The 115343-nt window shown below is 27.0% G+C and carries 91 protein-coding genes, 5 tRNA genes and 5 pseudogenes (2 of these 101 only partly in view); 68 read left to right on the top strand and 33 right to left on the bottom strand.

All coding sequences use genetic code 11. The annotated features are described in order from the left end of the window. From lepA to CRV12_RS01520, 11 genes are all read left to right on the top strand, one after another. Positions 1 to 1688 carry the 3' portion of a translation elongation factor 4 gene (lepA, locus tag CRV12_RS01570; RefSeq protein ID WP_136130886.1) on the top strand. It extends 112 nt beyond the left edge of the window, so only the last 1688 of its 1800 coding nucleotides appear in the window; the start codon falls outside the window, past its left edge; its stop codon occupies positions 1686 to 1688. A 14-nt stretch (positions 1689 to 1702) separates the two neighbouring features. Further along, positions 1703 to 2635, top strand: a complete 933-nt coding sequence (gene lepB / locus CRV12_RS01565; RefSeq protein ID WP_136130885.1) for a signal peptidase I — start codon at positions 1703 to 1705, stop codon at positions 2633 to 2635. Positions 2636 to 2751: 116 nt separating this feature from the next. Then, positions 2752 to 3432, top strand: a complete 681-nt coding sequence (rnc, locus tag CRV12_RS01560; RefSeq protein WP_136130884.1) for a ribonuclease III — start codon at positions 2752 to 2754, stop codon at positions 3430 to 3432. Then, the gene (era, locus tag CRV12_RS01555) at positions 3429 to 4301 is read left to right on the top strand and encodes a GTPase Era (protein WP_136130883.1); all 873 of its coding nucleotides are present in this window, start codon (positions 3429 to 3431) and stop codon (positions 4299 to 4301) included. Before rnc ends, era begins: the two co-directional genes overlap by 4 nt. 286 nt (positions 4302 to 4587) lie before the next feature. Further along, positions 4588 to 5319: a pyridoxine 5'-phosphate synthase gene (gene pdxJ, locus CRV12_RS01550; RefSeq protein ID WP_136130882.1), complete on the top strand. Its 732-nt coding sequence runs from the start codon at positions 4588 to 4590 to the stop codon at positions 5317 to 5319. Beyond that, complete coding sequence (gene acpS / locus CRV12_RS01545; RefSeq protein ID WP_136130881.1) at positions 5319 to 5699, top strand: holo-ACP synthase; 381 nt, start codon at positions 5319 to 5321, stop codon at positions 5697 to 5699. The genes pdxJ and acpS overlap by 1 nt, the downstream gene beginning before the upstream one ends. 156 nt (positions 5700 to 5855) lie before the next feature. After that, complete coding sequence (yfhb, locus tag CRV12_RS01540) at positions 5856 to 6470, top strand: phosphatidylglycerophosphatase C (RefSeq protein ID WP_136130880.1); 615 nt, start codon at positions 5856 to 5858, stop codon at positions 6468 to 6470. Between the two features lie 18 nt (positions 6471 to 6488). Further along, on the top strand, positions 6489 to 6956 hold the full coding sequence (tadA, locus tag CRV12_RS01535) for a tRNA adenosine(34) deaminase TadA (RefSeq protein ID WP_136130879.1): 468 nt from the start codon (positions 6489 to 6491) through the stop codon (positions 6954 to 6956). 323 nt (positions 6957 to 7279) lie between these two features. Next, a complete protein-coding gene (purL, locus tag CRV12_RS01530) occupies positions 7280 to 11164 on the top strand; it encodes a phosphoribosylformylglycinamidine synthase (RefSeq protein WP_136130878.1) in 3885 nt (1294 codons plus the stop codon). A 125-nt stretch (positions 11165 to 11289) separates the two neighbouring features. Continuing rightward, a complete protein-coding gene (glyA, locus tag CRV12_RS01525; protein WP_136130877.1) occupies positions 11290 to 12540 on the top strand; it encodes a serine hydroxymethyltransferase in 1251 nt (416 codons plus the stop codon). Between the two features lie 590 nt (positions 12541 to 13130). Next, on the top strand, positions 13131 to 14114 hold the full coding sequence (locus CRV12_RS01520) for a TIGR04086 family membrane protein (RefSeq protein ID WP_136130876.1): 984 nt from the start codon (positions 13131 to 13133) through the stop codon (positions 14112 to 14114). A gap of 45 nt (positions 14115 to 14159) precedes the next feature. Here CRV12_RS01520 and suhB read toward each other — a convergent pair whose 3' ends face one another. Then, positions 14160 to 14948 (bottom strand): inositol-1-monophosphatase, encoded by a 789-nt coding sequence (gene suhB, locus CRV12_RS01515; protein ID WP_136130924.1) that lies wholly within the window; start codon positions 14946 to 14948, stop codon positions 14160 to 14162. A 387-nt stretch (positions 14949 to 15335) separates the two neighbouring features. Here suhB and CRV12_RS01510 point away from each other — a divergent pair, with 387 nt between their 5' ends. From CRV12_RS01510 to guaA, 10 genes are all read left to right on the top strand, one after another. Further along, entirely contained in the window at positions 15336 to 16496 is a 1161-nt protein-coding gene (locus CRV12_RS01510; RefSeq protein ID WP_136130875.1) for an IscS subfamily cysteine desulfurase, read from the top strand. 186 nt (positions 16497 to 16682) lie between these two features. Further along, the gene (ndk, locus tag CRV12_RS01505) at positions 16683 to 17114 is read left to right on the top strand and encodes a nucleoside-diphosphate kinase (RefSeq protein ID WP_136130874.1); all 432 of its coding nucleotides are present in this window, start codon (positions 16683 to 16685) and stop codon (positions 17112 to 17114) included. Positions 17115 to 17238: 124 nt separating this feature from the next. Next, positions 17239 to 18384 (top strand): dual-specificity RNA methyltransferase RlmN, encoded by a 1146-nt coding sequence (gene rlmN, locus CRV12_RS01500; protein ID WP_136130873.1) that lies wholly within the window; start codon positions 17239 to 17241, stop codon positions 18382 to 18384. A gap of 310 nt (positions 18385 to 18694) precedes the next feature. Further along, positions 18695 to 19816: a flavodoxin-dependent (E)-4-hydroxy-3-methylbut-2-enyl-diphosphate synthase gene (gene ispG, locus CRV12_RS01495; RefSeq protein ID WP_136130872.1), complete on the top strand. Its 1122-nt coding sequence runs from the start codon at positions 18695 to 18697 to the stop codon at positions 19814 to 19816. A 43-nt stretch (positions 19817 to 19859) separates the two neighbouring features. After that, the gene (gene hisS, locus CRV12_RS01490) at positions 19860 to 21134 is read left to right on the top strand and encodes a histidine--tRNA ligase (protein WP_136130871.1); all 1275 of its coding nucleotides are present in this window, start codon (positions 19860 to 19862) and stop codon (positions 21132 to 21134) included. A gap of 55 nt (positions 21135 to 21189) precedes the next feature. After that, on the top strand, positions 21190 to 21819 hold the full coding sequence (locus tag CRV12_RS01485) for a YfgM family protein (RefSeq protein ID WP_158676340.1): 630 nt from the start codon (positions 21190 to 21192) through the stop codon (positions 21817 to 21819). A 24-nt stretch (positions 21820 to 21843) separates the two neighbouring features. After that, positions 21844 to 23022, top strand: coding sequence for an outer membrane protein assembly factor BamB (gene bamB, locus CRV12_RS01480; RefSeq protein ID WP_136130869.1), 1179 nt, complete (start codon positions 21844 to 21846; stop codon positions 23020 to 23022). A 119-nt stretch (positions 23023 to 23141) separates the two neighbouring features. Continuing rightward, positions 23142 to 24584, top strand: a complete 1443-nt coding sequence (der, locus tag CRV12_RS01475) for a ribosome biogenesis GTPase Der (RefSeq protein WP_337250214.1) — start codon at positions 23142 to 23144, stop codon at positions 24582 to 24584. A 197-nt stretch (positions 24585 to 24781) separates the two neighbouring features. Continuing rightward, entirely contained in the window at positions 24782 to 26236 is a 1455-nt protein-coding gene (guaB, locus tag CRV12_RS01470) for an IMP dehydrogenase (protein WP_136130868.1), read from the top strand. A 55-nt stretch (positions 26237 to 26291) separates the two neighbouring features. Next, the gene (gene guaA / locus CRV12_RS01465) at positions 26292 to 27872 is read left to right on the top strand and encodes a glutamine-hydrolyzing GMP synthase (RefSeq protein ID WP_474117063.1); all 1581 of its coding nucleotides are present in this window, start codon (positions 26292 to 26294) and stop codon (positions 27870 to 27872) included. 27 nt (positions 27873 to 27899) lie between these two features. Here the strand turns inward: guaA and ppk1 are convergent, their stop codons facing one another. The 3 genes from ppk1 to purM form a co-directional block, all read right to left on the bottom strand. Further along, the gene (gene ppk1, locus CRV12_RS01460; RefSeq protein ID WP_420022060.1) at positions 27900 to 29939 is read right to left on the bottom strand and encodes a polyphosphate kinase 1; all 2040 of its coding nucleotides are present in this window, start codon (positions 29937 to 29939) and stop codon (positions 27900 to 27902) included. A 90-nt stretch (positions 29940 to 30029) separates the two neighbouring features. Continuing rightward, positions 30030 to 30647 (bottom strand): phosphoribosylglycinamide formyltransferase, encoded by a 618-nt coding sequence (gene purN, locus CRV12_RS01455; RefSeq protein WP_136130866.1) that lies wholly within the window; start codon positions 30645 to 30647, stop codon positions 30030 to 30032. Beyond that, positions 30644 to 31684 carry a phosphoribosylformylglycinamidine cyclo-ligase gene (purM, locus tag CRV12_RS01450; RefSeq protein ID WP_136130865.1) on the bottom strand — a complete coding sequence of 347 codons (1041 nt, stop codon included), beginning with the start codon at positions 31682 to 31684 and terminating at the stop codon, positions 30644 to 30646. The genes purN and purM overlap by 4 nt, the downstream gene beginning before the upstream one ends. A 210-nt stretch (positions 31685 to 31894) precedes the next feature. Between purM and upp the strand changes: the two genes are divergently transcribed. The 4 genes from upp to purC all read left to right on the top strand — a co-directional run bounded on the left by upp (position 31895) and on the right by purC (position 35894). Then, positions 31895 to 32521 (top strand): uracil phosphoribosyltransferase, encoded by a 627-nt coding sequence (gene upp / locus CRV12_RS01445; RefSeq protein WP_136130922.1) that lies wholly within the window; start codon positions 31895 to 31897, stop codon positions 32519 to 32521. Between the two features lie 678 nt (positions 32522 to 33199). Next, complete coding sequence (gene dapA / locus CRV12_RS01440; protein WP_136130864.1) at positions 33200 to 34093, top strand: 4-hydroxy-tetrahydrodipicolinate synthase; 894 nt, start codon at positions 33200 to 33202, stop codon at positions 34091 to 34093. Then, a complete protein-coding gene (gene bamC, locus CRV12_RS01435; RefSeq protein WP_136130863.1) occupies positions 34090 to 34890 on the top strand; it encodes an outer membrane protein assembly factor BamC in 801 nt (266 codons plus the stop codon). Before dapA ends, bamC begins: the two co-directional genes overlap by 4 nt. A 287-nt stretch (positions 34891 to 35177) precedes the next feature. Further along, positions 35178 to 35894, top strand: a complete 717-nt coding sequence (purC, locus tag CRV12_RS01430; RefSeq protein WP_136130862.1) for a phosphoribosylaminoimidazolesuccinocarboxamide synthase — start codon at positions 35178 to 35180, stop codon at positions 35892 to 35894. Positions 35895 to 35945: 51 nt separating this feature from the next. On the opposite strand, the gene dapE is transcribed toward purC, so the two are convergent. Next, entirely contained in the window at positions 35946 to 37073 is a 1128-nt protein-coding gene (gene dapE, locus CRV12_RS01425) for a succinyl-diaminopimelate desuccinylase (protein WP_136130861.1), read from the bottom strand. Between the two features lie 969 nt (positions 37074 to 38042). On the opposite strand from dapE, the gene ansP reads away from it, so the two are divergent. After that, on the top strand, positions 38043 to 39530 hold the full coding sequence (ansP, locus tag CRV12_RS01420; protein WP_136130860.1) for an L-asparagine permease: 1488 nt from the start codon (positions 38043 to 38045) through the stop codon (positions 39528 to 39530). Positions 39531 to 39798: 268 nt separating this feature from the next. Here ansP and tal read toward each other — a convergent pair whose 3' ends face one another. Further along, complete coding sequence (tal, locus tag CRV12_RS01415) at positions 39799 to 40752, bottom strand: transaldolase (RefSeq protein WP_136130859.1); 954 nt, start codon at positions 40750 to 40752, stop codon at positions 39799 to 39801. 270 nt (positions 40753 to 41022) lie between these two features. Here tal and CRV12_RS01410 point away from each other — a divergent pair, with 270 nt between their 5' ends. Further along, positions 41023 to 43302, top strand: a complete 2280-nt coding sequence (locus CRV12_RS01410; RefSeq protein WP_136130858.1) for an NADP-dependent malic enzyme — start codon at positions 41023 to 41025, stop codon at positions 43300 to 43302. Between the two features lie 46 nt (positions 43303 to 43348). Here the strand turns inward: CRV12_RS01410 and hemF are convergent. The 5 genes and pseudogenes from hemF to cysK form a co-directional block, all read right to left on the bottom strand. Then, positions 43349 to 44251: pseudogene (gene hemF, locus CRV12_RS01405) on the bottom strand (oxygen-dependent coproporphyrinogen oxidase). Between the two features lie 202 nt (positions 44252 to 44453). After that, on the bottom strand, positions 44454 to 44960 hold the full coding sequence (gene crr, locus CRV12_RS01400) for a PTS glucose transporter subunit IIA (RefSeq protein ID WP_136130857.1): 507 nt from the start codon (positions 44958 to 44960) through the stop codon (positions 44454 to 44456). Positions 44961 to 44988: 28 nt separating this feature from the next. Then, positions 44989 to 46716, bottom strand: a complete 1728-nt coding sequence (gene ptsI / locus CRV12_RS01395) for a phosphoenolpyruvate-protein phosphotransferase PtsI (RefSeq protein ID WP_136130856.1) — start codon at positions 46714 to 46716, stop codon at positions 44989 to 44991. Positions 46717 to 46869: 153 nt separating this feature from the next. Further along, complete coding sequence (locus tag CRV12_RS01390) at positions 46870 to 47127, bottom strand: HPr family phosphocarrier protein (RefSeq protein ID WP_136130855.1); 258 nt, start codon at positions 47125 to 47127, stop codon at positions 46870 to 46872. A 186-nt stretch (positions 47128 to 47313) separates the two neighbouring features. Beyond that, positions 47314 to 48285: a cysteine synthase A gene (cysK, locus tag CRV12_RS01385; protein WP_136130854.1), complete on the bottom strand. Its 972-nt coding sequence runs from the start codon at positions 48283 to 48285 to the stop codon at positions 47314 to 47316. 524 nt (positions 48286 to 48809) lie between these two features. Between cysK and ligA the strand changes: the two genes are divergently transcribed. Continuing rightward, positions 48810 to 50828 carry an NAD-dependent DNA ligase LigA gene (gene ligA / locus CRV12_RS01380; RefSeq protein WP_136130853.1) on the top strand — a complete coding sequence of 673 codons (2019 nt, stop codon included), beginning with the start codon at positions 48810 to 48812 and terminating at the stop codon, positions 50826 to 50828. Between the two features lie 18 nt (positions 50829 to 50846). Here ligA and CRV12_RS01375 read toward each other — a convergent pair whose 3' ends face one another. The 3 genes from CRV12_RS01375 to CRV12_RS01365 form a co-directional block, all read right to left on the bottom strand. After that, positions 50847 to 51824, bottom strand: coding sequence for a bile acid:sodium symporter family protein (locus CRV12_RS01375; RefSeq protein WP_241973755.1), 978 nt, complete (start codon positions 51822 to 51824; stop codon positions 50847 to 50849). A gap of 275 nt (positions 51825 to 52099) precedes the next feature. Further along, a tRNA-Lys gene (locus CRV12_RS01370) sits at positions 52100 to 52172 on the bottom strand. A 52-nt stretch (positions 52173 to 52224) separates the two neighbouring features. Then, positions 52225 to 52297: transfer RNA gene (locus tag CRV12_RS01365), tRNA-Val, on the bottom strand. A 213-nt stretch (positions 52298 to 52510) separates the two neighbouring features. On the opposite strand from CRV12_RS01365, the gene gltX reads away from it, so the two are divergent. Then, complete coding sequence (gene gltX, locus CRV12_RS01360; protein ID WP_136130852.1) at positions 52511 to 53908, top strand: glutamate--tRNA ligase; 1398 nt, start codon at positions 52511 to 52513, stop codon at positions 53906 to 53908. 570 nt (positions 53909 to 54478) lie between these two features. Further along, positions 54479 to 55735, top strand: coding sequence for an Nramp family divalent metal transporter (locus CRV12_RS01355; protein ID WP_136130851.1), 1257 nt, complete (start codon positions 54479 to 54481; stop codon positions 55733 to 55735). 151 nt (positions 55736 to 55886) lie between these two features. Here the strand turns inward: CRV12_RS01355 and CRV12_RS01350 are convergent. Then, a tRNA-Arg gene (locus CRV12_RS01350) sits at positions 55887 to 55958 on the bottom strand. Between the two features lie 146 nt (positions 55959 to 56104). Here CRV12_RS01350 and sixA point away from each other — a divergent pair. The 11 genes from sixA to CRV12_RS01295 all read left to right on the top strand — a co-directional run bounded on the left by sixA (position 56105) and on the right by CRV12_RS01295 (position 68392). Next, positions 56105 to 56581 (top strand): phosphohistidine phosphatase SixA, encoded by a 477-nt coding sequence (gene sixA, locus CRV12_RS01345; RefSeq protein ID WP_136130850.1) that lies wholly within the window; start codon positions 56105 to 56107, stop codon positions 56579 to 56581. A 253-nt stretch (positions 56582 to 56834) separates the two neighbouring features. Continuing rightward, on the top strand, positions 56835 to 57767 hold the full coding sequence (prmB, locus tag CRV12_RS01340) for a 50S ribosomal protein L3 N(5)-glutamine methyltransferase (protein WP_136130849.1): 933 nt from the start codon (positions 56835 to 56837) through the stop codon (positions 57765 to 57767). Between the two features lie 20 nt (positions 57768 to 57787). Next, positions 57788 to 58873, top strand: a complete 1086-nt coding sequence (gene aroC / locus CRV12_RS01335) for a chorismate synthase (protein ID WP_136130848.1) — start codon at positions 57788 to 57790, stop codon at positions 58871 to 58873. Positions 58874 to 59233: 360 nt separating this feature from the next. Next, positions 59234 to 60448, top strand: coding sequence for a beta-ketoacyl-ACP synthase I (fabB, locus tag CRV12_RS01330; protein ID WP_136130847.1), 1215 nt, complete (start codon positions 59234 to 59236; stop codon positions 60446 to 60448). A 219-nt stretch (positions 60449 to 60667) separates the two neighbouring features. Continuing rightward, the gene (locus tag CRV12_RS01325) at positions 60668 to 61816 is read left to right on the top strand and encodes a 4-phosphoerythronate dehydrogenase (RefSeq protein ID WP_136130846.1); all 1149 of its coding nucleotides are present in this window, start codon (positions 60668 to 60670) and stop codon (positions 61814 to 61816) included. A gap of 309 nt (positions 61817 to 62125) precedes the next feature. Continuing rightward, positions 62126 to 62926 carry a tRNA pseudouridine(38-40) synthase TruA gene (gene truA, locus CRV12_RS01320; protein ID WP_420022059.1) on the top strand — a complete coding sequence of 267 codons (801 nt, stop codon included), beginning with the start codon at positions 62126 to 62128 and terminating at the stop codon, positions 62924 to 62926. Positions 62927 to 63100: 174 nt separating this feature from the next. Next, positions 63101 to 64021: an acetyl-CoA carboxylase, carboxyltransferase subunit beta gene (gene accD, locus CRV12_RS01315; RefSeq protein WP_136130845.1), complete on the top strand. Its 921-nt coding sequence runs from the start codon at positions 63101 to 63103 to the stop codon at positions 64019 to 64021. 42 nt (positions 64022 to 64063) lie between these two features. Further along, on the top strand, positions 64064 to 65320 hold the full coding sequence (gene folC, locus CRV12_RS01310) for a bifunctional tetrahydrofolate synthase/dihydrofolate synthase (RefSeq protein ID WP_136130844.1): 1257 nt from the start codon (positions 64064 to 64066) through the stop codon (positions 65318 to 65320). Positions 65321 to 65699: 379 nt separating this feature from the next. Continuing rightward, on the top strand, positions 65700 to 66212 hold the full coding sequence (locus CRV12_RS01305; RefSeq protein ID WP_136130843.1) for a CvpA family protein: 513 nt from the start codon (positions 65700 to 65702) through the stop codon (positions 66210 to 66212). Positions 66213 to 66224: 12 nt separating this feature from the next. Next, entirely contained in the window at positions 66225 to 67742 is a 1518-nt protein-coding gene (purF, locus tag CRV12_RS01300; RefSeq protein ID WP_136130842.1) for an amidophosphoribosyltransferase, read from the top strand. 77 nt (positions 67743 to 67819) lie between these two features. Further along, a complete protein-coding gene (locus CRV12_RS01295; protein WP_136130841.1) occupies positions 67820 to 68392 on the top strand; it encodes a UbiX family flavin prenyltransferase in 573 nt (190 codons plus the stop codon). Between the two features lie 33 nt (positions 68393 to 68425). Here CRV12_RS01295 and pta read toward each other — a convergent pair whose 3' ends face one another. The 3 genes from pta to CRV12_RS01280 form a co-directional block, all read right to left on the bottom strand. Further along, the gene (gene pta, locus CRV12_RS01290; protein WP_136130840.1) at positions 68426 to 70546 is read right to left on the bottom strand and encodes a phosphate acetyltransferase; all 2121 of its coding nucleotides are present in this window, start codon (positions 70544 to 70546) and stop codon (positions 68426 to 68428) included. A gap of 62 nt (positions 70547 to 70608) precedes the next feature. Further along, a complete protein-coding gene (locus tag CRV12_RS01285; protein ID WP_136130839.1) occupies positions 70609 to 71811 on the bottom strand; it encodes an acetate kinase in 1203 nt (400 codons plus the stop codon). 313 nt (positions 71812 to 72124) lie between these two features. Continuing rightward, positions 72125 to 73339: a pyridoxal phosphate-dependent aminotransferase gene (locus tag CRV12_RS01280; RefSeq protein ID WP_136130838.1), complete on the bottom strand. Its 1215-nt coding sequence runs from the start codon at positions 73337 to 73339 to the stop codon at positions 72125 to 72127. A 542-nt stretch (positions 73340 to 73881) separates the two neighbouring features. Between CRV12_RS01280 and ndhC the strand changes: the two genes are divergently transcribed. From ndhC to CRV12_RS03905, 23 genes and pseudogenes are all read left to right on the top strand, one after another. Continuing rightward, complete coding sequence (gene ndhC, locus CRV12_RS01275; RefSeq protein WP_136130837.1) at positions 73882 to 74268, top strand: NADH-quinone oxidoreductase subunit A; 387 nt, start codon at positions 73882 to 73884, stop codon at positions 74266 to 74268. Between the two features lie 100 nt (positions 74269 to 74368). Further along, complete coding sequence (locus CRV12_RS01270; RefSeq protein WP_136130836.1) at positions 74369 to 75046, top strand: NADH-quinone oxidoreductase subunit B; 678 nt, start codon at positions 74369 to 74371, stop codon at positions 75044 to 75046. Between the two features lie 87 nt (positions 75047 to 75133). Further along, the gene (nuoC, locus tag CRV12_RS01265; RefSeq protein ID WP_136130835.1) at positions 75134 to 76933 is read left to right on the top strand and encodes an NADH-quinone oxidoreductase subunit C/D; all 1800 of its coding nucleotides are present in this window, start codon (positions 75134 to 75136) and stop codon (positions 76931 to 76933) included. A 2-nt stretch (positions 76934 to 76935) separates the two neighbouring features. Then, complete coding sequence (gene nuoE / locus CRV12_RS01260) at positions 76936 to 77448, top strand: NADH-quinone oxidoreductase subunit NuoE (RefSeq protein WP_136130834.1); 513 nt, start codon at positions 76936 to 76938, stop codon at positions 77446 to 77448. A gap of 2 nt (positions 77449 to 77450) precedes the next feature. After that, entirely contained in the window at positions 77451 to 78755 is a 1305-nt protein-coding gene (nuoF, locus tag CRV12_RS01255; protein ID WP_136130919.1) for an NADH-quinone oxidoreductase subunit NuoF, read from the top strand. Between the two features lie 59 nt (positions 78756 to 78814). Further along, positions 78815 to 81532 carry an NADH-quinone oxidoreductase subunit NuoG gene (gene nuoG, locus CRV12_RS01250; protein ID WP_136130833.1) on the top strand — a complete coding sequence of 906 codons (2718 nt, stop codon included), beginning with the start codon at positions 78815 to 78817 and terminating at the stop codon, positions 81530 to 81532. Next, a complete protein-coding gene (gene nuoH, locus CRV12_RS01245; protein ID WP_420022058.1) occupies positions 81529 to 82500 on the top strand; it encodes an NADH-quinone oxidoreductase subunit NuoH in 972 nt (323 codons plus the stop codon). The genes nuoG and nuoH overlap by 4 nt, the downstream gene beginning before the upstream one ends. A gap of 23 nt (positions 82501 to 82523) precedes the next feature. Next, positions 82524 to 83066, top strand: a complete 543-nt coding sequence (gene nuoI, locus CRV12_RS01240) for an NADH-quinone oxidoreductase subunit NuoI (protein WP_136130832.1) — start codon at positions 82524 to 82526, stop codon at positions 83064 to 83066. 11 nt (positions 83067 to 83077) lie between these two features. Beyond that, complete coding sequence (nuoJ, locus tag CRV12_RS01235; protein ID WP_136130831.1) at positions 83078 to 83593, top strand: NADH-quinone oxidoreductase subunit J; 516 nt, start codon at positions 83078 to 83080, stop codon at positions 83591 to 83593. A gap of 33 nt (positions 83594 to 83626) precedes the next feature. Then, complete coding sequence (gene nuoK, locus CRV12_RS01230) at positions 83627 to 83926, top strand: NADH-quinone oxidoreductase subunit NuoK (protein WP_136130830.1); 300 nt, start codon at positions 83627 to 83629, stop codon at positions 83924 to 83926. Then, a complete protein-coding gene (gene nuoL / locus CRV12_RS01225) occupies positions 83923 to 85746 on the top strand; it encodes an NADH-quinone oxidoreductase subunit L (RefSeq protein WP_136130829.1) in 1824 nt (607 codons plus the stop codon). The genes nuoK and nuoL overlap by 4 nt, the downstream gene beginning before the upstream one ends. A 77-nt stretch (positions 85747 to 85823) precedes the next feature. After that, positions 85824 to 87341 (top strand): NADH-quinone oxidoreductase subunit M, encoded by a 1518-nt coding sequence (gene nuoM, locus CRV12_RS01220; RefSeq protein ID WP_136130828.1) that lies wholly within the window; start codon positions 85824 to 85826, stop codon positions 87339 to 87341. A gap of 6 nt (positions 87342 to 87347) precedes the next feature. Beyond that, positions 87348 to 88820 carry an NADH-quinone oxidoreductase subunit NuoN gene (nuoN, locus tag CRV12_RS01215; RefSeq protein ID WP_136130827.1) on the top strand — a complete coding sequence of 491 codons (1473 nt, stop codon included), beginning with the start codon at positions 87348 to 87350 and terminating at the stop codon, positions 88818 to 88820. A gap of 284 nt (positions 88821 to 89104) precedes the next feature. Then, entirely contained in the window at positions 89105 to 89416 is a 312-nt protein-coding gene (locus CRV12_RS01210) for a DUF883 family protein (protein WP_136130826.1), read from the top strand. 255 nt (positions 89417 to 89671) lie between these two features. Beyond that, a pseudogene (gene gyrA / locus CRV12_RS01205) lies at positions 89672 to 92200 on the top strand (DNA topoisomerase (ATP-hydrolyzing) subunit A); the annotation flags it as partial. 316 nt (positions 92201 to 92516) lie between these two features. Continuing rightward, positions 92517 to 92690 (top strand): biotin carboxylase N-terminal domain-containing protein, encoded by a 174-nt coding sequence (locus CRV12_RS03945; RefSeq protein ID WP_420022057.1) that lies wholly within the window; start codon positions 92517 to 92519, stop codon positions 92688 to 92690. Between the two features lie 198 nt (positions 92691 to 92888). Then, a pseudogene (locus tag CRV12_RS03935) lies at positions 92889 to 93625 on the top strand (ATP-binding protein). Positions 93626 to 93658: 33 nt separating this feature from the next. Then, positions 93659 to 94759 (top strand): annotated as a pseudogene (locus CRV12_RS03930) (hypothetical protein). 42 nt (positions 94760 to 94801) lie between these two features. Then, positions 94802 to 94969: a hypothetical protein gene (locus tag CRV12_RS03925; protein ID WP_241973754.1), complete on the top strand. Its 168-nt coding sequence runs from the start codon at positions 94802 to 94804 to the stop codon at positions 94967 to 94969. Positions 94970 to 94971: 2 nt separating this feature from the next. Continuing rightward, positions 94972 to 95184 (top strand): 5-oxoprolinase subunit B family protein, encoded by a 213-nt coding sequence (locus CRV12_RS03920; RefSeq protein WP_241973753.1) that lies wholly within the window; start codon positions 94972 to 94974, stop codon positions 95182 to 95184. 174 nt (positions 95185 to 95358) lie between these two features. Then, positions 95359 to 95538, top strand: a complete 180-nt coding sequence (locus CRV12_RS03915; protein ID WP_241973752.1) for a hypothetical protein — start codon at positions 95359 to 95361, stop codon at positions 95536 to 95538. Then, complete coding sequence (locus CRV12_RS03910; RefSeq protein WP_241973751.1) at positions 95511 to 95726, top strand: 5-oxoprolinase subunit B family protein; 216 nt, start codon at positions 95511 to 95513, stop codon at positions 95724 to 95726. Before CRV12_RS03915 ends, CRV12_RS03910 begins: the two co-directional genes overlap by 28 nt. Next, positions 95683 to 96048: an acyl-CoA carboxylase biotin carboxyl carrier protein subunit gene (locus CRV12_RS03905; RefSeq protein WP_241973750.1), complete on the top strand. Its 366-nt coding sequence runs from the start codon at positions 95683 to 95685 to the stop codon at positions 96046 to 96048. Before CRV12_RS03910 ends, CRV12_RS03905 begins: the two co-directional genes overlap by 44 nt. 124 nt (positions 96049 to 96172) lie before the next feature. Here CRV12_RS03905 and CRV12_RS01195 read toward each other — a convergent pair whose 3' ends face one another. Then, positions 96173 to 96823 carry an epoxyqueuosine reductase QueH gene (locus CRV12_RS01195; protein WP_136130824.1) on the bottom strand — a complete coding sequence of 217 codons (651 nt, stop codon included), beginning with the start codon at positions 96821 to 96823 and terminating at the stop codon, positions 96173 to 96175. 608 nt (positions 96824 to 97431) lie between these two features. On the opposite strand from CRV12_RS01195, the gene CRV12_RS01190 reads away from it, so the two are divergent. Continuing rightward, on the top strand, positions 97432 to 97926 hold the full coding sequence (locus CRV12_RS01190) for a TIGR00645 family protein (protein WP_136130823.1): 495 nt from the start codon (positions 97432 to 97434) through the stop codon (positions 97924 to 97926). A 135-nt stretch (positions 97927 to 98061) separates the two neighbouring features. On the opposite strand, the gene CRV12_RS01185 is transcribed toward CRV12_RS01190, so the two are convergent. The 3 genes and pseudogenes from CRV12_RS01185 to metG form a co-directional block, all read right to left on the bottom strand. Next, a tRNA-Pro gene (locus CRV12_RS01185) sits at positions 98062 to 98135 on the bottom strand. Between the two features lie 168 nt (positions 98136 to 98303). Beyond that, a complete protein-coding gene (rplY, locus tag CRV12_RS01180; RefSeq protein ID WP_136130822.1) occupies positions 98304 to 98588 on the bottom strand; it encodes a 50S ribosomal protein L25 in 285 nt (94 codons plus the stop codon). Positions 98589 to 98812: 224 nt separating this feature from the next. Then, positions 98813 to 100459: pseudogene (gene metG, locus CRV12_RS01175) on the bottom strand (methionine--tRNA ligase); the annotation flags it as partial. 152 nt (positions 100460 to 100611) lie between these two features. Here metG and ahpC point away from each other — a divergent pair. Together ahpC and dcd are read left to right on the top strand one after the other, a co-directional pair. Beyond that, positions 100612 to 101175 carry an alkyl hydroperoxide reductase subunit C gene (gene ahpC / locus CRV12_RS01170; protein ID WP_136130820.1) on the top strand — a complete coding sequence of 188 codons (564 nt, stop codon included), beginning with the start codon at positions 100612 to 100614 and terminating at the stop codon, positions 101173 to 101175. 274 nt (positions 101176 to 101449) lie between these two features. Next, positions 101450 to 102031, top strand: coding sequence for a dCTP deaminase (gene dcd / locus CRV12_RS01165; protein ID WP_136130819.1), 582 nt, complete (start codon positions 101450 to 101452; stop codon positions 102029 to 102031). 144 nt (positions 102032 to 102175) lie between these two features. Here dcd and hisIE read toward each other — a convergent pair whose 3' ends face one another. The 10 genes from hisIE to CRV12_RS01115 all read right to left on the bottom strand — a co-directional run bounded on the left by hisIE (position 102176) and on the right by CRV12_RS01115 (position 111372). Next, the gene (gene hisIE / locus CRV12_RS01160; RefSeq protein WP_136130818.1) at positions 102176 to 102799 is read right to left on the bottom strand and encodes a bifunctional phosphoribosyl-AMP cyclohydrolase/phosphoribosyl-ATP diphosphatase HisIE; all 624 of its coding nucleotides are present in this window, start codon (positions 102797 to 102799) and stop codon (positions 102176 to 102178) included. Then, positions 102793 to 103566, bottom strand: a complete 774-nt coding sequence (gene hisF / locus CRV12_RS01155; protein ID WP_136130817.1) for an imidazole glycerol phosphate synthase subunit HisF — start codon at positions 103564 to 103566, stop codon at positions 102793 to 102795. Before hisF ends, hisIE begins: the two co-directional genes overlap by 7 nt. After that, positions 103548 to 104285: a 1-(5-phosphoribosyl)-5-[(5-phosphoribosylamino)methylideneamino]imidazole-4-carboxamide isomerase gene (gene hisA, locus CRV12_RS01150; RefSeq protein ID WP_136130816.1), complete on the bottom strand. Its 738-nt coding sequence runs from the start codon at positions 104283 to 104285 to the stop codon at positions 103548 to 103550. The genes hisF and hisA overlap by 19 nt, the downstream gene beginning before the upstream one ends. Further along, entirely contained in the window at positions 104285 to 104875 is a 591-nt protein-coding gene (hisH, locus tag CRV12_RS01145; protein ID WP_136130815.1) for an imidazole glycerol phosphate synthase subunit HisH, read from the bottom strand. Before hisH ends, hisA begins: the two co-directional genes overlap by 1 nt. Then, positions 104875 to 105942: a bifunctional histidinol-phosphatase/imidazoleglycerol-phosphate dehydratase HisB gene (hisB, locus tag CRV12_RS01140; RefSeq protein WP_136130814.1), complete on the bottom strand. Its 1068-nt coding sequence runs from the start codon at positions 105940 to 105942 to the stop codon at positions 104875 to 104877. The genes hisH and hisB overlap by 1 nt, the downstream gene beginning before the upstream one ends. A gap of 2 nt (positions 105943 to 105944) precedes the next feature. Continuing rightward, complete coding sequence (hisC, locus tag CRV12_RS01135) at positions 105945 to 107015, bottom strand: histidinol-phosphate transaminase (protein ID WP_136130813.1); 1071 nt, start codon at positions 107013 to 107015, stop codon at positions 105945 to 105947. Further along, on the bottom strand, positions 107012 to 108316 hold the full coding sequence (gene hisD / locus CRV12_RS01130; RefSeq protein WP_136130812.1) for a histidinol dehydrogenase: 1305 nt from the start codon (positions 108314 to 108316) through the stop codon (positions 107012 to 107014). Before hisD ends, hisC begins: the two co-directional genes overlap by 4 nt. Positions 108317 to 108319: 3 nt before the next feature. Next, positions 108320 to 109219, bottom strand: a complete 900-nt coding sequence (hisG, locus tag CRV12_RS01125) for an ATP phosphoribosyltransferase (RefSeq protein WP_136130811.1) — start codon at positions 109217 to 109219, stop codon at positions 108320 to 108322. Between the two features lie 454 nt (positions 109220 to 109673). Then, positions 109674 to 111089, bottom strand: a complete 1416-nt coding sequence (sbcB, locus tag CRV12_RS01120) for an exodeoxyribonuclease I (RefSeq protein WP_136130810.1) — start codon at positions 111087 to 111089, stop codon at positions 109674 to 109676. Between the two features lie 207 nt (positions 111090 to 111296). Next, a tRNA-Asn gene (locus tag CRV12_RS01115) sits at positions 111297 to 111372 on the bottom strand. 181 nt (positions 111373 to 111553) lie between these two features. On the opposite strand from CRV12_RS01115, the gene CRV12_RS01110 reads away from it, so the two are divergent. After that, positions 111554 to 111727: a hypothetical protein gene (locus tag CRV12_RS01110; RefSeq protein ID WP_136130809.1), complete on the top strand. Its 174-nt coding sequence runs from the start codon at positions 111554 to 111556 to the stop codon at positions 111725 to 111727. A 149-nt stretch (positions 111728 to 111876) separates the two neighbouring features. Here CRV12_RS01110 and putA read toward each other — a convergent pair whose 3' ends face one another. Then, positions 111877 to 115343 carry the 3' portion of a trifunctional transcriptional regulator/proline dehydrogenase/L-glutamate gamma-semialdehyde dehydrogenase gene (gene putA, locus CRV12_RS01105; protein ID WP_136130808.1) on the bottom strand. 487 nt of this gene lie beyond the right edge of the window, so the window shows 3467 of its 3954 coding nt (coding positions 488–3954); its start codon lies off the right edge, out of view; the stop codon is at positions 111877 to 111879.

Genomic DNA, 115343 nt, shown 5'->3' with positions numbered 1-115343 from the left:
AACAAGTACTTGATTCCATGGATATAGAGCGTGAACGAGGTATTACAATAAAGGCTCAAAGTGTAAGTCTTACTTATAAGGCAAAAGATAATAAAATTTATAAATTAAATTTTATCGATACTCCAGGACATGTAGATTTTTCTTACGAAGTTTCTCGTTCTCTTGCAGCGTGTGAAGGTGCATTATTAATAGTTGATGCTGTTCAGGGAGTACAAGTACAAACTTTAGCAAATTGCTACACAGCAATTGACATGAACTTAGAAGTTTTACCAATTTTGAATAAAGTTGATTTATTATCATCTAACCCAAACCGTGTAACTAAAGAAATTGAAGATATAATTGGTATTGATGCAACTAAAGCGATAACTTGTTCCGCGAAAACAGGATATGGTGTAAAAGAAGTTTTAGAAGCTATTGTAGTCAATATTCCACCACCAACAGGTAATCCTAGTGATCCATTACAAGCACTTATCATTGATTCATGGTTTGATAAATATCTTGGATCAATATTTTTAATAAGAATTAAAAATGGCACCTTACTTAAGGGTGATAAAATAAAGATATTTAGCAATAATCGTACATATTATGCTGATAGAATTGGTATTTTCACTCCAAAAAAAGTAGATCGTGAAATACTAAGATGTGGTGAAGTAGGTTGGGTAATATGTACTATTAAGAATAGTATTAGTAATTTAGTAGGTGATACTTTAACACACGCATACAAACCAACTGATAAAGCATTACCTGGTTTTAAAAAAATTAAACCACAGGTTTATGCTGGTTTATTTCCAACTACACCAAATGGTTATGAATTATTTCGAGATGCACTTAGTAAATTAAGTTTAAATGATGCATCTTTGTTTTATGAACCAGAAACATCAAATGTACTCGGATTTGGTTTTAGATGTGGATTTTTAGGTATGTTACATATGGAAATTGTTAAAGAACGACTAGAACGCGAGTATAATCTTAGCTTAATTACTACATCACCAACAGTTGCATATGAAATAAAAATTGTTAATGATGATATCATTTATATCGATAATCCATCTAAACTACCACCAACTAATAATATTAAAGAACTGCGTGAACCAATTGTTATTTGTAATATTTTACTGCCAAAAAAATATTTAGGAAAAATTATTACACTATGTGTTCAAAAAAGAGGTATACAAACTGAGATAATATATCATGGAAATCAGGTATCACTTAAATATGATATACCAATGGCAGAAATAGTTTCAGATTTTTCTGATCGACTCAAATCCATATCAAATGGTCATGCATCTTTAGATTATAATTTCAAATGTTTTCAGGTTTCTAACATGGTTCGTGTTGATATTTTAATTAATTCTCAACGAGTTGATGCATTGACACTAATTACTCATCGAGATAATGCTAAAAATATGGGGAAAAATTTAATTGAAAAATTAAAAGAAATCATCCCTCGTCAGCAATTTGATATTGTACTTCAAGCAGCGATTGGAAATCATATTATATCACGTACAAATATTAAACAATTACGTAAAAATGTTTTAGCTAAATGTTATGGAGGTGATGTTAGTCGCAAAAAAAAACTTATACAAAAGCAAAAAGAAGGAAAAAAAAGAATGAAATTAATCGGTAATGTTGCATTACCACAAGAAGTATTTCTAGCTATCTTACATATTGGTAATGATAAAAAATAAAGGAACCTTAAAAAATGGTTAATAATTTTTCTTTAATTTTATTTATTGTAACATTACTTGCTGGTATTTTTTGGGTTATTGATTATTTTCAATGGCCATTTAAAAGTAATGAATTTATAGATAAAAAAAATTCTACAATTTTAGTTTTTTTAGAGACATGTATTAAACATATAGCATCAATATTTCCTACACTGATGGTTGTATTTCTTTTTCGTTCTTTTTGTTATGAGCCATTTCAAATACCTTCTGGTTCAATGATGCCGACTTTATTGATTGGGGATTTTATTTTAGTAAATAAATTTACATATGGAATTAAAAATCCAATCACACAAAATACATTAATTACCATTGGCAAGCCTAAACGCGGTGATATTGCAGTTTTTAAATATCCAAAAGATCCAAAACTTAATTATATTAAACGTATTATCGGTATTCCAGGAGATAAAGTAACCTATAATCCTTATAGCAAAAAACTCGAAATAAGTCCAAAGTGTAATAACAAAAAAAATTGTAATAATTTTTTACAAATTACCTACACTAATATTAAACCAAGTAATTTCATTCAAACTTTTAATGAAAAAATTGAAACAAATGATTTTTATCAAATATCTAAAAACAAAGATATAAAAGAAGGTATTCGTTTGAATACACGAAAAGAAATAATAGGTAAAGTTAATCACGATATTTTACTTGCAAATGAAATAGGTAGTCAAGTTGATCTATATTACCAACAAACTAGTAAATCAAGAACAAGTTGGATAGTCCCAGAAGGACAATATTTTGTAATGGGTGATAATCGTGATAATAGTGCAGATAGTAGATATTGGGGATTTGTTCCTGAAGATAATTTCATCGGTAAAGCGACCTTTATTTGGATAAGTTTTGAAAAACAGGAAAGCATTTGGCCTCATGGAATTAGATTGAGCAGAATTGGTATTATTAAATAAAATAATTTTTAATTAATTTTTTATTAAAGAGGTGAATATGAAGAAAATAAAAATAAGTTAAATACTTAATTTCATTTTTATATTAAGATTTATAAGTGTAAAAAATTTGGAATCACATGAATCATTTTTTGACAAAGAAACTTCAAAACAAACTTGGCTATACTTTTATAGATTTAGAACTTTTAAAACAAGCATTAACACATCGTAGTGCAAATAGTAAACATAATGAACGTCTTGAATTTCTTGGTGATTCTATCCTTAATTATGTAATTGCAAATGTACTTTACCATAAATTTCCAAATATAAATGAAGGAGATATGAGTCGTATGCGTGCTACCTTAGTAAGAGGTAATACTTTAGCTGAAATGGCTCGCAAATTTGAACTTGGTGAGTGTTTACGCTTAGGTGTAGGTGAATTAAAAAGTGGTGGTTTTCGTCGTGAATCTATTCTTGCAGATACAGTAGAAGCAATTATTGGTGGTATTTTTCTTGACAGTAATATTTATACAATAGAACAATTAATTTTAAACTGGTATCAAACTCAATTAAATGAAATAAGTCCTGGAGACAAACAAAAAGATAATAAAACTCGTTTACAAGAATATTTACAAAGTAGACATTTACCATTACCAGCTTATTTAATGGTAATGGTACGCGGTGAAGCTCATGATCAAGAATTTACAATTCATTGTCAAGTTAGTGGAATAACTAAACCGATTATAGGTGTAGGTTTTAGTCGTCGTAAAGCAGAACAAGCTGCTGCTAAACAGGCTTTAATTACATTAGGAATTAAATGAATAACTATATTACTTACTGTGGATTTGTAGCAATCATAGGTCGATCTAACGTTGGAAAATCTACCTTGATTAATCAGCTTTTAGGCGAAAAAATATCAATTACTTCTCGTAAATTTAAAACTACTCGCCAATGTATTACTGGTATTTATACAGAAGGAAAATATCAAATTATTTATTTAGATACTCCTGGTTTGGATTTAAAACATCATAATACATCACTAATACATCAAAATTTATCTGCTAATTTTTTAATAGACAAAACAATTAAAGATGTCGATTTAATCATTTTTGTAGTAGACAGCATTATTTGGACTATTAATGATGAAGCAATATTGAATAAATTATCTAGCAATAAAACCCCCCTAATTTTGGCTATAAACAAAATAGATAATGTTCAAAATAAGATTAACTTATTACCTTATATCCAATTTATCAGTAAAAAAAGAAATTTTTTTGAAATTGTACCTATATCTGCTAAAAAGGGTAAAAATATAAATTCTATTCTAGAAATTATCAAGAAAAAACTACCAAAGCATAATCATTTGTATTCTAAAGAATACATAACTACCTGTTCTGAACGTTTTATAGCATCAGAAATTATTAGAGAAAAATTAATGCGTTTTCTTGGAGAAGAAATACCTTATGAATCTAGTGTTGAAATTGAAAATTTTACCATTATTAATGGCAATTATAATATCAATGGTACAATATTAGTTAAAAACAATAATCAAAAAAAAATAATAATTGGTCATAAAGGTAATAAAATTAAAACTATTAGTAAAGAAGCACGTTTAGAAATGGAAAAAATATTTAAAACTAAAACGTGTCTTTACCTATGGATAAAAACCTATCCTTATTTAATAAGTTAAAAATATTTATTTACGTTTTATTTATATAAAAATTTTAATCAATATAATATTAACAAGCTATTGCTTTAATATATCTTATTATTTTTTTTAAATAAGAAATTTACAATTAATTTCAGTAAAGATTAGAATTTACTTATTGTATCTTTAATTAGAATAGTAACTTATTATGATAGTATTATATAATAACTGCAGTGAAAAATACAATAAAAAACCATAACTCATTTAAATAATAGCTGTATTATTTAAATGAGTTATGGTTTTTTATAAAATTAATTAAAGGGAAATTATGAATGATTTGCTGTTAGGTGTAAATATTGATCACGTAGGTACAATACGTAATGTACGTGGTACTAGTTATCCTGATCCCGTATTAGCTGCTTTGATTGCTGAACAGTCAGGTGCAGATAGTATTACAATTCATTTACGTGAAGATCGCCGTCATATTACAGATCGTGATGTTAAAATAATCAGTAAGACACTTCAAACTCGTATGAATTTAGAGATGGCTATTGACAAAGATATAATGAATTTAGCTTGTCAAATCAAACCATATTCTTGTTGTTTAGTACCTGAAAGACGTCAAGAAATTACTACTGAAGGCGGATTAGATATATATAATAATCAAGATCAAGTTAACAAGGCAGTGAAATTATTAAGAAATTCAGGAATAGTAGTTTCATTGTTTATTGATGCTAATCAAATACAGATTGAAGCTGCATTAAATACTGGAGCTGAATATATTGAAGTTCATACTGGTACATATTCAGCGTTAACAGAAGGTATATTACGTAATAGAGAATTAGATCGTATTAGTCATGCCGTAAATTTCGCTGCGCAGCATGGATTAAAGATAAATGCTGGACATGGTTTAAATTACCATAATGTTATACCAATTGCATTAATACCTGAAATACATGAATTAAATATAGGACATTCTATTATTAGTTATGCTGTAATTAAAGGTTTATCAACTGCAGTAAAAGATATGAAGCAGTTATTAAGAGAAGTACGTAGGTAATGAGTATTTTAGGAATAGGAACTGATATTGTTGAAATAGAACGTGTTATTAAAGTAATAAATCGTTTTGGTAACTGTTTAGCAAACAGAATTTTAACTGAATTTGAATATCAACAATATCAATTGCACAAAAGACCAGCAAGATTTTTAGCTAAACGTTTAGCTGTTAAAGAAGCGGCAGCAAAAGCTTTAGGTACTGGTATACGTTGTGGTTTAGCATTTAATCATTTTGAAGTTTTTAATGATGAATTAGGAAAACCAAAATTAATATTTTTCCAAAAAGTAAATGAACTAGCAAAAAAATTAGGGGTAAGAAATATACATGTTGCTTTAACAGATGAACGTTACTATGCATGTGCTATGGTAATTATAGAAAGCTAGATAATTAAAATGAATTTATAAGAAATTTTATTTTTAGATTTAAAAACATTTAATTAATTTTTTATTATTTATAAGCTAAAAACTAAATCCTTATGAAATAATAGGTTTAACTTAAGGAAATTACAATTTGATAAAAAATATAAAAAAAAACGCCGTATAATTTTTTTTGATTTAGATGGTACATTACATAAACAGGATATATTTGGTAGTTTCTTACTTTACTTGATTTTTCATTATCCATTAAATATATTTTTGTTATTACCATTATTACCAGTAATATTAATTGGATTAATTGTTCAAGGATTTGAATCCCGTTGGCCAATTAGTTTATTGTTGTGGTCTATTACCTTTGGGAGGAATGAAAACTCATTAATATGTATAGAAAAAAATTTTGCAAAATTATTTAAATCACGCATGACAATTTTTCCTATAGTTCAAAAAAAGCTAATTAATTATATTAAAAGTGAAAATACAGATGTTTGGATTATCACTGGTTCACCAAAATCACTAGTAGAGCATATCTATCGTGATTTTTCTTTTTTTAAACAAATATATTTAATTGGTACTGTAATGAAACGTAAATTTGGTGGTCGGATATTAAAAGTGCGTTGTCTCGGATATGAAAAAGTAATTCAATTAGAGAAAAAAATTGGAATGCCATTAAAATTATACAGTGGTTATAGTGATAGTAAGAAAGATGATCCTTTATTATTTTTTTGTGATTATCGCTGGCGAGTGACTTCTAATGGTACACTAAAAAAAATAGAATAATACAAGGAATATAAAACTTTGAGTGAAATTAAAGATGAATATTGGATGCAATATGCTATCGAAATGGCAAACATAGCTTCAGCAGAAGGTGAAGTACCAGTTGGTGCAATTTTGGTAAAAGATGCTAAAGTTATTGGTAAAGGTTGGAATCGTTCTATTAGCCAACATGATCCAAGTGCTCATGCTGAAATTTTAGCTATACGTGATGGTGGTAGAGCTTTAAAAAATTATCGTTTATTGGATACTACACTATATGTTACTTTAGAGCCATGTGCTATGTGTGCAGGTGCTATGGTACATAGCCGTATTTATAGGTTAGTATACGGAATTTACGATATGAAAAATGGTGCAGTAGAATCAGTTATGAATGTTTTAAGTTATTCTGGAATAAATCATAAAATAAAATTAACTACGGGTGTATTATCAACAGAATGTCTTGCTTTATTAAAGAATTTTTTTAATGTTGCTCGAAAAAGAAATAACTAGTATAAACATTTTAACTTAATAAATTTGCAAATTAAATACATGTTGAGTTAATAAGCTTTTTAAAAATATAGTATGGTTACATTTATATCTCATATATTTTATGATTTAAATTCTATAGTAAATCGCAAAATTAAAAATGCTATATCTGTTATCAATGATATTTGATCTTTTTAATTAAAATAGTAAAAATTATTATTTTTAATCAATGTAATTATGATTATCAGTTTTTTATGTTAACTAAAGTAATATTTAGAATATAATTTATTTTTTCCATGTATCTGGTAAAAAGTCATAACTTACAGTTATAAATAAGAGATCTTGTAATGATTGAATTTTTTCGTGGTGGTATATCTATACTTTCAAATATTAATAAAAAAAAATTAATTAATAAATTCAAAGATGTTAATTTAATAATAAATGATATTTATGCAGAGTACATTTATTTTATATACACTCAAATACCCCTAGATCCAAAAACAAAATATCGTTTTCAATCTTTAATAGAATGCGAATATTTATCTAATAAAAACTTACCAAAAGGTCGTTTATTATTAATAGTACCTCGTCCAGGTACTATTTCATCTTGGTCTTCAAAAGCAACGGATATTGCTCATGTTTGTAATATTCCTCAAATTATTCGTTTAGAACGAGGCAAAGCGTTTTATATTCAATATAATGATTTAAATGAATTAAATTGGAAAAGAATAGCAAAGATATTACATGATCGTATGACAGAAATAACATGTGATAACATTTCAGAAATTAAATATTTATTCACTGAATATTCTCCTAAACCTCTAAATATTATTGATATAGCGAATAAAGGCCGCAATGCTTTAATTGAAGCAAACGAATATTTAGGTTTAGCACAAACAGATGCAGATATTAATTATTTATTTGAATTTTTTATTAAATTAGAGAGAAATCCAACAGATATTGAATTGTATATGTATGCTCAAATTAATTCTGAACATTGTCGTCATAAAATTTTTAATGCAAATTGGATTATAGATGGGAAAAGACAAAAAAAATCTTTGTTTAACATGATAAAAAATACCTTAGAACAAACACCAGAATATATTCTTTCAGCATATAAAGATAATGCTTCAGTTATGGAAGGTTCAGAAATAAATCTTTTATTTCCCGAGGATAAACATAAAGAATATATCTATCAAAAAGAAAATATGCATATCATCATGAAAGTAGAAACGCATAATCATCCAACTGCTATTTCTCCATGGACAGGAGCAGCTACTGGGGCTGGGGGAGAAATTCGTGATTGTGGTTCAACTGGACGTGGTTCAAAACCAAAAGCAGGTTTAGTAGGTTTTTCTGTTTCTAATTTATTGATTCCTAATTTTGAACAACCTTGGGAAGTACATTTTGGTAAACCATCTAATATAGCTAATGCAAAAGATATTATGATTGAAGGTCCCTTAGGTGGTGCATCTTTTAATAATGAATTTGGTCGTCCAATACTAAATGGTTATTTTCGTACGTATGAAGAACAAGTTAATAGCTATAATGGAATAGAAATTCGAGGTTACAATAAACCTATTATGTTAACTGGAGGTATAGGCAGTATTAGACATCAACATATTCAAAAAGGAAATATTTCGATTGGTACGAAAATAGTTGTTTTAGGTGGACCGACAATGAATGTTGGTTTAGGAGGAAGCATTTCTTCTTCTGTCATAGATAGTAAATTTAATAATTTGGATTATTCATCAGTGCAAAGAGAAAATCCAGAAATGGAACGTCGTTGTCAAGAAGTTATTAATTATTGCTGGCAGTTAGGAGAAAAAAATCCAATTATATTTATTCATGACGTTGGTGCTGGAGGATTATCTAATGCTATACCAGAACTAATTAGTTCTGGAAATTATGGTGGTTATTTTAATATTCGTAATATCTTAAGTGATGAACCAGGTATGAGTCCTTTAGAATTATGGTGTAATGAATCTCAAGAAAGATATGTAATTGCAATTAAATCAGAGGATTTAGTTAAATTTGATTCAATTTGTAAGCGTGAAAAAACTCCTTATTCTGTGATTGGTGAGGTTGTTAGAGATAGAAATATTACTTTGACAGATAGTTATTTCAAAAATAAGCCTATTGATTTACCTGTTGATATGTTATTCAAGAAAAATCCGAAAATAACGATTAGTGCTAAAAGTAAAAAGACAAATGGTATAAATTTACAACTAAGTACAATCAATTTAATTGATGCAGTTAAGCGTGTATTGCATTTACCAGCAGTAGCAGAAAAAACATTTCTTATCTCTATTTGTGATAGAAGTGTAACCGGAATGGTAGTCAGAGATCAAATGATTGGTCCATGGCAAGTTCCAGTTTCTGATTGTGCAGTAATCACAGCTAGTTTTGATAGTTACTATGGTGAAACCTACGCAATAGGTGAACGTCCAATAGTAGCTTTATTAGATTTTGTAGCATCTAGTCGCTTGGCAATAGGAGAAGCATTAACTAATATAGCTCCTACAAATATTGGTTCCTTAAGAAGAGTAAAAATTTCTGCAAACTGGATGTCTGCATTTGGTCATCCAGGAGAAGACAGCGGTTTATACCAAGCAGTAAAAAACATAAGTGAAGAATTATGTCCTATGCTAGGTATTACTATTCCAGTTGGTAAAGATTCTATGTCTATGAAAACCAGTTGGTATAAGGATAATATCCAGTATGAGATGGCTGCTCCTATGTCTTTGGTAGTTACGGCATTTGCTCGTGTAGAGGATGTCCGTCTTACTGTAACACCCGAAATAAAATCTAATCAAGATAATATGTTAATATTTATTGATTTAGGTAAAAATAACAATGCATTAGGTGCAACTTCATTAGCTCAAGTATATCGTCAACTCGGTAATAAAACTGCTGATATAAGAGATATACAACAGTTAAAGAATTTTTTTTACGCCATTCAAGAATTAATTGCCAATAAAAAACTATTAGCTTATCATGATAAGTCAGATGGTGGTTTATTCACTACATTAGCAGAAATGGCATTCGCAGGTCACTGTGGTATAGATATAGATATTGCTTCTTTAGGTGACGATCTTTTAGCAATATTATTTAACGAAGAATTAGGTGCAGTAATTCAGATTAATCAACTTGACTATAATATAGTATATCAAATTCTCTTAGCAAATAACCTGTCAAGCTGTAGTTATTTTATTGGAAATGCAAAACAAAATAGTTCTTTTATTATTCGTTCAGGAAATAAGGGAATAATTTATAGCGAAAATTGTTTTGTTCTTCGTGAATGGTGGGCGGAAACAACTTGGCAAATGCAACGTTTGCGTGATAACCCAATATGCGCTGATCAAGAACATGAAATAAAGAAAGATAATAATAATCCAGGATTAAATGTTAATTTAACATTTAAAGTAAAAAATTTCATATCTCCTCTTATAACTAAATATCCTCGAGTAGCCATATTACGGGAACAAGGCATTAATTCACATATTGAGATGGCAGCTGCTTTTAAAAGGGCAGGTTGTATTCCTGTTGATGTGCATATGAGTGATTTAATTTCTGGATATTTTAGTTTAAAGGATTTTCAAATTTTAGTTGCCTGTGGTGGTTTTTCATACGGCGATGTATTAGGAGCAGGTAAAGGATGGGCAAAATCTATACTATTTAATCCACATATTTGTGATGAATTTGCGAACTTTTTCCATTCTGATCAAACTTTAACTTTAGGTGTATGCAATGGTTGCCAAATGATATCTAATTTAAGAAAAATTATACCTGGAAGTGATTTATGGCCAAATTTTATACAAAATAAGTCAGAAAGATTTGAATCACGTTTTGTTTTAGTAAAAGTAGCCAATAGTCCTTCACTATTTTTAGAGAATATGATTGACTCTCATATTCCTATTGTTGTATCACATGGTGAAGGTTGCATAGATGTTCCTAATAATCAATTTTTAGAAAATTTAGAATCTAAAAATTTGGTTGCATTAAGATTTGTTGATAACTATGGACAAGTTACAGAAACATATCCATGTAACCCTAATGGGTCACCGAATGGTATTACAGCAGTTACTAATGAGAATGGACATGTTACTATAATGATGCCACACCCTGAAAGAGTATTTCGTACAGTTAATAATTCTTGGCATCCGATAGATTGGAATGAAGATAGTCCATGGATGCAAATATTTTATAATGCACGCAATCAATTCTTATAATTGATATATAATCTAGTGTATTACTTAAAAAATAATTTTATATATTTTTAATTTCATGTATTATTATACCTTTATATAAAAATTAGTATTGTTATTATTTATTTACAAATATACATGGAGCATAAATGTTAAAAAAAATAAGCATTGCAGATTATGATATTGATTTATGGAGAGTAATTGAAAAAGAAATATTACGTCAAGAAAATCATATTGAATTAATTGCTTCCGAAAACTATACTAGCCATTGTGTTATGCAAGCACAAGGATCACAGTTAACTAATAAATATGCTGAAGGTTATCCTGGTAAACGTTATTATGGTGGCTGTCAACATGTTGATAGAATAGAAAGATTAGCTATTGAACGTGCAAAAATATTATTTGATGCTGATTATGCTAATGTCCAACCTCATTCTGGTTCTCAAGCTAATTTTGCAGTTTATACAGCATTATTAAAACCAAAAGATACTATACTTGGTATGCGTTTAAATGAGGGAGGTCATTTAACTCACGGTGCATCTGTTAATTTATCTGGCAAACTGTATAAAGTAATTCAATATGGAATAGATACAAGTGGCGAAATAGATTATAATATGATGAATCAACTGGCACAAGAACATAAACCAAAAATGATTATTGGCGGGTTTTCTGCTTATTCTGGTTTATGTGATTGGAAAAGAATGAGAGAAATAGCTGATAGTGTTAACTCTTATCTATTTGTGGATATGGCACATATTGCTGGATTAGTAGCAGCAGGTATATATCCAAGTCCTATTCCATACGCACATGTAGTTACTTCAACTACTCATAAAACATTAGCTGGCCCACGTGGTGGTCTCATTATCGCTAAAAATGGTAATAAAACTATGTATAATAAGTTAGATTCCTCTGTGTTTCCATGCAATCAAGGTGGACCATTAATGCATATTATAGCAGGTAAAGCAATTGCTTTTAAAGAAGCAATGGAACCTAGATTTAGAATATATCAAAATCAAGTAATTAATAATGCACAAACTATGGTAAAAGTATTTATCAATCGCGGTTATAAAATTATTTCTAATAGTACTTTTAATCATATGTTTTTATTGGATTTAACAAATAAACATATAACAGGTAAAGAAGCAGATTGTGCATTGAGTAATGCAAATATAACAGTAAATAAAAATAGTGTTCCTAATGATTTAAGAGGAGCATTGATTACATCTGGAATTCGTATTGGTACTCCAGCTATAACGCGTCGTGGTTTTAAAGAACTTGATGTCTCTAGTATCGCTAACTGGATTGCTGATATACTTGATGATATTAATAATAAGAAATTAATATTAAACATAAAGAAAAAAGTTTTAAATATTTGTAATCGTTATCCTGTATATTTATAATATTTTAAAATAGCATTTATTTTTGTTAATATAATTATTTAAATAATTATATTTAATATAATATTTTTATGTATTATAGGATTATTATAAATTAATTATTTTTAATAAAAATTAATTTATAATAAATAATTATATTAATAGTATAATTACTTCATTTAAATAAAAAATAAATTTATCTAGTATAGATTGAAATCATCTAACTATATAAATTTATTAATTAAAAATTTAAATTTTTAATTAATAAATTTAAAAGTTTATATATTAGTAAATTAAAGTTTTTATTAAAATAAATTAATAGTTAATTATTTTATTTTAATTTAGTTAAAAATAACATATATTATCCAGTATTATTAGTAAGCTCTTTTAAAGGTTATTGAATATTTTGTTACATATAATTTGTTTAAAATTATTGTGCTTTTATGTTAACTTATATTTAAGCAGTATCATTGAATTTATTTTTTTTGTATATACTGTTGTTATTTATTTATATTTTTTCTGGTTAAAAGATATTTCTCTGACTAACCTAAATTTGTTAAGTATGTGTGATACTGAATAAAAAATCTATGTCTTTGCTACAAGGAGAATTTATTATGTTTGATACCAAAATCGATAATGGTAGTAAGGAAAACTCTTCAATGGATCAAGGGACAAGCAATTTAATGTATGGTTCTATTTCTTGGAGTGCGATTTTTACTGGTGTTATTTTTACCTTAATTTTACATATTTTATTAACTGTATTAGGAACCGCAATTGGTACTTCAAGTATTTATTCATCAGACAATCATAATTTAGGTACTAATGCATTAATTTGGATAGCGGTAACAATTCTATCTTCTGTATCAATAGGTAGTTTTATTGCTGGACGTTTAGCAAAATGTGCAGGAGTACTACATGGATTGCTAGTGTTTAGTATAAGTACATTAATTAGTTTATGGTTAGCATTTGCATTTGCTAGTAGTTTATTTAGTGATGTGTTAGGTGCAGCATCACTTAGTTTTAAAAATATAGAAAATAATGTTAATAGTATATTACCTATTTCGAAGTTTTATAAAAATCAAAAAAAGGAATTTGATAACCATTTAGATACTTTAAAAAATAAATCAGAAATTAAATCGTATCAAAAAACATATATAAAGAAACAAAATTTTGAAAAGGAATCATTATACTTACAAAATAGCAGATATTTCTATGTAACTGATGACATGAAAAATTCATATATACATTTTGTTAATTGGTTTCAAAACATGCAAAATCATAATAAAAACCAAACAAAATCACATGAATCTACTGATCAAACTAAGAATATAAAATCTAAGGATATAAAACACAACATAAAAATCTATTTAAAAGCAATTGATAAAACAACTAATAAACACAAAAAAAAATATGATAAGGAAACAACAAAAATAAAGGAAAATATAAAAATAGAAGATGCTAAAGATAAAAAATTAGAAAAAGCAATAAAATCCACTTCAAAAAATAGTTGGATCACCTTTGCTTTCTTAATGGTAGAAGCATCATTGTCTGGTATAATGGGAATGATAGGGTACAGAAGTAAATTGAAAAAATTATAAAAAATTAGAAATCAATAAAGAAAGGCGACATTATAATGCCGCCCTTCATTGATATTTACGCATATTTAGTAATAGTTCTTTTAATATATAAGGGTTAGCTGCAATAATATTTTTTGAATCTTTATAATTATCATTACCACTAAAATCAGTGATCAAACCACCGGATTCACGTACTAATAGTGCACCTGCATCAAAATTCCAAGGTTTTAATCCAATATCACAGTAAGCATCTACACGTCCAGCTGCTACATATGCCATATCTAATCCTACTGAACCAGTTCTACGAAAATCTATATGTTTTTGATTGAATATTCTATTTATTTTCCTTATATATTCTTGATTATCTTCTTGTTTCGAAAATAAAGTACCAACAGCCAATATAATTCTTTGTAAATCAAATGCATTATTACTTCTTAAGCGATAACCATTGAGTTGAGCGCCTTGACCACGTATAGCACTAAATAATTCATTTAGTATAGGAGCGTAAATAACAGCTACTTCAGCACGATCTTTAACAATTAATGTAATTGAAATCGCAAAATGAGGCAAACGTTTAATGAAATTATGAATAGAATCTATAGGTTCAATTATCCATTTTATATCTCGATTTTTACCAACAATATTATCGTGTATTTTAGTAAGGATAGTATGTTGTGGGTACGCTTTATGAATTACGTCAATCATCAAATTTTCCAATGTAATTTTAATAGCATTCATAATATTTTTATTATTAGTATTGTTTATTTTAATAGAACCTATGATTTCATAGTTTTTAATTATTAAGTTTCCAGCTTTTCGCGCTGCACGTGTAGCAATATTCAGCATCGGGTGCATCATTATTTCTCGTTAAGATATTACAACCAGAAAGGAAATAAATTTAATTAATACATTATAAATTTTTATAATAAATTATTGAATTTTTATTATTATACAATGTATTATTTGCATTATTGTAATTAATATTAAATGCTAAATCAACTTTAATATTGCTAGATAGTATCTATATATTTTAGTATTAAATATTTTATAATAATAATTATTTTAAATATCATTACATTAAAATTGCATCGATATAACTAGTAGCTAATGAAATAATGAATTTTAATATGTCAAAAAAATAAATAATATTTTTAAAAAATTATACTTATAAATAAGTTTATATATTAAATTTATTAACAAAATTAATTAATTTTTTCTAAAAATCGATGGAATTAATATAAAATGAAATTACCAATTTATTTAGATTACGCTTCAACTACACCGGTTGATTTACGTGTTGCTAATAAAATGATGAAATTTTTAACTATAGATGGAATTTTTGGTAATTCCGCTTCTAAATCACATCTTTTTGGTTGGAAAGCGGAAGAAGCAATAAATATAGCACGTAATCAAGTAGCACAAGTAATTAATTCAGATCCACGTGAAATTATTTTTACTTCTGGTGCTACTGAGTCAAATAATTTAGCTATTAAAGGAACTGCTCAATTTTTTAAAAAAAAAGGAAAACACATTATTACCACTAATATTGAACATAAATCAGTATTAGATACTTGCAATTATTTAGAAAATAAAGGTTTTAACCTTACTTATATAAAATGTTCAAATAAAGGCATTATTTCAATTGAGCAATTAGAAAATGTTTTAAGTAATGATACTATTTTAGTTTCAATATCACATGTTAATAATGAAATAGGTACTATTCAAGATATCAGAAGTATAGGAGAATTATGTCATAAACATAAAATTACGTTTCATGTAGATGCAGCACAAAGTGTTTGTAAGCTACCGATAGATTTAAATAAATTAAAAATAGATTTAATGTCTTTTTCAGCTCACAAAGTATATGGACCAAAGGGTATTGGTGCATTATATGTACGCAAAAAACCATATCGTCAAATTGAACCTCAAATTCATGGCGGCGGACATGAACGTGGAATTCGTTCTGGAACTTTGCCAGTGCATCAAATTGTTGGGATGGGAGAGGCTTACCGCATTGCAAATAAAGCAATTGAAAAAGAAGCAATACAAATAAAATCATTAAGAAATCGATTTTGGCAAGGAATTAATAAATTAGATAATATATCACTGAATGGCGATTTAAATCATAGTTTACCAAATATAATTAACGTAAATTTTGGGAATACAGATGGTGAATCATTGATTTTAGCTTTAAAAGATTTAGCTATTTCTTCTAGTTCTGCATGTATTTCTGCTACTTTAGAACCTTCTTATGTACTTTTGGCTTTGGGTTTACATGAGAAATTAGCTTATAATTCACTTCGTTTTTCTATTGGAAGATTTACTACTGAAAAAGAAATAGATTATGCAATTTTATTAATAAAAAAATCATTATCTTACCTATATAAAAATCATTTACTTTAGTGGTAATATTTGCTGTTTAATCCTATTAAAAATCGCTTTCATTAATACAATAAAGAATAACAATACTATAAATAATTTTTATCTCTATATTTTAAAGTAGTTTTATTATTTATAATATTATTTAAATCAGTCACATATAAAATATGAATATAATTAATAATTTTTTTAAAATAACAAGGGGATTATATGACAATTGAACGTACATTATCTATTATTAAACCAAACGCAGTGGCTAAAAATCTAATTGGCGAAATTATTAATCGATTTGAAAATACTGGATTTAAAATTATTGGTATGAAAATGGTTTGTCTAACCAAAAAACAAGCGGAAAGTTTTTATAGTCAACATTCGGATAAATTTTTTTTTGTAGATTTAGTAAATTTTATGATTTCTGGACCTATAATTGTTTCTGTATTAGAACGTGAAAATGCTATTCAATTTTATCGTAATTTGATGGGAGATACTAATCCAATAAAAGCACTTAAGGGTACCCTGCGCGCAGACTATGCTGATAGTTATACTGCAAATGGATTACATGGTTCTGATTCTATGACATCGGCACTATTTGAAATTGGTTCTTTTTTTAAAGAAGATGAAATATATTCTAATATAATTTAAATAAAAATATTGATTTTAGTTTTAATTATAAAAAATAAAAAATTTTTATAACTTATTAAGTTATATTTTACATTAATTCTTACTAAAAATTAAAAACGTTAGTGATGAGGTTAAATCAAAATTTATGTCTGAAAATATTGTAAAATTTTCACCTTTCACTGATTTTAGTGGTTGTTCTATAGAAAACAAAAAAATTAATTTATTAGATTTTGATAGAAAAGATATGAGAAAATATTTTGTTTCTTTAGGAGAGAAACCATATCATGCAAATCAAGTAATGAAATGGATTTATCATCATTATTGTGATGATTTCAAAAATATGACTAATATTAATAAAAAACTACGCTTGAAATTAGAAAAACTTACTGAAATTAAAGCACCTAAAATCGCCAAAGAAATTAGATCTTCTGATGGAACTATTAAGTGGTCTTTAAATGTAGACGATCAATTAATAGAAACTGTTTATATTCCATATGAAAATCGTGCTACATTATGTATTTCATCTCAAGTTGGTTGTGCATTAGGATGTAAGTTTTGTTACACTGCTCAACAAGGTTTTAATCGTAATTTAAGTACGTCTGAAATTATTGGCCAAATTTGGTGTATATCAAATATTATTAGAAACAACAAATCATATAATTACCCATGTTATATTACAAATGTAGTAATAATGGGTATGGGTGAACCTTTGTTAAATTTAAATAATGTAGTAAAATCTATACGTATCATGCTAGATAGTTTTGGTTTTGGTTTATCTAAACGTCGTATAACATTATCAACTTCCGGCATAGTACCAGCATTAAACAAATTGAGTGATATGGTAGACATATCACTTGCAATATCTTTACACGCACCAAATGACGAACTTAGAAATAAGATATTACCAATAAATAAAAAATATAATATTGACATGGTTTTAAAAGCAACGAAAAATTATTTAACTAAATCTCAAGCTAAACAAAGTATAGTTACAATTGAATATGTTTTATTAAGTCATATCAACGATCATTTACAACATGCATATGAATTGATTGTATTGCTTAAAGACATGCCTTGTAAAATAAATCTTATTCCTTGGAATGAATTTCCAGGTTCGCCTTATTCTAGTAGTTCTAATAATCGTATTGTTCGTTTCTCAAAAATTTTAATTAAGAATGGTTTCAATACCACTATTCGTAAAAATCGCGGTAGTGATATCAGTGCTGCTTGTGGTCAATTGATTGGTAAAGTCACAAACCGTATTGATAAAATCACAATAAATATACAATAGTCTATAACATTTTATATTACATAATGAATACAATCTTTAGCAAGTCAAATACCAACTGTAAAAAATTAAAATGTCTATTTAAAATTCAAATATAAAACAGCATTCTAATATAATTGTATAATTTAGCAAATTTTTGTTAAAATTAATTTACATATTTATTATTAATCTAAACATAAAATTATGATAGTAATAAATTCACTATTTTTTAGAATTATTTTAATATTATATAGCTAAATTATTTTATTTTGTGTTTGATTATTACAGATGATATTGCTGTTTATTTCATGATGGAATATTTATGGAGCAATATATGATTAATAAGAAATATATTATTCATCGTAAATCAAAACGTATTTATGTAGGGCAAGTACCAATTGGGGGTGGATCACCTATAACTGTTCAGTCAATGACTAATACTTGTACTACTGATATTCCTATAACAATTAATCAAATTAAATCTCTTGAAGTTGCAGGAGCAGATATTGTCAGAATTTCAGTACCAAATATGGATGCTGTAGAAGCATTTAAATTAATAAAAAAGCAAGTAAATATACCATTAATAGCAGATATCCATTTTGATTATAGAATTGCATTAAAAGTTGCTGAATATGGTGCTGATTGTTTGCGTATCAATCCAGGTAACATTGGTAACGAAAAAAGAATTCGAAATGTTATTGATTGTGCAAAATATCATAATATTCCAATTCGTATTGGTGTAAACTTTGGATCTTTAGAAAAAGACATAAGAAAAAAATATATTAAACCAACATCAAAAGCATTAGTAGAATCAGCTATGCGACATGTAGATTATTTAGATCGTTTTAATTTTGATCAATTTAAAGTTAGTGTAAAAGCTTCAAACGTATCGATTGCAGTGGAAGCTTATCGTTTACTTGCAAAACAAATAGATCAACCATTGCATATTGGTATTACCGAAGCAGGTGGTATACGTAATGGTACGGTTAAATCCGCTATTGGTATTGGAATACTACTTTCTGAAGGAATTGGTGATACAATACGTGTTTCATTAGCAGCACATCCTGTAGAGGAAATTAAAATTGGTTATGATATTCTCAGTGCTTTAAATATTCGTTCACGTGGTGTTAATTTTATTGCTTGTCCTACTTGCTCACGTCAGGAATTTGATGTTATAGGTACCGTTAACGAATTAGAAAAACGTCTTAATGATATATCAACACCACTAGATGTTTCTATCATCGGTTGTGTAGTCAATGGTCCTGGAGAAGCGGCTATATCTACGATAGGTTTAACTGGAGGATATAAAAAGAGCAGTATTTATGAAGACGGATTACGAGGTAAAGAGAAAATTGATAATAATGATATTATTAATCAATTAGAAATACGTATCCGTAATAAAGCATTAAAATTTGATCAAAATATTTGTTCTAAGATTGATTGTGTGAAAAAATAATTTTCATTTCAAACCATTTTTTTTACACTAAGGAATTTTTAATTTGATAAAAAATATTCAAGCAGTGCGAGGTATGAAAGATTATTTGCCTACTAATACATATATATGGCAAGTAATTGAAAATATACTAAAAAAAACATTAAATAGTTATGGTTATAAAGAAATTCGTTTGCCAATTATAGAAAAAATTTCACTATACAAAAGAGCTATTGGTAACGTTACAGACATAGTTGAAAAAGAAATGTATACTTTTACTGATCGTAACGGTGATGTTCTAACATTACGTCCAGAGGGCACTGCCGGTTGTATTCGAGCGGGAATAGAACATGGTTTTCTTTATAATCAAGAACAAAGATTGTGGTATATGGGACCAATGTTTCGTCATGAGCGTCCACAAAAAGGTCGTTACCGTCAATTTAATCAAATTGGTGTAGAAGTTTTTGGTTTAAAAGGACCAGATATAGATGTTGAATTAATTATGATGAATATTCGCTTGTGGAAAGAACTGGGTATATCTAACCATGTTAGACTTGAAATTAACTCTCTTGGTTCATTAAATAGTTGTAATAATTATCGCAATGTATTAATTAAATTTTTAGAAAAAAACAAGAATGTATTAGATGAAAATTGTAAAAATCGTATGTATATTAATCCAATGAGAATATTGGATAGTAAAAATCCTATAATTAAAAATTTAATACATGATGCTCCTAAAATAAATGATTACCTTGATGATGATTCACGAATTCATTTTAATAAATTTTGCAAATTACTTAATGAATTAGACATTAGATATAAAATAAATCCTTATTTAGTTCGAGGACTGGACTATTATAACAGGACTGTAATTGAGTGGATTGCAGACTCTTTAGGTTCTCAAAGTACAATTTGTGGAGGTGGACGTTACGATAATTTAGTTAAACAATTAGGTGGTTATTGCACTCCAGCGATTGGTTTTGCTTTAGGTATAGAACGAATAGTATGTTTAGTTGAAGGAGTCAATCCGTATTTTAAAGCAACTAATACTTTTAATATTGACGTTTACATCATACCTTATAATGAAGATGCTCAATTAATGGCTATAAATTTATCTGAAAAATTACGCGATGCTATGCCTCAATTTAAGTTTGTAACAAATTTCGGAGGAGGTAATTTAAAAAAACAAATTAAACGTGCTGTAAAATGGCAAGCAAGTATAATAATTATATTAAATACAATAAATTTAAATGAAATAATTGTCAAAGATTTAAGAAACGGCAAACAGCAAAAAATATCTAAATCGCAAATTATAAATTTGTTACATACTTTATTAAAATAATATATTAGAATTCATATAAATTATGATGGGTTGATTGGTTATGCATGGTAATAAAATGAAAAAATTGGTTGCAATACAAGAATTTATTTACAAAAACAAAAACATATTCATCATTAGTATAATATTCACCATTTCTATTGTGATGTTAATTGTCAGTGGTTGGTTATTTTGCTATCAAAAATCCAATGAAAATAGTATTAAAACTAAAGACTTACTAGAGCAATATCAGAGAATTGTAAGTACAGTACAAGCAAGTCAATTTAAAAAAAATTTACCTAAAAGATCTTTAAAAGATATTAATGCTTTTATAAATAAAAATATCAATATATATGGTTTTATGGCCAGTATGGTGTTAACTAAATATTATGTAAATAATAATGAATTGGATAAAGCTGTTTTATCATTAAAAACTAGTTTGAAGTCTACTAAAGATATAAATTTAATAACATTAATTAATTTACGTTTAGCACGTATTCAAATTGAACAAAAAAAATTTGATGAAGCTTTAAAAACTATTGGTTATATTAAAAATAAAGACTGGATAATAATTGCCGCTGATATTCGTGGTGAAGCATTATTTGGTAAAGGTGAGAAAAAACTTGCTAAATATGAGTGGAATAAAGTGATTAAAAGCAGTATTTTTCCCGTATATAATCAAATAATAAATATGAAAATAAATAGCTAAAATTATTTAGTTAAGAGAATTACTATGATATTAAAAAATTATTTGTTATTGATATTTATATTATTTTTAATAAATGGTTGTTCTTCTTTTAATCTTAAAGAAAACATCGTTCATTTAAAATTATTATCAAAAGTTGATAACCAAATAACACCAAAAAAAATTTGGCATAGAAAAATTGGTAATGTAAGTGGTGATTTTTATTCTAATTTACATCCTGCGTGTAAAGATAATATTGTATATGTTGCCAACAGGTTTGGTATAGTAAAAGCATTTGATTTAATTAGTGGCAAAGAGAAATGGAAAATTGATCTTTCTAAAAGAAATAAATTACTAGCAAATAATCAATCAGAATTATTATCTGGTGGTATTACAGTAGATGGTAATCAGATATATATTGGTAGCGAATTAGGTACAATATATTCTTTAAAAACAGACAATGGATCAATTATATGGAAAACTCAAGTTATAGGTGAAATATTATCATCTCCAGTATTTAATAATAATTTAGTATTTGTCCATACTAGTAACGGTTTTTTACAAGGTATCGATAAAAATAATGGTCAAATTAAATGGAGTATTGAACTTGGCAATGATCTTTTATCTACTAGAGATATATCTACACCTACAGTCGTTTCTGACTATTTAATTGTAGGAGATAGTCAAGGTAAAGTTAGTTCTATATCAATAAAAAAAAATCAAATAATATGGAAACAAGATGTTTCAAATACAAATATAATTTCCTTATCAGCACAATTAAAAGATGTTAATACTACTCCCATTATCTTTAAAGGAGTTATTTATGTATCTTCTTATAATGGAAATATAACTGCATTAGATCTGCATTCGGGTGAGATATTGTGGCAACGTAACATTGGAATGATAAAAAAATTAACTGCCGATAATTATCATATATATGCAGTAGATGGAAATGACAACTTAATTTCCTTAAATACTAGTAATGGCAAAATTATATGGAGCCAAAATAATTTATTACATCGTCAGCTAACTTCTCCCATAATATATCAAAATAATTTAGTTATAGCTGATATTAAAGGTTATTTGCATTGGGTAAATATTAATAATGGAAAAATAATTACAAGTTATAAATTAAGCAATTCAGAATTTCAATCTGAACCAATTATTGCTTATGATAGAATTATAATTCAATCTAAAAATAGTTATGTCTATATAGTTTCTGTTTAATGTTGAATAATGTCCATTATTAACTATTTTTATTGATTGTACAATTTTTTAAAAATACCAATCAACAATGAAAATTGCTATGATGGAAATATAGGTTTATTTAGTTACAAGGCATAATAATGGAACCAATAATCGCTTTAATTGGTCACTTTAATGTAGGTAAATCTACATTATTTAATAGATTAACTCATACTTCCAAGTCGTTGATAACAAACATTCCTGGATCAACTCGAGATAGAAAATATGGTTCTACTAAATTAGAAGGAATAGATTTTATTTTAATCGATACCAGTGGTATTGATAGTTCTTTATTTGGTATTGAAACATATATGTTATCTCAATCTTTAATAGCAATTAAAGAAGCAGATATAGTTTTATTTGTTGTTGATGCTACTACTGGTTTAATAAACGCTGATCAAAAAATCGCAAAATATTTATATAAATATAACAAATTGGTTTTTCTTGTAATAAACAAAATTAATGGATTAGATGTAAATTTAAGTATAATCGACTTTTCTTGTTTAGGTTTTAAGAATATTCATACTATTGACGCATATAGTGGATATGGTGTTACTAATCTTGTTAGAAAAATATCATCGCTATGGAAGTGTAATTTAAATTACATTAAAGCAAATTATAAACAAATTAGTAAAAAAGTTGATAATAATATTATCAATAAATTATGTGAAATAAAAGAAAATATTCATTTAAAAAAGGAGCAAACAAAAGAAGTAATTAAACTAGCAATTATAGGCCGTCCTAATGTGGGTAAATCTACTCTTATTAATTGTATTTTAGGTGAGGTTCGTTTACTAGTTTATGATGAACCTGGTACTACACGTGATAGCATATACATACCTATAAAATATTTAAATAAAGATTATGTTTTGATAGATACAGCAGGAATACGTAAACGTAAAAATATTAATCAAGTTATAGAAAAATTTTCAATTGTTCAAACTTTAAAAGCAATTGACTATTCTAATGTAGTTATATTAGTAATTAATGCACAAGAAGATATTTCCCATCAAGATTATTATTTAATAAATTTGATAATTAAAAAAGGTATATCTTTAGTTGTTGTAATAAACAAATGGGATAACTTATCTTGGGAAATGCGTAAGAAAATTAAAGAAAAAATTAAGTTAAAGTTAAATTTTATAAACTTTGTACGTATACATTTCATTTCTGCTTTGTATAATATCGGAGTAAATAAAATATTTAAATCTATTAATGAATCATATTATTGTTCAAAAAAACATATTAATACTTCTTCATTAACTAATATTCTAAAATCTGCTATTAAAAATCACAAGCCTCCTTTAATACATGGTAATTCTATTAAAATGAAATATGCACATTTTGGTAATTATAATCCTTTTACTATAATAATACATGGTAATAGATTAAAATATCTACCTGAAACTTATAAACGTTACTTAGCATCATTTTTTCGTAAATCAATGAATATAATGGGATCTTTAATTCATATTAAATTAAAAGAATCTAATAATCCTTATACATCTCCTACTAGTATATTTAATCAAAATCAAAAAAAATAAGCGTAATCGTTTAAAAATATTAAATAATTAATTTTTTCATATTAAAAATAATAAATATAAATAAATTTATATGAAAAATATCATTCATTAAATATGATAGATTTTTTTCAAAAAAAACTAGAACAACATAATTACGTCATGTATAATACCGCTGCAATATTTTATCTATTTACATTAATTAGAGATGGAGTATTGCTATGTCTAAAATAATAAAAAAAGCTCTTACTTTTGATGATGTATTGCTTGTTCCTGCTTATTCTACAATTTTGCCAAACTGTGTAGAGTTAAAAACTCAGCTAACTAAAAATATTTGTCTGAATATTCCTATGATTTCTGCTGCTATGGATACTGTTACTGAATCTTCTTTAGCGATTGCTTTAGCACAGGAAGGAGGATTAGGTTTTATTCATAAAAATATGTCTGTTAAACGACAAATGGATGAAGTACGTAGAGTAAAGAAATATGAAAGTGGAGTTGTTAATAATCCTAGAACTGTTCTGCCAGACACTATATTATCTGAAGTTAAATCTATAACTAAACTTAATGGTTTTGCTGGATATCCAGTAGTGGATAATCAAAACAAATTAGTAGGTATTATTACTAATCGTGATGTAAGGTTTGTAACTGATTTAAATCAACCAGTTTCTGCAGTAATGACATTAAAAGATAACTTAGTAACAGTAAAGGAAGGTGAATCTAGAGATACAGTATTACAAAAAATGCATGAAAAACGTGTAGAAAAAGTATTAGTAGTAGATGATAGCTTTCGTTTATTAGGAATGATAACCGCAAAAGATTTTCAAAAAGCTGAACGCAAACCTAATGCTTGCAAAGATAATCAAGGTCGTTTACGTGTAGGAGCTGCAGTTGGTATCAATGAAGATAATAAAGAACGTATAGATGCATTAGTATCTGTTGGTGTTGATGCTATACTAGTAGATTCATCGCATGGGCATTCTGAAAAAGTATTAAAATTTATTAATCAAATAAGAATAAGATATCCTAATCTAGAAATAATTGGAGGAAATGTAGTAACAGCTGCAGGTGCTATATCATTAGTTGAGTCAGGAATTAATGCAGTAAAAGTTGGTATTGGACCTGGATCAATTTGTACTACTCGTGTTGTTACTGGTGTAGGAGTTCCACAAATAACTGCAATTTTTGATGTAGCTTCTGCATTAAAAAATATGAATATTCCAATAATTGCTGATGGTGGTATTAGATTTTCAGGGGATATCGCAAAAGCAATTGCTGCAGGTGCATTTTGTGTAATGGTTGGCTCTATGTTGGCTGGTGTTGAAGAATCACCAGGTGATATTGAACTCTATCATGGCAGATCGTTTAAATCTTATAGAGGTATGGGGTCTTTAGGTGCTATGGCTCAAGGATCATCTGATCGATATTTTCAATCTGATAAAAAATTAGTTCCTGAAGGCATTGAAGGTCGTGTACCATATAAAGGAAATTTAAAAGAAATTATCCATCAACAAATGGGTGGATTACGTTCTTGTATGGGATTAACTGGTTGTTTAACTATTAATGATTTACGTACTAAGGCTAACTTTGTACAAATTAGCTATGCAGGAATGAAAGAAAGTCACGTACACGATGTGATGATTACTAAAGAATCACCTAATTACACTATTAGATAATAATCGTTATTAATTAATTTTTTACATAAAAAGTTTTTTGGAACAATTTATAATGATACTAAAAAATATATATGAATATCGTATTTTAATACTAGATTTTGGTTCCCAGTATACTAAATTAATTGCAAGACGTATACGTGAGGTAGGTGTTTACTGTAAAATTTTGCCATGGAATATTAATGAAAAAAAAATTATTACTTTCAATCCTAATGGCATTATACTTTCTGGGGGTCCTGAAAGCACTATTAACTTAAACAGTCCACGTGCACCTGATTGTATTTTTAATATTGGTATTCCAGTAATGGGTATATGTTATGGTATGCAAACTATGGTATTACAGTTAGGAGGAACAGTTGTAAGTGCTAAAAAGCGTGAATTTGGTTCTACTCAAATTGAAATAATTAATTCAACTCCGTTAATGCATAATATAAAATATGATATCAATCCTTATGGTAAGGAGATACTGGGTGTATGGATGAGTCATGGTGATCAAGTTAGTTCTATACCTGATGGTTTTGTTTTAATTGCAAAAACCAATAATTGTTCTTTTGCTTTAATAGCTAATGAAAAAAAACATTTTTATGGTTTACAGTTTCATCCGGAAGTTACACATACTAATCAAGGTATAGATATTATAAAAAATTTTGTTATTAATATATGTTTATGTAAAAAATCATGGATACCAAAACAAATTGTTCAACATTTGATTAAACAATTAAAAGATAAAATTGGTCATTGTAGAGTAGTTTTGGGTTTATCAGGTGGTATTGATTCTTCTGTCACAGCTATACTTTTACATCGTGCTATTGGTAATAAATTAACATGTATATTTATTGATAATGGATTACTACATTTAAAAGAAACAGAAAAAGTGATTAGTATATTCAAAACTCATTTTAATTTAAATATTATACATGTTAAAGCAGAAGAAAGATTTTTTGATGCATTAACAGGTATTAAAGATCCAGAGAAAAAGCGTAAAGTTATTGGTTCAGTTTTTATTGATGTATTTAATGAAGAAGCAAAGAAATTAAATAATATACAATGGTTAGCTCAAGGAACTATTTACTCAGATATAATAGAATCTGAAATGTCTTTAATAACAGGAAAATTAAATGTAATTAAATCACATCATAATGTAGGAGGATTACCTAAAAAGATGGATTTATCTATTATTGAACCTATTAAAAAATTATTTAAAGATGAAGTTAGGAAAATTGGTATAGAGTTAGGAATGCCTTATGAAATATTATCTCGTCATCCATTTCCAGGTCCAGGATTGGCTATTCGCATACTAGGTGAAGTAAAAAAAGAATATTGTGGTATATTACGTCAAGCTGATTCTATTGTAATTGAGGAATTACGTAAATATAATTTATACGATAAATTAAGCCAAGTTTTTACTGTATTCTTACCTATTCGTTCAGTTAGTGTTATGGGAGATAGTCGTAAATATGATTGGGTAATTTCATTACGTGCAGTTGAAAGTATTGATTTTATGACTGCAGATTGGGCACATTTACCATATAATTTACTTGCCATTATTTCTAATCGTATCATCAATGAAATTAAAGGCATTTCTCGTGTTGTCTATGATATAAGCAGTAAACCTCCTGCAACTATTGAATGGGAGTAATTTTGCAATAATAACAGCATAAATTTATTAAATTTTTTCTATACTTTTAATGTAATCGTAAATCATTAATTGTGATCTTATTTTATTTTCACATTTAATATAAGAATTACTCATTTTCCTATCAATAATACGCGCCTTTACCGTATCATTTAATTGAATAGTTAATATATTTATGATACGTTGCTTTATATTTGGATCAAGAATGGCTACAGCTACTTCAATGCGATAATCAATATTTCGTGTCATCCAGTCAGCGGAAGATAAGAATATTTTTTTATTGCCTTTATTTTCAAAAACATAAACTCGATCATGTTCTAAATATCTATCAACAATACTAATAATATGAATGTTGTCACTAATCCCAGGTAAATTTGGAATTAGTGAACACATACTTCTTACTAATAAATTAATTTTAACTCCAAACTTTGATGCTGTATAAAGCCTGTTAATAAGACCCCTGTCTACTAAATTATTTATCTTTAAAATAATACCAGATGGTAATTTCTGTTTTGCATTAGAAATTTCTTTATCAATTAATTGATAAAGAACACGACGAGAATTTTGAGGTGATACAATTAAATAATGAAATGTTACTGGACGATATGGGTTTTCAATAAAATTGAATACCTTACGTATTTCATTGGTTATTCGTGAATCAGAGGTTAATAATGAATAGTCTGTGTAAACACGAGCAGTTTTTTCATTAAAGTTACCTGTTCCTATATGACCATAAAATACTATTATTTTATCTTCTTGACGTGAAATTAAAAATAGCTTAGCGTGAATTTTCAGACCTGGTGCAGAAAAAATTACATGCACTCCAGCTTCCGTAAGGCGTTTAGACCAGTAAATGTTTGTTTCTTCATCAAAACGTGCTTGTAATTCGACTACTACTGTAACTTTCTTACCATTGTATGCAGCATGGATCATAGCATCCATTATTCTAGAATGTTTTGCAACTCTATATATGTTTATTTTTATCGATAATACTTTAGGATCAAAAGATGCTTGCTGTAATAATTCTAATATATGCTCAAAACTATAATACGGATAATATAATAGTATATCATTATTGCGAATTGCATCAAAATAATTACGAGAGCTATCAAAACTAATATGACGAATTGGTGGTAAGTAATGATTAATGTAACTACTGTCTCCTATATTTGGAAAATTCATAAAATCTTTAAAATTATGATAACGATTACTGGGAAGTACCGAATCAAGATTTGTAATAGATAATTTATGACACAGTAATTTTACAATATTATTCGGCATGTTACGTTGATATACTAAACGTACTGGTTCTGAAGTTAAACGTTTTTTAAGACTAGATGACATTAGTTCTAATAAGCTAAATTCCATTTCTGATGCTAAGTCATATTTAGCATCTCTTGTTATTTTCATGGAATAAGCATTTAATACATCATAATCGTAAAAACCTTTAAATATATCATTTAAACAATATCTTAAAATATTATCTAATATAATAATATGTTTATGCTTGCTTGATGGTTCAGCAGGAATGGTGATAAATCTAGGCAATTTATCTGAAGGAATTTCTAATAATGCATAGAAATTTATATTTTTACAGATAATTTCAACTACCAAATAAGTATAATCATCTTTAAGAAATTTAGTTAAATCGATTTCAGTATTAATAATGATAGGAATTATATGTTGACTTAATTTATATTTAAAATATTTACGAAGCCAAATCTGCTGATTATAAGATAGTTGTGTTTCTTTAATCAAGAATATTTTATTATGTGCCATTTCAGTTATTAGATCATAATATATGGTATTAAACTTTTGATCTGATTTTATAATTTGTTTTTGAATCTTTTTAAAAAGATAAAATGGAGTGTTTAATGATTTTTGTTCTTCATTTATTAAAATACGTCTTTTTAAATCCGCAAAACGAACTTTATAAAACTCGTCTAAATTATTTGAATAAATACCTAAAAAACGCATTCTTTCTATTAATGGGTTATTTCTATCTTTTGCTTCCTGTAATACACGTTCATTAAAAGATAACCAGCTGAGTTCTTTTTCAATATAAAACATTACCCTGCCTATATCTATCAACAATTTAATATATTAAAATTAAAAACCATTATTTATTTATAAATATAACTTTTAAAAAGTTATTTAAATCTATATATAACCTTTTAAAGATAACTTTATACCATCTAACCATGCATTTTTTTCTTTCATAATTAGCCTACCTTCAAGAAACCACTTAATTACCACTGGATATATAATATGTTCTTTATCTTTAATTCGTTGAATAATAGAATTTTCATCATCCTTAGGAAATACATTAATTTTACTTTGTATTACAATTGGTCCTTTGTCTAATTCTTCAGTAACAAAATGTACTGAAGATCCATGTTCTAAATCACCATTTTTTAATACTTTACGATGAGTATTCAGTCCAGGATATTTAGGTAACAGAGAAGGATGAATATTAAGTATCATACCTTTATAATGATCAATAAAAAAATTATTAAGAATACGCATATAACCAGCCAAAACAATTAAATCTGGTTCGTATACATCAATTTCCTTAGAAAGGACGTAATCAAATTTCTTATTATTTTCAGTTATTACATGCGTTGGTATATATTCTCTTCTAGCATATATTAAACCATATGCAGAAGATTTATTGCTAAAAACAGCAACTATTTTACCATTAATTCGTTGTTTACAAGCATCAATGATGGATTTTAAATTACTTCCTTTACCAGAAATTAAAACAACTATCTTTTTCATTTTATAAAAAGCACACGTTCTTTATCATGAGAATGTTTAATTAAACCTATTTTCCAAACATTCTCATGAATATTATTCATAAAAGAAATTGTTTTATCAACTTCTATTGGATTTACTATTATCAACATACCAACACCACAATTAAAAATCCGGTACATTTCATAGTTAGTGATATTAGTTTTTCTTTGTATCCAATTAAATATAGAAGGCCATTCCCAACTTCTTTCATTAATAACTGCTTGAGTATTATTTGGAAGTACTCTAGGAATATTTTCTAATAAACCTCCACCGGTAATATGTATTATTGCTTTTATATTAACATGCTGTATTAACTTTAATATTTTTTTTACGTATATACGAGTTGGCTCAATTAAATGATGTAATAAAGATTTTCCATCAAGCTGATAAATTAAAGGATTAATATTGTTGATTTTAAGAATATTACGTATTAAAGAATAACCGTTAGCATGTGGTCCACTGGAACTGAAAGCAATTAATACATCACCATTACTAACTTGTCTTCCATTAATAATTTTTGATTTTTCAACGACTCCTACACAAAACCCAGCTATATCATAATCTTGATTAAGATACATTCCTGGCATTTCGGCAGTCTCACCGCCTATTAAGGTACAACCTGAAATTAAGCAACCTTCAGCGATGCTATTGATTATTGAAGTAGCAATTTTTATATTTAATTTACTAGTTGAATAATAGTCCAAAAAAAACAAAGGTTCTGCTCCACATACTATTAAATCATTAACACACATAGCAACTAAATCGATACCGATATCTTTGTAATGTTCAGTATCAATCGCTAAAAGGGATTTAGTACCTATACCATCAGTAGTAGAAACTAATACTGGTTCAACGTAATTTTGTGGTAAATTACATAGTGAGTTAAAACCACCTATATCACTTATTACTTCAGATCGATATGTTTTTTTTGCTATTTTTTTTATATTTTTAATTAAAGAGTTACTATTGTCAATATTAACTCCAGAATCTTTATAACTTATAGATAATTTATTAAACACTAAATTATATTCCTTAAATTTAAATTATTATTAATTAATAAAGTGTTATTTATTATTAATAAAGTAAAATACTTAATATTGCAATACAATTTTCTATTAATATTTGTTTGAGTTAAAATATAAAAAATTTTGGTCTATAAATAGATGATAAATATTGAAAAAAGTAGTATCATGATAAATTTTAATATGAAATTGCTCATAGGAACATTGATGAAAATTATTGAAGTAAAACATCCTTTAATTAAACATAAATTAGGTTTAATGCGTGCACATGATATCAGTACTAAATGTTTCCGTGAATTAGCATCTGAAATAGGTAGTTTACTAACTTATGAAGCAACTTCTGATTTAAAAACCAAAAGTATCGTTATAAAGGGTTGGAATGGATTAGTAGAGGTTGATAAAATCGAAAATAAAAAAATTACAATAGTTCCTATTTTACGTGCAGGTTTAGGCATGATAGAAGGTGTATTACAATATCTACCGAGTGCACGTATTAGTATAGTTGGTATGTATCGTGATAAAAAAACCCTAGTTCCAATACCTTATTTTCAAAAATTAGCTTCTAATATCGATGAAAGTATGGCAATAATAGTTGATCCTTTATTAGCTACTGGGGGATCTATGATTGCAACTGTTAATCTTTTAAAAAAAGCTGGATGTAAACATATTAAAGCATTAGTTCTGATAGTTGCACCAGAGGGTATTAATGAGCTAGAAAAAGTACATAAAGATATAGAATTATATACTGCTTCAGTAGATAAAAACTTAAATGAAAAAGGATATATTATTCCAGGTCTTGGAGATGCAGGAGATAAGATTTTTGGAACACAATAATAGTTATTTATTATAAATGATTTGTTTTTTATTTGTATTGTGTAATAATTGTTACTCTTGTGAAATTTCATTTAATATTTAGAATAATAAGTAATATAAATTTCATTTAGATATATATTAATTAATAAATATAATTTTATTAATTAATAATAAAATATTAATTTAAAGTTAACGAAATCATTATATAACTTTAATATTAATTTTAAATATATTATAATTATATTGATATTAATATAATTATAATATATTTAAAATTAATATTAAATATACATATATCAGAAGTTAAATCAAAATTTACTTGATTTAAGCATCTTATATTATATAAATTATTACTGATATTAATAAATATAATAAATAAATTAATTTTTGTTCAAAAATTAAATAAATAATTTTATTAAAATATGTTACTATATGTATTTGGGAAATAATAAAAAAGATATTATTTAATATTTAATATTTTTTATAAAAATTTTACTTAAATTTATAGTTAGTATTTATAAGTTTTAACATATAATTAAAATTTATAGTAAAATAAATTAGATAATAATAAAATGTATATGTTAATATACAACTTAGTTAAATTATAAAACAATTATTTCAGTATTACCCAATGAGTAAGTTTAAATTCATTTTTAATTTGAGAAAAATTATGAAAAACCTTCTTAAGGAAAATCTATAATGTTTGCAGGAAGTATCGTTGCTCTTGTGACTCCAATGGATATTAAAGGTAATATATGTCGTTATAGTTTAAAAAAGTTAATTAATTATCATATCAATAGTGGAACTTCAGCTATTGTTTCTGTTGGTACTACTGGTGAATCTGCAACATTAAGTCATGAAGAACATGGAAATGTAGTCATGAAAACTTTAGAAATTGCAAACGAAAATATTGCGGTAATTGCTGGTACCGGTTCTAATGATACAGCAGAAGCTATTTCTCTTACCAAACGTTTTGAGAATTCTGGAGTTATAGGATGTTTAAGTGTAACACCTTACTATAATCGTCCTACACAAGAAGGATTATACCAACATTTTAAAGCCATTGCTAACAGTACTAATTTACCACAATTATTATATAATGTTCCATCCCGTACTGGTTGTGATATGCTTCCGGAAACCATAGCACGTCTATCAAAAATTAATAATATAATTGGAATAAAGGAAGCTACTGGAGATTTATCACGTATTAATCAAATAACCAATTTAGTTGATGAGGATTTCATTTTAATTAGTGGTGATGACATTACTGCATTAGAATTTATGAAATTAGGAGGTAAGGGTATTATTTCAGTAACAGCTAATATTGCTGCTAAAGAAATGGTCAAGATATGTCAGTTAGCAAGCCAAAAAAAATTTAATCAAGCTAATAAATTAAATCAACGTTTAATGTTTTTACATAAAGCTCTTTTCTGTGAATCAAATCCTATAGCAGTAAAATGGGCTGCTAAGAAATTAGGTTTGATAAAATACGACACTCTGCGTTTACCAATGACTCCTTTAAGTATTATTAATCAATCAAAGGTAAAGCAGGCTTTAATAAAATCAGGTTTACAAATTGGGAATTGTAGATGAATTGCTCAGTAAAACATTCAAATTACATGTTAATAATAACATTATTCATTACTATGTTTTTACTATCTTCATGCTCTAAAATGGGTATTGGTGAAGATTATTACTTAAATACTGATAAGTTACGTGAATTAAAATCACCTAAAGACACTATTTTTCCTATTCAAAGAGGAGACTACGATATACCAGTTATAAAAAAATCAAACAATAAACTTAAAAAACAACCTGTTTTATATCCACCAATTCAACCGTTAAAAATTATCGATGGATTTTATACTAGTTTTATTAATAATAAAGGATTGTTATTTATTAATAATAGAAATATTGATATTACTTGGTCACATCTTATTGACATTATAAAATATTATAATATTCCAGTTTTATCGAAAAACAAATTATTGTATAAAATTACAACAGATTGGATTAATTTACCTAAAGATTATGGAAATAAACATTATATTGGAAAATATCAATTTATATTAAAAAAATATCATTCTAAATTACAACTAACTGTACATTTAATGGAGCTAAAACAAGATAAAAAAAATATTACGTCGTCCTTTTATATAAGACATTACACGATACAAATGATTAATAAAATTATTTTACATTGGTCCAAAACATATAATAATAAACATATTAATTACAGCGCCAAAACACAAATAAAAAATATTTTTGAGAAAAATAAGATATATGCATCAAAAATTATTGCATTTTTTGATATGGGTTGGCAGCGATTGAAAATAGCCCTAAAATTTATAGAGATGAAGATACATTACTATCAAAATAAATGGTCATAATAAATTATAAGTTAGATTTAATATAAATTAAGAAACATATAATAATATCTTTTGGTAATAGATTAATAAAAAAATCTATTTATCAAACAGTAAATATTTTATATAGTTTGGTAATTTAAATACATTAATTTACCATTAAGATATTAACGAAATTATTAAATGATGTTTTAATATTATTTATTTCAAATAATATTAAATATGCAAGATGTTTTATTTGAATAGACGATATATTAACATTATTTATAATAATTTTGTAACTTGTTGATCTATTTTTTTGGAATTTTATAATGGAAAAAAAATCTGAATTATATCGTGGAAAATCAAAAAATGTATATTGTACTGAAAAAAAAGATTTATTAATAATACATTTCCGAGATGATATATCAGCTAATAACGGACTTAAAATTAAACAATTTTTTGGTAAAGGAATAATAAATAATAAAATTAATTGCTTTATTATGAATTTCTTACAGAACAATGGAATATCAACTCATATAGAAAAACTAATATCAGACAATCAAGTATTAGTTAAAAAGTTAAAAATGATACCAATCGAATGTGTTTTAAGAAACATTGCTTCAGGTTCTTTAGTTAAACGTCTTGATATTAAAGAAGGTATGGTGTTAAATCCTCCAATATTTGAAATATTTTTTAAAAATGACATTAAAAATGATCCAATGATTAATGATTCTCATTGTGAAACTTTCAATTGGGTTAATAAAGAAAATTTCATAAAAATGAAATTACTTACTTACAAAATAAACGATATTTTAAAAAAATTATTTATTGATATTAATATTATACTAGTTGATTTTAAATTAGAATTTGGTTTGATTAATAATACAATAATTTTAGGAGATGAATTTTCACCAGATGTTGCACGTTTATGGGATAAAGAAAATATGAAAAAAATGGATAAAGATTTGTTTCGAGAAGATTCTATTGGGTTAATTAAATCTTATAAATCAATTGCAAATCGCTTAGGAATTAAATTTAATTTTTAATAAATATAAAATACGTATTAAAACAATATTTTTTGAATTATTAGATATTTTTTAAGCAATTAATTGTTGCATTATATTTTGATATATTTTACTTAATATTTTTAAATCAGAGATTCTGACACATTCATTTATTTTATGGATAGTTGCATTTACTAAACCTAATTCAACTATTTGAGCACCTGTACGGGAGATAAAACGTCCATCTGACGTTCCACCTGTATTTAAAATTTTTGGTTGAATTTTATTATATTGTAATACTGTAGTCATTACTGTATCAATTAATATACCACTAGAAGTAAGGAATGGCTGAGCTGCAACGTCCCATTCAATAGAGTAACTTAATTGAAGTTTTGAAAGTAATATATCAATATTTTCACGGATTTTTACGTCATTCAATTCTGTGCTAAAACGAATATTAAATTGAATCAATAAATTGCCAGGAATAATATTAGTACTACCATCACCTGCTTTTATATTAGTAACTTGTATACTTGTAGGTGGAAAAAAATCGTTTCCTTTATCCCAAACGATACATATTAATTCATTGAGTAATTTTACTCCAATATGTATAGGATTATTAGCTAGATTAGGATAAGCAACATGCCCTTGTATTCCATGAATTATTAGATTAACATTTATTGAACCGCGACGTCCATTTTTTACTATATCTCCTACAATTATATTACTAGTTGGCTCGCCAATTAAACAATAATCTAAACATATGTTTCTAGAAATTAATCTTTCAATTACTTTTAAAGTACCATGATTTGCACTGCTTTCTTCATCAGAAGTTATAAGAAAAGCTAAACAACCTTTATGATTTGGATATTTTTTGACAAAACGTTCAGCAGCTACTATCATTGCTGCTAAGGCCCCTTTCATATCTACGGCACCTCGACCAAATAACATATCTTTGTAAATAATAGGATCAAAGGGAAAGCTATTCCAGCTATTAATGTCACCAGGATGTACTACATCAGTATGACCAGCAAAAGCTAAAGTTTTTCCATATCGGCGCGTTGCCCAAAAATTTTTAGTATTATTAATGTTTATCTTTTCTACTTGAAAACCAATTGATTTAAGACGGTTAATTAATATATCTTGACATCCAGCATCATTAGGACTAATTGAAGGACATCGAATCAATTGTTTTGTAAGTTCAATTATTGGGCATAACATAAAGATTTTCTCCTTAAATAACTTTAATTAATATAAATATAGAAATATATTTAAATAATTTAAAAAAACTGTAATAATTTTATTCTTTTTCATTTTATGATGCATATTTTAAAAAAAATAATAAAAGTGTATTTCTATTAAATTATTGATAATTTAATCAGATTAATCTTAATACATTTTATGTAACTTTCATTTTATGTAACTTTTATTTATCTTAGTGATATATTGATTGATTTTTAGAAAAATAATTTTATTAATAATGAAATTATGAATAATATAATCTATTATTTAAATTATTAATTTTTCATTCGTAATTATTATACGAATGAAAAATTAATAAATAAATAAAATTTTTATGAATATAATTTAACAATTACTTTATAATAGAAATTAGTTAATATCAATTATGTATTAAAAAGTAGTTAATAGTGAATTTTTAGCTATTAATGATTTTATAAAATTAATACCATTATTATAAAATTTAATTAAAAAATTTGTAAATAAATTTAATAGTTTTTTAATTTATTTACAATATAAATAAATTTTAATTATAATATAGATTAATATTATTTTCGCATTTTTAGTTACTGAAAAATTTTATTAAATTATTATATTATGGGTTTATTAATTTAATAAATTCTATTGAATAAAATATATTTTCATATATATATATATTTATTTTTATCTTTTTCTGTTAAAAATTAAATTATTAGCAACTTTTAAAAGATAAGATAACTCTAAATATATAACGAAAAAAGATTAATTATAATTGAATATATAATATCGTATTTTATTATGAGTTATTACATTAATAAAATTCAGTATAAAAATTAGCTTTTATATTACATAAAATAACATAAAATTTATCGATATAAACTTCTATTTTATTTTGTATAATTTATGATCTGAATAAATACATCCCATATTCCTAATAATTTAATTATGCTAATTAGGATAAATAGAAAAATTATGACAAATAGAAAAAAAGACCTAACTGAAATAATTGATGCAAAAAGACGTTGGTTAAATTCTCATGATATTGGTTATCAAAAATCTATGGATAACAGACATGTTCAAATGATTGCGCTTGGAGGAGCTATAGGAACTGGTTTATTTTTAGGAACAGGTGGTAGATTACAAACAGCAGGACCTGCATTATTACTAATTTATTTAGTATGTGGGATTTTTTCTTTTTTTATATTACGTGCTTTAGGTGAATTAATTTCAAATCGCCCCTCTAGTGGTAATTTTGTTTCTTATGCTAGAGAATTTCTTGGAGAAAAAGCTTCATATGTCGCAGGATGGATGTATTTTGTTAATTGGGCTATGACTGGTATAGTAGATATTACTGCAGTTGCATTATATATGAAGTATTGGAATATATTTAATAATATTCCTCAATGGACATTTGCTCTCTTTGCTCTAGCATTAGTTGGTATTATGAATATGGTTGGAGTGAGGTGGTTTGCAGAAATGGAATTTTGGTGCTCTATAATTAAAGTATTGGCGATTGTTTTCTTTTTGATTATAGGTATAGCAGTTTTAATTAGTGGTAAACCAATAGATGGTAATGCTACTGGATTTCATTTAATTATTGATAAAGGAGGATTTTTTCCACATGGATTATTACCATCTTTAGTTTTAATACAAGGAGTAGTATTTGCTTTTGCATCAATTGAACTTGTTGGTACAGCAGCGGGTGAATGTAAAGATCCTAAAACAATATTACCAAAAGCAATTAATAGTATAATATGGCGTATAGGTATATTTTATATTGGTTCGATATTACTATTAGTACTATTACTACCATGGAATGCATATCATGAAAATCAAAGTCCTTTTGTCACCTTTTTAGCTAAATTAGATATACCATATATATGTAGCTTTATGAATATTGTGGTTTTAAGTGCGGCTCTTTCTAGTATAAATTCAGGTTTATATTCTACAGGACGTATTCTTCGTTCTATGTCGATGGGTGGATCAGCACCAAAATTTATGTCAAAAATGAGTGCTCAACAAGTACCTTATGCAGGAATTGTATCTACTATTGTGATTTATATAATTGGTGTTTTTCTAAATTACATCTTACCTTCAAAAGTTTTTGAAATTGTGTTGAACTATGCTTCTCTTGGTATTATTTCTTCTTGGACTTTTATAATAGTATGTCAGTTACGTTTACGTAAAGCTATTAAAGAAGGTAAGGCTAATGATGTAACTTTTAAATTACCTGGTGCTCCTTTTACTTCATGGTTGACTCTGTTATTTTTATTTTGTGTATTAGTATTGATGGCATTTGATTATCCAAATGGTACATATACTATTGCTTCTATTCCTTTAATCGCCTTAATTTTAGTCCTGGGATGGTTTGGAGTACGTAAAAGAGTTCAAGAAATCTCTAAAAAACATTTACAAGAAATGAATGTATATGAAGAGTATAATGAAGAAAAAATAGATTAATCGTTATATTAAATATTATATTTGTAAAAAAACTTAATTAAAATTGCTAAAAAATTTTTATATATTTTAAATTAGATAAATATTTATATTTAATAATATATAAATATTTAATTTTATAAAAAATTAAATTAGGAAATTAAAATATTTATTTAATTATATAAATCAATAAATTTAATAAATGGCTTAAAATCATTTATTGTTGGTTATTTGTATATTAATAACATTGATTTTGTTAATCAAGGCGGAAAAATTCCGCCTTGATTCTTAACTAAAATTTGGATGCAATTAATTTATCTAATGTATATTGATCAATAGAAAATTGACGAATACCTTCAGATAATTTTTCTACTGCCATAGGATTTTGGTTATGTTCCCAACGAAATTCAGATTCTGAAATCAAGGATGAATCTGAAATAACCTTATTAAAAAATAGTTTTAATTTTTTTGTTAAAGGTTCATAATTATTTTGTAATTCCTTTAATAAAATTGGAGATATTGTTAAATAATCACAACCAGCTAATGCAATTATTTGTTCTATTCTACGGAAGCTAGCACCCATAATTATAGTTTTATATTGATGATTTTTATAGTAATTATAAATATCCTTAATTAATTTTACCCCTGGATCTTTATCGACTAAATATTGAGGAGTAAAATTTTGTTTATTATGCCAATCATAAATTCTACCCACAAATGGAGAGATTAAAAATACATTTGCTTCAGCACAAGCTCTTGCTTGATTAACAGAAAATATTAATGTAAGATTACATTTTATACCATTTTTTTCTATTTCTTCAGCAGCACGAATTCCTTCCCAAGTTGCCGCCAATTTAATTAAAATACGATGATCTTCAATACCGTTTGCTTTATACATGTTAATTAATTTTTTAGCTTTACTAATAGATTCAATTGTATTAAAAGATAATCTAGAGTCTATTTCTGTAGAAATACGACCAGGTATATATTTAAGTATCTCTGTCCCAATATTTACAGCAATTTTATCACTTGCATTAACAATCATTACTTCTTTACTACCACCTTGTTTTTTAGCATAATTAATTGCATCATTAACTAAAAATTTATAACTATCTGATTTAACAGATCTAAGTATAATCGCAGGATTAGTAGTTGCATCTTCTGGATGGTATTTTTGAATAGACTGTATGTCACTACTATCTATAACTACGGTAGTAAATTTTTTTAAAGATTCTAATTGATTCATGCTATATCCCTTAAGTAAATAAAAATAATATTTTAAAATACAAAAAATTATTTTTATGTATTTATATTGTTATCAAGTTTTAGTTACAATAAAAATTAATAATTTTATATGAATATTAAAATATTTTTTATTTAATATTAAAGATACTATTATTATTTATAATAATATGAAATTTAATAATTTATTGTTAAAATATAAAAATTAATATAATTCTTATAGTTCAGAAATCAATAAAAATTCATTATCATTTATATATAAAAAGGATATAAAATGGATGATAAAATAAGACAAAGCGCACTAGATTTTCATAAATATCCAACAGCAGGAAAAATCCAAGTATCTCCTACCAAACCTTTAGTAACTCAACATGATTTAGCTTTAGCATACTCACCTGGTGTAGCAGCACCATGTTTGGAAATAGCTAATAATCCATTAAAAGCATATCAATATACATCTCGTGGTAATTTAGTAGCGGTAATATCTAATGGTACTGCCGTATTAGGTTTAGGAAATATTGGAGCTGCAGCTTCTAAACCAGTAATGGAAGGTAAAGGAGTTTTATTTAAAAAATTTGCAGGTATTGATGTATTTGATATTGAAATAAATGAAGTTAATCCTGATAAAATAGTACAAATTATTTCTTCATTAGAACCAACTTTTGGTGGAATAAATTTAGAAGATATAAAAGCACCAGAATGTTTTTATATAGAACAAGAATTACGTAATCGTATGCAAATTCCAGTATTTCATGATGATCAACATGGTACTGCAATTATTTGTACTGCAGCAGTTATTAATGGATTAAATATAGTTAATAAATGTATTTCTAATGTTAAATTGGTAGTATCTGGAGCAGGTGCATCAGCTATTGCTTGTATGAATCTATTAGTAACGTTAGGTTTACCTAAATGTAATATACAAGTTTGCGATTCTAAGGGATTGATTTTTCATGGAAGAGAAAAAAACATGGAAATCACCAAAGCTGAATATGCTATTGAAGATAATGGAAAAAGAACATTAGATGAAATAATTGATGATGCAGATATATTTCTAGGTTGTTCTGGTCCAAGAGTATTAACTGTAAAAATGGTTCAAAAAATGGCAAAAAACCCATTAATTTTAGCTTTAGCTAACCCAGAACCAGAAATTATGCCGCCATTAGCTAAATCGGTAAGACCAGATGCAATTATTTGTACTGGACGTTCTGATTTTCCTAATCAAGTAAATAACGTTTTATGTTTTCCTTTTATTTTTCGTGGAGCTTTAGATGTAGGAGCAACTACAATTAATGAAGAAATGAAAATTGCTGCAGTAAATGCTATTGCAGCTATAGCTAAAGCTGAGCAAAATGATATTGTTGCATCAGCTTATGAGAAACAGGAACTCGTTTTTGGTCCTGAATATTTAATCCCTAAACCATTCGATCCTAGATTAATTGTTCAAATAGCACCTGCTGTTGCTAAGGCTGCTATGAATTCTGGTGTTGCTACTCGTCCTATAAAAGATTTTGAAGCATACCGAGAAAAACTTACCGAATTTGTTTATAAAACAAACCTATTTATGAAACCAATATTTTCGCAAGCACGTAAAGAAAAGAAACATGTTGTACTAACAGAAGGAGAAGATATAAGAGTACTACATGCTACACAAGAATTAATAACACTTGGTTTAGCAAAACCAATTTTAATTGGACGACCAAATGTTATTAAAATGCGTTTACAAAGACAAGGTTTAAAAATTGAAATAGACAAAGATTTTGAGCTTGTAAATAACGAATCCGATCATCGTTTTAAGGAATATTGGAAAGAATATTATAATATAATGAAACGTAAAGGAATAACACCGGAACAAGCACAAAGGATTGTAATTAGCAATCCAACCGTAATTGGAACAATTATGTTACATAGAGGTGAAGCCGATGCATTAATTTGTGGAATTATTGGAAATTATAGTGAACACTACGAAATAATAAAAAATGTATTAGGTTTAAGAAATGATGTTAAAGTAGCAGGCACTATAAATGCATTATTATTACCCAGTGGTAATACTTTTATTGCTGATACATATGTTAACGAAGATCCTACACCAGAACAATTAGCTAATATTACTCTAATGGCAGCAGAGACAGTAAAACGTTTTGGTATGGAACCTAAAGTGGCTTTATTATCTCATTCTAGTTTTGGTACTTCTAATGCACCTAGTGCACAAAAAATGAGAAAAGCTTTAGAAATTATAAAAACAATTGCTCCGCAATTAGAGGTAGATGGCGAAATGCATGGAGACGCTGCTCTTGTTGAAAACATACGTAATGAATTAATGCCAAATAGCCCTCTTAAAGGTACTGCTAATCTACTTATTATGCCTAATGTAGAAGCAGCAAGAATAAGTTATAATTTATTACGGGTATCATGTTCTGAAGGAGTAACAATTGGTCCAGTTCTAATGGGTATGAAAAAACCAGTGCATATACTGACTAGTATTTCTTCTGTAAGAAGAATTGTTAATATGGTAGCACTGTCTGTAGTAGAAGCTCAAACTAAACCTTTATAAAATAATATATAAAGAAAAGAAATTAAATTGTATTAACTTTTATAAATTAAGATAACCAATTTTTAACTGGTAGAAAGTCTCTATATAGAGAGGCTTCTGCCGAATTTACAGTAGGTTGATAGTTATATTCCCAACGCACTAAAGGAGGCATTGAAATTAAAATAGATTCAATTCTACCATTTGTTTGTAAACCAAATACAGTACCACGATCGTAAATTAAATTAAATTAAACATACCTACTACGTCTATAAAGTTGAAAATCACGTTCTCTTTTACCCCATATATAATTTTTACGACGTATGACAATTGGTTGATAAGCAAGTAAAAAACCATTTCCTATAGCTTTTGCAAATTCAAAACAGTATTCAAAATTTGGTTTGTTGAGATCATCAAAAAATAATCCTCCTACACCACGCTGTTCATTTCGATGCTTAATATAAAAATATTCATCACACCATTTTTTATATTTATAGTATAGATGTTCTCCAAATGGCAAACAAATGTTAAATGCTGTTTTATGCCAATGAACTACATCTTCTTCAAATCCATAAAAAGGTGTTAAGTCAAACCCTCCACCAAACCACCAAATAGGTTCAGCGCCTAATTTTTCTGCAATAAAAAAACGTATATTAGCATGCGTAGTTGGAATATAAGGATTTAGTGGATGAATTATTACTGATACACCCAATGCTTTAAAACTATATCCTAATAGTTTTTTATGATAAAATGTTGCTGATGATGGTATGTTATTCTTATGAATGTATGAATAATTTACTCCTACTTGTTCAAATACTTTCCCTTTTTTTAATATACAACTTTGACCATAACAATCTATGGAATGCCATTTATCTTTTTTAAACTCTTTATTATCTTTTTCTTCAAGAATTATAAAATTACAAATTTTATTTTGTAATTTTAACAAAAAATTTTTTACAATAGATATATACATTATATTTACTATTTTAATATCAAATAAATTGAAATGTTATTATTAATAGTTAACTTATTTTATTTTTTATTAAATTTCTTTACTACCAATATTATAATCAGTTTTATCTACATTCTTATATAAAAAGAAAAACACAAAAGACGATAACAGTGATTGGTCATCGTTATAGTATTTAGTTGGTCATAGTTATCGTCTTTTGTGTTTATTTATTCATACTAATGCGAATTATTGTAGTTTCGCCTATCATAGCTTTTCCAGATAATTTGATTAGTTCTTTAATTTTATCAATATTAGATATTACTATAGGTGTAATTGTAGATTTTACCTTTTTTTCTAATAAAAATAAATCAAATTCAATAATAACATCTCCGATTGTAACTATTTGACCTTCTTTAGCTATTCTTTTAAAACCTTCACCTTTTAATTCAACCGTATCAATACCAAAATGTACAAATAACTCAATTCCATCATCAGATATAATTGAAAAAGCGTGATTAGTTTCGAAAATTTTACCTATTTTCCCATTAACTGGGGCAACAATCTTATTTCCATTAGGTTTAATTGCTATGCCATCACCCACAATTTTTTCGGCAAATACTACATCTGGCACATCTTCAATATTGATAATATCACCAGATAAAGGAGCAATAATATTAATTATTTTTTCTGTATCTATTGTCTCACCAAAAAGTTTAGAGAACAAACCCATGATTTTCTCCTAAGTGGCAATATACTAATTAGTATATTATTTTTTCTTGATTAAAATTATTAATTAAATTCATCAAATCTTCAGCTGTAGGTTGAAGTAAAGCTTTTTGTGCTAACAATTTTACATCTTTAAAATTAACACCACGGATAATTTTTTTAATTTTAGGAATATCAGTTGCACTCATACTAAATTCATCTAATCCCATTCCTAATAATAATAAAGTAGCACGTTCGTCAGATGCAAGTTCACCGCACATACCAGTCCATTTACCTTCTTTATGAGATGCGTCAATAACTTGTTTTATCAAAGTAATTACAGAAGGAGTCATTGGATTATATAAATGTGAAATCAAATTATTACCACGATCAACAGCTAATGTATATTGTGTTAAATCGTTTGTACCAATACTAAAAAAATCAACTTCTTTTGCTAAATGATGTGAAATAACCGTAGAAGCAGGAGTTTCAATCATTATACCAATCTCAATTGAATCATCAAAATTTTTTCCTTCTTTACTTAAAATCACCTTTATATTTTCAATTTCTAATTTTAAAATACGTACTTCTTCAACAGATATAATCATTGGAAACATTATTCGTAGTTTGCCAAAAAAAGAGGCACGTAAAATAGCGCGCAATTGGGAATATAATATTTCTTTACGGTCCATTGCAATGCGAATTGCACGCCATCCAAGAAAAGGGTTTTCTTCTTTTGGTAAATTCATATATGGTAACGATTTATCTCCTCCAATATCCATAGTACGAACTATAACTGATTTTGATTGCATAGCTTCTGCAATAGATTTATATTCTTGAAACTGTTCTTCTTCAGTCGGTAAAGTATTACGATCCATGAACAAAAATTCAGTACGATATAATCCAATACCTGCTGCACCATTCGGTTCAACATGCATTAAATCTCTAAATGTACCTATATTAGCACATAATTTAACTTTATGGCCATCCAATGTTACGGCCGGTAAATGTTTTAATTTTTTTAATTCGTTTTTTTTATTAATGTATTGTAATTGAATTTTCTTAACTTTTTTTATTATTATTTCATCTGGATTGATATATATATTATTATTCAATCCATCAATAATTATTAAATCTCCATTTTTAATATTTGAAGTAGCGTTTTTAGTTCCAACAATAGCTGGAATTTCAAGAGAACGGGCCATTATTGAAGTATGAGAAGTCATACTGCCTAAATCAGTAATAAATCCTAATATCATATTTAAGTTTAATTGTGCAGTTTCTGAGGGAGTTAAATCTTTAGCTACCAAAATAGATTTGTCTGTTATCTCATGTATATAATTGATATTTAATCCTAAAATATTTTGTAATAGACGTTTACCTATATCTTTCATATCAATTATGCGTTCTTTTAGGTATTGATCTTCTAATTGTTCTAGTGCTTCTATTTGATTATCAATAACTAATTTTGCAGCAGAGCCTGCACTTAAGTGATATTTTTTAATAAAATTAATTATTTCTTTTTCAAGTTCTTCATCTTTTAATATCATTATATGTCCTTCGAATATTGCTGCTTTGTTCGAACCGAAAGACTTATGAGTTTTAACCATGATATGTTCTAGTTGTTTTTCTGTTTTTTTTCGACTTTGCAAAAAAACTTGAATTTCTTTTTGTACTTGATCGTCAGATATTTTTTTTTGATTAATAATTGTATTTTCTTCTTTTAATAATACAGCTTTACCAAAAGCAATACCTGGTGAAACTACAATACCTGAAATCATAATCCTGCCTTATCTATCACGAGGTTTTTTAAATTACCAGCTATTTTAACATCGCAAGGACACTTTAAAGTAAATCTTATTAACAAAAATTTACCTATTATTAAAATATTAATTTTTTTGATAAGTAAAAAATGATTTTAAATTATAGAAAAATTATTTTAGTTCATTTAATAATTTAATTAGAGATTCGACTGCTATTTTTTCATCTACGCCTTCTGCAGAAATAGTAATTATAGTACCATAAGATAATCCTAGAGTTTGTAACTTAAACAAACTTTTTGCATTTGCTGATTTACCTTTAGATGTAATTATTATTTCAGATTGAAAAGTTTTAGCTTCTTTTACAAATTGAGCTGCAGGTCTAGTGTGTAAACCATTTAATAAATTAATAGTAACCTCTTGTTGGAACATTACAATTTCCTAACTGTATAATATTTCAGTAAATTAAATTGGTAATTTTATCTTAAGAAGATTAAGATTGCTGGTTTTTTATATTTATTTTAACTATTTTTCACTATCTAAAAATGTTTATATAAAGATGTTTATAATAATTCATTCATTTTAATTACAAGCATAATATATTTTTGTGAGTAATTTTTACTGCATTACTTCTTTTTCGGTGAACAACCCGGAAAACAAATCAGTGCTTAAATATCTTTCACCAGAAGAAGGAAGTACAACAACAATATTTTTATTGGCAAAAATTTTTTCTTCTTGTAACTTAATCGCAGCAACTACAGCAGCACCAGAAGAAATTCCAGCTAGAATACCTTCTTCTTCCATTAGCTTACGAGACATTGTAATAGATTCATCATTAGAAACAGTAACAACACGATCAATAACATTTAAATCAAGATTTTCTGGAATAAAACCAGCGCCAATCCCTTGAATTTTGTGTGTACCAGGTATAATAGGTTTACCAGATAGAAATTGTGTGATTACTGGTGAATTAATGGGTTCTACTGCAACAGATACTAAATCTTTTTTACCTTTAATATTCTTTATATATCGACTTACACCAGTCAAGGTACCACCAGTGCCAACACCAGAAACAAAAACATCTATTTCACCATTAGTATCATTCCAAATTTCAGGACCAGTAGTTTTTTCATGAATTTCAGGATTAGCAGGATTACTAAATTGTTGTAATAAAAGGTATTTATCTGGGTTACTAGCAACAATATCTTCGGCTCTGCTAATTGCGCCTTTCATGCCCTGTATACCTTCTGTTAATTCAAGATGTGCTCCTAATGCTTTAAGTAATTTACGCCTTTCAACAGACATAGTTTCAGGCATGGTTAAAGTTAGTTTATATCCTCTAGCGGCAGATACATAAGCTAAAGCTATACCTGTATTACCACTTGTTGGCTCCACTAATTCTTTATTAGATTTTAAAATTCCACGTTTTTCTGCATCCCATACCATATTAGCTCCTATTCGACATTTTACGCTAAAACTTGGGTTTCGTGATTCTATTTTAACAAATATAGAATTATTTCCAATGCGATTTAATCGAACTAATGGCGTATTTCCAATAGTAAAAGAATTATCTTTGTAGATTTTATTCATCTTATATTTTTAACCAAAAGAAATAGTAAATGAATTAAGCATGTAAGCATACATTTTCTATCATTATGATAAAGGAAAAAAAATGTATATATATATGTTATGTAGTAATAAAACCACATCATAAATCATATCATTTTAATTATAAAAATAAAATTAAAAATTAGAATTAAAGAAATCAAACATAATTTATTAAAATTTTATTTAATCAATAATTATATGCTTATAAAAATATCTCATTAAATAATATCAAATTTAAAATATTTTTATTATTTTAAATTTGATATTTTTAATTTTTTATAAAAATAAATAAAAATTTAAAAAAACTAATTTTAATTTATGTAGTTGCTAACCATTTTTACTATTTATAAAATTATTTGTTTATTTATCAATGATTTTTTATACCATTAAAACAATTAATTTAATATTAAATGTTCTTTTATAAGTTATCTTGATTAAATAATATATTTTTAATAATATTATTAATTGAATACACTCTATTTCTTATCCAAAAATAATAAATCATTATGAAATCAATACTGAAAAAAATTTTCAATCTTAGAAAAGCTCTACGTTATCATGAATATTTATATTATGTAAAAGATTCACCAGAAATACCAGATATAGAATATGACAATATGATGATTCAACTACAAAAGCTAGAACAAACTTACTTAAAAGAAAATACACCAGATTCTCCAACTCAAAAGATCGGCGGAATAGTAGAAAATATATTCAGTACAGTACAACATAATACACCAATGCTTTCATTAGACAATGTTTTTAATAAAAAAAGTTTTTTGCTATTTGATAAACGAATTAAAAAAAGACTAAAAAATAATAATGACATAAAATATTGCTGTGAATTAAAAATTGATGGGTTAGCAGTTAATTTAATATATAAAAATAGTTTATTAACTAGTGCTGCAACTAGAGGTAATGGCATTACTGGCGAAAATATAATTCAAAATATATTAACAATTAAATCTATTCCTGTAAAACTTCAAGGTAAAAATATTCCTATGTTCTTAGAGGTAAGAGGCGAGGTTTTTATGAATAAAATAGATTTTGAGAAAATCAATAAAAAAGCTAAAATGAATCACGAAAAAATATTCGCAAATCCTAGGAATGCAGCTGCAGGATCCTTAAGACAACTAAATCCATATATTACAGCTAGTCGTCCTTTAAATTTTCTTTGCCATGGTTTGGGTTTAGTAAAAGGAGGAGAATTATCATCAAGTCATATACTATGTTTAAGACAGATAAAAGAATGGGGTATACCAATTAGTGATCATATTCAAATTGCTTTTAATACTCATGAAGTATTAAAATTTTATCAAAGAATAAAAAATATTCGATATAATATAGGTTTTGAAATAGATGGTATAGTGATCAAAGCAGATTCAAAAGAAATTAGAGAAAGTTTAGGATTTATTAGCAAAGCTCCACGCTGGGCAGTAGCATTTAAGTTTCCAGCACAGGAAAAAATCACTTCTGTTAAAGAAGTAAAATTTCAGGTAGGAAGAACAGGAGTAGTTACACCAGTTGCATTACTTAAATCAGTTATAATAGGTGGAGTAACTATAAAAAGTGCTACTTTACATAATATTAACGAAATAAATCGTCTTGGATTACATATAGGTGATAAAGTTGTGGTGCGTAGAGCTGGAGATGTTATTCCACAAATTATTAATGTAATTTTATCTAATAGATCTAAAAACTCAAAAAAAGTAATATTCCCTAAATATTGTCCAATTTGTGGTTCTTTTATAGAAAAAATGAAAAATGAAGTCACTGCAAGATGTACAGGTGGATTAATATGTAATGCTCAACTCAAGAACTCAATTAAGCATTTTATTTCTAGTAGTGCTATGAATATACAAGGTATAGGTAATAAGTTAGTTGATAAATTAGTAAAAAAAGGATATGTTAAAAATGTAGTTGATTTGTTTTTACTTAAAAAACAAGATATAATACATATTGATCGATTAGGATTAAAATCAATTAATAATATATTCAATGCACTAGAGACCGCTAAATATACTAGTTTATCACGTTTTATTTATGCACTTGGTATTAGAGAAGTTGGTGAAGTCACTTCTATTAATTTAGCCAATCATTTTGTTACTTTAGAAAATTTAATGAATGCAAATTTTAGCACATTAATTAATGTAAAAAATATTGGTTTTAAAACAGCTGAACACATAATAAATTTTATTAAAGAAGAAAGTAATCGAAAAATAATAAATCAACTTATCTGTGAGATAGGTATTCACTGGCCACCCATTAAATTAAAAGATATCCAACAAATTAATTCTATTAATGGAAAGATATTTGTCTTTTCAGGTTTATTTATAAATATAAAACGTAACGAAATAAAATCAAAATTAATTAAATTAGGGGCAATGATTAAAAATAACGTATCCAAAAAAACTAATTTTTTGATTTGTAATAAATCAACTGGTAATAAATTTATTAAAGCAAAAAAAATAGGTATTACAATAATAAATGAAAAACAAATAGTTGATATGATAGATAATAGTTAAAAATTATTTTTTAGTAATTTATTTGTTTTTTTCATTAAACGATTTGTAACATTGTGCAATATATGAACAGACCATCAATTGTACCTGATGAAATATCATTAAAGGCAGTATAATTATTCCTATTGAACTTATAGGAAATAATATATTAGCCATAGGAATACCGCTTGCTAAGCTTTTTTTTGATCCACAAAATAGTAATACAATTTCATCTTTACGATCAAATTTAAGTAGACGTGCAACAAAATAATTAATAATCAATACAAAAAATAACAATATTAAACAACTAATTAAAACCCAAAGAAGTGTATAAATACTTACCTTATTCCATATTCCATTAGAAACAGCTTCGCTAAAAGCAGAGTACACTACTAGCAAAATTGATATTTGATCAACTTGAGTAATTAAATTTTGATTGCTATCAATCCATGTATTTATCCATCGACGTGATATATGACCTGCTATAAAAGGTAGCAGCAGTTGCAATATTATTTTAATTACTTGTCTTATTTCATTATCTATGTGTAATGTATCACTATGTATACCTAATATTAAATTAACTATTAAAGGAGAAATAAATATTCCTAATAAACTAGAAGCAGAAGCACTACATATAGATGCAGCAACATTACCTCCGGCTATTGATGTAAGAGCTATTGCTGATTGTACTGTTGCTGGCATGCTACATAAATATAAAAAGCCATTATCAATTTCTTGATTTAATGTTATTAGATGTAAATATACTATACTTAGCCCCAATAATGGGAAAATTATAAAAGTACTAAATATTATCCATAAATGCAGTTGCCAATTACTACTTCCTATGATAATTTTTTTACGAGATAATTTAGCACCGTGCATGAAAAACAGTAAAGAAATAGCTGTAATTGTTAAATATTTAAATAAATCGATAAAACCATCTTTTAATGGAATGAAAGAAGCCAATATTACAGTAATTATTATTTTAATTAGCATAGAATCAAAGTTTAAAAGTTTCATGATTATTATATTTTAAAAATAAATACTATTGATAAAGAAAATATTAAAAGTTTACTTTATTTGTAAAAAAATAGATCTCTAAATATTTAATAATATTAGATATAGATCTTTATTTAAAAATAGTTATATAAATTAAGATATTTGTTTGTTATTAATACTAAAAAACAAAATGTTTTATTTATAAACATTCTATTTATACTGATGGAAAGAGATTAATTAGAAAAGGAATAAATTAAAATATGATATATTTGAATATTACATTGAGAATCTAATTTTGGGTCGTGCAGGATTTGAACCTGCGACCAATTGATTAAAAGTCAACTGCTCTACCGACTGAGCTAACGACCCAATACCATAAGAAACAAAAAAATTCTAAAATACTTTTTTAATTTATAAATTATGGGTAATGACGGACTCGAACCGCCGACCCCCTCCTTGTAAGGGAGGTGCTCTACCAACTGAGCTAATCACCCAAAATTAGTAATTTTTGTATAATTAATTTTGAGTTATATTTAAATATGGATTTGATTCCACATTAAATTTTTCACACAGATATAATATAATGTTTTTTTTCTAAACACAAGTTTTTTCATCAAAAAATTTATTTTTATGTTTTTTATAATTCAGATACAATGAAGCTTTTATTTAAATATTTTAAGAAAATATTAAACTAGGATTTTTATTTAATGAAAATAAAAACTCGTTTTGCACCAAGTCCAACCGGTCATTTACATATTGGTAGCGTTCGTACTGCTCTTTATTCTTGGTTGTTTGCTCGCCATAATAAAGGTGCTTTTGTATTAAGAATAGAAGATACTGATGTAGAACGTTCTACACAAGAATCTATTAATATGATTATGGATAGTATGGCATGGTTAAACATAAATTGGGATGAGGGGCCATATTATCAAACTAAAAGATTTGATCGTTACAATGAAATTATCAATAATATGATAACGTATGGTACTGCATATAAATGTTTTTGTTCTAAAGAACGTCTAGAATATTTACGTAAAGTTCAGATCAAAGCTGGAAAAAAACCTAGATATGATGGATATTGTAAGCAGAATAAAATATCAGGTACTATACCTCATGTAATAAGATTTTGCAATCCGCAAGAAGGAGACGTAACTTTTAAAGATCAAATCAGAGGAAACATTACATTTAATAATAAAGAATTAGATGATTTGATTATTCGTCGTACTGATGGTTCTCCTACATATAATTTCTGTGTAGCAATCGATGATTGGGATATGGGTATTACTCATGTTATTAGAGGTGAAGATCATATCAACAATACTCCAAGACAAATTAATATACTAAAATCTATTGGTGCACCTATACCCACTTATGCACATATATCTATGATATTTGGTTCTGATGGTAAAAAACTATCTAAACGTCATGGAGCATTAGGAATGCTACAATATCGAAATGAAGGGTATTTACCAGAAGCTATACTTAATTATTTAATAAGACTTGGTTGGTCTCATAATAATAAAGAAATATTTAGTCTTTCTGAAATGATTGATCTATTTACTTTAAATAAAGTTAATAGATCTCCTAGTTTATTTAATATTGATAAACTTAAATGGATTAATCACAGATACATTAATCAACTACCAGCAAAATATATAGCAAAACATTTATATCAACATATTAAAAACCAAAACATTAATATTCAATCAGGTCCTCCATTGACAAAAGTTATTGAATTATTTAGTAAAAGCTGTAAGACTTTAAAAGAAATAGCATATTCTTGCCGATACTTTTATGAAGATTCTTTTACAATTGATAATAAATATCTAAATTTTACGCATTATCAATTACTAGAGGATATCAAAAATAAATTAATGTTAACTGCTAATTGGAATATTGAAAATATTAATCAAGTATTATTAAGTACTGCTGATGAATTTAAGGTAAATAAAAAAATAGTATATATGTCTTTACGTATAGCTATTACTGGGCATGATGGTTCTCCAACACTTACTCATGTAATAGAAGCAATAGGTTTAAATAAAACTATATTTCGTATAGAAAAAGCTATGAATTTTATTAAAAACAAAAAAAATAATATCTAATTAGTTTTTACAATCATTGAATATTTGATAAATATATAAATATAATACATAATTTTAACTAGTAGTAATAGTATTATTTCGTAGTTTTTATGAAATATAAAAAACTAATATTTAATTAAAATTAGTATTTTGTAAATGAAAATAATGTGATCAATTTTTGAATTGACATTATGTCTATTGATCATAATATAAGTAAAACTATAACTACAATAAGAAAATTCATTGTATATTACACAATTAGCCAGCAATTTAATTTTACTTAAATTCCAGTGAATTTTCATTACTAATTTTTATATATAATATTTTATACTATACTTACTACGATGTTTTGCAGTATAGAATATAAATAACATCTAATTTCAATATGTAAAAAACGCTTGACATTATTTATTTAGCTTTTAACTTTTAGTAATTGCTAATTAGTAGTATTTTTTTGTGTATTTTAGTCTAAGTATTTTTATTTTTAATGAAAATTTATAGCAATTGCTAATATTTATAGTTTTTAGCATAAAAATAGATTAATTATCAATAGTATAAAATATTAACAAATGTTCAGATAGGATACTGAATATGTTTGAAATGAATGTAATTGAAAACCTTATCAAAGGAGCAAAAAAAGTTAAATTAGCTTTATTAGGACCAGCTTTTATTGCTGCAATAGGCTATATTGATCCAGGTAATTTTATAACTAATATTCAGGCTGGTACTGCTTACGGTTATAAATTGCTATGGGTCATAGTGTGGGCAAATATTATGGCAATGATCATTCAATTAATGTCTGCTAAATTGGGAATTGTAACAGGTAAAAATCTAGCTGAGCACATTAGAGATCGATTTCCACGTTCAATCGTATGGTTTTATTGGATTCAGGCTGAAATAATTGCTATAGCAACAGATCTAGCAGAATTCTTAGGAGCTTCACTAGGATTTAAGTTATTGTTAGATATTTCTCTTCTACAAGGAGCAGTATTAACCGGAATAGCTACCTTTCTAATTTTACTACTTCAAAACTATGGTCAAAAATCCATTGAAATAGTAGTTGGTGCTTTATTAATTTTCGTAGCTGCAGCATATGCTATTGAATTGTTTTTCTCAAAACCCAAAGTTAATGAATTAATCGTTGGAATTGCTTTACCTGTTTTACCTAATCTTGAAACAGTATTTTTAGCAGCTGCCATATTAGGTGCAACTATTATGCCGCATGTAATATATTTGCATTCCGCTTTAACTCAATTCAGTGATGGTAAAAGTAGTATTAGTGAACGTTATTCTACTGCTAAATTAGATGTAATAATTGCTATGACTATTGCTGGTTTTGTAAATTTATCTATGATGGCAACTGCAGCTGCCGTATTTCATTTTGGTGGATATACTGGTATTACTAAATTAGATCAAGCTTATCTGACTTTAAAACCAATTTTAGGACAGGCTGCTGCCACTATTTTCAGTTTAAGTTTAGTAGCAGCAGGCTTATCATCTACAGTGGTTGGTACGATGGCAGGTCAAGTTGTAATGCAAGGTTTTGTTCATTTTAAAATACCATTATGGGTTAGAAGAGTAATAACAATGCTCCCATCTTTTATTGTTATTTGGATAGGTTGGGATGTAGCAAGTATTTTAGTACTCAGTCAAGTAGTGTTGAGTTTTGGAATAGCATTAGCATTAGTACCATTAATTTCCTTCACAGGAAATAGAGAAATAATGGGTGATAAAATGGTTAATTCATACTTTTTACAAAACACAGCTAAATTGATTACTTTAATTGTTGTTGTATTAAATGTTTATCTTATAGTGGGAGAACTTATGGGTAGTGTACCTCCATTGTAAAAAATGGATATTTAATTTTGTTTTAAATTGTGCTATAAACTAAATCATTTACTAATTACAAGAAGTTAAGTATAGATATTCGTTTTTTTAATAAAATTTTTAATTAATAAGAAATAATTGAAGTTAATACTAAAATATTAACATCTTTTGATGTCCCCTACAGGAATTGAACCTGTAATTAACCCTTAGGAGGGGTTAGTTATATCCGTTTAACTAAGGGGACTTCAGTTTCAATTAAGCAGTTTTTTTTAATTAATATTAAAACTTATAATAAATAAAAGTTATATATTAATTATATGAAATTAATACAATAATAAATTATATCTAATTAATCTATAATTTAATTACGATAACAATCAGGTTATTTTTATGAAATTCTTTATAATGCGTCATGGTAATTCAGATATGGAATCACAAGATGATGCAACTAGATCCTTAACAATATCTGGAATTAAGGAATCACGTAAAATTGCACATTGGTTAATAAATCATAGAATTCATATTGAACAAATATTAGTTAGTCCTTATAAAAGATCATTACATACCTTATTAACTATGAAAGATATTTTAAATATCAAAAAATATAACGTCTTAGATAATTTAGTACCAAATGGCGATCATACATTATTCTATCAATATCTGAAAAAGATGGCAACTTATGAAGTAAAATCAGTATTACTGATATCTCATTTACCTTTTATATGCAATCTATTTAAGGTTGTTTGTCCTAAAGAAAAATTAATTACATTTGCAACTGCTTCTGTTGCTTGTATAGAGTATTATATCATTAAAAATGAATGTCAATTTTTATGGTATAAAAGTCCATCTGTTATAAAATGTACATAAAAATATCACAATTAGCATTAAATAATATTGATTAATTTAAACTAAAAAGTTTCTATTGTTTGCTTAATATATCAATGATACTGTAATATATCATATCTATTTTAAAAATATAATTTCTTTATTTTTAGAATAAGTTAATGTATGTAATTTTTAATAATGATGATAAACAAATTAATTTGTTTTTTTCAGTTATATTCTCATTGTTATATTTATAACTTATTTGCTAGGCTTAAAATCCTGAAAAGGAGTTTAAATGGATCAGATATTTGCTGAAGAAGCATTAAACGAGCTTCATACCATTCAAGATATGCTTCGTTGGGCAGTTAGTCGTTTTTTAGCAGCTAAAATTTGTTATGGACATGGTGCTAATAATCCGTGGGATGAAGCAGTTCAATTAATTTTACCTTCGATTTTTTTACCAATAGATATACATGAAGAAATTCGCAATGCACGCCTAACTACTAGTGAACGTAATAGAATTATTAAGTTTGTAATTCGTCGTGTTAATGATTGTATTCCATCCGCTTATCTTACTAATAAATCCTGGTTTTGTGGTTATGAATTTTATATTGATAATCGTGTAGTAATCCCTCGTTCACCAATTGGTGAACTAATAGCAAATAATTTCATAGGATTAATAAAAGATGCACCAGGTTATATGCTTGATATGTGTACTGGTAGTGGTTGTATAGCAATATCTTGCGCTTATATTTTTCCATTAGCTAAAATTGATGCAGTTGATATTTCTAATGAAGCATTAGCTGTTGCTAAAAAAAATATTCAAGAACATAATTTAATCCAAAAAGTAAGTTTAATTCAATCTAATTTATTTCGTCAGTTGCCTAATGTTAAATATGATTTAATTATTGCAAATCCACCATATGTTAGCGTAGGAGAAATAGCTGAGTTACCTAATGAATATCACTATGAACCTGAAATAGGATTAGCAGCCGGTAGCGACGGCTTAAAAATCATACGTCGTATTTTAGCTAGTGCTCCAAATTACCTTAGTGATAATGGCATTCTTATTTGTGAAGTGGGTAATAATGTTTTTCAAATGAATGAGCAATACCCAGATGTGCCTTTTACTTGGTTAAAATTTGATAATGGTGGTGATGGAGTTTTTATGATAACGCGTAAACAATTAATTAGTATACAACACCATTTTTCGTTTTATATAGACTAAAATTAAATCAAGGAAACAATATGGCAGGCAACAGTATTGGTAAAATTTTTAGAGTAACCACTTTTGGTGAATCTCATGGAATAGCATTAGGTTGTATTATTGATGGAGTTCCACCTGGTATTCCGTTAAGTGAAACATTTATTCAACATGATCTTAATCGTCGTCGTCCAGGACGTTCTCATTATACTACTCCAAGAGATGAATTAGATCAAATAAAAATATTATCAGGAATATTCAATGGTCTTACTACAGGAACTTCTATTGGGTTGATTATTTTTAACAACGATTGTCGATCACAAGATTATAGTAATATTAAAGATTTATTTCGTCCTGGACATGCGGATTATACATATGAAAAAAAATATGGAATACGTGATTATAGAGGTGGTGGACGTTCATCAGCTCGAGAAACTGCTATGCGTGTAGCAGCAGGAGCAATTGCAAAAAAATACTTAAATATGAAATACGGTATTTTAATAAGAGGATATGTTTCACAAATTGGAAATATTAATTGTGAACTTAAAAATTGGAATATTGTTGAAACAAATCCATTTTTTTGTCCAGATGCAGATAAATTAGAGATACTAGATAAATTAATACGTTCTTTAAAAAAAGAGGGTGATTCTATTGGAGCTAAATTAACGATAGTTACTGAAAATGTACCTATCGGTTTAGGTGAACCAGTTTTTGATAAACTTGATGCAGATTTAGCACATGCACTTATGAGTATAAATGCAGTAAAAGGTATTGAAATTGGGGATGGTTTTGCAGTAGTAAATCAACGCGGTAGTCAAAATAGAGATGAAATTAAAATAAATGGTTTTCAAAGCAATCATGCTGGAGGAATTTTAGGAGGTATTAGTAGTGGTCAAAACATTAATGTTAATATAGCTATGAAACCTACTTCTAGTATTACAAAACCAGGAATAACTATTAATAAAAAGGGTAAAGAGGTACAAATAACTACCAGAGGTCGCCATGATCCTTGTGTAGGTATTCGTGCTGTTCCTATAGCTGAAGCAATGATTGCAATTATATTAATGGATCACCTATTAAGGTATCAAGCGCAATGTTTTGACGTAAATTCTTTTAATAATTATAAATAAATATTTTGTTTTATTTTTATTTGTTAGTAATAATTTAGATATATAAATTATTACTAACAAATAAAAATTATTATAATCAGTATTTTTGTAGGTATTTAATAATCTATAATACATGATGTTGTTTCAAAAAACTATCAAATATTTTAGTAAAAAAAATAAAGATAAAACTTATTAATTAAAGATATTTATGTTTATTTACTTTGATACATTACAAATATAGTTGATAAGAATGCTATGTTTATCATTAAAATAAAATGAAAAAATTATTAGATAAAGATTTTTGTTTTTTTACTGTTATAACAATATAAATTATAAGGTAAGTTGCATAATATATTATTTTAAATCAATGAAGGTATTTTAATGAAATCTGCTGTCATTACTGGTTTAGGAATCATTTCTAGTATTGGAAATAATCAAAAAGAAGTATTGGATTCCCTTATTGAAGGACGTTCTGGTATAACTTTTTCTAAAGAAATGAAAGATTCCGGTATGCGTAGTCATGTTTGGGGTGATATTAAATTAGATACTAATGGTTTAATAAATCGTAAAATATCAAGATTTATGAGTGATGCATCTATTTATGCATATCTTTCAATGAAAGAAGCTATTAGAGACTCCAAACTAAATGATGATATATATCAAAATAATCCTCGTGTTGGATTAATTGTTGGTTCAGGAGGAGGATCGCCACGCTTTCAAGTATTTGGTGCTGATGCAATGCGTAGTCCTCGTGGATTGAAAGCAGTAGGTCCATATATTGTAACTAAGGCTATGGCTTCAGGAGTTTCGGCATGTCTTGCTACATCTTTCAAGATTTATGGTATAAATTATTCAATTAGTTCTGCATGTGCTACCTCTGCACATTGTATAGGTAATGCAGTAGAACAAATTCAATTTGGTAAACAAGATATCGTTTTTGCTGGTGGGGGTGAAGAATTAAGTTGGGAAATGGCATGTGAATTTGATGCTATGGGAGCATTATCTATACATTATAACCATATACCAGCAAAAGCATCTCGTACTTATGATAAAAAACGTGATGGTTTTGTTATTGCAGGTGGAGGCGGTATTATTGTAATTGAAGAATTAAAACACGCGTTAAATCGTGATGCTCCTATCTATGCTGAAATTATCGGTTATGCTGCTACATCTGATGGTGTGGATATGGTTAGCCCTTCAGGTGATGGTGCAGTGCGTTCAATGAAGATGGCAATGCAATATATTAAATATCCCATAGATTATTTAAATAGTCATGGTACTTCAACGATAATTGGAGATAAAATAGAGCTGGAAGCAATTCGTAAAGTATTTGGAAAAAGCGTTCCTAATATTTCTGCAACTAAGTCCATAACTGGTCATGCACTAGGTGCAGCTGGAGTACATGAAGTTATTTACTGTTTGTTAATGCTAAAACATGGATTTATAGCACCAAGCATTAATATTGAATCTTTAGATTCATTTGCTGAAGGAATTAATATTATCACTAAAACTACAAAAAAAAACATACAAACTGTTATGTCTAATAGTTTTGGTTTTGGTGGTACTAATGCTACTTTGATTATGCGTAAATACTAATTATAATAATTAAAAAATTTGCGTATTAATTATACATAAAGTATATATAAATTTTGTTATAGAATCAATTATTTTTATAATATATAATATATTATAGTTTTTATTATAAAATTTTCTTTTTATCCAATTAATTAACACTATTCTGTTTAATAATTTTATGTACCATTTAAAAAAATTTTATAAATCCATGATTGAGTAAATTATTCATAGGAAAATTTATTGAAAATATTAGCGGATGAAAATATTGCTTATGTATATGAAATATTTAAAAATACTGGAAATGTATTGAGAGTTCCTAGTAAAAAAATAATTAATAAAGAACTATTGGATACAGAATGTTTGATAATACGTTCAGTTACTAAAATACATAAAAAATTAATAAAAGATACATCATTAAAATTTATTGGTACCGCAACTTCAGGTACTGATCATATAGATAAAGATTTGCTTACAAGATCAGGTATAGCTTTTTCTTCAACTCCAGGATGTAATGCAATTGCTGTTGCAGAATACGTTTTTACTTCTTTATTATTTTTAGCTGAATATAATAATTTCCAAATAAAAGATTTAGTGATAGGTATAATTGGTGTTGGAAATATTGGATCATACCTAAACAAAATTTTAAAAGCTTGGGGAGTAGAAACATTACTTTGTGATCCACCACGTTTTGATAAAGGTGAAAAAGGTAATTTTTATACTTTAAATCAAATCATTGAAAATGCAAATGTTATAACTTTTCATACTCCATTATATAATGAAGGTAAATATAAGACATTACACATGGTTGATAAAAAAATGCTTTTATCTCTTAAGCCAAATACTATTTTAATTAATTCTTGTCGTGGTGCAGTAATTAATAATAAAGAACTTGTTGACGTAATGAAAATAAGGAATGATATAAAAGTAATTATAGATGTATGGGAAAAAGAACCTAGATTATTACATAATTTGCTTAACAGAACGAGTATTGCAACTGCTCATATAGCTGGTCATACATTAGAGGCTAAAATTCGTGCGACTATTAAATTGTATGCAGAATGGTGTAAATTAATAAATAAATCTAATAAATTTCACAAAGATGAGGTGAATATATTTTTATCACAACCAAAATTCAATAATATTATTTTACATGGTAATATCACTCAGTCAGTGTTAAAAAAATTGGTTAGTTTGGTTTATGATGTTTATGTAGATGATAATTTATTGCGTCATGCAATACGTTTAAAATCTTTTTCATTTAATGCATTACGTAATAATTATAGAGATCGTCGTGAATGGTTTTCTCTAAAAGTTGTTTGTGATACATATCAATCTTATAAGATATTAAAAAAAATTGGATTTAATGCTATTTTTCAAGAAAACATATAAATTTCATTTATAATGATTCTTTATGAAAAAAATAACACTGATAGGTTAAATGTTGATATACTTATTTTTAACAAAATTAATTGTATTACGTTTAATTGTAATTTATTACGATTACTAAAAAAAATTTATTTTTTCTTACATTTTAATTTAGATTGTTTTATAAATTGTCTTAATTGCTTATACCAAAAACTTAATAATAACTATATAAATATTTAATATTAATTTAATTAAGTAAATATTGATATATTTGTTATCTATAAAAATCATTATATTGATAAAAATCATTATTAATATGAGGTATTTACGTTATTGTTTCATAAGAAAATAAACAAAATAGCAATGTGTATTGAATACGATGGTAGCCAGTATTATGGTTGGCAACGTCAACAAACAGTACCTAGTGTGCAAGAAACACTAGAAAATGCTTTATCAAAAATAGCGGATCATTCAGTCAATGTTTTCTGTGCTGGACGTACAGATACAGGTGTACATAGCACTGGACAAGTTGTTCATTTTGAAACTAATATTGAACGTAATATTAATGCTTGGATATCAGGTGTGAATTCTAATTTACCTAATAATATTTCAGTGCTCTGGGTTAAAAATGTATCTAGTGAATTCCATGCTAGATTTAGTGCAATTGCACGTAGGTATCGTTACATAATTTATAATTATCCTTTCCGCCCAGCTATCTTAATAAATGGTTTAATGCACTGTCGCCACTCTTTGAATATAAATAAAATGCAATATTCTAGTAGATGTTTATTAGGGGAACATGATTTTTCATCATTTTGTGATTCTTCTCATCAATTAAAAAATTTTGAACGTAATTTAATTCATCTTGAAATAATACGTTTAGGGTGTTATGTGATAATTGATATTAAAGCAAACGCTTTTTTATATCACATGGTAAGAAATATTGTAGGTAATTTAATCGATATAGGTATTGGGAAAAAACCATCATCGTGGATGCAAACACTTTTATCATTAAAAAATCGAATATTTGGATCAGCAACAGCTAGCGCTAAAGGACTATATTTAGTAGAAGTAGATTATCCTAAATATTTTCATTTGCCTAAATTGTCTGTAGGACCATTATTTTTACAATAAATTGATAATTTATAGCAAAAATAGATTATTGCATTTACTTGCATATTTTACTTTATTATGTTCGTAATTAAACAACTAAAGATATTAAGTAAAATATTTTAATATATATTTAATTAAAATAATTGTAATTATAATAAATATAATTATTGATAAATTATAGATGGATTATTATAAATGAGCTGGATTGAACGTATATTAAAAAAAAGTAGAATTACTACTATTATACGTCGTAATAATATACCGGATGGTATATGGACTAAATGTGATAATTGTAATCAAATATTGTATAGTATTGAGTTAGAACGTAATCTCAATGTATGTCCAAAATGTGATTATCATATGTATATAAAAGCAAGAGAACGTCTAAATAGTTTTTTAGATAAAGACAATAAAGTAGAATTAGGTAAGGAATTTGAACCAAAAGATTTGCTTGAGTTTAGTGATTCTAAAAAATATAAAGATCGTTTATTATCCGCTCAAAAAGCAACTGGAGAAAAAGATGCTTTAATTGTTATGAAAGGTCAATTATATACAATTCCGATTGTAGCTGTAGCATTTGAATTCAATTTTATGGGTGGATCCATGGGTTCAGTAGTTGGCTCTCGTTTTGTTCTTGCAGTTGAAGAAGTTATAAAAAATCGCTGTCCATTAGTTTGTTTTTCTGCCAGCGGTGGAGCACGTATGCAAGAATCTTTGATATCTTTAATGCAAATGGCTAAAACTAGTGCTGCAATAGCGAAAATGGGAAATTTAGGATTACCATATATATCTGTACTTACTAACCCAACTATGGGTGGAGTTTCTGCTAGTTTTGCAATGTTAGGTGATTTGAATATAGCAGAACCTAAAGCTTTAATAGGTTTTGCTGGTCCTCGTATCATTGAGCAAACAGTAAGAGAAAAACTTCCATTAGGTTTTCAGCGTAGTGAATTTCTCATTGAAAAAGGTGCTATTGATATGATAATTAAAAGATATCAGTTACGATATAGGTTAGCTAATATTTTATCAAAAATGATTAATTTACCTGCACCGCCGATTGCTAATTATGAAAAATTTAATTTTATAAAACAGTACACAAACAATTATTATAAATAAATATTTTATTTATTAAATATATTTTTTTGAAATAAATTTATTATGAAAAAAATAAAAAACATAAATTCACTAAATTCATGGCTTAATTATCTTGAATATATAAATAATTCAGCATTTTTAGATATAGATGGAATAAAATTAGCAGCAAAACGTTTAAATTTATTAAAACCAAAAGAATTTGTTTTTATTGTTTCAGGTACTAATGGCAAAGGCACTACTTGTCGTATAATGGAAATTCTATTAATAAAATCAGGTTATCGCGTTGGTGTTTACAGTTCACCGCACTTTTTAAATTATATTGAAAGAGTACGTATTCAAGGAAATGTATTAACTGAAGAACAACATGTTAATTCTTTTAAAGAAATTTATAAATTATGCAAGGATATTAAATTAACTTATTTTGAATTTAGCACACTATCAGCATTAAAATTATTTAAAACATCGAATCTTGATGTGCTAATCTTAGAAGTTGGTGTTGGTGGTAGACTTGATGCTACTAATATAATTGATGCTGATATTTCAATCATCACTAGTATAGCTATTGATCATACGAATTTATTAGGTTCAAATAGAGAGAAAATTAGCACTGAAAAAGCTGGGATATTTCGTCCAGGTAAAATAGCGATAGTAGGTGAAGCTGATGCGCCTAATGTTATATCAATAATTGCAAAAAAAAATCAAACAAAACTATTAGAAGTGAATAAAGATTGGAATTTTATACAACAAAATAACAAATGGTCTTTATATGATACATATGGAATGTTAAATTTTTTGCCCATTCCTCATGTTCCTTTATCTAATGCTGCTACCGCTTTAGTAGCTTTGCGTGCTGCCAGATTTAAAATACCTAAAGAACATATTTACAAAAATTTATCAGAGATAAATTTACCTGGTAGATTTCAAACTATATGTTTTTCACCTCGTATCATTCTTGATGTAGCACATAACCCACATGCAGCAAATTATTTATCTTTTCAATTAAAAAACTTACCAAATAAAGGAATGGTACATGCATTAATAGGTATGTTAAAAGATAAAGATATCGAAGGGACTTTAATTGCTTTATCATCTCAAATTGACTACTGGTATTGCGTGACTTTAGATTGCCCTAGAGGATGTAAAGCGGAACATTTTAGATTGTATCTGAAAAATGCAGATATTTTTTCAAATATTAAAGATGCATGGCAAACGATACTACTTAATGTAAAATCACATGATACTATATTGGTATGTGGTTCATTTATTACTGTAACTGAAATTATGAAATTAATGTCAATAAATACAATTTTTAACACTTAAATGATAATATTATCTTAATAGTTATTGAATTTTATGGATTAATAGAAATGATCTTAAAAAATTTTTTTTATATTATTAACTAATCAATATGCTTTATTATGAACAAAAATATTAATATATTCAATTATATTATTTAATAGTTTAGTTAATTCAAATTAACATAATTTTAATTGTAAATTCTTAGTAGAATATTAATATATATTCTTAAGAAAAAATTATTTTCTATTTTATTAGTTAATAGTAATAATCTAATTTTGACTAAATAAATATATTTACATAAATTAAATTTATTGGTCAAAAATCACATATTTTTATGTTGTGTTGTGGATTATATTTTATTTATTGTTAAATAATAAATATTCTTATGAGGTTAGATAATATGAATTGGATTGACTATATTATCATTATGATGATTTGTTCTTCGGTTATTATTAGTCTATTCCGTGGATTTATATATGAAGCGTTATCTTTGACTACATGGATGTGTGCTTTTCTTGTATCTAATGAATCTCACGAATATTTTATGATATGGTTTCCATATTTTCAAGGGAATAATTTAATTAGAAAGATTATTTCTATAATATTACCATTCTTTATTACTATGATTATAGGGACAATGTTAAATCACTTGATAAGAATCATAGTAATAAGAAATGGTTTTTCAAGTACAGATAGGATGCTTGGAATATGTTTTGGGGCAATACGTGGTTTTTTGATAATAGCATTTATTCTTTTTTGCGTAAATATTTGTACTGATATTCCTAAAACTATAGATTGGAGAAAATCTCAATTAATTCCTTATTGTGATTATATAATTAGAATTTTTTTTGATTATTTTAAAACATATCAGGTGTTTCGTATTGATAAAAATATTAAAAATGAATTTTTTTAAGGAAATAGTATAATGTGTGGTGTTGTTGGTATTGTTGGTTTTATGCCAATAAACCAGTCTATATATGATGCATTAACCGTACTGCAACATCGAGGACAAGATGCTGCAGGTATTTGTACTATTGATAAACTAAATTGTTTTCGTTTAAGAAAAGCTAATGGTTTAGTAAAAGATGTTTTCGAAAATAAGCATATGAAATACCTAAAAGGGTGTATAGGTATTGGTCATGTAAGATATCCAACAGTAGGAAATTCAAGTGCCTCTGAAGCACAACCTTTTTATGTTAATTCTCCTTACGGGATTACTTTAGCACATAATGGTAATTTAACTAATGTTCATGAATTACGTAAATATTTATTTGAAAATAGTCGTCGTCATGTTAATACAGATTCAGATTCTGAAGTTTTATTAAATATTTTTGCTCAAGAATTAAGTTATTTGCAACACCGATCCTCTCTTAAATTTAATGATATATTTAAAGCAGTAGCTGCTGTTCACAAGCAAATAAGAGGTGCATATGCTGTAGTATCTATGATCATTGGTCATGGAATAGTAGCTTTTAGAGACCCAAATGGAATTCGACCACTTGTGTTAGGAAAACGTGTTAATAGTCATAATCGTATTGAATATATGGTAGCTTCAGAAAGCGTTGCTTTAGATATGATTGGTTTTACTTTTATCAGAGATATTTTACCTGGAGAAGCAATTTATATTAATCAGCAAGGTAAATTATTTTCTCGTCAATGCGCTAAAAATCCAAAAAATAATCCATGTTTATTTGAATATGTGTATTTTGCAAGACCAGATTCTTTTTTAGATAAAATATCTGTTTATAGTGCCAGAGTAAGAATGGGTACTAAACTTGGAAATAAAATTTCTAGAGATTGGAAAAATTTAAATATAGATGTTGTAATTCCAATTCCGGAAACTTCTACTGATATTGCTTTAGAAATTGCACATATTATTAATAAGCCATATAGACAGGGTTTTGTTAAAAACAGATATGTTGGTCGTACCTTTATTATGCAAGGCAAAAATTTACGTCGTATAGCAGTTAAACGTAAACTCAATACTAATCGTGCTGAATTTACTAATAAAAATGTATTATTAGTAGATGATTCTATTGTACGCGGTACTACTTCAAAACAAATTATAGCAATGGCTCGTGAAGCAGGTGCAAAAAATGTTTATTTAGCATCTGCAGCACCAGAAATTAGATTTCCAAATTTTTACGGTATTAATATGCCAAATTCAACAGAACTTATAGCATATGGACGTGAAGTAGAAGAAATTCGTAAGTTAATAAAAGCAGATGCATTAATTTTTCAAGATCTTGATGATCTAATTGCAGCAGTACGTGAAGATAATCCATGTATTACTCAATTTGAATGTTCAGTATTTAATGGTGTTTATATAACTAAAGACATTAATAAATATTACTTGGAAAATATTCAACTCTTAAATAGAAAAAAAAGTAAAATGTTTTCATATCATGCAGAAAATCTTGAGTTATATAATGAAGAAAACTAAACATTAGTTATTTTTTAATATAATAAATAAAAAAAGACTATTTAATAAATTTAATATTTATAAAGGTCGATGTATTTATGGAACGACTTATTATTGGTATTTCAGGAGCTAGTGGTATCGTTTACAGTTTACGTATGCTTCAAGTTCTAAAAAAAGTAGACAATATAGAAACACATCTTGTGATGAGTCAATCATCATATGAAACTCTAAAAATAGAAAGTAAACTTAACTTACGCAATGTGCAAGATATGGCTAATGTAATACATAATGTTCAGAACATGGCAGCTAGTATTTCATCAGGTTCTTTTAAAACTCTCGGTATGGTGATTTTGCCATGTTCAATTAAAACCTTATCAGGTATTGTTCATAGTTATAGTGATTCATTATTGATTCGTGCTGCTGATGTTATTCTAAAAGAAAAAAGAAAATTAGTGTTATGCTTAAGAGAAACACCATTGCATATTGGACATTTACGTATGATGACTAAAGCTGCTAAATTAGGTGCTATTATCATGCCTATGGTTCCAGCATTTTATCACTATCCTCAAAATATAGAACAAATAATAGATCAAACAGTTAATCGCATTATTGATCAATTCGATATTAAACTATCTGAAGATTTATTTACAAGATGGAATGGTATACAATAAAGAACTGTTATAATATTTTGCATAAATTAGTTATTATTTTATTGTTTGTGTTGATTGGACAGCAGTTAAGGCAATAGTATATATTATATCATCGACAGAAGCACCACGTGATAAATCATTTACTGGTTTACTTATTCCTTGTAACATTGGACCAATAGAAATTAAATTAGCTGAACGTTGTACTGCTTTATATGTAGTATTACCTGTATTAAGATCAGGAAAAATAAATACGGTAGCTTTACCAGCTACTTTAGAATTAGGTGCTTTAGATCTTGCTACATCTTCAATAAGTGCCGCATCATATTGTAAAGGACCATCAATCATTAAATCTGGTCTTTTTCTTTGAGCTAGAATTGTTGCTTTTCGTACTTTTTCAACATCACTACCTATTCCAGAATCACCAGTAGAATAAGATATCATTGCAATACGTGGTTCAATTCCAAAGGCTTTAGCTGAGTCAGCAGATTGAATAGCTATTTCAGCCAATTGCATAGGATTTGGATCTGGGTTGATTGCACAATCACCATATACAAGAACTTGTTCAGGAAGTAACATAAAAAATACTGAAGAAATTAATGAGCTATTAGGTGAAGTTTTAATGATTTGCAATGCTGGCCTAATAGTATGTGCTGTTGTGTGAACAGCACCAGATACTACTCCATCTACTTCATTATTTTCTAACATCATAGTAGCTAATACAATATTATCTTCAAGTTGTTCTCTTGCAACTACTGTAGTCATTCCTTTATTTTTACGTAATTCAACTAGCCTTGATACATATTTCTCTTTTATTGAATTTGGATCAATAATCTTAACCCCAATGTTTAAATTAAATCCTTGTGATTTTGCAATATTTTTTATATCATCAGAACAACCTAATAAAATACAATTAGCTATTTGCCTTTCAACACAGATAGTTGCTGCTTTTATGGTACGTGGTTCATTTCCTTCTGGTAAAATTATACATTTTTTTGCCTTACGTGCTAATTCAGTTAATTTATAGCGAAATGCTGGTGGTGATAAATGATCAATCGGTTTAGAAATTGATGTTAATGATTTAATCCAATTAGCATTTATAAAATTAGCTATATAATCTTGTGTTTTCTCAATACGATATGTATCGTCAGCTGGTATTTTTATATTTAGTTTCTGTAAATTAAGAGATGTTTGCCAAGTATTAGAATCAACCATAAAAACAGGTAATCCAGTTTGAAAAGCATGCTCACATAATTTAATTATAGATTCATTAACTTGATAGTTACCTGTAAGTAAAATTGCAGCAATTTCTATTCCATTCATAACTGCTAAACAAATTGCAATAATTACCTCTGGGCGATCTGCAGAAGTAACTAATAATGCTCCAGGATGAAAATATTTTACTATGTTAGTTAGACTGTAAGCGCACAAAATTATAGATTTAATTCGACGTGTTTTAATATCACCTTTATTGACAATATTTGCATTAAGATGGTTACATATATCTAATGCTCTAATTTTTATTAGATTATAACTCCATGGTATATAACCAAGTATCGGTAGTGGAATATTTTCAAACAATTTCGTAAAATTTTTATCACTATTTTCAGTAAATTTATGCTCGTTATTAAAAGATTCTGAATAATCATAGCAAATATAATCTTGCTGTTTAATAGGAGCATTTATTTTATTAACTATAATTCCGACTATATTTTTATTTTTTATTCCACCAAAATTATTTAGAATGAATTTAATATGTTCTTTTATTTGTAATGAAGATCTATTACCTTTTGACATTACAAAAACTATTTCTGCATTTATTGCTTTAGCTATTTCATAATTCAATGAAATAGAAAAGTGGTATTTTGTTGTTAATCCTTCAATCAATACTATTTCTGTATTTTTTGAATTAAAGTAATATTGAGATATAATTTCTTCTATTAAAATGTCTTGTTTATTAGAGCTTAATATTGATTCAACAACTTTTATATTTAATGATTGATTTATAGGTATTAAAGTATATTGATTAAATATGCAATCAGATTTATTATTTTGTATGATAGGTCTAAAAAATTTAACACGGAGACCTTCTCGTTCTATAGCTCTAATCAATCCTAAGGTTACACTTTGAAGACCTACGTTAGTATAAATCGGGATAAGCATAATTGCACGTGACAATGTTAAATCCTTAAAGTTTTAAGATCTTAAATATTTTTAATTTAAAACATCTATAATAAATATTATTTTATTAAATTTACTGTTTCTTTAGCAATAATTAATTCCTCATTTGTTGGAATTACTAATGTTGTACGATAATTTTTTTTATTTATATGTCCATATTTACCAAATCTATTAGCTAGATTAAGCTTATAATCTATTTGAAAGTTTAATATTTTTAGCTTTTTTAATATAAAATTTCTTACCATAGCTGAATTTTCTCCAATACCACCCGTAAACACTAATGCATCAAGTCTACCATTCATTAGAGTAGTATAACCACCAATGTATTTTGCTACACGATGACAAAATACATCCATAGCACGTTTAGCTTCTTCTTGTTTTTTATAGTTATTTTCGATATAACGAAAATCATTTGTAATTTCGGTTAAACCTAATAAACCAGATTCTTTTGTTAACAATTTATCTATATCTACCATCTTCATCCCTAATGAATTATATAGAAAAAATATAATTGCAGGATCAATATCTCCACTACGAGTACCCATCACTAATCCTTCTAATGGTGTTAATCCCATTGAAGTATCTATAGATATACCGTTACGGATAGCAGCTATTGAACTACCATTCCCTAAATGACAAGTAATAATATTCAATTTTTTTGGAGTTTTTTTCAACATTTTTGCTGCTTTTTTCATTATGTAAAAATGGCTAATACCGTGTGCTCCATAACGACGAATCCCATGATCTCTATAAAGTTTATATGGTAAAGCATATAAATATGAAGCTTCTGGCATTTTTTTGTGAAAAGTGGTATCAAATACTGCAATATTTTTTTTATCAAGATGAGGAAAACTTTGCTTCATCTCATTAATACCAATTAAATGCATTGGAATATGTAACGGTGCAAAAGAAGTAGCATTTTTAATATTTTCGATGACTTCTTTATTGATAATTACAGAACTATTTATTTTTTTACCACCGTGTACGATACGGTGTCCTATTGCAGTAATTTTATTTAAAAGTTTTGGGTGTTTGCTTATAATTTTTTCAACAATATATTTTAATGTTTCCTGATATGTAATACCTTTATTTAATATTATTTCTTTTTTTTGATTTTTATAATTCCATGTAATTTTTGTTTTTGAAAGATAGCAGAATTCAGCTGTTCCTGAAAGATATTTATTACCTTTATTTGAATTTATTATACTGAATTTGATTGAAGAACTACCACAATTAAGAACTAATATTAATTTATTTGACATAACATATACCTTTACATAAAAAATGAATAAATTTTTATATATAAAAGAAAATAAAATTATATAATAATTTCTTCGTATGAATGCATGAATTATTTAATATTTATTACAATAAAACATAAAATATAGATTTAACTTTGGTTTTAATACGAGTTATTATATAATATTTATTTAAAATCAAAATATTATATTGCTTAAAAATAATCGGATTTTTAATTATCAAAAAAATTTTATTAATCCTAAATAATGATTAGATACATTTTAATCCACATATCTTCATGGATATACTTAAATATAACTTAATTAAGTATATTATTTATTGGTGATAATTTCTTAAAAAACGACCAAATTTATTTATCGCTAACTCCAACTCATTTATACACGGTAATATTACTATACGTATATGATCTGGCCATGGCCAATTAAATGCAGTACCATGCATCAATAAAACTTTTTCTTGTAATAAAAAATCTAGTACCATTTTAAAATCATTAGAAATATTAAATTTCTTAATATCTATACGTGGAAATATATAAAATGAACCTTTTGGTTTTACACAGCTAATACCTGATATATTGTTAATTAAATTATAAGCTAGTTGACATTGCTCATAAAGTCGACCTCCTGGAATAATATTATTATCAATATTATGACATTTTGTAAGTGCTGTTTTAATAGCATATTGCGATGGAACATTAGCACATAATCTCATTGCAGATAGTACTTCTAATCCTTCCATATATCCTTTAGCATATTTTTTAGGCCCATTGATTATCATCCAACCCTGACGAAATCCTGCAATATAAAAATTTTTAGACAGTCCGTTAAAAGTAACAGTAATAAGATCAGGAGCTAAAGAAGCTACTGAATAATAATTAATTTTATTAAAAATTATTTTGTTATAAATCTCATCAGAAAATATAATTAAATTATACTTACGTGCTATTTCTATTATTTCAATTAATATTGATTTATTATACACAGCTCCTGTAGGATTATTTGGGTTTATAATGACAATTCCCTTAGTATTTTTTGTAATTTTATTTAAAATATCATTAGTATCAGGAAACCAATCTGATTGTTCATCACATAAATAATGTACAGGTTTACCATTTGCAAATAGTATAGCTGCTGTCCAAAGAGGGTAATCAGGAGCTGGTACTAATATTTCATCACCATTATTTAAAAGTGCTTGTATTGATTGAATAATTAATTCAGATACACCGTTACCAATATATATGTCTTCAATATTGAAATTTTTTATATTATTTCTGTAATAATAATCCATAATTGTTTTTCGTACTGAATATAACCCTTTAGAGTCACAATAACCTTGAGCATCTTTTAAATGATTTATTGTATCAATTATAATATCATTAGGCGGCTTAAAATTAAAATAAGCAGGATTACCTATATTTAATTTTATTACTTTATTTCCTTTTTCTTCAAGAATTAAAGCCTTTTTTAAAAGAATTCCACGTATATCATATTTCACATTTTTTAATCTGTCAGACTTATTAATTAAAAACATCTTTAGTTACCGCGAAAAATATTAATTATCTAGTAATATAGTATAAATATTTAAAATTTTTGTTTTAATATATTTACTAAATTTAGTAAATAATTACATTAATACTTTGTTATTCATATAATAAGGCCATTAAATAATTTTTTTCTAATTGTTATATTAATGTATGATATGTCTAATAAAAAATTGTAATAACTATAAATATTTAAGATTTATTTCACAAAAATTATTACTGAAAATATTTTATATCTTATGTTATAAGAAATGAGCTTGCTCAATAAAGCAAATAAATATTTTTGTAAAAAATTTACCTGTTAAATTAAAGTTCTTTTTTAAAAGGTAATATAATTATAAAAACATCGATAATTTTTATTGATATCATAAATATAATTATTAAAAATATTGGACGATTATATGTTTATTTTAACTTTAACAAGACAAAAATTATTAAAATATTTAACATATTTATTATTTAATATTCAAGTTTATTTTAAATGTTAAGCATATACTATCCTCTAAACATAGGAAGGAATTAATTAAATATTATGTCAACAAATAGTGAAATTGTTGCTCAAGAATGGGCTTTCATGATTTTTATTTTTATTATATTTTCTTTATGTATTTTTATGATATTTGGAGGTTGGTTCTTAGGTGGAAAATCAATTGGACGTTATAAAAATACTCAATTTGAATCCGGTATTAAATCAGTTGGTAATACTAATATTTGTCTGTCAATACAATTTTATTTAGTTGCTATGCTATTTGTAATTTTTGATGTTGAAGCTCTGTTTCTATATGCATGGGCTATTTCAGTCAGAGAAAATGGTTGGATTGGTTTTGTAGAAGCTTCAGTTTTTATTATATCAATTTTATTGTGTTTAATATATCTTGTAAAATTTGGAATATTCAATCGTACTCCTAAATATCGTTAAAAACTAAAAAATAATAAAAATTAAAGTTAATATTATTTTATGATTTACAAAAAATTAATTATCTAAAAAATAAAAATATTGAATATGGATAAATATTACTATGGATTATACTTTAACAAAAATAAGTCTTAAAAGTAATGAAAATGATCATTACCCTTTGCAAAAGAAAAAAATTGTTAATGATCCTTTAAAACAAAATATTAATCATAATATTTGTATGGGAAAACTGAAACTTGTTTTAAATAATATAGTTAATTGGGGTAGAAAAAATTCTCTTTGGCCTTACAATTTTGGTCTTTCTTGTTGCTATGTTGAAATGACTACATCTTTTACTTCAATTCATGATGTTGCAAGATTTGGTTCAGAAGTAATGCGTTCATCTCCACGTCAAGCTGATTTTATGGTTATAGCAGGTACTCCTTTTATAAAAATGGTTCCAGTGATTCAACGTTTATATGATCAAATGTTAGAACCTAAATGGGTTATTTCTATGGGATCTTGTGCTAATTCTGGTGGTATGTATGACATCTACTCAGTAGTTCAAGGTGTTGATAAATTTCTTCCAGTTGATATTTATATTCCTGGTTGTCCACCTCGTCCTGAAGCTTATATACATGCATTGAGGTTACTCCAGAAATCAATTGGAAAAGAACGTCGTCCATTATCTTGGACAATAGGAGATCAAGGAATTTATCGTGCTAATATGCAATCTGAAAAGGACAGAAAACATAAAGAAAATATTTCCATTATAAATTTACGATCACCTGATAAAATTTGAAATATATTAATAAAATATTTTATTTTTTTGACATACAATTATAATCCTATTAATTAATTTGCTATAGGTTAAAGTGGTGATCAGTTTATGATAAACTTATCGACAAAAGACCTAATACCGCCTTTACAACGAACTCAAGATCATTTGAATGATCCTATAACTAATGATCTATATAATCATTTTGGGTCTAATTGTTTCATAATACAAGCTACTAAAATTGGATCTTTGGTTTTATGGGTTAAAAGAGAAAATTTATTAAAGATAATTAAATTTTTAAACAATTTATCTAACAGATATATAATGTTATATGATCTACACGGCATAGATGAAAGGTTACGTACTCAACGAAATAATCTTCCTGATGCTGATTTTTGTGTTTTTTATCACTTATTATCTATTGAACGTAATAGAGATATAATATTAAAAGTAGCTTTATCTGAAAATGATTTACATTTACCAACTATTACAAATATTTTTCCTAATGCTAACTGGTATGAACGTGAAACATGGGAAATGTTTGGTATCATTTTTGATGGTCATCCACATTTAGTAAGAATTATTATGCCAAAGAACTGGGAAGGTTATCCCCTACGTAAAGATTATCCAGCACGTGCTACTGAGTTTGATCCTTTTGTTCTTACAAAGAATAAGGAAGATCTACAAATGGAAGATCTTACTTTAAATCCAGAGGATTGGGGTATGAAGCATCATACTGATAATGAGGAATTTATGTTCTTAAATCTTGGTCCTAACCATCCTTCTGTACATGGTGCTTTTCGTATTTTTCTTCAATTAGATGGTGAAGAAATTGTTGATTGTGTTCCTGATATAGGATATCACCATCGTGGTGCAGAAAAAATGGGAGAACGTCAATCATGGCATAGTTATATTCCTTATACGGATCGTATTGAATATTTAGGGGGATGTGTTAATGAAATGCCTTATATACTTGCAGTAGAAAAGCTAGCTAGTATTACTGTACCTGATAGAGTAAAAGTAATTCGTATAATGTTATCAGAACTATTTCGTATTAATAGTCATTTACTATGTATTTCTACTTTTATTCAGGATGTTGGTGCTATGACACCTGTTTTTTTAGCATTTACTGATCGTCAAAAGATTTATGATATAATAGAAGCTATTACTGGTTTCCGTATGCATCCAGCTTGGTTTCGTATAGGTGGTGTAGCTCATGACTTACCTAAAGGTTGGGAAAAACTTTTACAAAATTTTCTTGAATGGATACCTAAAAGAATAAAAGAATATAGTACAGTTGCATTAAAAAATAAAATTTTAATGAAAAGATCACAAGGTATTGCTACTTATAATAGAGCAGAAGCATTAGCATGGGGTACTACTGGTACAGGGTTAAGAGCAACAGGACTTGATTTTGATATAAGAAAATGGCGTCCTTATTCTGGTTATGAACACTTTGATTTTGAAATTCCAATCGGGTCTGGAATCAGTGATGCTTATACTAGAATTCAATTAAAGATAGAAGAAATATGGCAATCATTATCTATTTTAGAACAGTGCTTAAAAAACATGCCTCAAGGAGCATTTAAAGCAAATCATCCATTAACTACTCCTCCACCTAAAGAAAAAATGTTACAACATATAGAAACGCTTATTACACATTTTCTTCATGTTTCTTGGGGTCCTATTATGCCTGTTAATGAATCATTTCAAATGATTGAAGCTACTAAAGGAATAAATAGTTACTATTTAATCAGTGATGGTGGTACAATGAGTTATCGTACACGTATACGTACTCCAAGTTTTCCACATCTTCAACAAATACCTTCAGTGATTCGTGGAAGTTTAATATCTGATTTAATTGTTTATTTAGGTAGCATTGATTTTGTTATGTCAGATGTGGATAGATAATTATGCGTGATAATATACCTATTAGAACAATATATTCAAATGAAATGTTTGTATTAAGTGAAGAAGAACGCTGTTTTATTGAAAAAGAAAAAAATTTTTATGAAAATAGCCGTTCTGTATGCATAGAAGCATTAAAAATAGTGCAAAAAAAACGAGGTTGGGTATCTGATAATGAAATTAAAGCTATCGCTGAAATATTAAGTATTCCTTCTAGTGAAGTAGAGGGGGTGGCTACATTTTATAGCCAAATTTTTAGAAAACCAGTTGGTCGTAATATAATTCGTTATTGCGATAGTGTTGTCTGTTATATTAACGGTTATAAAAATATTCAGTTAAAATTAGAACATAATTTAAATATTAAACCTGGCCAAACCACTATAGATAATCGTTTTACTTTATTACCTGTTTGCTGTTTAGGTAATTGTGATAAAGGACCAGTCATTATGATCAATGAAGACACTTATATTAAATTGAAAATAGAAGATATTGGTACTTTATTGGGAAAATACAAATGAAAATAAAAAAAATTATTTGTACCCCTGAAACACATCCTTTAACTTGGCGGTTACGTGATGATAAACAACCAATTTGGATTCATGAATATCGTAAGTTAAACGGATATTTAGGAGCTCAAAAAGCTCTAAAACAAATGGAACCTAACGAAATTATATCTATTGTTAAAGAATCAGGTTTGAAAGGACGCGGGGGAGCTGGTTTTTCTACAGGTTTAAAATGGAGTTTAATGCCACAAAATAATTCAATTAACATACGTTATTTAATATGTAATGCTGATGAAATGGAACCTGGAACCTACAAAGATCGTTTGCTTATGGAACAAATACCTCATCAGTTAATTGAAGGTATGTTAATTACTGCATTTGCATTAAGAGCATATAGAGGTTATATTTTTTTGCGTTTCGAATATATTGAAGCAGCAGCTAATTTACATCGTGCTATTATCGAAGCAAATGAAGCAAAATTTTTAGGTAAAAACATTTTTGGTACTAATTTTAATTTTGAATTAATTTTACATACAGGTGCAGGCCGTTATATATGTGGAGAGGAAACAGCATTAATTAATTCATTAGAAGGCAAACGCGCTAACCCTAGATATAAACCACCATTTCCAGCAAATATAGGTTTTTGGGGTAAACCAACTTGCATTAATAATGTAGAAACATTATCAAATATACCAGCTATTTTATTAAATGGTATTAAATGGTACAAAAATATTTCTCATAGTGAAGATACTGGTACCAAAATCATGGGTTTCTCTGGCCGAGTGAAAAATCCTGGAATATGGGAATTACCTTTTGGTATTACAGCTAGAGAACTGCTTGAAGATTATGCCGGAGGTATGCAAGATGGTTTAAGTTTTAAAGCTTGGCAGCCTGGCGGTGCTAGTACAGATTTTTTAACCGATCATCATTTGCATCTGCCTATGGAATTTTCTAGCATTAGTAAAGCTGGTAGTCGTTTAGGAACTGCTATGGCTATGGCTGTAGATAATAAAATTAACATGGTTTCTTTGTTAATTAACATTGAAGAGTTTTTTTCTAGAGAATCTTGTGGTTGGTGTACACCTTGTCGTGAGGGTTTACCATGGACTGTAAAAATTTTACGAGCTATAGAAAACAAAAAAGGTCAACCAGGAGATATAGAAATGTTACAACAAATTTGTAATCAGCTAAGTGCTGGTAAAACTTTTTGCGCACATGCTCCCGGGGCTATAGAACCGTTACAAAGTGCAATAAGGTATTTTCGTGAAGAATTTGAAGCTGGTATTTCATTAGTACTCATTACTAATGTTAAATACCAATGATATTTATTATAATATACATTTAATTATATAACAATCTTTATAGATAGAAGAAAGTCACTATGGCTATCATCCATGTAGACGGTAAAAGATATAAAGTAAAAGAAAAAGAAAATCTATTACAAGCTTGTTTATCTATTGGCCTTAATATTCCTTATTTTTGTTGGCATCCTGCTCTTGGAAGCATTGGTGCTTGTAGACAATGTGCTGTAAAGCAATTTCAAAATACTGAAGATAAAATTGGTCGTATTGTAATGTCTTGTATGACTCCAGCTTACAATGGAAGTATTATTTCAATTGATGATCAAGAAGTAAAACAATTTCGTAAAAATATTATTGAATTATTGATGATTAACCATCCTCATGATTGTCCAGTTTGTCCAGAAGGTGGTAATTGTCACTTACAAGATATGACAGTAATGACAGGACATAAATTACGTCGTTATCGATTTAAAAAACGTACGCATAAAAATCAGAATTTAAGCCCTTTCATATCTCATGAAATGAATCGTTGCATAACTTGTTATCGTTGTATACGTTATTATAAAGATTACGCTGACGGTAAATGTTTAGGTGTTTATGGAATAAATAACAATATTTACTTTGGTTGTGTAGAAGGTGAAGAACTTAAAAATGAATTTTCTGGTAATTTAATAGAAATATGTCCAACAGGTGTATTTACGGATAAAACTAGTTTAAAAAAATATCACCGTAAATGGGATATACAATTTGCACCAAGTATATGCCAACATTGCAGTATAGGTTGTAATATTAGTGTTGGTGAACGTTATGGTGAATTATGTAGAATTGATAATCGTTATCATGGTGCTATAAATCATTATTTTATTTGTGATTTAGGAAGGTTTGGATATGATTACGTTAATCGTAAAGATAGGCCGAAACAACCTAAATATTTAAAAGGTAATGATTGGATTAAACTTAGTGTAGAACAAGCAATTAATATAGCTGCAGATATCATACAAAAAGCAAAGAGAGTAATTGGAATTGGTTCTTCTCGTGCTAGTATTGAAAGTAATTTTGCACTTAGGAAGTTAGTAGGAGCTAAAAATTTTTCTACTGGTAGTATGAATATTGAACAAACTTGTATTGACATGGTAATAAAAATATTACGTGATGGAGGCATACATACTCCTTCAATACGAGAAATTGAAAGTTATGATGCTATCCTCATACTAGGAGAAGATGTTACTCAAGTAGGAGCACGTATTGCACTTGCAATACGACAAGCTGTTAAAGCTAAAAATCGCAAAATAGCAGAATCTCAGGGAATACCTGAATGGCATGCATCAGCAATTTTTAATATTGGTAATAATAAATACCCATTATTTTTAACTAGTGTTAAAAATACTAAACTTGATGATATTGCAGATTGGACTTATTACGCATCTATAGAAGATCAAGCTCGTTTTGGATTTGCTATTGCTAATGAATTATATTCAGCAGCTCCATCAGTTGATGATTTAGACCATAATTTAAAGAATAAAATAAGTGAAATATCACAAGTTTTGATAAATGCAAAAAAACCATTAATTATTTCAGGTACTCATTCCAGTTGTATTTCAATGATACAAGCAGCAGCTAATATAGCTCAAGCTTTAAAATATAGAGGTAGTAATGTTGGAATTACATTACTAGTTAGTGATGTGAATAGTATCGGTCTTAATTTAATACATGGAAAAGATTTAGATACTGCTCTAGAACAATTCAATAAAGGTGATGCTGATTTATTATTAATAATGGAAAACGATTTGTATCGGTATGCGTCAAAAGCTTTACTTGATACTATATTATCAAATCCAAGTAATGTTATTGTAATGGATCATCAAAATACTTCTACTATAAAAAAAGCTGGTCTAGTTCTTTCAACTGCAAGCTATGCTGAAAGTAGCGGAACTTTGGTAAATAATGAAGGAAGAGCTCAAAGATTTTTTCAAGTATATGATCCTGCATATTATGATAAAAATATTGCAATGCCAACTAGTTGGCATTGGTTGTATTCTATATATAGCAAAATTCAAAATATAAATGCAAGTTGGATAAATTTAGACAATGTAATTGATGATATAGTTAAGGAATTACCACATTTACAAGCGATTAAATATGCTGCTCCAAATTCTAAATTTCGTATTCATGGCCAAAAATTAGCAAGAACTTCATGTCGTGCTAGTGGACGTACAGCAATACTTGCTAATATAAATGTTCATGAACCTCGTCAACCTCAAGATGCAGATACAATGTTTACTTTTTCTATGGAAGGAAATAACCAACCCAAATCATCATGTTCTCAAATTCCTTTTGCTTGGGTACCTGGATGGAATTCTGTTCAAGCTTGGAATAAATTCCAAAATACAATTGGAGGAACTTTATTTAATGGTGATCCTGGGATACGTTTATTTAATAAAAATAATAGAAATTTTCCTTGGTTTAAAAATATACCTGTTTCATTAGATAAAAAAAATAACTTACGAATAGTACCTATTTATCAACTATTATCAAGTGAAGAAATGTTTCAGCGTTCTACGATATTTCGAGATCTTAAATTTCAACCTATGCTTGTACTTAATAGCAATGATGCAGCTAAGTTAGGTTTTAATAAAGGTATAACTGTTGAATTTACTTGTATGAATGAAAAATGGTATTTTCCTATTCAATTGTCTTCTACTTTAAAATCTGGATTGGCAGGAATACCTATAGGAACTCCTGGCATACCTTTATTTTTGATAAACAAACAAATTTATAATTTAAGGAAAGTAGAATGATAAGCTGGTTTTCAATGAACAGTATTTTATCTAATATTATTAAAGCTATTATAATTTCGTTAATGTTAATATCTTGCGGTGCTTTCATGAGTTTTTATGAACGTCGTTTATTAAGTTTATTTCAAAATCGTTATGGTCCTAACAGGGTTGGATGGGGTGGTTCATTGCAATTATTAGCAGATATGATAAAAATTTTCTTCAAAGAAGATTGGATTCCAATATTTGCTGATCGCCTATTTTTTGTTTTGGCACCAATTATTACATTTATTTCTATGTCATTAGCTTTTGCTATAGTACCTATTTCACCTAATTGGGTAGTTATTAACTTAAATATTGGTATTTTGTTTTTTTTAATGATGGCTGGTTTGTCAGTATATGGAGTATTATTTGCAGGTTGGTCTAGTAATAATAAATATTCTTTATTAGGTGCGGTAAGAGCTGCAGCGCAAACTTTGAGTTACGAAGTGTTTTTAGGTTTATCAATTATGGGTGTAGTGGTACAATCTGGTTCATTTAACATGCATGATATTATCAAAAACCAAGAACAAATATGGAATATAGTTCCACAATTTTTTGGCTTTTTAACTTTTTGTATTGCTGGTATAGCAGTATGTCATCGTCATCCTTTTGATCAGCCAGAATCCGAACAAGAACTAGCTGATGGTTACCATATTGAGTATTCTGGAATGAAATTCGGTTTATTTTTTATTGGTGAATACATAGCAATGACTACTACTTCTGCAATAATAGTAACTTTATTTTTGGGTGGTTGGAATGGTCCATTTTTATTACCTTGTATTTGGTTTATTCTTAAGACAATGTTTTGTATATCAATATTTATTTTAATTAGAGCTTCATTGCCACGCCCAAGGTATGATCAAATATTGTCATTTGGATGGAAACTGTGTTTACCTTTAACCTTAATTAATTTATTAATAACTGCTGCAATAGTTTTATATACAATGTAAAACATCAAAAGGACAATAATAAAATGAATTTTAAAGAGATTATCTTGGGTTTAGGAACGGTAATACGCAGCTTGTTTATGACAAGTATGCATGCTTTTTCAAAACGTGAAACGCATATGTATCCTGAAGAAAAAGTATATTTACCTCCACGTTATAGAGGAAGAGTAGTATTAACACGGGATCCAGATGGAAAAGAACGTTGTGTTGCATGTAATTTATGTTCAGTGGCTTGTCCTGTTGGTTGTATCGCTTTAAAAAAAAATGAAACTACAGATGGTCGTTGGTATGCAGAATTTTTTAGAATTAACTTTTCAAGATGTATCTTTTGTGGTTTATGTGAAGAAGCATGTCCAACTTCTGCAATTCAACTTATACCAGATTTTGAATTAAGTGAATTTAATCGTCAAGATTTAGTATATGAAAAAGATGATCTTCTTATTTCTGGTCCTGGTAAATATCCAAACTATAATTTTTATCGTATGACAGGTATAAAAATTCGAGGAAAAAATAAAGGTGAAGCCGAAAACGAAGAAATTCCAATTGATGTTAAAAATTTATTACCTTAAAGGAGTAATAAATGGAAAACTTTTTATTTTATTTTTTTAGCTCGTTAGCAATTATATCTACATTATGTGCTATTTTAAATACCAATCCGATACACATGTTATTATATTTAATAATTTCTTTATTATCAGTTTCATGTATTTATTTTATAATAGGAGCTTATTTTATTGGCGCATTAGAAGTGATTATTTATACTGGCGCAATTATGGTGTTGTTTGTTTTCGTAGTAATGATGTTAAATCTTGGTAAATTTACTGACCAAACAGAACGTAAATGGCTAAAGTATTCTAAGTGGATAATTCCAACTACTATATCTATTTTATTATTAACTGCAGTTTCAATTTCTATCATAAATAGTGATAATAAAATAATCAGCAAAAAAGTATTTAATGCAAAAGAGATCGGTATTAGTTTGTTTAGCCACTATATGATTATAGTGGAATTAGTATCAATATTACTCATAGCTAGTTTGATAGTTGCATTACATATTGGTCGGAAAAATAATAAAAATAAATTATTAAATAAATAACTTTTGAAAAATATAAAATCATTAGGAATAGTCATGATTAATTTACAACATGGATTAATACTTTCAATCATATTATTTATGATTGGCTTAACTTCTTTAATGATACGTCGTAATCTTTTATTTATTTTAGTTGGTCTGGAAATAATGATTAATGCTGCAGCATTAGCATTAGTATTTGCAGGTAGTTGTTGGGGACAAATTGATGGTCAAATTATGTATATAATGGCGATTAGTCTTGCAGCTTCTGAAGCTAGTATTGGATTAGCTCTCTTAATACAATTACATCGTTATAAATCTTTAAATATTGATAATATGAATGAGATGCACGGATGAACCTTATATTTTTAACTATAATATTTCCTTTATTAGGTTTTGTTGTATTAGCTTGTTCTTGTGGTTATTTATCAAATAAAGCTTCAGAATTTATTGGAATTTCTTCTGTAGCTCTATCAGGAATAATTACTATATTTATAGGATATAATTTTTTTCTCAATAATCAAATATCATATCATCAAGTATTATGGCATTGGATACATATTAATAATTTTAATGTTAGTGTTAAATTTGTGATTGATGGTTTATCACTAACAATGTTATTTATAATTACTGGCATAGGATTTTTAATTCATTTGTTTTCATCATGGTATATGCAAGCAAAGGAAGGATTTTCTCGTTTTTTTGCATATACTAATTTGTTTATAGCCAGTATGATTACATTGGTTTTAGCTGATAATTTAATGCTTATGTTTCTTGGATGGGAATGTGTTGGTTTTTGTTCTTATTTACTTATAGGTTTTTACTATACTGATATAAAAAATTGCAAAGCGGCTATAAAAGCATTTATTATTACAAGGATAGGAGATGTTTTTCTTATTATTGCGTTAATTATTATATATAATCAATTTGGCACCTTAAATTTAGTTGAGATATCAAACTTAGCAGTATCAAATTCATTTGATAATAGATATATAATTCAATTTATTACATTATTTTTACTAGCTGGTGCAATAGGTAAGTCTGCACAGTTACCTTTACAAACATGGTTACCTGATGCCATGGCCGGACCAACTCCGGTTTCGGCATTAATTCATGCTGCAACCATGGTTACTGCAGGAGTGTATTTGATTGCACGCACTTATTGTTTATTTTTATTAGCACCAGAAATACTTAATTTAGTTAGTGTTATAGGTGCTATTACATTAATTATAGCAAGTTTATCCGCTTTAGTGCAAACTGATATTAAACGTATTCTTGCATATTCTACTATGAGTCAAATTGGTTATATGTTTTTAGCATTAGGTTTAAAATCTTGGAATGCTGCTATTTTTCATTTAATGACTCATGCATTCTTCAAAGCATTAATGTTTTTATCTTCAGGATCTTTGATTTTATCATGTAATCACGAACAAAATATTTTTAAAATGGGTGGATTAAGAAAATCCTTACCTTTTTTATATATTTGTTTTTTAGTTGGTGGGGCTTCATTAGCTTCTATTCCTATAATTACTTCAGGTTTTTATAGCAAAGAAAAAATTATTATGAGTACTTTAAATAATAATAATATTATATTGATGTTGGTTGCTCTATGTGGCACATTATTAACTTCTATATATACATTCCGTATGATTTTTACTATCTTTCATGGTCAAGAAAACATAACAGTAAAACTGTGTAAAGGTATTAATTATTATATTCCATTAATTTCACTTATATTACTGTCAACTTTTATTGGTGCGATATTAACACCACCATTAAGAAATGTTTTTCCTGAAGATAATTGTAATGAAACTGCTAAATGGACATTAGAAATTATTTCTAGTATATTAATCATCACTGGTATTTTGATAGCTAGGATTATAACCTTAAGAAGATATCATGTAAAAAATACTTCATTAGGTAATTTCCTTTATAGTTTATGTTATCAAGCATGGGGGTTTGATTGGATATATGATAAATTATTTGTTAAGTCATATATGTTAGTGGCAAATCTTCTTAAATACGATCCTTTAAATAATTTATTTGATTCTTCAGTATTATTGTTACGTTTTATTAATAGAACTTTGTTAATCAGCGAAAATGGTTACTTAAGGTGGTATATTTTATCTATAAGTATAGGCGCCTTATTATTAGTTATATCTATTTTGATCACTTAAAATTAATTAAATATGTGTATTAGAAATATGCACCAATAAATATTAAAAAATAATATAAATTACATATGGAATATGCTGTGTTACTACCTTTGCTTATTATAATTCCTTTTATAGGTGGGATATTATGTTGCTTGACGGGACTATTTGATTTAAAAATCCCTCGTTTTATTGCTATATTGACAACAGGATCAGTTTTATTGATTTCAATATCACTTTGGGCACAAGGAAATTATTCTAGCGAATTATTTACTACTCCTCAGTGGCAATTAAGTTTTTGCATACCATGGATTCCAAGATTTGGTATTAATTTTAACTTAGCATTAGATGGTCTTTCTATGCTTATGTTGGTTTTAACAGGCTTTCTAGGTAGCATATCAGTATTGTCCTCATGGAATGAAATAAAAAAATATCAGGGTTTTTTTTATTTAAATCTGATGTGGATCTTAGGTAGTATCTTAGGAGTTCTTCTTTCTATTGATTTGTTTTTATTTTTCTTTTTTTGGGAATTAATGTTAATACCAATGTCTTTTATTATTTTATTTTGGGGTCATAGTGGATCTGATAATCAAACTAGAGTTAATGCAATTATTAAATTTTTTATATATACTCAAATTTCTGGTTTGATCATGTTGTTAGCAATTGTTGGATTAGCTTTTGTTCATTACAAATCAACTGGAATTTGGACATTTAATTATGAAACATTATTAAAGACTCCAATGTCTCATGATATTGAGTATATATTAATGCTAGGATTTTTTATAGCATTTGCTATAAAAATGCCAATTGTTCCTTTTCATGGTTGGTTATTAGACACAATTAGTCAAACACCAAATTCCGGTGTTGCTGATATAGTAGGTTTTTTAATAAAAACAGCTGTATATGGTTTAATGCGTTTCAGTTTACCATTGTTTCCACATGTATCATCTGAATTTGCACCAATTCAGATGTATTTAGGTATTATTAGCATTTTTTACGGATCTTGGATGGCTTTTTCACAGACAGATATGAAACGTCTAATTGCTTATGCTTCAATTGCACATATGGGTTTCATATTAATAGCTATTGCAAGTAATAATGTATTAGCTTTTCAAGGTATAGTAATTCAAATGATATCACATGGTATTTCAACAACAGCACTTTTCATTTTGTGTGGTCAACTATATCAACGTATACAAACACGTGAAATGAATCATATGGGTGGTTTATGGTCTAAAATTAAATTTATACCTGGTATATCAATGTTTTTTATAGCTGCTAATCTAGGTTTACCTGGAACAGGCAATTTTATAGGTGAATTTTTAATTTTAGTTGGTAGTTTTAAATTCATGCCAATAGTCGTTACTATCTCAATATTTGGTTTAGTTTTTTCTTCAATTTATTCATTGGTAATGATGTATTATGTTTACTATGGACAATCAAAATTTCATTATAACTTATCAGAACTATCATTACTTGAATTTTCAATCATTGGAATATTAGTAATTCTGTTAATATTGCTAGGATTTTATCCACAACCTATCTTAGATACTTCGTTTAATTCAATAAATAGTATTCAAAAATTGTTAACTATTTCAGTCCCAACAACAAGGCTATAATTTGTCATGATAATAATTTCTAATCAATTAATAGCATCTTTGCCATTAATAATTATAGGATTTACAATACTTATTTTACTAATTTCTATTTCTTGGCAAAGAAATCATTTTTTTATTGCCTTATCAACTATTATTGGATTAGTGTTATCTTTATTATCACTTTTATTTGTAAGTAAAGTTTCCGAAATAGATGTCATGTCATTATTATCTATTGATAGCTATTCTATTTTTTACACGATATTAGTTATTATATCAAGTTTGTCAACTTGTATATTTTCTTATACTTGGTTAAATAATTTTTTAGACCATAAAGAAGAGTTTTATATATTGGTATTAGTTTCAACTTTAGGAGGTATAGTTTTATCAAGTACAAATAATTTTGCCACCTTATTTATAGGCATAGAACTATTATCTTTACCTTTATTTGGTTTAATTGGTTATAATTTTCATAGAAAGTTATCTCTTGAAGCTTCTGTAAAATATACTATTTTATCTGCAATAGCTTCCTCTTTTTTACTTTTTGGTATTGCTTTACTTTATGCTAATTCTGGTACTTTAAGCTTTTTATTGATAAGAAAAATAATAATTTCTGATGTGATAAAAGAACCATTATTTTTAGTTGGTTTTGGCATGTTAATCACAAGTCTTGGATTCAAGTTATCTTTAGTACCATTTCATCTTTGGACTCCAGATGTTTATCAAGGTTCACCTATATCTATTACTTCATTTTTATCTACAGCAAGTAAAATATCAATATTTAGTGTAATTATGAGGTTATTTTTTTACATACCTATTATAGATAGTATGGCTATTAAAAATAGCTTAATCATAATATCATTTATGTCAATTATTTTTGGTAATATTATGGCATTATTTCAAAAAAACATAAAAAGATTATTAGGTTATTCATCCATTACTCACGTTGGTTACTTGTTGATATCAATTATTACATCAAAAATACATAATTTATCATTAGAAACATCTGAAATTTATGTTGTTAGTTATTTAATTAGCAATTTGGGTATATTTGGAGTGATTTCTTTAATATCTAATGATAATGACATGGACACTGATTCCATTGATCATTATCGGGGTTTATTTTGGTCTGATCCTTTTTTGTCTACAGTAATGACAATAATGATGTTATCATTAGCCGGAATTCCAATTACTTTAGGTTTTATTGGGAAATTTTATGTTATTTTATTAAGTATAACGACACATTTGTGGTTTTTAATAGGTGGAATAATAATTAGTAGCACAATAGGTCTTTATTATTACCTAAAAATAATATTAAGTTTTTATTATAGAAATTCTAAAGAAAATAATAATTCTAAATTAATTAATTTTACAATATCAAACAGTTGGTCTTTAATTGCAGTAAAAATAATATTATCAATAACAGCTTTTTTGACGATACTATTAGGTGTTTTTCCTCAACCTTTAATGAACTTAATAAAAGTTGTACACGTAATGATTTAACATATAGCCTATTATTAATTATTTTTCGTATTAATTATATACAACTATCAATATTGACTACAATTTAAATCTCAATAATTATTTTTATTAAATCTTTGTAATTTCAAATACCAGTGATCAACTAAATTTGAATTTATTCATTAAGAATACTAATATAATATATACGAATAAATTTATTTTATAAAAATATTATCAAATTTTATGGTATTTAATTTTACAATAACTAAAAATTAAGTTTTGTATTATAGTTAAAAGTGCTTAAAATTTTTACCGAGGAGGGAAAAATGCTAAAAAAAACCTTATCTTCTGAAGGTAGTGTAAGCAACGATTTAGCACTAATGACTGATACACTAGAAGAATTATTAAAATCATCCGGTGATTTATCTGATCAAAGATATATTGATTTGAAAAAAAAAGCCGAACAAATTTTACATGATGTATCATATCGTGTAAATAAAACATCAAATGACTATTATGCTAACATGAAAAAAACTGCTTATTGTATGGATGATTATTTACATGAAAAACCGTGGCATGGTGTTGGTATTGGAGCTGTCCTAGGGTTATTGGCTGGTTTATTATTAATACACCGATAAATTATTTATATAATTTAACAAACGGTGAGTTTATTTGCTCGCCGTTTTAATTTTTATTTGCATTATTTATCAAAATATCAAACAAATTAAAGTAAAAATAGTAATTTTATTTGTTATTTGATATCATACATATTAATTTAATAGTTAAAATATATAGCTTTTAAAATTAAAAATAGTCCAACATTATTATAAATAATATAGTTATGAATTTTTAAAAAAACACGGGTTCAATAACGTCATAGGAATCTTAACTTGATGAGTACCACTGCAAAAGAAATCATACCGGTTAGTATCGAAGAAGAGTTAAAAAATTCATACTTAGATTACGCTATGTCAGTGATTATTGGTAGAGCGTTGCCGGATGTACGCGATGGTTTAAAACCAGTACATCGTCGTATACTTTTTGCTATGAGAGAATTAGGTAATGATTCGAATAAGCCTTATAAAAAATCAGCTCGTATAGTTGGTGATGTCATAGGAAAATATCATCCACATGGTGACTCTGCAGTTTACGATACCATAGTAAGAATGGCACAATCCTTTTCCTTACGTTATATGTTGATAGATGGTCAGGGTAATTTCGGTTCTATAGATGGTGATTCTGCAGCTGCGATGCGTTATACCGAAATAAGAATGTCAAAAATATCCCACGAGATGCTGGCAGATTTAGAAAAATCAACTGTCAATTTTTCTAAAAATTATGATGGTACTAATATCATTCCAGATGTTTTACCAACTAAAATTCCAAACTTATTAATTAATGGTTCTTCCGGAATTGCTGTTGGTATGGCAACTAATATCCCTCCTCACAATATTCGAGAAATTATAAATGGTTGTTTAATTTATATAGACAATGAAAATATTTCTGTCAAAGAGCTAATGTATTATATTCCAGGTCCAGATTTTCCTACTGCAGCAATTATTAATGGACAACAAGGTATAGAACAAGCTTATAATACCGGTCGTGGTAAAATTTATATTAGAGCTCGTAGTAAAATTGAGATAGATATAAAAACTGGTCGTGAGATCATAATAATTTATGAACTGCCTTATCAAATAAACAAAGCAAATTTGATTGAAAAAATAGCTGAATTGATAAAAGAAAAACGTGTTGAAGGAGTAAGTGTATTACGTGATGAATCAGATAAAGATGGTTTACGTATTGTGTTGGAAATCAAGAGAAATTCAGTTGCAGAAATTGTGTTGAATAATCTTTATACATTAACACAATTACAAACTTCATTTAGTATAAATATGGTTGCATTGCATCATGGTCAACCAAAAATAATGTCTTTAAAAGATATTTTAAATGCATTTATATGTCATCGTAAAGAAATAATTACTCGTCGTACTATATTTGAATTAAATAAAGCTAAAGATAGAATTCATGTTCTTGAAGGATTGATCATTGCATTAGCAAACGTAGATGCAGTAATTAATTTGATTCGAATAGCAAATACATCAATAGAGGCTAAAGCTAATTTAGCTTCACAGAACTGGAATTTTGATAGTATTAAATTTTTTTTTAAAAGTATTGATAATAATGTTGTATTAATAAACTTATTAGAAAAAATTTTTGATATAAATACAAAAAAATATAGTCTTACAGAAAAACAAGTACAATCTATCCTAGATTTACGTCTTCATAGATTTACTAGTATTGAATGTAAGAAGTTGCTATATGAATATAAAGATTTAATTCATCATATTTCGAAATTAACTTGTATTTTAAAAACTTCTAAAAGTCTAATAGATGTTCTTCGTGAAGAACTAGAAATAATTCGTGATCAGTTTGGAGATAAACGGCGTACTGAAATTATAACCGACAGTATTAATCTTAACACAGAAGATTTAATTAATTCAGAAGACGTTGTAGTAACTTTATCATATCATGGTTATGTTAAATATCAACCTCTAAGAGATTATGAAGCGCAACGTCGTGGAGGCAAAGGGAAATCTGCTGCTCGTATTAAGGAAGAAGATTTTATTTATCTTCTTTTAGTTGCAAATACTCATGATATTATTTTATGTTTTTCTAGTACAGGAAGACTATATTGGATGAAAGTGTATCAATTACCTGAAGCTAGTCGCATATCGCAAGGAAGACCAATCATTAATCTGCTTCCTTTAGAAACCAATGAACGTATAACTGCTATTCTTCCAGTACGTGAATATACTGAAGGTTTCAATATACTTATGGCTACAGCTACTGGTATTATAAAAAAAACTCCATTAAAGGAATTTAGTCGTCCACGCGGTACTGGTATTATTGCAATTAATTTACAAGAAAAAGACGAATTAATTGGTATTGCACTGACTCGTGGCAACGATGAAATCATGTTATTTTCTGCATTTGGAAAGGTAGTTAGATTCTCAGAAGTTGCTGTACGTAATATGGGTCGTGCTGCTTCAGGAGTACGTGGTATTAAATTAACACAAGATGATCGTGTTGTTTCTTTAATAGTTCCTAGTAAAGAAGGTTCTATTCTTACTGTAACACAAAATGGTTATGGTAAAAGAACTGCAAATAATGAGTATCCAGTAAAATCACGTGCAACAAAAGGTGTGATTTCTATTAAAGTAACTAACAGAAATGGTTTAGTTGTTGGTGCTATTCAAGTAGTCGATAATGATCAGATTATGATAATTACTGATGCAGGTACATTAGTACGAACTAGAGTATCTGAAATTAATATTATAAGCCGTAACACTAAGGGTGTAATTTTGCTTCGTACTACCGAGAATGAAAAAGTTGTTGGTTTGCAACGTATTGCTGAACAAGTATAAAATGACATAGATATTTTAGAAGTAATAATTCCAAAATTTATCTTCTATGATAGATACTAATCTTATCACACAAATATTATTTTCCTAATTATTCTTAATATTTTTAGTTATAATTTGAAATGAAAAACTACTGATAACATCGTTATAATTTACAAATAAAACATATAATTAACATCTATAATAACTAAAGATATAAATTCGATAAATTAAAATATTTTGTCTTAGACTATTAATGCTACTTATATATTTAATTGACTAAATGTCATCAATAAATTGAATAAAAAATAATTAATAGTTTAAGAGGGAAATATATATGTTTAACAAATTTTTAATTGCTAATAGAGGCGAAATTGCATTCCGAGCTATTCGTACTTTAAAACGTCTAGGTATTAAAAGTATTAGTGTTTATTCTGAATCTGACCATAATGCTTCTTATAAAAAATATTCAGAAATCTCTATTCCTTTAAAAGGAAATACACCAAAATAAAGTTATTCAAATATTGATAAAATAATTGAAGTTGCTGAAAAAGTTGATGCGGACGATATGGCCTGGCTATGGATTTTTATCCAAAAATTTCTTATTTGCTTTAGCTTGTGAAAAAAAGGAATTAATTTTATTGGACTAACTGCAAAACAAATTGAAATTTTTGGATAAAAATCTAATGCACGTGCAGTTGCTAATAGTATTGGTATTCCAACACTGCCTGGTAGTTCTTTATTAAAATCTTTGGATGAAGCAATAAATGCAGCTAAAAATATTGGATATCTAGTAATAATTAAAAATAATGCTGGTGGAGGTGGTATAGGATTAAAATATTGTCCTAATGTTAATTCATTAATTAATGACTGGGATAATATTAATGATTTCAATGAGAAATTATTTGATAAATCAGGAATATTTATTGAAAATACATTGATTTTATTCGTCACATTGCAATACAAATATTTGGTGATGGTAAAGATATAGTAATATCTTTAGGTGAACGTGATTGTTCGTTGCAAAGACGTAATCAAAAAATAATAGAGGAAACTCCTGCTCCAAATTTACCTAAAAATATACGAAATAAAATGATTGATTTAGCAATACATCTGGCAAAAACAGTTAATTATCGCAGTGCTGGAACAGTTGAATATATTTATGATCTTAAAGACAATAATGTTTATTATCTTGAATTTAATACTCGTTTACAAGTAGAACACGCTATTACTGAATGTGTTATTGGAATAGATTTATTTGAATGTATGATACAAGTAGCTGCTGGTGAAAGTCCTAATTGGATACAAATGCAACAACCACCTCAAGGTGTATCCATTGAAGCACGTTTATATGTCGAAAACCCAATAAAAAATTTTGAACCTAGTTCTGGTATATTAACTTATGTAAAATTTCCAGATAATATACGTGTTGATAGTTGGGTATAATCTGGAACTGAAATTCCGACTTATTATGATTCAATGCTTGCGAAATTAATTGTTCATGCTGCTAATCGTAAATTAGCAATAATAAAAATGAAGCAAGCCATACTATTGACACAACTGTATGGTATACATACAAATCTAGAATATTTATCTCATGTTATTGATACAGACAATTTTCTTTATGGAAATGTTTATACTAATTTTTTAAATATTTTCAAACCATTATTCAATTTGGTTGAAGTTTTACAACCAGGCACTTTTAGCACTATTCAAGATTTTCCAGTAGGTGTTCCTCCATCTAGTTCAATAGACGATTTTGCTTTTAGATTAGCAAATCGTATTATAGGTAATGATGAATCAGCTGCTGGATTAGAATTTATTTTAGATGGACCTATATTATATTTTCATAACAATACAAAAATTGCTTTAATTGGTGCTTATTGTCCTACAGAAATAGATGGAATAAATATTGAATATTGGCAACCAATAAGTATAAAATCAGGGCAAATTTTAACTTTAGGTCGCGTACAAAATGGATATCATACGTATTTAGCAGTTTATAATGGATTTAACGTACCTAAATATCTCAATAGCAGATATACTTTTCCTTTAGGTAAAATAGGGGGGGGGATATTCAGGACGTGTACTTCGTATTGGTGACACAATATCAATTTTTCAAAAAAATCGAATTTTGATAATATAACATCATTTAATCAGTTATTGTTAGATACATCAATAATTCCACAATATAATAATAAATGGACTATAAAAGTTTTATATGGACCGCACAGTGCACCAGATTTTTTTACTCAAACAGATATTAATTCATTCTTAAACACTGAATGGAAAGTACATCATAATTGTAACCGTCTTGTAATACGTCTTATAGAACCGAAACCTATTTGGGAAAGAACCAGCGGAGGTGAGGCTGGTATGCATCCATCTAATATACATGATTGTCCATATACTGTTGGTGCATTGAATTTTACTGGTGATTTTCCAGTAATTTTAACTAATGATGGTCCTAGTCTTGGTGGTTTTGTTTGTCCTTTTACTATTGCCAGAGCTGAAATATGGAAAAATGGACAAATGAAACCTGTATACTCAATTAAATTTATATTAATCATTATAAATTAAGCTTTTGAATTAGAAAAGTATCAATTAAAATGTATTGCTGAAATGTATCTTCCTTATGGTTATTTTTTTCCTATATATCCTATAGGATTTAAAGATATTAATTTTTCTACTAAACTTTCAATATTACCTGAAAATAAAAATAACCCTAAAACAGTATATCGCCAAGCAGTAGATAAAAATATCTTTGTTGAATATGGCATGATATATTAGATTTGTATTTACATTTACGTGTACATCTTCTTATGAAGACACTATATAAAAGAAAATTTATTGGAATCAAAGAACTATCACCTGGAGTTAGATCTTTACAAATTAGATATGACAATTTTATAATCACACAAAAACAATTAATTAAAATTTTAATAGATCAAGAAGATATACTTGATAATATTGATGAAATAAAAATATTTTCTCGTATTATATGATTGTCTATGGCATTTGAAGATAGTACAACTATTAGTGCAATAGATAGATATACTAAAACAATCTGTAATAAAGCTCCTTGGTTACCAAATAATATAGATTTTATTCAAAGAATCAATTGATTATCTAATCGCAAAGAAATTCGTAATATTATATTCAATGCTACTTATCTGATTTTGGGATTAGGCGATATTTATTTAGGATCTCCTTATGCGGTAGCAATTGATCCTAGACATCGTTTGTTAAGTTCCAAATATAGTCCATCAAAAAATTTTACTAATGAAGGCGCAGAGTTGGTATTGGAGGTACGTATATATGTATTTACGGTATGGATTCTCCTGGAGGATATCAATTAATTGGACGCACATTACCTATCTGGAATAAATTTAACAAAAATAATCAATTTTCTGTAGATAAGCCATGGTTATTTAATTTTTTTGATCAAGTGCGTTTCTATCCAGTTGAAGAGAAAGATTTAATAAAATTGCGTGATAATTTTAATGAAGGTTATATTTCAATTAAAATTGAAAAAAACATTTTTTGATTTTAATTTCTATAAAACATTTCTATCAGAGAATATTATTGCTATTAAAAAATATCGTGATCAACAAATTTCTGCTTTTAAAAAAGAAATAAAATCATGGAAAAATAATCAAGAAACAAATAAAATTTTCATTGAAAAACCAGCAATAAAAATATCAAATATTGATATTAAAAATTTAAAATTAGTATCTGTTTATTCCAATATGAACGGAAATATTTGGAAAATTTTAGTACAACTAGGTGATAAAGTATTATCAGGTCAAATATTAGTAATTATGGAAGTAATGAAAATAGAATTAAAAATTGTTGTACCAAAATCATGATACATAAAACACATTACATGCGAAGTCGGCAGTTTAGTTTCTTCAGGAGATTTATTAATGATAATAGATCAAAATGAATATACTTAATATAATAATTGTATTTTTTAGATAGAAATAAATATAATTAATTATTATAGAATTTGTTTCCTATACGAACAATATCTCTGCCTATGGACAGACGATATCTATTTGTGTCACGTAATGAGTAAATACAACCACAATATTCTTGCTGATAAAATTTTTCACGTTTACTGATTTCAATCATTCTTGTAGAACCACCTTTTTTACGCCAATTATATTCCCAATAAGTAATATTTTTATATTTACTTGCTGCTAGTTTACCACAGTCGTTTATTTGTTGTATATTTTTCCAACGTGAAATTCCTAGTGAACTAGATATAACGTCAAAATTATTTTCAAAAGCATATAGAGCAGTTCTCTCAAACCGCATATCAAAACACACTGTACAACGTATACCACGCTCAGGTTGATTTTCTAAACCTTTTATACGTATAAACCAGTTATCTTTATCATAATCCAAATCAATAAAAGATATATTATTTTTACTAGCAAAATTCATATTTTCTGTTTTACGAATTAAATATTCACGTTGAGGATGTATATTAGGATTATAAAATAAAATACTATAATTAATATCAGAAGCAGAAATTGCTTCCATAATTTCGCCTGAACAAGGTGCGCAACAGGAGTGAAGTAATAATTTATTAGTGCCATTAGGTAATTTCAATTTTAGACGCACATATTTATTATTCATAACAATTAATTTTTTAATTTATCCTGTTTTTTATTATTTACTGAAACGATAAAAAATAAATAATTTAAGCATTAACATCATGTATCGAAACATGCCTTTTTATAATGTTAAAAACAGTATAGCAAGAAACATTATATAAATAATTTTATTTTAAAACAATTAAAATAACAAGCTTAATAATTAGTTATTTATTATAATGCTAAATTAAGTAGATTATGTATTAATTATTCAAGCTATATTTTTTCTAAGCTTTTAAAGTAATATTGTTATATATCATAGAATGAAATATAGTCGAATTGTAAAAATAATCCCTATTTTATAAACTTTTATATTAAACGATAATAATAGTCATTTTATTTATTTTTGTTAATTCATTGTAATTTATATTATAGATCAATTTATCATTATAGAACATGAACAGTCTAATTAATTTAAAATAAATATTAAAGTGTTTGTAGTAAAAACATTATATATCCTAATTAGAAAACATCAAACAAATATTTTTATACAAAATATCAGTACTAACAAACTGATAATAAGATAAAGAATGTAATTTATTTGTATGATATTAAATTTATTCAAAAAATAAAAAACAAGGAACATAAAAAATGGAATGGTCTATCGAAAAAATTATTTATGCATCACGATGGTTATTATTTCCTGTCTATATGGGATTATCTTTTGGATTTATTTTACTGACTTTAAAATTTTTTCAACGTATAATTTACGTTATTCCGATGCTATTTAGCATATCTGAATCGGGATTAATATTAACTGTTTTATCTTTAATCGATATTGCCTTAGTAGGAGGACTCTTAGTAATGGTAATGTTTTCTGGATATGATAACTTTATTGTTAAAATGACTGTCGATGACCAACATCAAAAATTAAGTTGGATGGGAAAAATGGATGTTAATTCCATAAAAAATAAAGTAGCATCTTCAATTGTTGCTATATCTTCTGTACATCTATTAAGGTTATTCATGGAAGCAGAAAAAGTAAATGATAATAAAATAATGTGGTGTGTTATTATACATCTAGCATTTGTTCTTTCAGCATTCGGAATGTCATATATTGATAGAATGAGTAAAATTTTGAAATAATAACCATAAATAACGTTAATATTATTATAAAATAAATAGAAATATTTAATCCTGAAATTAAAATTTAACTATTAACGCTAATCTTTTTTAAACTTTTATACAAATATACAAACAATTCAATTGATCTTTTTGTTATCGGCACGAGAGGATTTGAACCTCTGACCACTGGCACCCCATGCCAGTACGCTACCAATCTGCGCTACGTGCCGAATATAATTCATCATTATTAATTATATAAAATATATTACAATATTAATTTAGTATAAATAAATCAGCATATGCAAATGTATATTTAGAATTTATTTTTATCAATAAATCATTAAACAATATAAAAACACATTCAATATTTACCTGTTGTAAATTTATTTACAATAAAATTAAACTGTAATGAAATCTATATGGGTTATTTTTGGTTTAAATGGATGTCTTTGAATTGATTGTATTTTAACTTTTTTTTCTATTCCATTCAATACCAATATCATAATTTCTTTATAAAAATCATCATACATTTGTAAATGCATTATGATATTATGATCTAAAGATATACAAATATTATTTTCTTTATCACCGTAGATAATAGCTGGTAGATAATTGTTATTTCTTAATCTTCTGCTAGCTCCCTTTCCTTTATCTTGTCGTTCCATTGCATTTATAGTAAACATTTTTATTTCCTTTTGTAAGAAGGTTTAATACTATTGATAACAATTTATATTATGATCACTATATTCAGCAATATAACTAAATATATTTTAGTATTTATAAAATCAATCTTTAATTACACTTAATTAGTTAAAATTTTAGGTATATAATATTATGTGTTTGAAAATAAAATTAATTAAAAATTAGAATTGAATTGCTATGTAACCAATTAAAATTGCTTTTAAAAATTTTCTTTTGACTCTTTAAGTAAATTTTCTATTTTTGATTGTTCAATTCTTACATAAAGATTTTCATATGAATTAATCTCATGATTTATTAGAGGAATTCTAATAGCAATCAGGTTTAATTTGCTTTTAAGAAATAATTCAACACGATCACCTAATAAAGGCATGATAGGTTTTAAACAAGTTATTAATATACGAAATAAATTAATACCCATTGAGCATATTGCATGTAAGTCATTAGATGCTCCTTTTTCTTTTGCTATGATCCAAGGAGCTTTTTTATCTATATAAGAATTAGCTATATCTGCCATATAAATAATTTTCTTCATTGCAAATTTAAAATCACAATTTAATAAATGTTTACCAATTTCATCTGATTGATCAAGAAAAGTTTTATATAATTCTGGATCTTCTATTTTGTTTGCAAGTTTATTATTAAAATATTTAGTTATAAAACTTGCATTTCTAGATGCAATATTTACTATTTTATTAACTATATCGTTATTTATGCGATTAATAAAATCATTTAAATTTAAATTAATATCTTCAATATTTGAAGATATTTTTGTTGCATAATAATAACGTAGACTATCTGTATCTAAATTACGTAACCATGTTTTTGCTGTAATTAAAGTTCCTTTTGATTTAGACATTTTAGAACCATTAATCATAACATAACCGTGAACAAATATCTTATTCGGTTTTCGAAAAGAACTACCTTCAAGTAGTGCTGGCCAAAATAAACTATGAAAATAAATTATGTCTTTTCCAATAAAGTGGTATATTTTTGTTTTTGAGTTTTTATTCCAAAACTCTTCAAAATTAATTTTATTGTTTTTTTTACATAGATTTTCAAATGCACTCATATAACCAATCGGTGCATCTAACCAAACATAAAAATACTTATCAGAATAGCCAGGAATTTTAAATCCAAAATAAGGAGCATCACGAGATATATCCCATGATTTTAAACCTATATCAAACCATTCTTGCACTTTATTTAATATTTGATCTTGTAATACTCCAGATTTTATCCATTTTTTCAAAATTTCAGTGAATGATGGTAAATCAAAAAACAGATGCTCTGAATTTCTAAGTTCTGGTATTGTATCTGATAATATTGACTTTGGGTCTATTAAGTCTGTACTATTATAAGTAGCTCCACAAACTTCACAATTATCACCATATTGATTAGGTGATTTGCATTTAGGACATATACCCTTAACAAAACGATCAGGTAAAAATATATTTTTTTTATTGTCAAAAAATTGAGTTATAATTTGATTTTTAATAAGACAGTTTTTTTTAAGTCTTTTGTATATCAAATTTACCATTTTTTTGTTTTCATCACTGTGAGTTGAATGATAATTATCATATTTAATATTAAAATCAGCAAAATCTTTTTCATGTTGAATTTTAATTTCAGCAATCATTTTTTCTGGACACATACCTATCTGTTGAGATTTAATCATAATTGGTGTGCCATGAGCATCATCAGAACAAACAAAATATACTTCGTTACCAATCATTTTTTGATAACGTACCCAAATGTCTGCTTGTATATGTTCAAGTAGATGTCCTAAATGTATTTCTCCATTAGCATAAGGAAAAGCGCATGTAACTAGAATTTTTTCAATTGGTTGAATCATAATTTAGTATATTTAAAATTTTTAGTAAAGTTTAGGTAATAAGATTTCACAATATATAAAAATTATAAAAATAATTGAATATATTACAAATAATACAATAATACTATCAAAAAAATTAATTTAAATCAAATTTTTATAAAGGTTAATCATATATGTCTATAATTAATACTAAAGTTAAACCATTTAGCAATATGGCTTTTAAACATAATAAATTTATTCCTATCACGGAAAAAGATATAAAAGGTAAATGGAATATTTTTATTTTTTATCCAGCTGATTTTACGTTTGTTTGTCCTACTGAACTAAGTGATATTGCTGATCAATATAAAGAATTGAAAAGACTTGGTGTTGAAGTATATTCAGTGTCTACAGATACCCATTTTTCTCATAAGGCATGGTATGAATCTTCCAGTAGTATAGCTAAAATTCAATATGCAATGATTGGAGATCCTACTGGAATTTTAACTCGTAATTTTGATATGATGCAAGAAGATAAAGGTTTGGCTAATCGTGGTACATTTATTATAGATCCCAATAGTATTATTCAGTCTATTGAAATCAATGCTGATGGTATTGGCCGTAATTCTTCTGAATTATTACGTAAAATTCAAGCGGCTCAATACATCTATAATAATCCAAATAATGTTTGTCCAGCTAAATGGAAACAAGGAGATCCGACTATAAATGTTTCTATAGATTTAGTAGGTAAAATATAATTCAAATTTCCCATTATTTTTAATCTATATAAATACTCGATTTAATTATGTTCGAGTATTTATATTTTTGATTCGTATTATAATAATTCAATTAAAATAACATAACTTATTAAATATTTTTATCATAATTTATTAGAATGTTATATTATAATTTTATAATTAAAACTATAATAACTTATATTTTTTGATCTATTTTATGTTAAAGAAGTTATATATTTATTAACAATTAGTTATTATATTCTCTAAAGTGCAAAATAAATAAAGAGCCAATTTAATGAGATTATGTGATAAAGATATTGAGTCTTGGTTAGACCATGGCAAATTAATCATAATACCCCGTCCTCATATCAATAATATACATGGTGCTACAATAGACCTTAGATTAGGTAATCAATTTCGTATTTTTAATAATTATAATAATGCTTACATAAATTTAAGTGGGTCCGAATATGAAATACATAAATCATTAAACCAAATTATGAGTCATGAAATTAATATAAATAATAATGAACTTTTTTTCCTTCATCCTGGTAATTTAGTATTAGCTGTAACATTAGAATCTATTATTATGCCGGATAATTTAGTGGGTTGGTTAGATGGACGTTCTTCTTTAGCTCGTTTAGGCTTAATGGTACATGCTACATCTCATCGTATTGATCCCGGTTGGGAAGGTTGCATCGTACTAGAATTTTATAATTTTGGTAAATTACCATTAGCATTATGTCCAGGTATGTTAATTTGTGCTCTTAGTTTCGAAATACTTTCAAATCCATCATTACGTCCTTATAATAATCGTAAAAACTCAAAATACCATCGTCAACAAGGAGCAGATATAAGCAAAATAGATAAAGATTAAAATTTTTTAATAAAAACATTCTTTTAAGGAATAAACTGTTAGAAGTTATTGTTGATCTTTTTAAGACATACCAATTTTATCTTATTCAATTTTTCTGAAGAATTGAATTAATATTGATCAGTTTTTGAATAAATTTCAAATCAACTATATATCAATATTTTTATGGCGTTTCTTTAAGTTGTTTATAATAATATCGAAATTTAAATTTTTATCTTTTAATAATACAAGTAAATGGTAAATTAAATCTGAAACTTCATTAATTAGTTCTTGACGATTATTTGTCACAGCTGCTAATGCAGATTCAATAGCTTCCTCTCCTACCTTTTGTGCAATACGCTTAGTACCACTAGAATAAAGCTTAGCAGTATAAGAATTTTTAGAATTAGCACCTTTACGTTGCTCTAATAATTTTTCTAATTTGTAAAAAAATGACCAACTAGTTTCTGTAGTACAGAAACAACTAGAATTGCCTAAATGGCAAGTTAAACCGATTGGATTTGCTAAAATTAATAATGTATCATTATCGCAATCACTTGTAATATCAATTAATTTTAATAAATTTCCAGATATTTCACCTTTAGTCCATAAACAATTTGTAGTACGAGAAAAAAATGTTATATTACCCTGTTCTAAACTAATTTCTAGTGCTTTTTGATTCATATAGCCATGCATTAATACTTGACCAGAAATATAATGTTGAATTATTGCAGGTATCATACCTTTTGTTTTTTTCCAATTTAAACAAGAAATTTGTTTTTCATTTAACAAGTGCGAATCTCCACATTATTATCTATTAAAAATTTTTTTAATTCACCTATTTTAATTATTTTATTATGAAAAACTGATGCAGCTAACGTACCATCCGCATTATGGTTAAAAGCTTCTAAAAAGTGATTCATTTTTCCTGCACCTCCTGAAGCAATTAAGGGTACCTTGCATACATCACGTATTTTTTTTAATTGAACCAAATCATATCCATTAAGCATACCGTCTTGATTCATCATATTCAATACTATCTCTCCTGCTCCTAACGTTTGTACTTCTTTTACCCAATCTAAAGTTTCCCATTGGGTTTCAATCGTATGATTTATATCACCTGTATATTGATAGACTAAATATTTATTTTGATTTTTATCAAACCAAGTATCAATTCCTATAACAATACACTGTACACCAAATCTTTGTGATAATTTTGTTATTAAAGAAGGATTCAATAGAGCATGTGAATTAATGGAGATTTTATCAGCACCAGATTCTAAAATAGTAAAAGCATTTTCTATATTAGAAATACCCCCTGCAACACAAAAAGGAATATCAATTACTTTTGCAATTTTGGATACCCAGCTTTTATCTACTGTTTTTGAATTAACAGATGCAGTAATATCATAAAATACTAATTCATCAGCACCTTCTTCAGAGTAATATTTTGCTAATGATATAATATCTCCAATAATTTTATGATTGCGAAATTGAACACCTTTAACAACTTGATTTCTATGCACATCAAGACAAGGAATTATTCTCTTTGCCAACATTTATTTGCCTCTAAAAATGTAAATTTATTTTCTAATAGTGCACGTCCAATAATTACTGATTGTACTCCATTATTACGTAATGATATTATGTCATTTAATGAACTAATACCGCCTGATGATTGAAATTCAATATTTGGAAATTTTGTTGTAATTTCTTGATATAATTTAATATTAGGTCCAATTAATGTACCATCACGAGAAATATCAGTACATAATACATGTTTTAATCCTACTGATTCGAATGTATCTATTATTTCTTCCATTGTTACATTAGATATTTGTTGCCAACCATTAATTGCCACATTTTTTTTATTATTATTATCAATAATGATATCAAGTGCCAATACAATGGATTCAGAACCAAATTCAGTAAACCATTTTTTTACTTCTTTAAATTTGTTTACAGCCATTGATCCTATAATTACACGATTTGCACCAGCATTAAGTAATGTATTTATGTCATTAATATTTCGAATACCACCTCCAATCTGTATTAAAATATTAGTATCTCTTAGTAAACTTTTTAGTAGCTGAATTTGACGTTTATTAGGATCTTTTGTGCCACTTAAGTCAATTAAGTGAAACATTCTAGCTCCTTGCTCTATGTATTTTTTTATATATGATAAAGGATTAATATCATAATTTAACTGTTTATTGTAATTTCCTTGATATAATCTAACTACATTGCCATCAATCAAATCTAATGCTGGAATAATCATTACATCTCCAAAAAATTTTTTAATAATTGTCTACCTACTTTATGAGAACGTTCAGGATGAAACTGTACTCCAAAAAAATTGTTTTTTTGAATAGCAGCAGAAAAATAATATCCGTAATAACATTGAGATATAGTATAGTTATTTACTGGCATGGCATAACTATGCATAAAGTAAAAATAGCTTTCATTTTTAATATTATTAAATAAGTAATTTTTAGAAAAAAATATAACTTTATTCCATCCTGTATGTGGTATAGGCAGATTATCACTGTTCATTAATTCAATTGATTTATCAATAATACCTAATGTGCTAACACCTCCGTTTTCATCGCTATAAGATCCTAATATTTGCATTCCTAAACATATACCTAAAATTGGTTTTTTAAATGATTTAATTACATCAGTTAAACTATTTTTGTTTAAATGATTCATTATAGTATTTGCTGTACCTACTCCTGGCAAAATAAGTTTATCAGCACATATTATCATATCAGGATCGCAGCTAACGCAAGAACAACATCCGATACGTTGAATTGCCCATTTTACTGATGATATATTAGAACAACCAGTATCAAGTATAACTAATTTCATTATATCACTCCCTTAGAACTTGGAATTTCTTTGCTTTCTATGCGAATAGCTTGTCTTAAAGTACGTCCAAAAGCTTTAAATAAGCTTTCTACAAGATGATGATCATTTTTCCCTTTGGTCTTTAAATGGATAGTACTCATCATACCGTAAGCAATCGAACTAAAGAAATGTTCTATCATTTCGGTACTTAAATCACCAACATGTTGATAATTAAATTTAGCTTTAAAGTCAATATAAGGACGTCCTGAAATATCTAATGTACACTTTGCTAAACATTCATCCATTGGTACAACAAAACCAAATCTTCCAATCCCAATTTTACTACCTAATGCTTTTAATATTGCTTGTCCTAAAACTATACCTGTATCTTCAATAGTATGATGATCATCTATATAAAGATCTCCTTTGACATGTACATTCATACAAAAACCGCCGTGTATTGCAATTTGTTCTAGCATATGATCAAAAAAACCTATACCAGTATTTATATTGCTTTTACTTTCAAGATCCAACCAAAGTTCAACTAATACTTTTGTTTCTTTTGTATCACGTTTTACTATTGCATAACGTTTACGTTTAGTTAAAAAATATTGAATTTCATTCCACGTCTTACCTTTTATTCCATATCTTATAGACTTAATATTCATATTATTAGCTAATTGAATATCAGTTAAACGATCACCAATAACATAACTATTTTCTTTATCAATGACGCCATCTACCAACCATTTTTCTACCATTTTTGTTTTAGGTTTACGACAACAACAGTTATCTTGTGGTTTATGTGGACAAATTAATATATCATCAAAAGTAACACCTTGTGATGTCAGTACTTGTAACATTAATTTATGTGGTCCATCAAAATTTATTGTTGGAAAATTGCTAGTTCCGAGACCATCTTGGTTAGTAACCATAACAAAACGGTATCCATTATGTTTTAATGCCAAAAGAGCAGGAATAACATTAGATTCAAATGATAATTTATCCATTTGATCTACTTGAAAAGTTATTGCAGGTTCCGATATAATAGTTCCATCACGATCAATAAAAAGTATTTTTTGTTTCATATTCATTCCAGAGACAAATTTTTTAATGCGGTGATTACGTGTTCACATTCTTTGCGTGTTCCAATAGATATTCTCAAACATTGTGATAATCCAATGTTTTTATCTTGATCACGAAGTATAATTCCTTGATTCCATAATCTTTTGAATACTTTCATTGAATTTTTAAAACGTACTAAAACGTAATTAGATTCACTTGAAAATACCTTTTCAACACAACTACACATATTTAATTGTTCGATCAACCATTTTCTATTAATATTTAATTTTTTTACATTATTATGCATTAGAATAATATTTTTTTTGCTTAAGGCTTGAGTCGCTATGTCAGAGACTGGTATTGACAAAGGATAAGGTGTAATAACCTTCATTAAAAGATCAATGATTTGTGTATTGGCAAGTACAAAACCACATCTTAAACCAGCTAAAGCAAATGCTTTTGATAGAGTACGTAATATTATTAAATGCATATGATCTTTTAGTAACTTTACTAAAGTAGATTCCATACAAAATTCGATATAAGCTTCATCTACTACTAATAGTGCCTTGCCCGCAGTTATTTCTAAAAGATGATAAATATCATTTACGTTAAAAAGATTACCAGTAGGATTATTTGGATTACAAATATAAATCAATTTTACATTATCTAAATTTTCAGCAATTACTGGTAAATTCAATTGCCAATTACCTACTGTAGGAATAGCATGATATTTAATACCTATAATTTCAGCGCTAACTTTATACATACCGTAGGTAGGTGGACAAAATAAAATCATATCTTTTGTAGGTTCACAAAAAGTTTTCATGATTAGTTCTATTGCTTCATCTGCTCCACGACTTGCTAATATTTGATTGGTATTTAAATTAGTGTAATTAGCGTAACGCTCAACCATTAATTTTGGTTGAAATTCTGGATATCTATTCATTTGTTGCTGAGATAAATAAAAAGGTGTTGATACTGGAAATTCATTTGCATTCAGCCATACATTTCCATTTCCTCCTAATCTACGTGCTGATTCATATGGCACTAATGTGCGTATATTTTTACGTGCTAACTCTTCAATATTGAAGCTCATATATATTCCTTTAATGCAGAAACACGTACAGTAACTGCTTGTTTATGGGCATCTAATTGCTCAGCATCAGCTAAAACTTCAATTGTTGAAGCTATACTAAGCAAAGCATTTGATGTTAGCTCTTGTACTGAAATGCGTTTTTGAAAATCTATTGTACTAAGACCGGAAAAAGATCTAGTATAACCATATGTTGGTAATACATGATTTGTTCCAGAAGCATAATCTCCTACTGATTCTGGAGACCATTTTCCAAGAAAAATTGATCCTGCATTTGTAATTAAGCTTAAAAGATCTCTTGGATTTACTGTTTGAATCATTAAATGTTCTGGTCCATATATATTAGATAATTCAATACATTGTTGAATATCAGGTAATACAATAACTAAGCTATCACTTAATACTTTAGTTATAGATTTTTTTCTTTTTAAAAATGTTAATTGTTTTTTTATATTTTTAGTAACTTGTTTTGCTAGTGTTAATGATGTAGTTAAAAGAATCACTTGAGAATTTAATCCATGTTCTGCTTGAGATAGTAAATCAGATGCTATAAATTCCGGTATTGCTGTTTCATCAGCAATTATTAATAATTCTGATGGACCAGCAGGCATATCAATTGCTGCACCATCATATCTTTGACTTACTTGTTTTTTAGCTTCAGTTACATATACATTTCCTGGACCAAAAATTTTATTAACACGTGGTATTGTTTCAGTACCAAAAGCAAGAGCACCAATTGCTTGGGCACCACCTACTTGAAATATCTGTTCTATTTTACATAAATTAGCAGCATATAAAATTTCATCAGCAATTGGTGGTGGAGAACATACTATTATTTGTTGACAACCAGCAATACGAGCAGGAATAGCTAACATTAATACTGTAGAAAATAAAGCAGCTGAACCACCTGGTATGTATAATCCCACTGATTTTATAGGACGAGTTATTTGTTGACAACGTATGCCAGGTTGAGTTTCTATATCAATAGGATTTAATATTTGTGCTTTGTGAAAAGTTTCTATATTATTAGCCGCTATTTCTATAGCTTTTTTAAATTTATTACTTATACATTTATTGATTTTTTCCATTGACTGTAATTTAATATTGAAATCTTTTAATAAAATTTTATCAAATTTAAGATTAAAATCATGTATAGCTTTATCACCCCTAGTTTTAACAGTATTTAATATATTAAATACTGTTTTTTCTACATTAATGGAAGAAGCTATATTTGGACGTATTAGTAATGTTTTTCTTTGTAAGATAGTACATTTACTCCATTCAATCGGTGTTAAATATTCCATAATTTATTCCATGATTTTCTCAATTGGTAATACTAAAATTGAGGTAACTCCCAGAGTTTTTAATTTTTCCATTGTTTCCCAAAATAAAGTTTCACTACTAACTATATGCATTGCTACACGATCAACATTACCAGATAAAGGTAATATCGTAGGATATTCTGCTCCAGGAAGTAAATTTATAACATCATTTAAACATTTACTTGGCACATGTAACATAATATATTTAGATTCACGTGCTTTTATTACTCCTTTAATTCTTGTCATCATTTTTTTTATCAAATCTTTTTTAAATGCAACCATTTCTCCATCATGTTGAACAATTACTGCTTTTGAACGATAAATAACCTCTACTTCTTTTAAACCATTTGCTTCTAATGTAGCACCTGTGGAAATTAGATCACAAATAGCATCTGCTAAACTAGCACGAGGAGCTACTTCTACTGAACCATTTAACATACAAATTCTAAAAGTAATACCTTTTTGATCTAAATATTTTTTCAATAAATGAGGATAAGAAGTAGCAATACGAGCATTATTCAAACATTTTAATCCAATATATTCATGATTGACTGGAATTGCTATTGATAAGCGACATTTTCCAAAATCAAGATGACGTAATATTACATACCCTGGATTATCACCTTGTGCTAATCTAGTTAAAAGCTCTTCCTCAAGAACATTTTCTCCTACAATACCTAAATCTACTACTCTATCCATTACTAAACCAGGAATATCATCATCACGTACGCGTAAAATATCAATTGGCATATTTTCTGCAAGCGTAATTAATCCTTGTTGCTCAAGATTGATTTTTATTCCACATCTTATTAAAAGTTCTTTTGAATCATCGCTTAAGCGACCAGATTTTTGTATTGCTATGCGTACACGATTGTTATTCAGCATATTTCTTATATTCTCATATATACTATTCCATATTATAACTATTTAATTTTTTTATATTTTTCTCTACAATTATCTTAAGATAGGATATATAGTAAAATTATTAGAGTTTGTATGATTTTTATTGTATATTTAATAAGGTTATATGTTTGAAAGGTTATATCTTTGAAATGATTTATATAAGTAATTTTCAATTACTACAAGGTCATATTTGTAGATATTTCAGTAGTTATGAATTTAGGTTGTTAATTTAAATTTACTATAATATCTATTTTCGATAATAATAAACATACTAAATCAGATAATATGTAACGTAATTGACGGTATAAAAATTAGTATATGAAATAATTTTCATTAAAGATCATCATATATGGTAATCTTTAATATCTTTAATTACATTAAATGAATTATTAATATATATTTTTGTTAAATACAATATAATATCTTATTTTATAAATTAAGATATTATACTTTTTAAATAAAAATATAATGATCTTAATATTTTTATTTTGTTTCTATTATTTCCATATAATTTTTTCAATATTTTTAGTTCTAATAAAAATTTTCTTATATTTTGATTATTTAAAATATTTTGACAATGTTTTTTCCAAAATTTTTGTTCATTGTCATCTAACGTCCATGGAAAATTTCTAGCTCGATAACGAAATAAAAGTGCTTTTAATCTACTACTTTCAAACTTTAGGTTTAATGTCGATAGTAATTTTGGTTCTGTTTTGTGAATTATATGCATTTTAGCTTTATCTGATGTACTGAAAAATCCATCATATAATCTATTATCTACATCCGAGGCAATAACCTGTTTTTTTTGTTCAAAAATAGTCACAATTTTTTTCCTGACAGTTGGATTATTACGAATTAATTCTAAATTATTAAAGCAATGCGCAAGGTTTATTTTTAACCTTATTTGATCTTCTAGACGTAATGTATTTACGTAAGATAAAATAGGACACTTATTCATGTGTACTAATTTTACAGGGATATCTTCTAAATTTAATTCTTTATTTTTATTTATTAAAAATTTTTGTATAGATAAAATATCTAATTTTAATAGAGGATATATATCACTATATAAATCTATTACAATTAATGCATTTCGATTATTAGGATGCCACGCTAAGGGTAGTATCAAGCTAATATTATTTCTTAATGATCCAAATAAACTAGAAACATGAACTAATGGTTTCATTCCGATGATATCAATCATTGATATCAATCTTTCTTTAGTACGATTTTTTAAAAAAAAATCAAAAAGTTTAGGCTGTTTTTTTTTAATTAACTTAGCTATTTCTATAGTAGCATGAACATCAGAAATTGCATTATGTATGTCATTATGTGTTAGATTATTAGCCTGAGTTAAATGTTGCAGTTTAAAACTAGTAAAACCATTTTTGTTTTTTGGCCAACTTATACCCTCAGGTCGTAATGCATGACATGCACGTGTTAAATTTAAAATATCCCAACGTGAATTACCATGCTTCCAACTCCAACTATAAGGATCATAAAAATTACGATAAAAAATATTACGTGTTACTTCATCATCAAATTGTATATTATTATAACCTACTATACAAATTTTTTTAATATTCAATATATTATAAATACGTTTAGCAAACTCTGCTTCACTAAAACCTCGTATTATTGCTAATTGAGGTGTAATGCCATTAATTAATACAGATTTAGGTTGAGGTATATAATCATTTGGTAAACGACAATAAAATAATTCAGGTTGTTTTATAGGATTTAATTCACTATCAGTATATATTCCAGCAAATTGAGCAGGACGATCAGTAGCAGGATTAATACCAAAGGTTTCATAATCGTGAAAAAAAAAATTAATTCTAGAATAATTCATATTTCCTATCGCTAAGATATTACTTAATATTGTATTTTTTCAGTAAACAAACTAATTGATAAGTTAATATTTATTTAACAAAAATAATTTTCTTATTTATATTAAAAGTAAAGTAAAATATTCAGCAACCTTTTTAAATTAAAAGGAAAACCTCTATTATAATGTATTAGTGTTTAATAATTTATTAAATTTTTTGTATTTTTCATGTGGCTCCTCTGACTGGACTCGAACCAGTGACATACGGATTAACAGTCCGTCGTTCTACCTACTGAACTACAGAGGAAAATATCTTTACAAGAGTATACTAATATTGCTACATTGGTATGTCAAAGTATTTTTATATCTATATTAATATAAAAAAGTCAAAAAATATAAACCCATAACACGATCAATTATAACTTATTTTTTGTAAAGAATAAACATTTATTTTTTATAAAAAATAAATGTTAACGGGGAAATATACAATGAAAATTGATGATGATGTCACTATAAAATTTGAAGGATGTTGTGATCGAAATGGAAAAATTACTGCAATTGAATCATTTAATGCAAAAAAAATGTATTTGATAATATTAGAAGATTATCCTATAGGCATTTGGTTTTTTGATGATAGTAATATTATTAAAAAAAATATTTAATAAATAAATCTAATAAATTTAATTATTTTAAATATCTAAATAAATAGTTAATAGATACTTAATTCATTATAATAACTATAACATTTATATTTTTAAAAAATAATATATTGCCATGGAACAATTTTTAAATTTATACCATGGCTTTGAAGTTAATTTATAGTCATGAGACTTGTATTACCTCCAGCAGCTGTAGTATTAATGCTTACAGAACGTTCAATTAACAAACGTTCAAGTAATATATTTGTATCACCTGATGTAAATCCTTGTATTGAAATAATTGCAGCTTTTTTTTCTGATAATAACTTACATATATCAATCAACTGTTTATTATCACCATGAAAAATCACAGCATCAAAAAATGATGAAAAAGGATCTGTTACTAATGAAATACAATTTTTAACGATTTCAGGTAAATCATCAAATATATTTCTATGTAATTGATCGTTAATCCAAAGAATCTTACTGCCTATGCTGGTAATAGCTGCTAATTGAATTAATATATCTTGTTTATTGTATGCTATACAAAAAATTTTTTCTCTGGGTGATAAAATCATAGTATTTTTTTCTCCTGTAGGACCAGTTAAATTAATTAAAGATCCAACCTGAGATAAATAAGAGTACTGCAAACATAAAGAAGCAATATTTGGCTCTTTAATCGCCCATTTTCTAAATACATCATGTGGTAAAAGTGATTTCCTATCTAATGATTTATTTTGTTTTGAAATCTTACAACCATGGTGATTTAACGTTGAAAGTATTGCATCTTTGGGATAATTAGATAATAAACGATAGAGATAAAGTGGTCCGCCTGCTTTTGGTCCAGTACCTGATAAACCTTCTCCACCGAAAGGTTGTACCCCTACTACTGCTCCGATCATATTCCGATTAATATATAAATTTCCAACTTTTGCTTTTAATATTAACTGATTAATGGTGTCATCTACACGAGTATGTAAACCTAATGTTAATCCATATTGAGACATATTAATTTTTTTTACTAAATTCAATAAATTATTTCTTTTAAATCTCATTATATGGAGTACTGGACCAAATATTTCTTCTTTTAAATCACTTATTTTATCTATTTCAATTAAAGTAGGTTGTACAAAATTATCACTTAAATTACTATCTTTTATATATTGATTTTTTGATAATGTTTGATAAACTTTGAATCCTTTTTTACGCATAGATTGAATATGATTATTTATATTTTTTGTAGCGTTTGCATCAATAATAGGCCCGATATCAGTATACAATTTATCAGGATTACCTATATTATATTCCTCTATTGCACCACATAACATATTTAAAGTGCGATCAGCAACTTCTTCTTGTATACATAATAAACGCAATGCTGAACATCTCTGACCAGCACTATCAAATGCTGATGAAATAACATCTGTAACTACTTGTTCAGTAAGTGCAGAAGAATCAACAATCATTATATTTATCCCACCAGTTTCAGCAATGAAAGTTATGGGATGTCCTTGTTTGTCTAAACGACCAGCTATATTTTGTTGTATAGTTTTTGCTACTAAAGTTGAACCAGTAAATAAAATACCTTGAATTCTTTTATCAATTACTAATTGTTTACCAACTATATCCCCAGATCCTGGCAACAATTGAATTACACCATCAGGTATACCTGCATTTAGTAAAATATCAACTACCTGTGCAGCAATTAATGGAGTTTGTTCTGCTGGTTTAGCTAAAACACTATTTCCAACAGCTAACGCAGCTGTAATTTGACCTGTAAAAATAGCTAATGGAAAATTCCAAGGACTAATACAAACTACTGATCCTAGTGGTAAATGGGTTTCATTATTAAAATTATGTTTGATAATACCTGCATAATAATATATAAAATCTATAGACTCACGAACTTCATTGATGGCATTATTATAGGTTTTACCTGCTTCACGTATTAGAATACTTATCAAAGTATTCATCTGATCTTCCATTATCTTAGCAGCTCTCTCTAAAATGATAGCTCTCTTTTTTGGTGTAACAGCAGACCAAATTACACTCGCTTTTACTGAGTATTTTATAGCTTGAGATACTTCTTCAATAGTAGTTTCTCGTACTTGACCTACAATATCATTCAAAATAGCAGGGTTCATTACTAAACGATTTGTATCATTAATTGGATTATGATTTATTGATTTTGCTAAAATTGGTTTTGCTAAAAATAGATTTTCAGTGCTTTTTAGTAAATCAATAGATATTGCAGATAAAGATTTTTCATTATTTATATTTATACCCTTAGAATTTTTTCTATAATTACCGTATAAGTTACATGGCAAAGGAATTTTTGGATGTGGAAGACCAATAATACCTTCACTTGTAGCAATATGTTCTACTGTCGTTACAGGATTTGCAATTAACTCATCAATTGATATAGATTTATCAACAACTTTATTAACAAATGAGGTATTAGCACCATTTTCTAGTAAACGGCGCACTAAGTATGCCAATAATGTTTCGTGAGTACCCACTGGCGCGTATATACGACAAGGACGATTTAATTTGCCAACTATTTCTTTATATAGTGTTTCTCCCATACCATATAGACACTGAAATTCATATTGCCCTTTATAATAATTGTTTCCTGATAAATGATAAATTGTTGATACAGTATGAGCATTATGTGTAGCAAACTGTGGATATATTAAATTTGGAACTGATAGTAATTTACGTGCACAAGCTATATATGAGATGTCAGTATATATTTTTCTTGTATATACTGGATAATCCTCAAAACCATCTATTTGTGCACGTTTGATTTCAGTATCCCAATATGCACCTTTTACTAATCTGACCATAATACGATGTTTACTACGATTGGCTAAATTAATTAATTCATCTATTACGAAAGGACATCTTTTCATATATGCTTGAATAACAAATCCAATACCGTTCCAATTTTTTAATATTGGTTCAAAGCAGAGTTTTTCTAATAAATCTAAGGATAATTCAAGCCGATCAGATTCTTCTGCATCAATATTTATTCCTATATTATAGGAATAAGCTAGCAATACCAATGACTTTAAGTTTGGATAAAGTTCTTCCATAACACGTGAATACTGTGTATAACTGTAACGCGGGTGAAGTGCAGATAGTTTTATTGAAATTCCAGGACCTTCATAAACTCCAAGTTTTTTTGATGCTTTTCCAATAGAATGAATAGCTTCTGTATAAGACATTAAATAATTTTTGGCATCACTAGCAGTTAAAGCAGCTTCACCTAGCATGTCATAAGAATAAGTAAAACCTTTTTTTTGCAGTTTATAGGAATTTTTTAATGCCTTACTAATATTTTCACCTATTACGAATTGTTTGCCTATAATACGTATTGTTACATTTACTGCTTTACGAATCAAAGAATTACTATTACTACATAATTTATATATAAATTTATTGTAAAAAGAATTTGTTAATTGATCTTGAGTATTTATCAATATTAATTTTTTAATAAATACTAAACCAAGAGTCATAATATTAACTAATAAGGAACGATTATGACCTATATGTAAATGCCAATTACCATTTTTTATTTTATCTTTAATCAATATATCACGCATTTGATTATCAGGAATACGTAATAATGCTTCAGCTA

The sequence above is a fragment of the Candidatus Pantoea edessiphila genome (assembly GCF_002933315.1).
Taxonomy (GTDB): Bacteria; Pseudomonadota; Gammaproteobacteria; order Enterobacterales; family Enterobacteriaceae; genus Pantoea_C.
This window is presented reverse-complemented; position numbering and strand designations above follow the sequence as displayed.

Coding starts and splice junctions, on each gene's coding strand:
- rlmN (WP_136130873.1), top strand. CDS start 17,239: ATGTCTGAAAATATTGTAAAATTTTCACCTTTCACTGATTTTAGTGGT.
- CRV12_RS01190 (WP_136130823.1), top strand. CDS start 97,432: ATGGAATGGTCTATCGAAAAAATTATTTATGCATCACGATGGTTATTA.
- fabB (WP_136130847.1), top strand. CDS start 59,234: ATGAAATCTGCTGTCATTACTGGTTTAGGAATCATTTCTAGTATTGGA.
- nuoG (WP_136130833.1), top strand. CDS start 78,815: ATGGCTATCATCCATGTAGACGGTAAAAGATATAAAGTAAAAGAAAAA.
- rplY (WP_136130822.1), bottom strand. CDS start 98,588: ATGTTTACTATAAATGCAATGGAACGACAAGATAAAGGAAAGGGAGCT.
- nuoE (WP_136130834.1), top strand. CDS start 76,936: ATGCGTGATAATATACCTATTAGAACAATATATTCAAATGAAATGTTT.
- CRV12_RS03925 (WP_241973754.1), top strand. CDS start 94,802: ATGTATCTTCCTTATGGTTATTTTTTTCCTATATATCCTATAGGATTT.
- CRV12_RS01195 (WP_136130824.1), bottom strand. CDS start 96,823: ATGAATAATAAATATGTGCGTCTAAAATTGAAATTACCTAATGGCACT.
- CRV12_RS01520 (WP_136130876.1), top strand. CDS start 13,131: ATGTTTGATACCAAAATCGATAATGGTAGTAAGGAAAACTCTTCAATG.
- CRV12_RS01390 (WP_136130855.1), bottom strand. CDS start 47,127: ATGTTCCAACAAGAGGTTACTATTAATTTATTAAATGGTTTACACACT.
- gltX (WP_136130852.1), top strand. CDS start 52,511: ATGAAAATAAAAACTCGTTTTGCACCAAGTCCAACCGGTCATTTACAT.
- bamC (WP_136130863.1), top strand. CDS start 34,090: ATGAATTGCTCAGTAAAACATTCAAATTACATGTTAATAATAACATTA.
- dapA (WP_136130864.1), top strand. CDS start 33,200: ATGTTTGCAGGAAGTATCGTTGCTCTTGTGACTCCAATGGATATTAAA.
- bamB (WP_136130869.1), top strand. CDS start 21,844: ATGATATTAAAAAATTATTTGTTATTGATATTTATATTATTTTTAATA.
- CRV12_RS01270 (WP_136130836.1), top strand. CDS start 74,369: ATGGATTATACTTTAACAAAAATAAGTCTTAAAAGTAATGAAAATGAT.
- hisC (WP_136130813.1), bottom strand. CDS start 107,015: ATGAGCTTCAATATTGAAGAGTTAGCACGTAAAAATATACGCACATTA.
- CRV12_RS01305 (WP_136130843.1), top strand. CDS start 65,700: ATGAATTGGATTGACTATATTATCATTATGATGATTTGTTCTTCGGTT.
- accD (WP_136130845.1), top strand. CDS start 63,101: ATGAGCTGGATTGAACGTATATTAAAAAAAAGTAGAATTACTACTATT.
- hisA (WP_136130816.1), bottom strand. CDS start 104,285: ATGATTATTCCAGCATTAGATTTGATTGATGGCAATGTAGTTAGATTA.
- CRV12_RS01375 (WP_241973755.1), bottom strand. CDS start 51,824: ATGAAACTTTTAAACTTTGATTCTATGCTAATTAAAATAATAATTACT.
- prmB (WP_136130849.1), top strand. CDS start 56,835: ATGGATCAGATATTTGCTGAAGAAGCATTAAACGAGCTTCATACCATT.
- ispG (WP_136130872.1), top strand. CDS start 18,695: ATGATTAATAAGAAATATATTATTCATCGTAAATCAAAACGTATTTAT.
- hisB (WP_136130814.1), bottom strand. CDS start 105,942: ATGAAACAAAAAATACTTTTTATTGATCGTGATGGAACTATTATATCG.
- nuoK (WP_136130830.1), top strand. CDS start 83,627: ATGATTAATTTACAACATGGATTAATACTTTCAATCATATTATTTATG.
- crr (WP_136130857.1), bottom strand. CDS start 44,960: ATGGGTTTGTTCTCTAAACTTTTTGGTGAGACAATAGATACAGAAAAA.
- CRV12_RS01355 (WP_136130851.1), top strand. CDS start 54,479: ATGTTTGAAATGAATGTAATTGAAAACCTTATCAAAGGAGCAAAAAAA.
- CRV12_RS01295 (WP_136130841.1), top strand. CDS start 67,820: ATGGAACGACTTATTATTGGTATTTCAGGAGCTAGTGGTATCGTTTAC.
- nuoC (WP_136130835.1), top strand. CDS start 75,134: ATGATAAACTTATCGACAAAAGACCTAATACCGCCTTTACAACGAACT.
- CRV12_RS01285 (WP_136130839.1), bottom strand. CDS start 71,811: ATGTCAAATAAATTAATATTAGTTCTTAATTGTGGTAGTTCTTCAATC.
- upp (WP_136130922.1), top strand. CDS start 31,895: ATGAAAATTATTGAAGTAAAACATCCTTTAATTAAACATAAATTAGGT.
- ndk (WP_136130874.1), top strand. CDS start 16,683: ATGACAATTGAACGTACATTATCTATTATTAAACCAAACGCAGTGGCT.
- folC (WP_136130844.1), top strand. CDS start 64,064: ATGAAAAAAATAAAAAACATAAATTCACTAAATTCATGGCTTAATTAT.
- sbcB (WP_136130810.1), bottom strand. CDS start 111,089: ATGAATTATTCTAGAATTAATTTTTTTTTTCACGATTATGAAACCTTT.
- CRV12_RS01485 (WP_158676340.1), top strand. CDS start 21,190: ATGAAAAAATTGGTTGCAATACAAGAATTTATTTACAAAAACAAAAAC.
- CRV12_RS01210 (WP_136130826.1), top strand. CDS start 89,105: ATGCTAAAAAAAACCTTATCTTCTGAAGGTAGTGTAAGCAACGATTTA.
- hisH (WP_136130815.1), bottom strand. CDS start 104,875: ATGAAATTAGTTATACTTGATACTGGTTGTTCTAATATATCATCAGTA.
- purL (WP_136130878.1), top strand. CDS start 7,280: ATGATTGAATTTTTTCGTGGTGGTATATCTATACTTTCAAATATTAAT.
- purF (WP_136130842.1), top strand. CDS start 66,225: ATGTGTGGTGTTGTTGGTATTGTTGGTTTTATGCCAATAAACCAGTCT.
- CRV12_RS03905 (WP_241973750.1), top strand. CDS start 95,683: ATGAAGGTTATATTTCAATTAAAATTGAAAAAAACATTTTTTGATTTT.
- CRV12_RS01280 (WP_136130838.1), bottom strand. CDS start 73,339: ATGTTTTTAATTAATAAGTCTGACAGATTAAAAAATGTGAAATATGAT.
- acpS (WP_136130881.1), top strand. CDS start 5,319: ATGAGTATTTTAGGAATAGGAACTGATATTGTTGAAATAGAACGTGTT.
- nuoL (WP_136130829.1), top strand. CDS start 83,923: ATGAACCTTATATTTTTAACTATAATATTTCCTTTATTAGGTTTTGTT.
- suhB (WP_136130924.1), bottom strand. CDS start 14,948: ATGCACCCGATGCTGAATATTGCTACACGTGCAGCGCGAAAAGCTGGA.
- dcd (WP_136130819.1), top strand. CDS start 101,450: ATGAGATTATGTGATAAAGATATTGAGTCTTGGTTAGACCATGGCAAA.
- era (WP_136130883.1), top strand. CDS start 3,429: ATGAATAACTATATTACTTACTGTGGATTTGTAGCAATCATAGGTCGA.
- pdxJ (WP_136130882.1), top strand. CDS start 4,588: ATGAATGATTTGCTGTTAGGTGTAAATATTGATCACGTAGGTACAATA.
- hisG (WP_136130811.1), bottom strand. CDS start 109,219: ATGCTGAATAACAATCGTGTACGCATAGCAATACAAAAATCTGGTCGC.
- purN (WP_136130866.1), bottom strand. CDS start 30,647: ATGAAAAAGATAGTTGTTTTAATTTCTGGTAAAGGAAGTAATTTAAAA.
- CRV12_RS03945 (WP_420022057.1), top strand. CDS start 92,517: ATGTTTAACAAATTTTTAATTGCTAATAGAGGCGAAATTGCATTCCGA.
- nuoH (WP_420022058.1), top strand. CDS start 81,529: ATGATAAGCTGGTTTTCAATGAACAGTATTTTATCTAATATTATTAAA.
- dapE (WP_136130861.1), bottom strand. CDS start 37,073: ATGTTATGCCCAATAATTGAACTTACAAAACAATTGATTCGATGTCCT.
- cysK (WP_136130854.1), bottom strand. CDS start 48,285: ATGAATAAAATCTACAAAGATAATTCTTTTACTATTGGAAATACGCCA.
- hisD (WP_136130812.1), bottom strand. CDS start 108,316: ATGGAATATTTAACACCGATTGAATGGAGTAAATGTACTATCTTACAA.
- ansP (WP_136130860.1), top strand. CDS start 38,043: ATGACAAATAGAAAAAAAGACCTAACTGAAATAATTGATGCAAAAAGA.
- ppk1 (WP_420022060.1), bottom strand. CDS start 29,939: ATGTTTTATATTGAAAAAGAACTCAGCTGGTTATCTTTTAATGAACGT.
- CRV12_RS01410 (WP_136130858.1), top strand. CDS start 41,023: ATGGATGATAAAATAAGACAAAGCGCACTAGATTTTCATAAATATCCA.
- hisF (WP_136130817.1), bottom strand. CDS start 103,566: ATGTTGGCAAAGAGAATAATTCCTTGTCTTGATGTGCATAGAAATCAA.
- der (WP_337250214.1), top strand. CDS start 23,142: ATGGAACCAATAATCGCTTTAATTGGTCACTTTAATGTAGGTAAATCT.
- CRV12_RS03910 (WP_241973751.1), top strand. CDS start 95,511: ATGGATTCTCCTGGAGGATATCAATTAATTGGACGCACATTACCTATC.
- aroC (WP_136130848.1), top strand. CDS start 57,788: ATGGCAGGCAACAGTATTGGTAAAATTTTTAGAGTAACCACTTTTGGT.
- sixA (WP_136130850.1), top strand. CDS start 56,105: ATGAAATTCTTTATAATGCGTCATGGTAATTCAGATATGGAATCACAA.
- guaB (WP_136130868.1), top strand. CDS start 24,782: ATGTCTAAAATAATAAAAAAAGCTCTTACTTTTGATGATGTATTGCTT.
- glyA (WP_136130877.1), top strand. CDS start 11,290: ATGTTAAAAAAAATAAGCATTGCAGATTATGATATTGATTTATGGAGA.
- CRV12_RS01110 (WP_136130809.1), top strand. CDS start 111,554: ATGAAAATTGATGATGATGTCACTATAAAATTTGAAGGATGTTGTGAT.
- ptsI (WP_136130856.1), bottom strand. CDS start 46,716: ATGATTTCAGGTATTGTAGTTTCACCAGGTATTGCTTTTGGTAAAGCT.
- nuoN (WP_136130827.1), top strand. CDS start 87,348: ATGATAATAATTTCTAATCAATTAATAGCATCTTTGCCATTAATAATT.
- CRV12_RS01510 (WP_136130875.1), top strand. CDS start 15,336: ATGAAATTACCAATTTATTTAGATTACGCTTCAACTACACCGGTTGAT.
- ndhC (WP_136130837.1), top strand. CDS start 73,882: ATGTCAACAAATAGTGAAATTGTTGCTCAAGAATGGGCTTTCATGATT.
- ligA (WP_136130853.1), top strand. CDS start 48,810: ATGAAATCAATACTGAAAAAAATTTTCAATCTTAGAAAAGCTCTACGT.
- purC (WP_136130862.1), top strand. CDS start 35,178: ATGGAAAAAAAATCTGAATTATATCGTGGAAAATCAAAAAATGTATAT.
- lepB (WP_136130885.1), top strand. CDS start 1,703: ATGGTTAATAATTTTTCTTTAATTTTATTTATTGTAACATTACTTGCT.
- ahpC (WP_136130820.1), top strand. CDS start 100,612: ATGTCTATAATTAATACTAAAGTTAAACCATTTAGCAATATGGCTTTT.
- nuoJ (WP_136130831.1), top strand. CDS start 83,078: ATGGAAAACTTTTTATTTTATTTTTTTAGCTCGTTAGCAATTATATCT.
- rnc (WP_136130884.1), top strand. CDS start 2,752: ATGAATCATTTTTTGACAAAGAAACTTCAAAACAAACTTGGCTATACT.
- tal (WP_136130859.1), bottom strand. CDS start 40,752: ATGAATCAATTAGAATCTTTAAAAAAATTTACTACCGTAGTTATAGAT.
- nuoI (WP_136130832.1), top strand. CDS start 82,524: ATGAATTTTAAAGAGATTATCTTGGGTTTAGGAACGGTAATACGCAGC.